General features: G+C 61.0%; 105 protein-coding genes and 1 pseudogene (2 of these 106 cut by a window edge). 35 read left to right on the forward strand and 71 right to left on the reverse strand.

Annotation, left to right across the window (positions count from 1 at the left end; all coding sequences use genetic code 11):
- The 8 genes from P3T20_RS03715 to P3T20_RS03750 all read right to left on the reverse strand — a co-directional run.
- Positions 1 to 159, reverse strand: partial view of an MFS transporter gene (locus P3T20_RS03715; RefSeq protein ID WP_429286091.1) — the 5' end (the start) only. The gene continues 1164 nt to the left of window position 1, outside the view; only the first 159 of its 1323 coding nucleotides appear in the window; the start codon lies at positions 157 to 159; its stop codon lies off the left edge, out of view.
- Between the two features lie 66 nt (positions 160 to 225).
- Positions 226 to 1572, reverse strand: a complete 1347-nt coding sequence (locus P3T20_RS03720; RefSeq protein ID WP_429286092.1) for an MFS transporter — start codon at positions 1570 to 1572, stop codon at positions 226 to 228.
- Between the two features lie 69 nt (positions 1573 to 1641).
- Positions 1642 to 3066 (reverse strand): FAD-binding oxidoreductase, encoded by a 1425-nt coding sequence (locus P3T20_RS03725; protein ID WP_429286093.1) that lies wholly within the window; start codon positions 3064 to 3066, stop codon positions 1642 to 1644.
- Between the two features lie 86 nt (positions 3067 to 3152).
- Positions 3153 to 4037, reverse strand: a complete 885-nt coding sequence (locus tag P3T20_RS03730) for a dihydrodipicolinate synthase family protein (protein ID WP_074266300.1) — start codon at positions 4035 to 4037, stop codon at positions 3153 to 3155.
- A gap of 202 nt (positions 4038 to 4239) precedes the next feature.
- A complete protein-coding gene (locus tag P3T20_RS03735) occupies positions 4240 to 4935 on the reverse strand; it encodes a GntR family transcriptional regulator (protein ID WP_143787624.1) in 696 nt (231 codons plus the stop codon).
- Positions 4936 to 5047: 112 nt separating this feature from the next.
- A complete protein-coding gene (locus P3T20_RS03740; RefSeq protein WP_074266301.1) occupies positions 5048 to 5287 on the reverse strand; it encodes a hypothetical protein in 240 nt (79 codons plus the stop codon).
- Between the two features lie 418 nt (positions 5288 to 5705).
- The gene (locus P3T20_RS03745; protein ID WP_074266302.1) at positions 5706 to 5996 is read right to left on the reverse strand and encodes a DUF4148 domain-containing protein; all 291 of its coding nucleotides are present in this window, start codon (positions 5994 to 5996) and stop codon (positions 5706 to 5708) included.
- A gap of 159 nt (positions 5997 to 6155) precedes the next feature.
- Positions 6156 to 6605 (reverse strand): hypothetical protein, encoded by a 450-nt coding sequence (locus P3T20_RS03750; protein WP_074266303.1) that lies wholly within the window; start codon positions 6603 to 6605, stop codon positions 6156 to 6158.
- Positions 6606 to 6721: 116 nt separating this feature from the next.
- Here P3T20_RS03750 and P3T20_RS03755 point away from each other — a divergent pair, with 116 nt between their 5' ends.
- Positions 6722 to 7312 carry an IMPACT family protein gene (locus P3T20_RS03755; protein WP_074266304.1) on the forward strand — a complete coding sequence of 197 codons (591 nt, stop codon included), beginning with the start codon at positions 6722 to 6724 and terminating at the stop codon, positions 7310 to 7312.
- A gap of 14 nt (positions 7313 to 7326) precedes the next feature.
- Here P3T20_RS03755 and P3T20_RS03760 read toward each other — a convergent pair whose 3' ends face one another.
- From P3T20_RS03760 to aldA, 4 genes are all read right to left on the reverse strand, one after another.
- Positions 7327 to 8988: a GMC family oxidoreductase gene (locus tag P3T20_RS03760; RefSeq protein ID WP_074266305.1), complete on the reverse strand. Its 1662-nt coding sequence runs from the start codon at positions 8986 to 8988 to the stop codon at positions 7327 to 7329.
- A 55-nt stretch (positions 8989 to 9043) separates the two neighbouring features.
- Positions 9044 to 10261 (reverse strand): mandelate racemase/muconate lactonizing enzyme family protein, encoded by a 1218-nt coding sequence (locus P3T20_RS03765; protein ID WP_074266306.1) that lies wholly within the window; start codon positions 10259 to 10261, stop codon positions 9044 to 9046.
- The gene (locus P3T20_RS03770) at positions 10262 to 11584 is read right to left on the reverse strand and encodes an MFS transporter (RefSeq protein WP_429286094.1); all 1323 of its coding nucleotides are present in this window, start codon (positions 11582 to 11584) and stop codon (positions 10262 to 10264) included.
- A 166-nt stretch (positions 11585 to 11750) separates the two neighbouring features.
- Complete coding sequence (gene aldA, locus P3T20_RS03775; protein ID WP_429286095.1) at positions 11751 to 13175, reverse strand: aldehyde dehydrogenase; 1425 nt, start codon at positions 13173 to 13175, stop codon at positions 11751 to 11753.
- A 256-nt stretch (positions 13176 to 13431) separates the two neighbouring features.
- Between aldA and P3T20_RS03780 the strand changes: the two genes are divergently transcribed.
- Positions 13432 to 13923: a GNAT family N-acetyltransferase gene (locus P3T20_RS03780; RefSeq protein ID WP_074266308.1), complete on the forward strand. Its 492-nt coding sequence runs from the start codon at positions 13432 to 13434 to the stop codon at positions 13921 to 13923.
- 652 nt (positions 13924 to 14575) lie between these two features.
- On the forward strand, positions 14576 to 14833 hold the full coding sequence (locus P3T20_RS03785; RefSeq protein ID WP_429286096.1) for a hypothetical protein: 258 nt from the start codon (positions 14576 to 14578) through the stop codon (positions 14831 to 14833).
- 447 nt (positions 14834 to 15280) lie between these two features.
- Here P3T20_RS03785 and P3T20_RS03790 read toward each other — a convergent pair whose 3' ends face one another.
- Positions 15281 to 15541, reverse strand: a complete 261-nt coding sequence (locus tag P3T20_RS03790; protein ID WP_074266311.1) for a DUF6723 family protein — start codon at positions 15539 to 15541, stop codon at positions 15281 to 15283.
- 129 nt (positions 15542 to 15670) lie between these two features.
- Complete coding sequence (locus P3T20_RS03795; RefSeq protein ID WP_429286097.1) at positions 15671 to 15940, reverse strand: hypothetical protein; 270 nt, start codon at positions 15938 to 15940, stop codon at positions 15671 to 15673.
- 217 nt (positions 15941 to 16157) lie between these two features.
- On the opposite strand from P3T20_RS03795, the gene P3T20_RS03800 reads away from it, so the two are divergent.
- Positions 16158 to 16361 carry a cold-shock protein gene (locus P3T20_RS03800; RefSeq protein ID WP_074266313.1) on the forward strand — a complete coding sequence of 68 codons (204 nt, stop codon included), beginning with the start codon at positions 16158 to 16160 and terminating at the stop codon, positions 16359 to 16361.
- Between the two features lie 173 nt (positions 16362 to 16534).
- Here P3T20_RS03800 and P3T20_RS03805 read toward each other — a convergent pair whose 3' ends face one another.
- The gene (locus P3T20_RS03805) at positions 16535 to 17245 is read right to left on the reverse strand and encodes a lysophospholipid acyltransferase family protein (protein ID WP_074266314.1); all 711 of its coding nucleotides are present in this window, start codon (positions 17243 to 17245) and stop codon (positions 16535 to 16537) included.
- Positions 17246 to 17702: 457 nt separating this feature from the next.
- On the opposite strand from P3T20_RS03805, the gene P3T20_RS03810 reads away from it, so the two are divergent.
- The 3 genes from P3T20_RS03810 to P3T20_RS03820 all read left to right on the forward strand — a co-directional run bounded on the left by P3T20_RS03810 (position 17703) and on the right by P3T20_RS03820 (position 19160).
- The gene (locus P3T20_RS03810) at positions 17703 to 18377 is read left to right on the forward strand and encodes a response regulator transcription factor (RefSeq protein ID WP_429286098.1); all 675 of its coding nucleotides are present in this window, start codon (positions 17703 to 17705) and stop codon (positions 18375 to 18377) included.
- Positions 18378 to 18522: 145 nt separating this feature from the next.
- Positions 18523 to 18792, forward strand: coding sequence for a DUF4148 domain-containing protein (locus P3T20_RS03815; RefSeq protein ID WP_074266316.1), 270 nt, complete (start codon positions 18523 to 18525; stop codon positions 18790 to 18792).
- A 92-nt stretch (positions 18793 to 18884) separates the two neighbouring features.
- A complete protein-coding gene (locus P3T20_RS03820) occupies positions 18885 to 19160 on the forward strand; it encodes a DUF4148 domain-containing protein (RefSeq protein WP_429286099.1) in 276 nt (91 codons plus the stop codon).
- Positions 19161 to 19333: 173 nt separating this feature from the next.
- On the opposite strand, the gene P3T20_RS03825 is transcribed toward P3T20_RS03820, so the two are convergent.
- The 5 genes from P3T20_RS03825 to P3T20_RS03845 form a co-directional block, all read right to left on the reverse strand.
- Positions 19334 to 20014 carry a response regulator transcription factor gene (locus P3T20_RS03825; RefSeq protein WP_429286100.1) on the reverse strand — a complete coding sequence of 227 codons (681 nt, stop codon included), beginning with the start codon at positions 20012 to 20014 and terminating at the stop codon, positions 19334 to 19336.
- Between the two features lie 13 nt (positions 20015 to 20027).
- Positions 20028 to 21491, reverse strand: a complete 1464-nt coding sequence (locus tag P3T20_RS03830; protein WP_429286101.1) for a sensor histidine kinase — start codon at positions 21489 to 21491, stop codon at positions 20028 to 20030.
- Positions 21492 to 22070: 579 nt separating this feature from the next.
- Positions 22071 to 23216: a porin gene (locus tag P3T20_RS03835; protein ID WP_429286102.1), complete on the reverse strand. Its 1146-nt coding sequence runs from the start codon at positions 23214 to 23216 to the stop codon at positions 22071 to 22073.
- A gap of 338 nt (positions 23217 to 23554) precedes the next feature.
- Positions 23555 to 23866 (reverse strand): DUF4148 domain-containing protein, encoded by a 312-nt coding sequence (locus P3T20_RS03840; RefSeq protein WP_074266320.1) that lies wholly within the window; start codon positions 23864 to 23866, stop codon positions 23555 to 23557.
- A 260-nt stretch (positions 23867 to 24126) separates the two neighbouring features.
- Complete coding sequence (locus P3T20_RS03845; protein ID WP_074266321.1) at positions 24127 to 24429, reverse strand: hypothetical protein; 303 nt, start codon at positions 24427 to 24429, stop codon at positions 24127 to 24129.
- Positions 24430 to 24794: 365 nt separating this feature from the next.
- Between P3T20_RS03845 and P3T20_RS03850 the strand changes: the two genes are divergently transcribed.
- From P3T20_RS03850 to P3T20_RS03860, 3 genes are all read left to right on the forward strand, one after another.
- Entirely contained in the window at positions 24795 to 26810 is a 2016-nt protein-coding gene (locus P3T20_RS03850) for a VTT domain-containing protein (protein ID WP_429286103.1), read from the forward strand.
- A gap of 111 nt (positions 26811 to 26921) precedes the next feature.
- The gene (locus tag P3T20_RS03855; RefSeq protein WP_429286104.1) at positions 26922 to 27968 is read left to right on the forward strand and encodes a VTT domain-containing protein; all 1047 of its coding nucleotides are present in this window, start codon (positions 26922 to 26924) and stop codon (positions 27966 to 27968) included.
- 111 nt (positions 27969 to 28079) lie between these two features.
- The gene (locus tag P3T20_RS03860) at positions 28080 to 28283 is read left to right on the forward strand and encodes a cold-shock protein (RefSeq protein WP_074266324.1); all 204 of its coding nucleotides are present in this window, start codon (positions 28080 to 28082) and stop codon (positions 28281 to 28283) included.
- Between the two features lie 95 nt (positions 28284 to 28378).
- Here P3T20_RS03860 and P3T20_RS03865 read toward each other — a convergent pair whose 3' ends face one another.
- The gene (locus P3T20_RS03865; protein WP_429286105.1) at positions 28379 to 28993 is read right to left on the reverse strand and encodes an H-NS family nucleoid-associated regulatory protein; all 615 of its coding nucleotides are present in this window, start codon (positions 28991 to 28993) and stop codon (positions 28379 to 28381) included.
- Between the two features lie 261 nt (positions 28994 to 29254).
- Here P3T20_RS03865 and P3T20_RS03870 point away from each other — a divergent pair, with 261 nt between their 5' ends.
- Positions 29255 to 30544: an Nramp family divalent metal transporter gene (locus tag P3T20_RS03870; protein ID WP_429286106.1), complete on the forward strand. Its 1290-nt coding sequence runs from the start codon at positions 29255 to 29257 to the stop codon at positions 30542 to 30544.
- Positions 30545 to 30559: 15 nt separating this feature from the next.
- Here P3T20_RS03870 and P3T20_RS03875 read toward each other — a convergent pair whose 3' ends face one another.
- Both P3T20_RS03875 and P3T20_RS03880 read right to left on the reverse strand, forming a co-directional pair.
- Complete coding sequence (locus tag P3T20_RS03875) at positions 30560 to 32380, reverse strand: diguanylate cyclase domain-containing protein (RefSeq protein ID WP_429286107.1); 1821 nt, start codon at positions 32378 to 32380, stop codon at positions 30560 to 30562.
- A 507-nt stretch (positions 32381 to 32887) separates the two neighbouring features.
- Positions 32888 to 33829, reverse strand: coding sequence for a LysR substrate-binding domain-containing protein (locus P3T20_RS03880; RefSeq protein WP_429286199.1), 942 nt, complete (start codon positions 33827 to 33829; stop codon positions 32888 to 32890).
- A 392-nt stretch (positions 33830 to 34221) separates the two neighbouring features.
- Here P3T20_RS03880 and P3T20_RS03885 point away from each other — a divergent pair, with 392 nt between their 5' ends.
- Positions 34222 to 35808, forward strand: coding sequence for an inorganic phosphate transporter (locus P3T20_RS03885; protein WP_074266328.1), 1587 nt, complete (start codon positions 34222 to 34224; stop codon positions 35806 to 35808).
- Between the two features lie 109 nt (positions 35809 to 35917).
- On the opposite strand, the gene ppk2 is transcribed toward P3T20_RS03885, so the two are convergent.
- Complete coding sequence (gene ppk2, locus P3T20_RS03890; protein ID WP_074266329.1) at positions 35918 to 36844, reverse strand: polyphosphate kinase 2; 927 nt, start codon at positions 36842 to 36844, stop codon at positions 35918 to 35920.
- Positions 36845 to 37152: 308 nt separating this feature from the next.
- On the opposite strand from ppk2, the gene P3T20_RS03895 reads away from it, so the two are divergent.
- The gene (locus tag P3T20_RS03895; protein ID WP_429286108.1) at positions 37153 to 38199 is read left to right on the forward strand and encodes a S1C family serine protease; all 1047 of its coding nucleotides are present in this window, start codon (positions 37153 to 37155) and stop codon (positions 38197 to 38199) included.
- Between the two features lie 129 nt (positions 38200 to 38328).
- On the forward strand, positions 38329 to 38598 hold the full coding sequence (locus P3T20_RS03900; protein WP_074266331.1) for a hypothetical protein: 270 nt from the start codon (positions 38329 to 38331) through the stop codon (positions 38596 to 38598).
- A gap of 94 nt (positions 38599 to 38692) precedes the next feature.
- Here P3T20_RS03900 and ggt read toward each other — a convergent pair whose 3' ends face one another.
- The 6 genes from ggt to P3T20_RS03930 all read right to left on the reverse strand — a co-directional run bounded on the left by ggt (position 38693) and on the right by P3T20_RS03930 (position 45461).
- The gene (gene ggt, locus P3T20_RS03905) at positions 38693 to 40420 is read right to left on the reverse strand and encodes a gamma-glutamyltransferase (RefSeq protein WP_429286109.1); all 1728 of its coding nucleotides are present in this window, start codon (positions 40418 to 40420) and stop codon (positions 38693 to 38695) included.
- Between the two features lie 109 nt (positions 40421 to 40529).
- Complete coding sequence (locus tag P3T20_RS03910; RefSeq protein ID WP_429286110.1) at positions 40530 to 41933, reverse strand: MFS transporter; 1404 nt, start codon at positions 41931 to 41933, stop codon at positions 40530 to 40532.
- Between the two features lie 235 nt (positions 41934 to 42168).
- The gene (locus tag P3T20_RS03915; RefSeq protein WP_429286111.1) at positions 42169 to 42933 is read right to left on the reverse strand and encodes an NTP transferase domain-containing protein; all 765 of its coding nucleotides are present in this window, start codon (positions 42931 to 42933) and stop codon (positions 42169 to 42171) included.
- Between the two features lie 13 nt (positions 42934 to 42946).
- On the reverse strand, positions 42947 to 43963 hold the full coding sequence (locus tag P3T20_RS03920) for a flippase-like domain-containing protein (protein ID WP_429286112.1): 1017 nt from the start codon (positions 43961 to 43963) through the stop codon (positions 42947 to 42949).
- Positions 43960 to 44781 carry a HalD/BesD family halogenase gene (locus tag P3T20_RS03925; protein ID WP_429286113.1) on the reverse strand — a complete coding sequence of 274 codons (822 nt, stop codon included), beginning with the start codon at positions 44779 to 44781 and terminating at the stop codon, positions 43960 to 43962. Before P3T20_RS03925 ends, P3T20_RS03920 begins: the two co-directional genes overlap by 4 nt.
- Positions 44778 to 45461, reverse strand: coding sequence for a CDP-alcohol phosphatidyltransferase family protein (locus tag P3T20_RS03930; protein WP_429286114.1), 684 nt, complete (start codon positions 45459 to 45461; stop codon positions 44778 to 44780). Before P3T20_RS03930 ends, P3T20_RS03925 begins: the two co-directional genes overlap by 4 nt.
- Before the next feature lie 227 nt (positions 45462 to 45688).
- Here P3T20_RS03930 and P3T20_RS03935 point away from each other — a divergent pair, with 227 nt between their 5' ends.
- Positions 45689 to 46129 (forward strand): hypothetical protein, encoded by a 441-nt coding sequence (locus P3T20_RS03935; RefSeq protein ID WP_429286115.1) that lies wholly within the window; start codon positions 45689 to 45691, stop codon positions 46127 to 46129.
- 51 nt (positions 46130 to 46180) lie between these two features.
- Here P3T20_RS03935 and P3T20_RS03940 read toward each other — a convergent pair whose 3' ends face one another.
- The gene (locus tag P3T20_RS03940) at positions 46181 to 46717 is read right to left on the reverse strand and encodes a hypothetical protein (RefSeq protein WP_429286116.1); all 537 of its coding nucleotides are present in this window, start codon (positions 46715 to 46717) and stop codon (positions 46181 to 46183) included.
- A 630-nt stretch (positions 46718 to 47347) separates the two neighbouring features.
- Here P3T20_RS03940 and P3T20_RS03945 point away from each other — a divergent pair.
- The 3 genes from P3T20_RS03945 to P3T20_RS03955 all read left to right on the forward strand — a co-directional run bounded on the left by P3T20_RS03945 (position 47348) and on the right by P3T20_RS03955 (position 49818).
- Entirely contained in the window at positions 47348 to 48505 is a 1158-nt protein-coding gene (locus P3T20_RS03945) for a porin (RefSeq protein WP_429286117.1), read from the forward strand.
- A gap of 273 nt (positions 48506 to 48778) precedes the next feature.
- Positions 48779 to 49123 carry a sugar ABC transporter ATPase gene (locus P3T20_RS03950; protein WP_429286118.1) on the forward strand — a complete coding sequence of 115 codons (345 nt, stop codon included), beginning with the start codon at positions 48779 to 48781 and terminating at the stop codon, positions 49121 to 49123.
- Positions 49124 to 49299: 176 nt separating this feature from the next.
- A complete protein-coding gene (locus P3T20_RS03955) occupies positions 49300 to 49818 on the forward strand; it encodes a metal-dependent hydrolase (RefSeq protein WP_429286119.1) in 519 nt (172 codons plus the stop codon).
- Between the two features lie 33 nt (positions 49819 to 49851).
- On the opposite strand, the gene P3T20_RS03960 is transcribed toward P3T20_RS03955, so the two are convergent.
- The 11 genes from P3T20_RS03960 to P3T20_RS04010 all read right to left on the reverse strand — a co-directional run bounded on the left by P3T20_RS03960 (position 49852) and on the right by P3T20_RS04010 (position 63571).
- The gene (locus P3T20_RS03960; RefSeq protein ID WP_429286120.1) at positions 49852 to 51057 is read right to left on the reverse strand and encodes a PLP-dependent aminotransferase family protein; all 1206 of its coding nucleotides are present in this window, start codon (positions 51055 to 51057) and stop codon (positions 49852 to 49854) included.
- Positions 51058 to 51327: 270 nt separating this feature from the next.
- Positions 51328 to 52500, reverse strand: coding sequence for an NAD(P)/FAD-dependent oxidoreductase (locus P3T20_RS03965; RefSeq protein ID WP_429286121.1), 1173 nt, complete (start codon positions 52498 to 52500; stop codon positions 51328 to 51330).
- A 70-nt stretch (positions 52501 to 52570) separates the two neighbouring features.
- Positions 52571 to 54070: an L-piperidine-6-carboxylate dehydrogenase gene (amaB, locus tag P3T20_RS03970; RefSeq protein WP_429286122.1), complete on the reverse strand. Its 1500-nt coding sequence runs from the start codon at positions 54068 to 54070 to the stop codon at positions 52571 to 52573.
- Between the two features lie 334 nt (positions 54071 to 54404).
- Positions 54405 to 55292, reverse strand: coding sequence for a LysR family transcriptional regulator (locus tag P3T20_RS03975; protein ID WP_074266358.1), 888 nt, complete (start codon positions 55290 to 55292; stop codon positions 54405 to 54407).
- 193 nt (positions 55293 to 55485) lie between these two features.
- On the reverse strand, positions 55486 to 56253 hold the full coding sequence (locus tag P3T20_RS03980) for an alpha/beta fold hydrolase (RefSeq protein ID WP_429286123.1): 768 nt from the start codon (positions 56251 to 56253) through the stop codon (positions 55486 to 55488).
- 170 nt (positions 56254 to 56423) lie between these two features.
- Complete coding sequence (locus P3T20_RS03985; protein WP_429286124.1) at positions 56424 to 57830, reverse strand: MFS transporter; 1407 nt, start codon at positions 57828 to 57830, stop codon at positions 56424 to 56426.
- Between the two features lie 267 nt (positions 57831 to 58097).
- Positions 58098 to 58904: an HpcH/HpaI aldolase/citrate lyase family protein gene (locus P3T20_RS03990; RefSeq protein ID WP_429286125.1), complete on the reverse strand. Its 807-nt coding sequence runs from the start codon at positions 58902 to 58904 to the stop codon at positions 58098 to 58100.
- Positions 58901 to 60277: an MmgE/PrpD family protein gene (locus P3T20_RS03995; protein ID WP_429286126.1), complete on the reverse strand. Its 1377-nt coding sequence runs from the start codon at positions 60275 to 60277 to the stop codon at positions 58901 to 58903. Before P3T20_RS03995 ends, P3T20_RS03990 begins: the two co-directional genes overlap by 4 nt.
- Before the next feature lie 10 nt (positions 60278 to 60287).
- Positions 60288 to 61466, reverse strand: a complete 1179-nt coding sequence (locus P3T20_RS04000; RefSeq protein WP_429286127.1) for a CaiB/BaiF CoA transferase family protein — start codon at positions 61464 to 61466, stop codon at positions 60288 to 60290.
- A gap of 31 nt (positions 61467 to 61497) precedes the next feature.
- The gene (locus tag P3T20_RS04005; RefSeq protein WP_429286128.1) at positions 61498 to 62661 is read right to left on the reverse strand and encodes an acyl-CoA dehydrogenase family protein; all 1164 of its coding nucleotides are present in this window, start codon (positions 62659 to 62661) and stop codon (positions 61498 to 61500) included.
- Positions 62662 to 62728: 67 nt separating this feature from the next.
- Entirely contained in the window at positions 62729 to 63571 is an 843-nt protein-coding gene (locus P3T20_RS04010; protein ID WP_429286129.1) for an FAS1-like dehydratase domain-containing protein, read from the reverse strand.
- Between the two features lie 230 nt (positions 63572 to 63801).
- Between P3T20_RS04010 and P3T20_RS04015 the strand changes: the two genes are divergently transcribed.
- Positions 63802 to 64587 (forward strand): 2OG-Fe(II) oxygenase, encoded by a 786-nt coding sequence (locus P3T20_RS04015; protein WP_429286130.1) that lies wholly within the window; start codon positions 63802 to 63804, stop codon positions 64585 to 64587.
- Here P3T20_RS04015 and P3T20_RS04020 read toward each other — a convergent pair.
- Positions 64572 to 65498: a LysR family transcriptional regulator gene (locus P3T20_RS04020; RefSeq protein ID WP_429286131.1), complete on the reverse strand. Its 927-nt coding sequence runs from the start codon at positions 65496 to 65498 to the stop codon at positions 64572 to 64574. The two genes, P3T20_RS04015 and P3T20_RS04020, sit on opposite strands and share 16 nt — an antisense overlap.
- A 141-nt stretch (positions 65499 to 65639) precedes the next feature.
- On the opposite strand from P3T20_RS04020, the gene P3T20_RS04025 reads away from it, so the two are divergent.
- Entirely contained in the window at positions 65640 to 66734 is a 1095-nt protein-coding gene (locus tag P3T20_RS04025) for a tartrate dehydrogenase (RefSeq protein ID WP_429286132.1), read from the forward strand.
- Between the two features lie 93 nt (positions 66735 to 66827).
- Here the strand turns inward: P3T20_RS04025 and P3T20_RS04030 are convergent, their stop codons facing one another.
- The 10 genes from P3T20_RS04030 to P3T20_RS04075 all read right to left on the reverse strand — a co-directional run bounded on the left by P3T20_RS04030 (position 66828) and on the right by P3T20_RS04075 (position 76466).
- A complete protein-coding gene (locus tag P3T20_RS04030) occupies positions 66828 to 67250 on the reverse strand; it encodes a helix-turn-helix domain-containing protein (protein WP_429286133.1) in 423 nt (140 codons plus the stop codon).
- An 11-nt stretch (positions 67251 to 67261) separates the two neighbouring features.
- Positions 67262 to 68416: an NAD(P)/FAD-dependent oxidoreductase gene (locus tag P3T20_RS04035; protein WP_429286134.1), complete on the reverse strand. Its 1155-nt coding sequence runs from the start codon at positions 68414 to 68416 to the stop codon at positions 67262 to 67264.
- The gene (locus tag P3T20_RS04040) at positions 68413 to 69789 is read right to left on the reverse strand and encodes an FAD-dependent oxidoreductase (protein WP_429286200.1); all 1377 of its coding nucleotides are present in this window, start codon (positions 69787 to 69789) and stop codon (positions 68413 to 68415) included. Before P3T20_RS04040 ends, P3T20_RS04035 begins: the two co-directional genes overlap by 4 nt.
- Positions 69789 to 70094: a (2Fe-2S)-binding protein gene (locus P3T20_RS04045; protein ID WP_074266368.1), complete on the reverse strand. Its 306-nt coding sequence runs from the start codon at positions 70092 to 70094 to the stop codon at positions 69789 to 69791. The genes P3T20_RS04040 and P3T20_RS04045 overlap by 1 nt, the downstream gene beginning before the upstream one ends.
- Positions 70091 to 70885: an amino acid ABC transporter ATP-binding protein gene (locus P3T20_RS04050; protein ID WP_074266369.1), complete on the reverse strand. Its 795-nt coding sequence runs from the start codon at positions 70883 to 70885 to the stop codon at positions 70091 to 70093. The genes P3T20_RS04045 and P3T20_RS04050 overlap by 4 nt, the downstream gene beginning before the upstream one ends.
- Positions 70886 to 70972: 87 nt before the next feature.
- Positions 70973 to 71629: an amino acid ABC transporter permease gene (locus tag P3T20_RS04055; RefSeq protein ID WP_074266370.1), complete on the reverse strand. Its 657-nt coding sequence runs from the start codon at positions 71627 to 71629 to the stop codon at positions 70973 to 70975.
- Between the two features lie 35 nt (positions 71630 to 71664).
- On the reverse strand, positions 71665 to 72471 hold the full coding sequence (locus P3T20_RS04060) for an ABC transporter substrate-binding protein (RefSeq protein WP_074266371.1): 807 nt from the start codon (positions 72469 to 72471) through the stop codon (positions 71665 to 71667).
- 82 nt (positions 72472 to 72553) lie between these two features.
- On the reverse strand, positions 72554 to 73831 hold the full coding sequence (locus tag P3T20_RS04065) for an NAD(P)/FAD-dependent oxidoreductase (protein WP_429286135.1): 1278 nt from the start codon (positions 73829 to 73831) through the stop codon (positions 72554 to 72556).
- A 51-nt stretch (positions 73832 to 73882) separates the two neighbouring features.
- Entirely contained in the window at positions 73883 to 74551 is a 669-nt protein-coding gene (locus tag P3T20_RS04070) for a haloacid dehalogenase type II (protein WP_429286136.1), read from the reverse strand.
- 433 nt (positions 74552 to 74984) lie between these two features.
- The gene (locus P3T20_RS04075) at positions 74985 to 76466 is read right to left on the reverse strand and encodes an aldehyde dehydrogenase family protein (protein WP_429286137.1); all 1482 of its coding nucleotides are present in this window, start codon (positions 76464 to 76466) and stop codon (positions 74985 to 74987) included.
- 224 nt (positions 76467 to 76690) lie between these two features.
- Between P3T20_RS04075 and P3T20_RS04080 the strand changes: the two genes are divergently transcribed.
- From P3T20_RS04080 to P3T20_RS04105, 6 genes are all read left to right on the forward strand, one after another.
- Entirely contained in the window at positions 76691 to 77554 is an 864-nt protein-coding gene (locus P3T20_RS04080) for a GNAT family N-acetyltransferase (RefSeq protein WP_429286138.1), read from the forward strand.
- 64 nt (positions 77555 to 77618) lie between these two features.
- The gene (locus P3T20_RS04085) at positions 77619 to 78554 is read left to right on the forward strand and encodes a 2-hydroxyacid dehydrogenase (protein ID WP_429286139.1); all 936 of its coding nucleotides are present in this window, start codon (positions 77619 to 77621) and stop codon (positions 78552 to 78554) included.
- A 198-nt stretch (positions 78555 to 78752) separates the two neighbouring features.
- Positions 78753 to 80132, forward strand: a complete 1380-nt coding sequence (locus tag P3T20_RS04090) for an aspartate aminotransferase family protein (protein ID WP_429286140.1) — start codon at positions 78753 to 78755, stop codon at positions 80130 to 80132.
- A gap of 183 nt (positions 80133 to 80315) precedes the next feature.
- Positions 80316 to 80798: an Lrp/AsnC family transcriptional regulator gene (locus P3T20_RS04095; RefSeq protein ID WP_074266378.1), complete on the forward strand. Its 483-nt coding sequence runs from the start codon at positions 80316 to 80318 to the stop codon at positions 80796 to 80798.
- An 82-nt stretch (positions 80799 to 80880) separates the two neighbouring features.
- Complete coding sequence (locus tag P3T20_RS04100; protein ID WP_429286141.1) at positions 80881 to 82362, forward strand: NAD-dependent succinate-semialdehyde dehydrogenase; 1482 nt, start codon at positions 80881 to 80883, stop codon at positions 82360 to 82362.
- A 43-nt stretch (positions 82363 to 82405) separates the two neighbouring features.
- Positions 82406 to 83383 carry a M14 family metallopeptidase gene (locus tag P3T20_RS04105; protein ID WP_429286142.1) on the forward strand — a complete coding sequence of 326 codons (978 nt, stop codon included), beginning with the start codon at positions 82406 to 82408 and terminating at the stop codon, positions 83381 to 83383.
- A 69-nt stretch (positions 83384 to 83452) separates the two neighbouring features.
- Here P3T20_RS04105 and P3T20_RS04110 read toward each other — a convergent pair whose 3' ends face one another.
- The 8 genes from P3T20_RS04110 to P3T20_RS04145 all read right to left on the reverse strand — a co-directional run bounded on the left by P3T20_RS04110 (position 83453) and on the right by P3T20_RS04145 (position 95069).
- Complete coding sequence (locus tag P3T20_RS04110) at positions 83453 to 83836, reverse strand: cupin domain-containing protein (RefSeq protein WP_429286143.1); 384 nt, start codon at positions 83834 to 83836, stop codon at positions 83453 to 83455.
- Positions 83837 to 83870: 34 nt separating this feature from the next.
- Positions 83871 to 85865, reverse strand: coding sequence for a hydantoinase B/oxoprolinase family protein (locus P3T20_RS04115; RefSeq protein WP_429286144.1), 1995 nt, complete (start codon positions 85863 to 85865; stop codon positions 83871 to 83873).
- Between the two features lie 13 nt (positions 85866 to 85878).
- Positions 85879 to 87945: a hydantoinase/oxoprolinase family protein gene (locus P3T20_RS04120; protein WP_429286145.1), complete on the reverse strand. Its 2067-nt coding sequence runs from the start codon at positions 87943 to 87945 to the stop codon at positions 85879 to 85881.
- Positions 87946 to 87958: 13 nt separating this feature from the next.
- Positions 87959 to 89824: an ABC transporter ATP-binding protein gene (locus P3T20_RS04125; RefSeq protein ID WP_429286146.1), complete on the reverse strand. Its 1866-nt coding sequence runs from the start codon at positions 89822 to 89824 to the stop codon at positions 87959 to 87961.
- A gap of 1 nt (position 89825) precedes the next feature.
- Positions 89826 to 90740: an ABC transporter permease gene (locus tag P3T20_RS04130; RefSeq protein ID WP_254368925.1), complete on the reverse strand. Its 915-nt coding sequence runs from the start codon at positions 90738 to 90740 to the stop codon at positions 89826 to 89828.
- 74 nt (positions 90741 to 90814) lie between these two features.
- Complete coding sequence (locus P3T20_RS04135) at positions 90815 to 91768, reverse strand: ABC transporter permease (RefSeq protein ID WP_429286147.1); 954 nt, start codon at positions 91766 to 91768, stop codon at positions 90815 to 90817.
- A gap of 95 nt (positions 91769 to 91863) precedes the next feature.
- Positions 91864 to 93441, reverse strand: coding sequence for an ABC transporter substrate-binding protein (locus tag P3T20_RS04140; RefSeq protein ID WP_429286148.1), 1578 nt, complete (start codon positions 93439 to 93441; stop codon positions 91864 to 91866).
- 479 nt (positions 93442 to 93920) lie between these two features.
- On the reverse strand, positions 93921 to 95069 hold the full coding sequence (locus tag P3T20_RS04145) for a porin (protein WP_429286149.1): 1149 nt from the start codon (positions 95067 to 95069) through the stop codon (positions 93921 to 93923).
- An 847-nt stretch (positions 95070 to 95916) separates the two neighbouring features.
- Between P3T20_RS04145 and P3T20_RS04150 the strand changes: the two genes are divergently transcribed.
- From P3T20_RS04150 to P3T20_RS04160, 3 genes are all read left to right on the forward strand, one after another.
- Positions 95917 to 97854: an FUSC family protein gene (locus P3T20_RS04150; protein WP_429286150.1), complete on the forward strand. Its 1938-nt coding sequence runs from the start codon at positions 95917 to 95919 to the stop codon at positions 97852 to 97854.
- 251 nt (positions 97855 to 98105) lie between these two features.
- On the forward strand, positions 98106 to 99179 hold the full coding sequence (locus P3T20_RS04155) for a Dyp-type peroxidase (protein ID WP_429286151.1): 1074 nt from the start codon (positions 98106 to 98108) through the stop codon (positions 99177 to 99179).
- The gene (locus P3T20_RS04160; RefSeq protein WP_074266389.1) at positions 99172 to 99972 is read left to right on the forward strand and encodes a family 1 encapsulin nanocompartment shell protein; all 801 of its coding nucleotides are present in this window, start codon (positions 99172 to 99174) and stop codon (positions 99970 to 99972) included. The genes P3T20_RS04155 and P3T20_RS04160 overlap by 8 nt, the downstream gene beginning before the upstream one ends.
- Positions 99973 to 100090: 118 nt before the next feature.
- Here P3T20_RS04160 and P3T20_RS04165 read toward each other — a convergent pair whose 3' ends face one another.
- The 10 genes and pseudogenes from P3T20_RS04165 to P3T20_RS04210 form a co-directional block, all read right to left on the reverse strand.
- Positions 100091 to 100366, reverse strand: a complete 276-nt coding sequence (locus P3T20_RS04165; RefSeq protein WP_074266390.1) for a hypothetical protein — start codon at positions 100364 to 100366, stop codon at positions 100091 to 100093.
- Positions 100366 to 100842 carry an RHS repeat domain-containing protein gene (locus tag P3T20_RS04170; RefSeq protein ID WP_429286152.1) on the reverse strand — a complete coding sequence of 159 codons (477 nt, stop codon included), beginning with the start codon at positions 100840 to 100842 and terminating at the stop codon, positions 100366 to 100368. The genes P3T20_RS04165 and P3T20_RS04170 overlap by 1 nt, the downstream gene beginning before the upstream one ends.
- Positions 100843 to 100929: 87 nt before the next feature.
- Complete coding sequence (locus tag P3T20_RS04175) at positions 100930 to 101226, reverse strand: hypothetical protein (protein WP_254368926.1); 297 nt, start codon at positions 101224 to 101226, stop codon at positions 100930 to 100932.
- Between the two features lie 393 nt (positions 101227 to 101619).
- Positions 101620 to 102900 carry an SEL1-like repeat protein gene (locus tag P3T20_RS04180; RefSeq protein ID WP_429286153.1) on the reverse strand — a complete coding sequence of 427 codons (1281 nt, stop codon included), beginning with the start codon at positions 102898 to 102900 and terminating at the stop codon, positions 101620 to 101622.
- Positions 102901 to 102903: 3 nt separating this feature from the next.
- A complete protein-coding gene (locus P3T20_RS04185) occupies positions 102904 to 103146 on the reverse strand; it encodes a hypothetical protein (RefSeq protein WP_174567541.1) in 243 nt (80 codons plus the stop codon).
- A gap of 34 nt (positions 103147 to 103180) precedes the next feature.
- A complete protein-coding gene (locus P3T20_RS04190; RefSeq protein WP_429286154.1) occupies positions 103181 to 104458 on the reverse strand; it encodes an SEL1-like repeat protein in 1278 nt (425 codons plus the stop codon).
- 3 nt (positions 104459 to 104461) lie between these two features.
- Positions 104462 to 106372: a phospholipase D-like domain-containing protein gene (locus P3T20_RS04195; RefSeq protein WP_429286155.1), complete on the reverse strand. Its 1911-nt coding sequence runs from the start codon at positions 106370 to 106372 to the stop codon at positions 104462 to 104464.
- A 126-nt stretch (positions 106373 to 106498) separates the two neighbouring features.
- Positions 106499 to 106681, reverse strand: a pseudogene (locus tag P3T20_RS04200) (hypothetical protein); the annotation flags it as partial.
- Positions 106682 to 107745: 1064 nt separating this feature from the next.
- A complete protein-coding gene (locus P3T20_RS04205) occupies positions 107746 to 108192 on the reverse strand; it encodes a hypothetical protein (protein WP_429286156.1) in 447 nt (148 codons plus the stop codon).
- Between the two features lie 115 nt (positions 108193 to 108307).
- A complete protein-coding gene (locus tag P3T20_RS04210) occupies positions 108308 to 109159 on the reverse strand; it encodes a FadR/GntR family transcriptional regulator (protein ID WP_429286157.1) in 852 nt (283 codons plus the stop codon).
- Between the two features lie 261 nt (positions 109160 to 109420).
- Between P3T20_RS04210 and P3T20_RS04215 the strand changes: the two genes are divergently transcribed.
- The 6 genes in view from P3T20_RS04215 to P3T20_RS04240 are tightly spaced (at most 52 nt apart) and all read left to right on the forward strand, a layout consistent with a single transcriptional unit that may run on beyond the window.
- On the forward strand, positions 109421 to 110629 hold the full coding sequence (locus P3T20_RS04215) for an ABC transporter substrate-binding protein (protein ID WP_429286158.1): 1209 nt from the start codon (positions 109421 to 109423) through the stop codon (positions 110627 to 110629).
- A gap of 52 nt (positions 110630 to 110681) precedes the next feature.
- Positions 110682 to 111542, forward strand: coding sequence for a branched-chain amino acid ABC transporter permease (locus P3T20_RS04220; RefSeq protein WP_074266398.1), 861 nt, complete (start codon positions 110682 to 110684; stop codon positions 111540 to 111542).
- Positions 111539 to 112591 (forward strand): branched-chain amino acid ABC transporter permease, encoded by a 1053-nt coding sequence (locus P3T20_RS04225; RefSeq protein WP_429286159.1) that lies wholly within the window; start codon positions 111539 to 111541, stop codon positions 112589 to 112591. Before P3T20_RS04220 ends, P3T20_RS04225 begins: the two co-directional genes overlap by 4 nt.
- Positions 112588 to 113355: an ABC transporter ATP-binding protein gene (locus P3T20_RS04230; protein WP_429286160.1), complete on the forward strand. Its 768-nt coding sequence runs from the start codon at positions 112588 to 112590 to the stop codon at positions 113353 to 113355. The genes P3T20_RS04225 and P3T20_RS04230 overlap by 4 nt, the downstream gene beginning before the upstream one ends.
- Entirely contained in the window at positions 113352 to 114053 is a 702-nt protein-coding gene (locus P3T20_RS04235) for an ABC transporter ATP-binding protein (RefSeq protein ID WP_429286161.1), read from the forward strand. The genes P3T20_RS04230 and P3T20_RS04235 overlap by 4 nt, the downstream gene beginning before the upstream one ends.
- Positions 114054 to 114094: 41 nt before the next feature.
- Positions 114095 to 115343, forward strand: partial view of a M81 family metallopeptidase gene (locus P3T20_RS04240; RefSeq protein WP_429286162.1) — the 5' portion only. 245 nt of this gene lie beyond the right edge of the window; 1249 of the gene's 1494 nt are visible here — the first part of the coding sequence; the start codon lies at positions 114095 to 114097; the stop codon falls past the right edge of the window.

Here is a 115343-nt window from a genome sequence, read left to right on the forward strand (position 1 = left end):
CGAGAGTCCGAGCTCGGCACGGATCATCGGGTTGGCGACAGCCAGCGTGCCGCGATCCATATAGTTGACGACACCGCTCACCATCAGAAGCACGAGCGCGACATGCTGGGCTCGGCGAATTCCTGGCGGGGTGGGCTGACTTTGCGCGGTATCGCTCATGCTCGCTGTCTCCGTCTCATAGCAGGTATGACTGCGTCATCGTAGTTGTTTGCCACCTCGTGTATGTCAAACTTCCGCGCGCAAAGGCTCGGCCGGATCGGACACGCGGCGATCGGCCTGCGCGGGACGCAGCATGGCAAGCAGAAGCGCCGCCACGAGGCCGCTCGCCGCAAGCACATAAAGTCCCGCAGGCACCGAGTGAAACGACGCCTCGACGGCATTGCGCACGGTCGGCGCAAAGAAACCGCCAAGATTGCCGATTGCGTTGATCACCGCGAAACCGCCCGCCGCTGCGGTGCCGCCCAGATAGGCTGCTGGAAACGTCCAGAAGATCGGCTGTACCGTCATGATGCCCATCGTGACGAAACAGAGGGCCACGATCGCCCCAACGGGACCCATATTGGCCGATACCGCAAGACCACACGCGATAGAGAGAGCCGAGAGCACCGCGAAACCACGCCGGTGTCCGGTACGCACCGCGAAGCCCGGATAAAACGCACCCGCCACGATGGCGCAGGCCCACGGAATGGCCGAAATCAGCCCGACGTGCAGGCCCACTTTGACATGCAGCAGCGCGCTTACCTGGGTCGGCAAATAAAACGCCACCCCGTAGCCTGCAATCTGGATCGAGAAATAGAGGAGCGCGAAATGCAGCAGCTTCGGATCGACCAGCGCGGCACGGAAAGTCATCTTGCCGATTTTCTGTTTCTGCCGATCTTCAGCAGCAAGTGCGCGCGCGAGCGCTCGTGCTTCATCGCGCGGCATCCACTTCGCGTCTTCGGGACGATTACACAGATAGAAATAGCCCCACACGCCTACCACCGACGCCAGCAGGCCTTCGACCAGGAACATCAATTGCCAGCCGTGCAGGCCGAACAGGCCATCGAACTCAAGCAGCATGCCCGATAGCGGACCGCCCAACATCAACGCGAGCGGCGAGCCGAAGTAGAAGATCCCCATGATCTGTCCGCGTGCACGAGCGGGAAACCAGTACGTCATGTAGAGAACCGCACCTGGGAACAGTCCCGCCTCGGCGGCGCCCAGAAAGAAACGGATGAACGAGAACAGCGAATCGCTCGACGCGTATGCCATGGCCGCCGAAATCAGCCCCCATGTGACCATGATGCGCGAAAGCCAGACACGCGCGCCGACACGATGCATCATCAGATTGCTTGGCACTTCGAACAACGCGTAGGCGATGAAGAAAATACCTGCGCCGAAGGCGAACGCAGCGTTGCTCACGCCCGTCGACGCCTGATAGGACTGCTGCGCAAAACCGATGTTCGCCCGATCGAGGTACGACAGCATGTACATCAGGATCAGAAACGGCACGATCCGCCACTTGGCGCGCCTGATTGCACGCTCCACCAAAACCTCTTCATCGCCGTGCACGGGGTGCAGGTTCGTCTCCATCTCGTCTCCTTGTTGTTCCCTTGAAGGGATACCGCATCCGGTCTCGTGCCGGTGATCGTGGACGGCGGTTTAAACCACCTTGCCGGGATTGAGCAGATTCAGCGGATCGAGCGCGGCTTTCAGGCGGCACATCAGGGCAAGCTCAGGTTCGCTGCGCGTGTACGGCAGCCACGGCTTCTTGGTGATGCCGATGCCATGTTCAGCTGAGATCGTCCCACCGAACTGCTGTACGAGACCGTAGACAATCGTGGTGATCTCTTCTTTCGGTTGCGGCGAAGCACCCGGCACGCAGGCGACGATATGCAGGTTGCCATCGCCGATGTGCCCATAGAAGAGTGCAACCGCGTCGGCAAAGCGGGCGCGCAAGGCTGCGAGACATGCGTTCACGTATTCGTCCATGACCGCGACCGGCAAGCCGATGTCGAATGGTTCGTGAGGCCCGAGGACCTGCGGAAATTCCGCACAGGCATCGCGCACGCCCCAGAACGCCTGTACGTCCGCGAGCGATTGAGCCAGCGCTCCGTCGGCGAGTACGCCTTCTTCGATCTGATGCATCAACCAGGACTCGAAACGCGGAGCGTCGTACGCCGCATCCATCCCCTGGGCTTCGATCAGCACGTAGCAGGCATGCTCGCCCGGCAGCGGATTGCTCACGCCGGGTACACGCTGCGTGACCGTCTGCCAGTAATCCGGCCACATCACCTCGAAGGCGGACAGGAGCGGCCCTAAACCGCGGCGTGCCGCGTTCAGAAACACGACCAGCTTGTCGTAGCTTTCGAGTGCGCACAGCGCTGCCATCGTGCAGCCCGGTTTGGCAGACAGGCGCAGGACCATGCGCGTGATGATGCCGAGTGTCCCTTCGCTGCCGATGAACAGATGCTTGAGGTCATAGCCCGCATTGTTCTTCAGCATCTTGTTGAGATTCGTCACCACGCTGCCATCCGGCAGCACGACTTCGAGCCCCAGCACCATTTCACGCGCCATGCCGTAGCGGATCACACGGTTGCCGCCCGCGTTCGTAGACAGATTGCCGCCGATCGCGCACGAGCCACGCGCACCGAGGTCCAGGGGAATGAAGAAACCGGCCTCATCCGCGGCCTCCTGCACGTTCTGCAGCGGCGTGCCCGCCTTGACCGTCATAGTTGCCGATGCAGGGTCGATCTCTTCGATCCCCACCATGCGCTCGAGCGACAACGCCACCGCCCCCTCGATGGGCCTGGCGCCGCCGCACAGTCCCGTCAATCCGCCCTGCGGTACCACCGGGACGCGATACTGCGCACAGATGCGCATCGCCGCAGCCACGCCGGGCGTGTCCGTAGGACGCAACACCGCCAGGGGCCGCTGGGGCCCGAGCGTGCTCCAGTCCTGTTCGTTACGTGTGGGGATGTCGTTGCCGGTCAGCACAGCGGCAGCACCGAGGGCATCGCGCAATGCGGCGAACAACGCCTCGGATGTATCGCCGGCCCTCTCGGGCAAGCAGATTTCGTGGTCCATCGTGTCTCCTTCCCTGTTTTCGCAGCGTGCGCGGGTTCGCATCGGCCCGGTGCGTGAATACCGGGCGGTGGATTGCGCTTACCCCGTCACACCGTCGTCCGAGCTAGCAGCGCGCGCGGCAATGCGGCTTTTACATCCGCGTCAATCGCCATGAGCGGCGCGCGTACGCGGCGCCATCCGTCGTTGCCCTGGCAAGCGGCGACCCATGCCTTGAGAAGCGGCACAAAGGGCTGACCTGCCACTGCCCGCAGCAGATCCTTTAGCACGCCGAAGTCTGTGTCCTGTTCGCTGTCGTAAGACGCGCGAACCTGCTCTGGCGCGATGTTGGCCAGCCCGCAGATCGATCCGGCAGCGCCCGCTGCCCGCGCGCGTCCAATCGTGTCCTCTGCGCCCACATAGACTTTCAGGCCGGGATGATTGCGGATCAGCGCGAGCGAATGATCGAGGTTCCCGCTGCTGTCCTTGATGCCGTCTATCACGTTCCCGTAGCGCTGACGCAGTGTCGCGATCGCCTGGTCGTCGAAACTCACTCCGGATACCTGAGGAATGTGATAGAGGATGACGCGCAAGCCCGGATCGCCGGCGGCGTCGATCACCTGACCGATCGATTCGACCACGCCGGCGCTGCTGACATCCTTGAAATAGAACGGAGGTAAAAGCAAGACACGGCGGCAGCCCTGCGCCAGCGCATGCCACGTCAAGGAGATCGCGTCGCCCAGTGCTGCAGCGCCCGCGCCGACCACCAGATCACCACTGCTGATTCCGCGCCCGAGCAGCCCTTCGAGCGCTGCGCTCCGTTCGGCGACCGTGAACGACTGGCCCTCGCCGGTCGTGCCGAACAGAGTAATGCCGTGTAAGCCGCGCCGCAGCAGATCTGCCGAATGCTGCGCCAGCAGCGCCACATCCGCGCGGTTCGCAGCATCGAGCGGCGTCGTCACTGCTGCCAGCACGCCCTGTCCTTCGAAAGACATAACCCGTCTCCTTCAGTCATACGTCCCGGCGGCGCCACCTCCGCACGGGCGTTCGAAATCGATCCGGCGCGACCCAGCCATCATCCAATGACGGACCGAACTGTAGCTGACATGTTAGTTAGAAATCAGTGGGCCGTCAAAGAAGAATTTTTACGGAGCGTAAGCGATATGCCTCGGGCCGACCTGGCGGCCCGTAGCCCTGCTAGCCGAAGTTGCCCATCGAGCGCTGGCGCGCGTTCTCGATATGCGTGCCGAGCAGACCGACCGCTTTTTCCACGTTGCGCTCACGAATGGCCGCGATCAGTTCGAGGTGTTCATCCATCGTCGGAACCACCACCTCGGGCTTCAGGACCACATGTTCGAGGCGGATCAGGCGGATGCGCAGACTGTTGACGCGATAGATATTGGAGACGATATCGTTGCCCATCGCATCGATCATCATGTCGTGCAGACCCCAGTCGACTGTCTGGGCGTCGTTGAGAAGACGATCGTCGATTTTCTTGGCAACCGCCCGGCGCACGATATCCCTGTGCGCCCGCTCGATTTTTTCGAGGTCGGCGTCGGATGCGGTACGGGTGAAATTTGCAACCGCCTCCCGCTCAAGCATGAGGCGCAGTTGAAAGGCGTTGCGGATCAACCGCAGATCGACATGACAGACCTGCAGACCGCGGTTCGGCACGGTCTTGATGAGACCCTCGGCTTCGAGGCGCGGCACCATTTCACGAATCGCGCCAAGCGGCATATCGGTCAGGACCATCAGTTCGCGTTGCGAGACGAATTGCCCAGGCCGGATATTGGCGTTCAGGATTTGCTGCGTGAAATTTTCATAAGCGACGAGGCGGAGAGACTTTCCCTGGCTCTCGTCCAGGTCCGTCTTTGCCGGTGTCATTGTATTCATAGCCGGTCTCGCGTACGTGTTGGTTGCACGGCAACATGTTAGCACGTACGTGTACGCTGCCAGCCGTCGCGAGATGGGGGCGGAGAGTCACGCGGCGATGCGCATTGGCCCCTTACTCATATACATTGATATGCCGATCGAGGTAGATAATTGCGGCATCAGGAGATTCGGCCTCATAGATCGGCTTGCCCGCGTAGAGAACTGTGCAGCCGCGTACCGAGAGTGCGGGAAGCGGGTCCCTGGCGGTGAAGCCTGCTGTAGCGGTAGCGTCAATCTCGCAGGCGAACAGGAGATCGCCTGCGCTGGCCAACTCGAATTCGAATGAAGGCGATAAGCAAAGATCCCTTCGCATAGGTAATTCCGGTCACATGGTCCGTCTGGGAGCACACATACTCTCACCACAATTTGAATATCCCTATGTGCAGACTCTTACGCTTCATTTCCGGCAAATCGCAACAGACGAGTATCCCCGTTTGCTCACCGGCGCAAGCGGGCGCAGCTCGAGAAAGATTTAGTAACGGTCGCGAAGGAAAAAGCGCCCAGACCGCAAAAGTCTGAGCGAAGCCATCGGGAGCCCGACGGCGGAGGTATTCAAGGTGACAAGGCGAAAGCGGCGCGCTACTGCGGTCGAAACCGGTAGCGAGCCCGCTCTCTGCACGGCGCCGCTCGGCGACCGTGCGCACTCATAGCGTGGTGTTCAAACGGCCAGATGCGCCCGCTATTCTTCCGCAGCGCGGAATCAGGGCATCAATGCATCAGTGGCAGGGCCTTTAGTTCTGGTTGGAACTCGACACGGCCGGCTTCGCCATATCCGACGAACCGTTTGCGACGCCACCCACATCCGTCGCACCGTTTTGTGCTGCTATTTTGGCCTCAGCAGCCTGAATCTGCGCAGGATAAGCGTTTTGGTCACCGTCGCCCGGGTAATAGCCAGCCTGTTCGACCTGGACCAATTGAGCGTGCACTTCCGCACGGGTGAGAGGCTGGTTCGATTGAGCGAACACAGCAACCGGTGCAGCAAACGCAGCGGCAACGACAACGGTTTGAATAAGGGATTTCATGGCTAATACCTCCAGACTTTTGTTTGTCCTGCTACGAACAACCCTGTTCGTCAGTCAGCGTCTACAGTCTAGGTAAGTACGCGTTTAAGATTAACCCCCGCGTCCGAAAGGGATTATTGTCAAATAGCCGTTAACCCTAATGAAAGGTTGACCGTTGGCTCAATGCCTGCTGGCTCTGCGAAGGCCCAAGGCGCCCATGATGGCCCCGGCGATGCCCGTAATCGCGCCCACAATGCCCGCGATCAGGGCCACGTAGCTGATCCAGTTGGTGGTGGTCTCGGGGACCTTCGCGGGAAGTGCCGATGCGATCACGACAGGCGGCGGCGCGGAGACTTTGTTCGGCGGAGCTTCCGCGGGAAGCGCGGTTGCGGTCACGCTCGGGGTCGCCACGACCGATACGGACGTGGACGTCCCAGGCGTTGCATAAAGCCCTGCAGCGAGCGCCATGGATGCGGCCGGGGTATCCCGTGCGATATCGCCAGCCAAAGCGACCGTCCCATGCGCTGAGAAAAGCAGCGTTGCCACGAGCGGTAGCAGACGGCCCCTCGCACGTCGTGATTGGCAAGCGGATGCGTCGATGCGCGCCGCTGTGAAGCGTTCTTGTTTCATCCCCCGTCCATCCAGGCACCGTGTAGGCATATCATGTCGTAGCCTGTCCATCGGGGTCAATATAGGTGCGGCAGAAAACGGCGTTCAGGCAAATGATTTAATCGAGTTCCATCAACGTGAGTCACACTCTTTCAACATCCGTCTCTGCAGAACTCGAAATCCGCAAGAGCCGCTTTATCGCCTATGCCATTCCCGTTGCGGACCGCGATGCTGCGATGGTCGAACTGCGCCGCCTGCGTGAAACGCATCCCGCTGCTACACACGTGTGCTGGGCGTTGCTCGCCGGGGGACATTCCGGCATGTCCGACGACGGCGAGCCTTCCGGCACCGCCGGCAGGCCGATCCTCGAAGTACTGCGCCATCACGATCTCGACGGCGTGCTGGCCGCCGTCGTGCGCTACTATGGCGGGGTGAAGCTGGGTGCGGGCGGCCTCGTGCGCGCGTATGCCGATTCGATTGCTCGTGTGCTGCAGGACGCGCCGCGCATCGAACGGATTGCGCAAACCTTGTTGACAGTGGAGATCGGCTATCCCGACGAAGCGCGCGTGCGCCGCTGGATCGAACAGGAAGGTTATGCGCTTGCTGATAGCGGGTATGAAATGGAAGTGCGGCTGACGATCGGCATGCCTGTTACCGCACTGGACGCGGCGCGCGAAGCCTTGCGGGATATGACGCAAGGACGCGCCGTGTTGCACGACGCGCCGTGACGCCCGGCTGATACTCAATGCGTCGCCGCTAACTCCGGTTGGGTGCGCTTGAGCGCGACTTCCATCAGCGCATCTTCGAGAATCATCTGAGCCCCTTTCTCCGCCACCATCATCGTCGGCGCATTGATATTGCCGGACGTGATGTTCGGGAAGATCGACGCATCCACCACGCGCAAGCCTGCGATGCCGTGTACGCGCAGGCGTTCGTCGACCACAGAAGTCTGCGCATCGGAGCCCATCGCGCATGATCCACACAGGTGGTAGATCGAACCCGACTGCTCGCGGAAATACTGCAGAAAACCCTCTCGCGTATTGACCTGCGGCCCTGGTGAAATCTCTTCGACCGTGATGCCCTGCAACGCCGGCGTGGCCATCACCTTGCGCACCAGTTCACAACCCTGAATCACTTCGTCGATGTCTTTGTCCGTGGTCAACGCGTTGATACGAATCTTCGCCGCGTCTTCCACACGGTTCGAGGCGATTTCGATCGTGCCGCGGCTCGTCGGCCGGCATGGATTGAACGCCAGCAGGAAGCCAGAATATGGTTCCGGCTCGAGGCTCGCCTTGCTGCTCTTAGGAATGCGATACGACAACGGGTTGAAATAGAGCTGCAAGTTAGGCTGCGCCTCCTGGTCGTTGCCCTTGAAAAAGCCACCGGACTGATTCACGCTCATCGCGAGCGGCCCCTTGCGGGTCAACAGATACTGCAGACCCAGCTTGAGCTTGCCGAGCAGCGGCCGCATTTCGTCGTTTAACGTCTTCACGTTGGCGCGATAGTAGAAGCTTACGCACAGATGATCCTGCAGATTTTGCCCGACTGCCGGCAATTCATGCACGAGCGGAATGCGATGCTGCGCGAGCAACGCCTTGGCGCCGACGCCGGACAGCTGCAACAGCTTCGGCGTATCCACTGCGCCAGCCGACAAGATCACCTCACGATTCGCTAAAAACCTGCGCTCGCTGCCGCCCTGCTTGACCACTACGCCCGTCGCACGCTTGTTGGTGTCGAACAGCACCTGGCTCACCAGCACGTCACGTTCGACGCTCAGATTCTTGCGCTCCAGTACCGGATGAAGATATTCGAAGCTGCTCGACGAACGTTGCCCGTTGCGCGTGTTCACATCGTAAATGCCCGCACCTTCGAACTGCGCACCATTGAAGTCTTGAGTCCGCTGATAACCCGCCTGCTCGCAGCCCTTCAAAAACACGTGGCAAATCGGATGTACGGCATCCTTCATCGGTGAAATGCGAATTGGGCCATCTTGGCCGTGATATTCAGTATTGCCAAGAGGATGCGACTCGAGCTTGCGGAAATACGGCAGCACGTCGTTAAACGACCAGCCTTTGTTGCCCGCGGCCGCCCAGTCGTCGAAATCGTGCGGTTGACCGCGCACGAAGATCATTGCGTTGATCGATCCCGAGCCGCCCTGCACCTTGCCGCGCGGACAATAGATTGGCCGGTTGTCGAGTTCCTTTTCGGGCTCGCTGTAGTACATCCAGTTATAGGTTTCGTTGTAGTACGTTTTGGTGAAACCCACTGGGACCTTGAACCAGAACGAGCTATCTTTGCCGCCCGCTTCGAGCAGCAGCACCGAGTATTCACCCGAGGCCGTCAGGCGATTCGCGAGGATGCAGCCCGCAGAGCCGGCGCCGACGATAATGTAGTCGTAGTTCATGGTGTAGTTCGCCCGATGGCGCCCGCTTCAGTGAATGCGAAATTGACTCTCAAGTTCAACCCTTGGCCGGCGCAAGATCCTTGACGTCGGCGGGCTTCGCGGCCATCTGCAGATGCAGGCGTTCGCCGCTGTACGGCGAGTGTTGCCGCACCACATCCATGTCCAGTTCGACGCCAAGACCCGGCTCGCGTGACGGAATGATGTAGCCGTCTTCCCAGCGAATCGGTGTCTTCAATACTTCCGCATGGAATCCGCCCCACGTCCCAATGCTTTCCTGAATCAGGAAGTTCGGCGTGCAAGCCGCCAGTTGAATGCTCGCTGCGGCGCCCACCGGCCCGTTGTAGAGATGCGGCGCGATCTGCGCGTAGTACACCTCAGCAATGCTCGCGACTTTCTTCGCTTCGAGCAGACCGCCTACGCGCGCCACGTTCAATTGCAGAATCGATGCCGCGCCCGCCTCGAGCAGCTTGAAGAACTCGTACTTGGTGGTCAGACGCTCGCCAGCCGCGATAGGAATGCTGGTGTGTTTGGCCACTTGCGCCATCGCGCCTTCCTGTCCCGGCGGCACCGGCTCTTCGAACCAGAGCGGATCGTATTTCTCGAGACGTTTGGCAAGACGGATAGCCGACGACGGCACCATTTGCCCATGTGTGCCGAACAGCAAATCGGCCTTGCTGCCCACCGCTTCGCGCACCCTGCGGCAAAACAGTTCGCAACGGTCCAGTACTTCTATCGACAACTGGTGACCGGAATACGCGGTGTACGGACCTGCCGGGTCGAACTTGACCGCCGTGAAGCCGCGTTTCACGTTCTGGACCGCGCATTCGGCCGCGAGATCGGGATCGTCGTAATCGTATTCGCCGTCGCGATTCTTCGGATACAGATAGGTGTACGAGCGAAGCCGTTCGTTGACCATGCCGCCCATCAGTTCGTAGACAGGCTTGCCGGCAGCCTTGCCGATGATGTCCCAGCAGGCCATCTCCAGGCCGCTGACGATGCCCATCATGGTCAGGTCGGGACGCTGCGTAAAGCCGCTCGAATAGGCTTCACGCCACAGCCGCTCGACGTGATGCGGATCCTTGTCGAGCAGATAGCGGCCGAACACATCGTCGATGAGATGGGTCATCGCATTCGGATGAAACGTCGCCGAATAGATTTCGCCGACGCCTTCAATCCCGCACGCCGTCTTCAGCTTGACGAAGATCCAGTACATGCCGCCCAGATGCGGCGGCGGCACGGCGACGATATGCGTTTCGAGCGAGACAACTTTCATTTACAGACCTTCTTTCCTGTTAAGCATGTTTCTAAGTGCAAGAGCAGCGAAGCCGCCGAGCGCAGCGACTGCGGCTACATAACCAAAGTAGAGCTGGTACCCGAATACACCGGGATAGGTCTGCGTCAGATAGCCGTTGATAAGCGGCAGAAAGACGTCCGGCGAATAGCCGAGCACCGAGATCAAACCGATTGCCAGACCCATCGTTTCGACGGGCACATTGCAGCGATCGAGCAACGACCAGTACAAGCCGCGAATTGCGTAAGTCAGAATGCCGATGAACAACACGAGGAACACCAGCGCCACGTGGCTGCCGATTCCAGGCGCAGCAACCAGTCCGACCAGCGAGAGTGCCGCGAGGAACAGCGCGATCACCAGCACGGAGACCTTGGAAAGGCGGTCGCCGAGGAAACCGCCACCAATGCCGCCGATAGGCCGCATCCACAGCTTGAGCGTGGTGATCGTGCCGGCCATCACCACGGAGAGACCAATCGCGCCTTCATGCAGATAGGCCGAAAAGCTGTAGGTCGCCCAGAAGACCTGATAACCGCAGAACACAATGGCGGCCACCAGCCACAGCTCCGGAATCAAGGCGAGCGTTTTCAGGTCGACAAAGACGTTACTGCGCCTGCGTACGGCGGCGTGGTCCGCCGCGGCTTTGCTACCCTGCGGATCCTTCACGAGACCAAGCACTACGCCGAGCACAATGCACAGAAACGCGTACATGTACACCACCAGCCTGAAACCTGCCGCGACCGGTTCACCACGCGTCTGCGTCATCCAGGCGAACAAGGTGATCGCGACGGTCGCCAGCAGCGCTTCGATCAGGCCACGGCCACCGTCGAGAAAACCGAAGAAGCGGCCTTGTTCATATGCTCCGGCGATCATCGACACTCGCTTGATGACGGCAGCCCAGAACGTCAGACCGGTCGACAGACCCCAGCCGCCGAAGATGACCATCAGCAGATGAAACGACGGCGCGGTCGAATACCACAGACCCAGCGCGCCGGTTGCGACCAGTGAGAAACTGATGAGCATGCGCGGCGCGATACGGTCGGCGAGCCAGCCGCTCGGCAGATAGCTGATCAGGAAGATCGTCCCAAGCGACGAGTAGAGATAGCCGAGCTGGCTGTCGGTGATATGGAACACCTCCAGCATGGTCGGCTGATACACCTGCCGCAAATAAAGAATGGGATAAATCGCGCCGGCGGCGATCACCAGCAGCAGCAGTTGCACATAGCGCTGTGCAGCGTTTTTCCGCAGCGCGGCTGCGTCGTGGGCCACCGACAGCGCGGCGTTGGATTGAACCGGTTGAGATGACACTGGGGTGCTCCTAAGAGACACACAAGGCCTGCAGCGCATTGCTGCCCCGGCTTTGTCGCATCTCCAATATCTTTGTTATGGTTGCAGCGTGCTTGCGCGAGACTGCAGGTTCAGAAAGGGCGCGCCGCTGTGTGCAGCGTGCCGGGTTTGAGTGTGTATCGAGCCTTTAGTACTTCATGACCACGAGGCGTGTCTGCGTAAATTCGAGCATGCCGTGCTTGCCATCGTCGCCGCCGAGGCCAGAGCGCTTCCAGCCCGCGTGGAAGCCCTGATACGGGTCGGCCGGCGTGCGGTTCACGTACAGCTCCCCCGCTTCGATGCCGTTGGCGATCTTCATCGCGGAACGATAGTTCTCGGTGTAAAGCACTGACGACAAACCGAACTGGTGATCGTTAGCCATCCCAAGCGCTTCGTCGAGCGTGCTGTATTTGACGACCGGCATGATCGGACCAAAGGTCTCTTCATGGATAATCTCCATGTCCTGGCTGCAGTTCGAGAGCAACGTTGCCGGGTAAAAGAAGCCGTTGCCGCCGGGCAACTCGCCACCCGTCTCGAGCCTGGCGCCTGCTTCCACGGCGCGCATAACCATTGCATGGATCGACTGACGCGACGCCTCGTTCACAAGCGGCCCCATGAGGGCGGCGTTTTCAGCGCGGTCGCCGATTTTCACCGCACTCATGTGCTGCCTGAGCAGCGCGACAAAGCGATCGTGCACGCTCTCGTGCACATAGACGCGTTCGATCGCCGTGCACAACTGGCCACAATGTGTGGTCTTGGACGCCACCAGTTCGCGCGCGGCCTTTTCGAGGTCGGCATCCGGCTCGACGATGGCGGGCGTTTTGCCGCCCAGTTCGAGCGACGGCTTGGCGATGTTCGCCTTGCAATACTCGAGCACCTTGCGCCCGGCACTGACGCTGCCCGTCAACGTGATCATGCCGACCGCCGGATGCGTGCAGACGTCTTCCGCGGTCGCGTGACTCATGGCCAGAATGTTCACGACACCTGCCGGCAAACCGGCGCGTTCGACTGCCCTGGCAATTTCGAATGCCGAGATCGGCGTGTTGTTGCTTGGGCGCACCACGACCGTGTTGCCGGAGATCAGAGCAGGCGCGATCTTGCGCAGCAATGTGTAGACCGGATAGTTGAACGGAATCAGGCAGGCGACGACACCGATCGGCTCGCGATGCAAGACCAGATTCTCGTCGGGGGTATCGCTCGGAATGACTTCGCCTTCGATGCGGCGCGCCCATTCCGCGTGATAGTGGGTGATTTGAGCGGCATAGATAGCTTCGTTAGTGGCATCCGCGACGCTTTTACCGGACTCCAGCGCGAGCGCGGCGCCGATAGCTGGTGCACATTCCGTCAAGGCATCTGCAAGCTTGTGCAGATGGACCGCCCGCTCGGCGGCGGGCAGCTTACGCCAGCCTTTCTGCGCAATGGCGGCGGCGCCGACCGCGGCGAATGCTTCGTCTCTCGACGCAGCGGAGACCTGGGCAACCAGGGCGCCGGTAGCGGGGTTGTAGACGGAGATGAGGTCGCCGGTTGCGGGTTCGATGAACTGGCCGTTAGCAAAATTCCGCTCGAGTCGCATAGTCTTTACCAGGTGGCGTGGTGCGAAAAACACATTGCCGGCCGCGATGAATGGCACGCCGCCGGTGCATGGGCAGAATTCTTCTCCGCGTCGCGAGGACCGACAAGCGACTAATTCGAGCCACAAACATTCGAAAAACTCATGTTATGGTTCGAGGCCTGGTGTGAAACACGAGCAATTAAAATGCGAAGCCGGACCCCGTCTGGAAACGTGGTCCAGGCCGATCACATCTGCCGTACAGAGGGAAACACAAGTCATGTCCTCCCGCCGCAAATGGGAATTCGAGCTTTTCACGCACGCCGCCCCGGACGTATGCGCAGCGGTCACGCGGGCTATCGCAAGGGAGGACGTCCCCGCGATCGCCTCGATCATGTACCGCGCTTTTCAAGGCACCGTGGATGACGACGGCATGCCGGAGGAGCAGGCCGCGCGGAAGGTGAACGCGATCATCGACGGCAAATATGGGCCGTTCATCGCAGCGGCGTCGCGTGTCGCCATCGTCGACGGCGAGTGTGCGGCGTTTTTGCTCGCGACCGATTACGAGCCGTACGGGATGCCGGTGATTGCAGCGATCGCTGTCGCACCGGAGTACCGCCGACGGCGATATGGCCGGCTTCTTCTGCAAGCGGCGACCCAGGCGCTTGCGACCTTGGGCTACTGCCGCTGTTGCGCCATGATCAGCCCCGGCAATGCCGCCTCCGAAGCCTTGTTCGTATCGATCGGGTTCAAAGAGGCGCAGCCGTCGTAAAGCGCTGGCGACACCGGTTTATAGGTAGGTCGAGAACATGCGCCACCAGGCGCACTCAGAGCCGCTAGCCGAGGCGCAACAAGGATGCCTGACTAGCGAGCAAAGTTTGAAGTTCATTCGAGTCGGGCCGAGTCCCCCAGTTTCGGGCGCCGGCCACTGACGCAATGGCGATCCACGAATTGGGTGGAAACCATTCCTGCACGACGGTTGTGCCCTGCAGAACACGAAGACGCCCCGTTTGCTCGCAATAGTCGGCGCACAGCTCCGTGCCGTCCAGTTGGGCAGTGACGAGGGGGTTACGCGTTCGCTGCATTGAGATCTCCCGCATAAAAGAACCTGGCGCGCGAAGGCGACGTACGACCCGTGCGCGATGCCGGTCGCGACGTACACGCGAGCGCGCACGACCTCGGTGATTGCCCTGTGACCGGGTGCTACCGGCGACACGGGCAGTGACGGGAGTCTATGAAGAGTTCGGATTTACAGGTGAAACGTGCATGCGAGATTGGTAACGTGAGGTTACCGATCGCGTCTCCAGGAGCGCGGGACTTGTCGGGGGCTCCCGACTTTATTGCACCGTGCATCCAGTGATGAGGAGACCTCGTATATGAAGTGACGCGGCGCAATTTCTGCATCGCATTCTGGGAGAAATGAAATGAACAAGGCAATGCTGACTGTCGTTTTGACGGGAGTGGCTGCGGTTTCGTTTGGGGTGTCGGGTGTGGCGTTTGCCGGCAATGCGCATGGTGCCGCGACGGCGGGGATGACTTACCAGGGGGATCCGGTTTCCAGTCCCTGGACGACCAAGCCTGCGGGGTGGACTATGGGGCAGCGTGCGGACGCGGAGCCCGCCGTGGCCGGGAATGCTTCTAAGAATGTAGTGGTGAGTCGCGCGCAGGCGGAGGCGCAATAAGAACTGACGTTTGCTTTTTGCCTGCGGCACTTGACCGTGTTCCTGCGGAGCTGGCCTCTCCTTGCACTGCCATCGGTCTATCAGCTTCGCCCAGTGCGGAACGGCAATCCAAAATAGTTAGAATACCTACACAGTTCGCAGAGGAAGTTACGCCCGACGGCGTGGCGCGAAGCGCGACGCTGGAACGGATGAGTCCTTTGTCACTAACGCGTGTGGTGCGAGGACGCAATGCGTGCGCGGACCACTCCGGCTTCATGCCAGTGGGGGACACCTACAGGCTAGCGGTTGGAAGCCCGCTTTCTTTGCTTACTTTCTTTGCGGCGGCAAAGAAAGTAAGTGCCGCCCCGCACAGGGGCGAAGCTAATAGACCGATACCAATGCAAGGAAAGGCCAACACCGCCAGAAAACACCCAACCCAAGGCGCCGCAGGCAAAAACCCCCAACCCCCTACAACTCCGGCCGAACCAAATCCCCAGCAACAATCCCCTCCCCCCGCACCTGCGCAGCAGCCAACGCCTCGACCTTGGTAACAAAAGGCCCAATCTCCCCCGCCCCATCGAATGGAAACAACACCTTCCCATCGGTCTTGCGAACCACCTTCAAGACACCAAAAAACCGCCGATACCCGGCGAGTCGGGTCGAAGCCGAGACTTCGAAATCACTCTCGGACTTCGCTGGAACACTGGGAATGAATGCAGACTTGCTCATACGTCGAAACGAGGTGAATTAGGAAGCGCAAGCGCCCACGACCACGTACGGATCGCCGCAGGCACCCAAAGCAAACCAGCATTGTCGCAAATCTTCACGCACCGCGAGTGACACGAGCGCAATACCAGATCAATACGCTTCCCTGAACCACGGCCCCCACACCGCTCCATCGCCCTTCAACCGCGTATAGGTAGCGCTTTGCCCCGTCGGAAGCTCCGACGTATCGCCCTGCGGCTTGACGTCAGTGGTATGTAGCGCAAATGCCTGCCGCTCGTCCGTGTCCACAGTGACACGCCCAATCGGCTCCAGAACGTCGCTTTGCGCGGATTCCAGCAGCGCGAAGTAAGGGGTCAGACGGCCCCAAAACGATGTCAACTCTTCCTGCAAGTAATGTTTCATGTATTTCCTCGGGAGAGTGTGCACGCAGTTTACCCTACCCTGACATTACAGTTTCCCAACACCGCCTGACTGGCATTTGTCCGATTTAAGCGACCTACAGAAACATCATGATTGGCAGGTTTGATATCAGCGTGGTACAAAGTCATTCTTCGCGTTCGGTCGCGGGGCGAAGACGCGGCACACGCGAACGCGACATTTAAATTGAATGGATTAAAAAATGGCAACCGGTATTGTGAAGTGGTTCAATGATGCAAAGGGTTTTGGTTTCATTACGCCTGACGGCGGCGGCGAAGATCTGTTCGCGCACTTCTCGGAAGTTCAGGGAAGCGGCTTCAAATCGCTGCAAGAAAACCAGAAGGTCAGCTTCGAAGTGAAGCAAGGCCCGAAGGGTAAGCAAGCGGCAAACATCACGCCGCTGTAACAGGCCGGGACGTTCGTTCCCCCCCTGCTGCAAATGGCCCGCCTCGGCGGGCCATTTGCTTTCATGGCAGCCTAGGCCGCCATAAGCGCCTTTATTGTTAGTTCACAGGCAATAAATACTTGATCGGATACCAAAGTCCGGTAAAACGTACCCGCGCGTTTCTTGCAGAGCCATCAGAGCTTTAGCAGAGCCGTTTTCATCCAGTCGTGAACCGCCCGGCTCAACTCCTGTTGCGAAGTCTCGACAGAGGAAAACTCGGGACCCACGACGACCCGAATATGCCCTTTCCTGTCTGGCCAACCTTTTGCCGGCCAAACTTTTCCCGCGTTATGCACCACAGGTACCACCGGGGCACCGGTCGCACATGCCAGACGGATACCGCCCGAGGTCAGCCGAGGCGGCGCGTCGTGCGGCACACGGGTGCCCTCCGGAAAGATCACCACGACATCACCCTTGGCGAGACGCTCGGCGCACTCTTGCGTGACCGCCTGATGAGCCTGACGTGGCGACCCGCGGTTCAGGCTCACCATATCGAGGCCACGTAGCACCCAGCCAAAGAACGGAATGCGCAACAGATCTTCCTTGAAGACGAAACTGATGCGCCGTGGAAACAGCGCGAGAAATGCCAGCGTCTCCCAAGTCGATTCGTGACGGCACAACAGAATCGACGGCCCATCCGGAAGATGCTCAAGCCCTTCCACCGAACAGGTCACGCCGGGTAGCCAACGCATCCATGCAACCATTGCACGACACCATTGCGCTGCCAGCCAGTAGCGTCCGGACCTTCCCGCGAAAGGAAACAACACGAGGATGAACGCGGAATAGACCGTGCCGCTGCCGAGCAGGCAGACAATGAAAAACCATTTGAGGAACTTGGAGCGCATGAAAAACCGAGTGAATAATGAATGGAGCCGGAATGTGTTGCGTCGCCGCCCGTCCAGATTGCGTGCGAGCCCAAACGCGCGTGTGTGATGTCGCGCGCGGTGGTGTCGTGACTGAAACCTCGACGGCAGGCCATGCAGGCTGGCGGCCGCAGAACCGGTAGCAAGCTAGTCTGACACAAATTAAATCCGAGCCCACGCCTCGCGCGCATTCATTTCGGCTCGAAACACCTTCAAGCCATGGCGGCTCCCGCCTGTAGCGAGCCACTGCATAACGCCACACGTCGCGCCCGGCTCCGTTGCAAAACCATTAAAAACACTTAATCCATGTGGCGACGCCAGGTTACCAGCCGTCGGCGATGATGACCCTGTGATCTGTCCGATGGTCCTCCATGCACGCATTGTCAGCAGTGCGAATGCAGGGTCGACTCGTGCCTCCTTCTTCGTAAACTGATAAGCCATGCCTAAAGTGCTCTCTGTGGAAGACGATGAATTGATGATTCACGAGATTGTGAGCTCGCTCTCGGAGTCTGGCTATGAGGTCGACGTCGCACGCTGCGGGCGCGATGGCATCGCCAAAATCATGGCGTTCCCCTACGATCTCGTCACACTGGATCGCACGCTCCCTGACCTCGATGGCTTGACGATTCTCACGACCATGCGCGACGTAGGCATCGATACGCCCGTACTGCTCGTCAGTTCCATGTCGAATGTCGACGAACGCGTCAGGGGCTTAAGGGCAGGTGGCGACGACTATTTGACCAAGCCGTTCGCGCGCGAGGAAATGGCCGCTCGCGCCGAGGTGCTTCTGCGGCGCAAAACCCCGCAGCGCACGGCTGAAACCAGCCTTCAGGTGAGCGAACTGAAATTCGACCTGCTCAAGCATAGGGCCAGTCATCACGGTGAGGTGCTGGACCTCCAGCCAACCGAACTCAAACTGCTCGAATACATGATGCGCCATTCGGGCCAGGTGCTCACGCGCACGATGATCTTCGAGGGCGTATGGGGTTGCCGCTTTGATCCGGGCACCAATCTGATCGATGTTCATGTGGGGCGTTTGCGCAAGAAGCTCGGCGCTGCGGGAGAAGACCCGCAAATCCGCACGGTTAGAGGCTCCGGTTACATTCTCGGCTAAACATAGCTGCCGATTAAAAATCTCTTCACTTTCATGCTCGCGTTGCGATAGGCCCACCGCTCTATTCTGCTTCTTACCGAGACGCACATTGCGTTGTGCGGTACAGCCCGGACCTAAACCATCTCGTCCTCATAGAGGAGCAGTCATGAAAGCCATCAAGATCGCAGCTCTGCTGGGTATTCTCGCAACCAGCTCGGCCTTTGCCCAAAGCAACCCCGCCACTGCCGCTACATCCAACAACGCCCCGAGCACCGTGGCGATGTCGAACGCCGCGCCGCAAGACGCCGGAACGTGGGTTCCGCCGTCCCAGGCGATTGCACCGAAGACCCGTGCCCAGGTGTACGGCGAACTCGTGCAAGCCGAAAAAGACGGTCAGCTGAACTACCTGAACACGGTCGTCTACGCCCATCCGTAAGCGCGTCGCGGGATGCCGGCGTGCACCGGCTGGCATCCCGCGATGCAACCCGGCTTCACCCGGTTTTGCACTTTCTTAACAAGGAATCCGCCATGAAAACCCTCATGCTGGCAGCGCTCATCGGCCTCGCCGCAAGCAGCAGCGCATTTGCCCAGACCAACACGGGAGCAAACGATCCGCATGCGGCATCGAGCGACTCCAGCTTCACCACCGCAGCAGCAACGCCTGATCAAGCCGGCCAGTGGGTCGCACCTTATGGTCAACCGGTTGCGGGACGAACCCGCGCACAGGTGTATCAGAGACTCGTCACAGCCGAGCAGGACGGGCAACTCGCATATCTGGACCGCACCGTATATGCCCATCATTGAGCAATACGCGCCGGATGACCGGCCCGCTTCAGTGGGCAGACCCACGTAACGCGAACAGGTCAATCCGGCCACCTTAGTTCTCCGAGATGTTCAGTTATCCTTTTGATACCCGCTCCGTGCGGCGCCAGGCTGGCCGCTCCTTCTCCTGTCCACGCGGCTTTACCGTTTAATGTTCAACGCGAAGCCAACTGATAGCCGTAGCGGCTAATCGTCTCGACCCTCGCTCTAAACTCGTTCAGTTCCAGCTTGCGCCTCAGACGCGACACCACCAGGTTGACGCTGGAAGGATCGACATCCTCCTTGTCCGGCCATGCATAGCGGATCAGCTGATCTCTCGCGACCGGCGCATTCACCTGACGCAGCAGACATTCAATCAGCAGATACTCGCGCTTGGTCATCAGCACGCGTTTGCCGTCTTCGACCAGATCGCGCGTGAGTGGATCCAGTCTTAGCTGGATTAGCGTGGCCGACGGTTGAGCCGAGCGCGCCACCGATGCCCGATGAAGCGCCAGCATGCGCTCCTGCATCTCCAGAAACGAATACGGTTGCACGAAACAGGCGTCGGCCCCCGCGCGCAGCACCCGGGCACGATCTTGCGAACTGCCGCTGGCAAGCGCGACGATCACGGCCGGCGCACGTGGCAGCCGCGCCAGTTCGGGTAGCGCGTCGAAGAGCGAGGTCATCAGCGTGACGCCTACAGCGGAAATGACAATCGCATCGAATTCCTCATGCGAGGCAAGATAGAGCGCATAGCGGAGATTGTCCGCTGCCTGGACGCTATGCGCGCTTTCCCTGAATGCCTTATGTAGGTAAACCGTCTCCGCTTCGGAGGAAGAAACCAGCAGGATTCTCATCTATCGTTATGACCTACTGCAAGTTGTGTGGCCAGCAATCGATTGTGATTGTCGTTCCCCGGTCTTCACCACCAATGCGCAGCTCGAAGTCATGCAGCCGGATGATTGCCGAAACGATGCCAAGTCCAAGTCCGGTTCCCGGTACGTGACGTGTCTGCTCGACACGGTAAAAACGGTTTAGCACTGCGTTACGCTCGCTCACCGGAATACCGGGACCATTGTCGGCAATCACGAGTTGCGGCCCCGACTGGCTCGACCAGAGATCGACGCTCACCTCGCCGCCGTTGGGCGCGAATTTGATCGCATTGTCGAGCAGGTTACTGAATGCCTCGAACAACAAGGCGCGGTCGGCATGCAATGGTCCTACAGCTGCCGTGCTGGACTTCAGAGTGATCGCCTTCTCTTCGGCAAGCGGTTCATAGAGCTCGCACAGTTCGTCGACCAGCGTTTGCAACGAAATCACGTCGAAGCCGCTGCGCCGTTGCAGCGCTCCGATTTCCGAAATACGCAGCATCGCCCCGAAACGTTCGAGAATCGAGTCGGCCTCGACGCGCGCGTTAGCGAGCAGCGAGTCGGCCGCGCTGTCGCCCGTGGCCCGGACCCGCTCGGCGAGATTGGCCAACTGCAGACGCAAACGCACCAACGGCGTACGCAGATCGTGAGCAATGCCATCGCATGCGCCTTTGACTTCGTTCATGAGGCGCTCAACTTCATCGAGCATGTGATTGACGAGGTGACACAGCATGTCCAGTTCGTCACGACCGCCGGTCGGCAAACGTTGCGCGAGATCCCCGTTGGCGATGCGGGTAGTCACGCGCCGCATGTCCGCCACACGGCGCATCTGACGCAGGCTCAGCAACAGGCCGGTGGCAAGACTGAGTCCGAGACACAGCACGCCGCCGACGATCAGCACTTTGGTCAGTTCCTCCCGCACGTGCCGCACGTCGGACAGGTTGCGTCCTATGACGAGCTTGACGCCGTTGTCGCGGAGTTCCCCTATCACGCGCACCGTGGGCATCGACGCGTTATCCGGCAGTTCGATCGTGCGTCCCATACTGGTGCTATGGGATTCGCCCGCTTTGTCGAGCTTCAGCCCGGGTGGCATCGTGGCAATGTCCCCCGCGATCCGATGACCGTCCGGAGCGAATACGCCGTAGTAATTGGTGTGCCGGATTTCGCGCTCGAGCCTTTGGTTGATGACGGAGGCAAGCTGATCGTCGGACTTCGAATCGAAGTAACGCATCTGCCAGCGAATCCCACTATCGGCTTCGCGTTCCATCGCCGCGCCCACCGAGTATTCGAGAAACCCCAGCAAGGCCACGAAACACAGGGTAAAAATCGCTGCGTACGCCGACAGCCATCTAAATGTAGTGGTATGCCAGCGCTGCCCGGAACGGCGCCTGGTAGCCGTCTCCTGTTTATCGCTGGAGATCGCCTTCCCCCGTACTTTGCCAAAATCCAGAGTGGACACGGTCATCGGCCCCTCACTTGTAGATTTGTTGAAAGCGTGGACTTGATGGACATCCTCGCGACGCTAGCGGTCAGAAGGAAAATGGATTGAGCGTAAGACCACATAGTGAACATCCGAAAGTCATGCGCGTTTTCTGCTATCGATGTCGAAAGCTTCAACATCGCCAAAAACATTACAATCAGGATTCCATAGCTTACAGATTCTGCTATATTTAATTTATGAGGCGTCTCGTCTACGCTTGCCACGACACGCCTGCATCGGCGTCATGCGAAGCGCGTCGCCAGACAAAGCCCTGCCAATCTCCTGTTGCGCGCCACCAGGACATGGTCATACTGGTTACAGTCCTGGCATCATAGCTCCGCACGAATAAATACCAGGCCGCACGAAGATGAAAAACCCGTCACGTTTGTACACATTGCATGAAACATCAATGCAAATTCTTTACATTGAGCCAACTGCAAGCCATCACATAACTCACGAGAGATTGCGTCGAAGGCAACCTAAGCACTAAATGCCGCAACAATGAAAAAGGCACACGCCGGATTCCGGCGTGTGCCTTTTATGCTGAAGCTAAGGTGAGACGTCTTAGAAGCGATGCGTCATCGCGATGCGATACACCATCTGGTTGCCGCTCGACGACTCGCTCGGCGATCCGAGAATGTTCGCATAATCAAAGTCCTGGCCGGTCTTGCCATCAGCATGCTGGTACGCCCCCTGCACGTAAACCGAAGTGCGTGCACTCAGATCGTAGTCGAGCATCAGAGATAGCTGGTTCCAATTGGGATCCGAACTGCCCGTCACCGTTGAAACGTGCGCGCGCGTAAACGTGTAGGCTGCGCCCAGCCAGAAGTCATGCGCAAAGAAGTACTGGCCGTTGAGTTCGATATTGTCGAACTTCCATGAGTTCTGTGTTCCGGGAGCCGGTTGCGTAACGAAGTATGCGTTGGAGGTCGGATTGTAGATATCCACGTGCGAATAGGCCAGCGAGACAATCGCCTTGTCGGCGAACTTGTACGAAAAGGCCGCATCGATGTTTTGCTGCGAGCTCCCGATAAACACCACTGTCGCGCTCGGCGCCGCGCCACCGGCAGTCGCACCGCCGTTGTCGGTCTTCATATAAGCGGCAACCGCAGTAACCGGGCCCATCTGGTACTGCACCGCTGCGCTGTATACGCGATTGTCGGCGAACCCGCCCGCCTCGTTGCTAAAACCGTACAAGGCCTCGCCGGTGAAGCCCGCAACCGTGGGCGACACATACTTGACCGAGTTCTGGATACGGTAATCCCAGTCCGCGTTGTCGTTGTCGTACGGGTGCGAACCAAGGTCGCCCTCCCAATTGCCGGCCGCCGTGAGAGCACTCCACATATCGACGGTCGGATCGTATTGACGGCCCATCGTGATGGTTCCGTACTGCGCAGACGACAAGCCAACGTAAGCCTGACGTCCGAACAGCAGACCGCCTTGCCCCATCGTGCCGGTGTTGGTATTGAAGCCGTTTTCCAAACGAAAGATTGCGCTCAGGCCGCCGCCAAGGTCTTCGCTGCCTTTCAGGCCAAAGCGGCTCCCGGCCGTGTCGCCGCTCACCATCTGGTAGCCACGGTTGCCCGCGGCGTTGGTGGTGAAATCGAAACCCTCATCGATGAGGCCATAAAGCGTGACACTGCTTTGAGCATGCGCGACATTACACAGCGCAAGTGCGGACAACAATCCGGCCAAACATGGTTTCTTCATTTGCCTTGTACCTGATGAGTGAGGTGAGAGAGTCTGTTTTTTCCTTTGCCCTTCTGCGCTCTGCGGCGCTGTCACTGCTGGTTGCGGCAGCAACATGAAAGTGCAAGCAAAGTTTAAGTAGCCACTTTTCTTGACGAGACGGCACTAAAGAAAGTCAGACTTTCAACAAACGCAAGTACGAAAGGCAGCCGCTCCATCGCCTTTGGTGGAGCGGTCTCGAGTTTCCTTTTTTGAAAAAAATGGCTCGTTTTAGGCGCGCAAGTGTCGTACGACTGCGACAACATCGGTCAAAACAAGCTTCCCGGCTATTGCCGGACACGGTCATGCGCTGCGGGTCACTATGGCGTCGCCGAGTATTGCGCGGTCGGTACACCATTCGAAGCCGTGCAATCCCGTCGATATTCCGCGTTCAGCTTCTTCTGGGCGGCCATGAGATCGGACGGATAGTAGTTGTCGTTAGCGCTCGGGTCATAGCCGACCGCTTCAAGCTCCGATAACTCGTTCATCAATTGCTTATGCGTCACCTCGGTTTTGAGGCGCGTGAACGGATAGTCGTTGCATTGCTGCGGTGTCAGTCCGGGGGATGCCCAGCTAGCCGCGCTGACGGTCAGCAAAACCGCCGCCGCTATTGCCTTTTCGAAGTGTTTCATTTGTGCCCTCCAGGGTTAGAGCCATTGAGCAGGCCTAACGCGAGAAGGACGTTCTTACGTTGGCCTGCTAAACAAGGACCTGCAGGACAAAGTTAATCTTCCCAGCACGTAAACGCCGTTTCGCCAAGATGAAGAATGATTTAGTGTCAACACGCCTGGACATATGAAACATAGATAAGAAAATTATTTATCAGTTATCCATATTAATAAGCGTCGCTGCGGGCTGCGATTTCTTCGTTCGGCTATGGCAGGTCTGGACGTCATCGGCCGCGGAAAATGTTGCATTGCGGACCGGTGACGCATCGCGGGCCGCCCGACTGTCCGTCGGAATCGACACTGCCTCCATATGATGAGTTAGTTATAGCGCGCGCCTGCGGCGTGCCGGGCTGCCCCGTTTCGCTATAGGGCATGTCTGTCGCATCTTGCGCGGTCTCGTTCGCGTTCTGCTCCAGGATCGCGCGCCCTCGCGCCTGCATGTCCGGGCGAATCTCCTGCCCGTTTGCTACGCTGGCCGCCAGCAGCAGCCCTGCGCCAGCCAACGGCAACACGATAAGTGTTTTCATCTCGACACTCCTTGCATCCTCAAGCGGGCTCGCAGCATGTCACCGTGGCCCGCTACCCGACTAACGACGCCTGTCGCCCTCCTCATTGCCGGAAGCGACAATGCAGTGCAACAAACGGGCGTCTGAAGTGGTGGATGCCGGTCCCAGACGCAGAGAATGCCCGCACCGCACCTCCGTTATAGGTCAAGTTCGCAAGACGTCAACGGACCGTCCCGCCAGCGCACACTCCCGCAGTCCAAGGCCGTCACATTGTTTGTCGACCGCATGCTTCGGTGCGGCATGACATCTGCTGAGGTTATATTCTGATATGACACGTTTTCCCGTTCGCATTCATTCGTCATAGTGCCGGACCGCCGGAGAGGTAGATGGAGCAAGCGTATGTTCACCTGTTGCACCTGCTCGGCGGCCACGCGGGATGGACGTTGGCGGTGGTGTTCCTGGCGGCGTTTCTGGAGTCGGTCGCGGTCATCGGCACCTTCGTCCCCGGTAGCACGGCCATGTTTCTGGCCGGAGCGCTAGTCGGCACAGGTGCGCTCAACCTCGGCTGGCTGTTCGCCTGCGCGTTCGTCGGCGCCATCGCCGGCGACGGTCTTAGTTATTGGATCGGCCACCGCTACCGCAATACCCTCGTCCAACTCTGGCCGTTCCGCACGCATCCGCAGATCCTGCAGACCGGCCACCAGTATTTCACGCAGCACGGCGCACGCAGCGTGGTGTTTGCCCGTTTCATCGCACCGGTGCGCGCCATCGTGCCAGTCGTCGCAGGCATGTTGGGAATGAGCCCAACGCGCTTCTACGCGATGAACGCGCTGTCTGCCGTATTGTGGGCACCCGCGCATATTCTGCCGGGGGTCGTGTTCGGCGCATCCCTGCAACTGGCCGGCGCCGTCTCGTTTCGTCTGGTGGCCGTCATCGCGATTCTCGCCGCCATCGGGTGGTTGAGCTTTCAGGCCATGCGCCACATCGTCTTGCGCGCGCGGGCATGGGCCAACGCATCGCGTCGCGAGCTGGTCGCATGGGCCCGTTGTCACAACGGACGTGCAGCAACTTTTCTGGTGCAGGTGCTGGACCCCCAGAGGCCGGCGATGGGTATCGTCGCCATCATCTCCGTACTGGTGCTGTTGTTCGCTGGGATATTCTTCGGCGTGTTTCAAGGCGTGTCCAATGGCGCCCCGCTGGTTCAGATCGACATGTCGGTGTATCGATTCCTGCAATCGATCCATTCTCCCTGGGCCGACTCGCTAATATCAGGCCTCGCCACGCTAGGCAGCCTCCCTACGCTGGGCGCCGTTGTCGCGACCGTTATCGTCTGGATGACATACGAACGGCGTTGGCTCGCCGTCGCCTACTGGTTGGCGGCAGTCGCCTTTTCGCAATTGCTGATCTTCGCCATCCAGTTGACGGTGCGGCAGGTGTCGCCCGTTTCCACCGGCTTCGAAGCGTATGCCTTCCCTAGCAATCACGTGGCGGCAAGCGCGATCGTCTACGGTTTTCTCGCCTTCCTGCTGTCACGTCGCGTCGGCAAAATCCAAGGGATCCTCGTCACGACGGTCAGCGCAGCGATCGTCGTGGCGGTAGCATTCGCAGGGCTCTACGTCGGGCGCTTCGCGTTTTCCGATGCGGTGGGCGGGGCGGCGTTCGCGGCGATCTGGGTCGCCGTCGTTGCATTGACCGCCGTGTGGCGCAACCCTGACATGCCCACTCCGCGCGAGTTTATGCCCGCTGTGATGTTGCTCGTGATCTGCGCCAGCGCGGCACCCCAGATAGGACTTCACCGTTTGAGCACCGCACCGCCCAGCGAACAGCACCCTCCTCTCGAGGTCGTCACCGAAGCGCAATGGACCGACACGCTCTGGAAAACCTTTGCCTGCTACCGCTCTGACATGACAGGCGACCGGCGCGAGCCGATCACCGTGCAGTGGTCGGCCAACCGCGAGCAGATCGAATCGCAACTGGCCGACCGCGGCTGGGTGGAAGGCACGCAACTCTCGGTGCGCTCCATCCTCTCGCTGGTGGCCCCCGACCCCGAGGCGACCGCGTTACCCGTTTTGCCAAAGCTCAACAACGGCGAGCCCTCGACACTCGTCTTTACCCGTGCCCGCGAAGCGCGCGACGAACGCGACGTCTTACGCTTCTGGCCCACCACGTATGCTGTGCAACGCAAAAGCGGTGGACCCTCCGCGCAGATCTGGCTAGGCTCGCTGGTCCATGAGCGGTTACGGCGCCCATCGTGGCCGTTCAATGTGCTACGCCCCGACCGGCAAATCGATCCGCTGATCGCCGTCGAAGGACCGAAAGGTCCATGGCGCGAACTTGAAGTCTCCAGCGACGCCGGATGCGAAGGCGTGCGCGTGACGCTGATCGATTCAAACGTAAAATAAAAGCGTGTTGACGCCTGCCCGGGCATCCGGCTTGCGCCTACAACATTCGACGAACGCGGATGCAGCGACGCTGCTGCTGCGCCCTCAGCCGTGACTTCAGGAGCCGCGCAATTGATAGAGTTTCCGCAATCGGAGATTTCGACGTGGGGTGGCGCGGTCGTCTTTCTAAACGTGTTTCTGACCCGTCTCGGCGTGCCTCTGCCCGCGGTGCCCGTCCTGCTCTTCGCCGGTACCGCGATCGCAAGCGGTGCCCTGTCGTTCTGGTACGTATTGCCGGCAGCGGTGCTCGGTGCGTTGCTCGGCGATGGTATCTGGTTCACGGCGGGACGCCTGTATGGCCAGCGGCTGATTAACGCGCTCTCGCGGCTATCGATGTCTGCCGGTGCACGCGTGCGGACTACGCGTTCCCTGTTTGAGCGCTTTGGCGCGCCGATTGTGTCGGTGTCCAAATTCATTCCGGGTCTTGCCCTCGCCACCCCGCCGTTGATGGGAACAACGCGTGTCGACCCAAAGATATTCGCCGCATGGGATCTGCTAGGCGCTGTGATATGGGCAACGTTCTGGCTGCTCGGCGGCGCCCTGTTCCAGAAGCAGTTGGGTCTGTTCGTGCTCGCAGTCAGGGCACATGGCACCACAGTGATCGATCTGGTGCTGGCGGCGTCGCTCCTCTACTTCGTGCTTCGCTGCATCCAGCGCTGGCGCTTTAGACGCTGGCTCAAGCAGGTTCGGATTACCCAGGAACAGTTTGAGGCAACCCTGCATTCGGAGTCGCCGCCGATCATTCTGGACGCACGGCCGGCGTCCGCGGTGCAGGACGATACCCATCGCATTCCGGGCGCCCGGCGGCTCGACGCGACTTCGGCGGCCGACATCGAAGAGGCTTTACCGGGAAAGCACCGCGTGGTGTATTGCGTGTGTCAGGACGAGGACACAGCCATGCGTATCAGGTTGCATATGCGCCGTAAAGGGTTTACGCGGATTCGCGCGCTCAAGGGCGGGCTCGATTCCTGGGCACGTCGTGGCTACGCCTTCGACCCGTTTCCTTCACGGGCCAGCGCGGCCGCCCTGGCAGCACGGGTCGAGAGTTTGCGCTCGGAGACAGAGGCCGTCACGCTGCGCGGTGTCGCGCCAAGGCGAGAAAGTTCCGGTAAACCGTAGCCTCCCTGGTTGTGGATTGTCATTTTACTGTGGTACAAAGACGCGTCGCGCTCCGTCAACCTTGATGGCACGACGCCAACACAACACGTCTTTTTTGGAAAACTCAGGAAAATGGCAACAGGTACAGTGAAGTGGTTTAACGATGCAAAGGGCTTTGGTTTCATTACGCCGGACGGCGGCGGCGAAGACCTGTTCGCGCATTTTTCTGAAGTCCAGGGAAGTGGCTTCAAATCGCTGCAGGAAAACCAGAAGGTCAGCTTCGAAGTGAAGCAAGGCCCGAAGGGCAAGCAAGCGGCTAACATCACGCCGCTGTAAGCAGCCGGAACTCGCGTTCCCGCAGAACATTGGCCCGCCTTGGCGGGCCAATGTCGTTTTCAGGCACGAACTGTTGAACGTATCAACAGACGTTGTTACGCAGCGACCGCGCTCGACGCAGCCTTTTTAGCTGCCGGCCGACCCCGTGACGCTTTCTTTGCCACCGGCTTTTTCACGCTTGCTTTCTTCTTCGCGGCGGATTTTTTCGCCGGGGCTTTCGCGGTCACGGCTTTCTTAGCTACGGTCTTCTTCGCGGCGGCTCGCTTGCCGGGCGCTTTCTTTGCGGCCGCTTTTTTCGCCGATACCTTCTTTGCCGCAGTCGTCGCTTTGCTAGCGCCGCTGCCGTTCAATGCGATCTCAGCTGCGCCGTCAATGAGGAAACGGGTACGGTCCTTCACGTCCTTGATCCAGGCGGGCGGCCGTGCGTGACCGCTCCACGTTGCGCCGGTTTTAGGATCACGATACTTCGGTGGGAGCTTGCCCTTGGCGCCGGCGGCAGTCTTCGCAACGCCATTGGAAAGACGGCGCCCCGCTGCTTTAGCTTCACGCCTCGCCTTGGCACGGGCTTCGATATCCGCAGTCGTCAAGCCGTGCTTGATCATCAGTTCGCGGATCTGGTCGACGGCCGCTTGCGCGCGTTTGGCAAGCAAAGCTTCGGCTTGCGCCTGGAGTTTTTTCATACGCGCTTGAATCTGCTCGAGAGTGGCCATACTGCCTCCTTACGTGTGGACGATGGTCGCACTATGCCATGAGCACACAACAAAGCGCTATGGTTTCGCGCACAACGAGACAAGGCATTGCACTTATCGGCGCTGCATCGCTCAAGAAATATCCGCTTGCCGGGCGTTCAACTGTTTCATTAATAGAACTGATCATAAGTCATTCCTATTCGTCCGCCCAAACCCGTGGCACGAATAATGCTGCCCAGCAAAGGGTAGCTGCGAACAAGCCGCCACCTTCAAGGAACCAACGTGCCCACTGAACCATTAGATCCAGAGCTTGTGGTCGAAGATGAGGCCGGCCGGTCGTGGACCAGGCGCCTGGGTCCGGGCCTCGTGACGGGCGCGGCCGACGACGACCCGAGCGGTATCGCAACGTACTCGCAGGCCGGCGCACAATTCGGCTTCGGTCTGCTGTGGACCATGCTGCTCACGTTCCCGCTGATGGTCGCGATTCAGTCGGTCAGCGCGCGCATGGGACGGGTTACCGGCCGCGGACTCGCCACCAATCTGCGCCGCCACTATCCTTCGCAGATCCTTTATGCCGCCGTGATGGTTCTGCTGATTGCCAATACGATCAATATCGCCGCCGACCTCGCGGCAATGGGTGCGGCCGCCAAACTCGTGCTCGGCGGTCCCGTGCCGGTTTACGTCGTTCTGCTGGGCACTTTTTCCCTTTTGCTACAGGTCTTTGTGCCATACGAGCGCTATGCCCGCATCCTTAAGTGGCTCACGCTCGTATTGCTTGCGTACGTTGCGATTGCGTTTGTCATTCCGGTCGACTGGAAGGCCGTTGGCCTAGGCATTGTCAAACCGCACATTCAGTTCTCCGGCCACTACCTGACCACCGTCGTTGCCGTGCTTGGCACCACGATCAGCCCTTATCTGTTTTTCTGGCAGGCCTCGCAGGAAGTAGAAGAGATTCGCTCCGAACCGGGGCAAGAGGCCTTGCTGCGCGCGCCGCAGCAGGCAGAGTCCCAACTCAGCCGCATCACCTTCGATACGTGGATTGGCATGGCGATGTCGAATGGCGTGGCGTTCTTCATCATTCTTGCCGCGGCGACGACCTTGCACGCACATCACATCCAGATCACCACTTCCGCCGACGCCGCAAGCGCCTTAAAACCGATTGCCGGTTCATTCGCATTCCTGCTGTTCAGCCTCGGCATTATCGGCACCGGCCTGCTCGCTCTTCCTGTGCTGGCGGGATCTGCGGCTTACGCCGCTGCCGGCACGATGAAGTGGCGTAACAGTCTGGCGCTACAGGTTAGCCTCGCCAAGCAGTTTTATGCGGTGATCGCGATCGCGATTCTCGGCGGCGTCATACTCACCTTTGTCAATTTCGATCCGATCGACGCGCTTTACTGGAGCGCCGTCGTGAACGGGCTAGCGGCGGTACCCATCATGGTGCTGGTTATGCTCATGTCGGCGCGCCGGGACATCATGGGCGAGTTTATCGTGACCGGTCTGTTGCGCTGGGTGGGATGGATCGCGACTGCGGTGATGGCGTTAGCGGCACTGGGAATGTTCTGGCCGACGTAACTCTTTAGACAAATATCAGGCAAGCGAACCGAGACCTGCGTCGTCGCTCTCGGACACGTAGATCTGATTGCGGCCTCGCCGTTTGGCAACGTATAAGGCACGGTCTGCTGCCGCCACCAGACCACTCGCGTCGCGACCCTCGCGCGGCTGTTGTGCTGCGACACCCAGGCTCACGGTCACTACGCCAGCGGGACTCGCCAGGTGCGGCACCTGCAGCCCTTCAACCGCCAGACGGATACGCTCGGCGACCCGCCGTGCACCGTGCAGATCGGTGTCCTTAAGGACCAGCGCGAACTCTTCGCCGCCATAGCGGGCCACGATATCCGAGGGACGCCGCGCCGACAGGGCAATCGCCTGCGCGATCGTCCGCAGACAGTCGTCGCCGCGCTGATGACCGTAGTGGTCGTTAAAACTCTTATAGGCGTCGATATCGATCATCACGACTGCCATAAAACTGGCGTCATTGGCCTCCGCGAGGTGCCGCCATTGATGCTCCAGTTCGCGGTCGAAATGCCGGCGGTTAAAGAGCCCCGTTAAACCATCGCGATAGGCTAGCCCCTGCAGTTCAAGACGTTCTTCGGCAAGACGTTGTTCGGCAGCTTTGCGTGCGGTGATGTCACGAGCCGTCGCCGTCAGCGTTTCAGGCTGCCCGGAAAACGGATCGATCACCGGACGAAGGTAGGTTTCGAGCCACAGGATCTGGCCGTCGGGTCGTCTGAAGCGGCTCACCTGCGACACCTCGCTCGCGCCGGCGGCCAGCTTTTCGATAGCCGTAGCCAGCGCGTCGCGATCGTCGGCAATCACCAGATCGGGAAAGTATTCACCAATCAGCTCGTCAGGATCGCGACGCATAACCGTTTGAGCTCGCGGCGAAACATACGTTAGACGGCCATCGAGCGTCACGCTCATAACGATGTCGGTCGCGTTCTCCGCAAGGATCCGGTAGCGCCGCTCGCCTTCGCGCAACAGCCCTACCAGACGGCTGCGCGAAACTTGAGTCGCGCTGATCGGCAGCGCAATGCCTAACGCAGCCAGCAAAAACAGTTGCAGCGAAAAGATGCGCGCTTCCATGTTCGCATACGGATACATCCAGAGCGGTCCGATGCCGTGCATGGTGAACGCCACCGCAATGGCAAGACACAGCATCAGGCCGACCATGACGCTAGCGAGATCCGCCTGAAATGCCAGCAGCATGATTGGCAGCAACGCCCAGTAGAGCAAAGGGAACTGGTTTTGTGCAAAGACGCCGGTCGTTACCGCGCAAACCAGCAGGAGCAGCCCCAAGGTCTTTAGACCCCGCTCCCCACGCAACAGATGGGCACCCTCGCCGCTCCAGAGCACGAGCGCGCCAGGCGTAAAGATGGCCAGACTGAGTGCGTCCGAAACGAACCAGTTAGCGAAATCAGGCAGCAGATTGCCGCTCAGTTGCCCACGCAACAGCACACTTGCCAGCACACCGGACACGAGCGGCGCGAGTATCACGCCGCCGGCGATGAATCTGACGAGCGCTTTAGGCCGCAGCAGTTCGGCGATCGAAGTCACGCGTGGCGCAAAGCTAAAGGCAATCAGCACCTCGAGCGTATCGGCAAACGTGTAAGAGAGGGATACCGCAAAGCTCTCGCCAAGCAGATTGGCCGCCATATTGCCTGCTATGCCGCCGGCAAGCACCCAGTAGCGCTGGGCCGGCGCGGCCACCATCATCTGGCCCAGTAACAGCGCATTCGCAAGCCAGATGGCCGCAATTTCGCCTGCCATGCTTTTGAGTGCGCCACTCAGCATACAGGTGAGCATCGTCACCGCGAACGCGAGCAGCGTGGCGCGCAGTGTTGCGCTCACCCTTTGCCGACGTGTTGCACCCGGAAATCCCGGCGATTCTCCTGCTGGTTCTTCGCTTGACTGCCCCATACGCTTGCTCTCAGTTCTTCTTGTTGGCGTAGGCTCGCACGGAACTTCCAGCCGTTCCCCGTCGCGCGGCCTTACCTTGTTCTTCAAGACGATCTTGCGATTCGTCCCCGCGGAGCCAGTGTATAGAGATTCGCGCGAATCCAGGGCGGGCGCCTTGGGCTGAACGTGCAGAACACCGCAGAACGCGAGCTTTTAAGCGCAATGCTTAACTTACAGGAGCTTAATCAACCCGCTCGGACGACTTGAAAGGTGCCGGTTAGCGCGATTTTATGGAGAGCGCATTGTTCGCAGGCCTAAGCCGTTGGCCCAATCCTATGCGTGGTGGGTAGCCACCACGCATAGGCGACCAAAGCGAACAGGGCAGCCAAGGCGGCTAAAGCCCGCTAAAGCGGCGTGGACGACGCTCTCCATTAAAGATCGCCGTTGTCACATCGCGGCTCAATGTCCGCTGGCCAGCCGGTCCGGCGACGATGCCGACGGCTCCTGATTACGTGCGGTAGACCACATTTCGTGCTGCAGCCAGTCGCGAAACAAGGCCAGTTGCGGTAAGTCGTCCTGCTCGGGGCGTGTCACCAGCCAGTACGACTGGTGGCCATCGACGTGCACGTTCAGCACCTGCACGAGTTCGCCGTTTGCGAGTTCGCGCGCGATCATATGGCGGTCGGCGATCGTGATGCCAAGACCGTCGACGGCCGCGCGAATCGCCAGGTCGAGCAGATCGAATTCGTAGCCGCCGGTCGTATCGACGCCGACAATTCCCGCTGCTTTTAGCCAGTGCTGCCAGGTCAGATAGCGTTGCTCGTCGCTCGCCAGCACGTGCAGCAACGTGAACTGATTCAGGTCGATGCCCTGTTGTCCCGCATGCCGCGCGAGCAGCGCCGGCGAGCAAACCGCAATATGCCGCTCGCTCATCAGCAAGCGATTGTCGAAGCCCTCCCATTCACCGTCACCGAAACGGATGGCACAATCGAGCACGCCCGATTCGGCAAGCTTGTCCTCGACGCGCGTCGACAGACTCAGTTCGAGCTCCGGATGTTCGTCGCGCAGGCGTCCCAGACGCGGCATCAGCCAGCGGCTGGTAAAGGTGGGCGGCGCATTGATACGCAAACGGTTAAGGTGGGTCTTTTCCTGAATGCTGCGCACGGTCAGTTCGATCTTGTCGAACGATTGCTGCAGCGCTTGCAGCAACAGGCGCCCCGCCGCCGACAGCTCAAGATGGTGATGGCGGCGTTGCAGCAGGGATTCCCCGAGTTGCTCTTCCAGTTGACGCACTTGCCGGCTAACCGCGCTCTGCGTGACATTCAACAGTTCCGCGGCACGTGTGAAGCTGCCGGTGCGGCCAGCCACTTCAAAGGCTTTGAGCGCATTGAGCGCGGGCATTTTTCGTTTCAAGGACGTCTCTGATCGGATGCGGCAAAGCGGAGTGACATTTTACGCGCTCGCCACGCTGGTCCTTTCGCCGCTCACGAGTGCGAAGAGATGCCGGCCACCGCACGCAAGATTCAACCGCTCAATGGACAGACAAATTACTTCGTATGACGAATTGATTTGCAAAGGCACGCTTGCTCGTCCGCCAGGCGCCAGAATTTGTGTCGCAAATCGAAATAGTAGTTGAATTCCGTATGCGATTTTCCGATGGGGCCGCCTTACCAGGTAAGGCTTACGCCCTTTCGTTGCTTTCAAAGGGTCCGAAAGACACATCTCTGTCATAAACACGACATATTCGTAAACCAGCATGAAACGTTGACGCGACTACTTTTTGGGGCAACGCCATGCCGGAACTGTCTTACCCGCAAACGCCTGCCACGGGCGGCCGAAACCGCAACATTGGTATGATCATTTTCCTGATCGTGATCGCGATTGGTGCGGTGTACTGTGCCGCCCATCTGGTCAGCGATCTGCAGTCGGTTCAATCGCTCAGCTTTCTGCCTTACCTGTTGCTTGGCGTCGCATTGCTGATCGCGCTCGGTTTTGAGTTCGTCAACGGCTTTCACGATACCGCGAACGCCGTCGCTACCGTCATCTATACCCATTCGCTTGCGCCGAATTTCGCGGTGATCTGGTCGGGCACGTGGAATTTCCTCGGCGTCCTGACATCGACCGGCGCAGTCGCCTTCGGCGTGCTGCAGCTTCTGCCCGTCGAACTGATCCTGCAGGTCGGCAGCAGCGCGGGTTTCGCGATGGTGTTCGCACTGCTGATCGCGGCGATCATCTGGAACCTCGGGACGTGGTTCTTCGGCTTGCCCTCATCGAGCTCGCACACGCTGGTGGGATCGATCATCGGCGTCGGCCTGATGAACCAGTTGATGCACGGCTCCAGCGGCACGAGCGGCGTGGACTGGAACCAGGCGTTGGGCGTCGGCAAGTCGCTGGTGTTCTCGCCTATCGTCGGTTTCCTGCTGTCGGGATTGCTGCTGATGGTCCTGAAAGCGGTCGTACGTGTGCCGGCCCTGTATGCCGAACCGAAGGGCAACGAGCCGCCGCCGTTCTGGATTCGCTGCCTGCTCATCCTGACCTGCACGGGCGTCTCGTTCGCGCACGGTTCGAATGACGGCCAGAAAGGCATGGGCCTCATCATGCTGATCCTGATCGGTACGGTACCGACCGCCTACGCCTTGAACAAGGCCGTGACGCCTGCGGAAACGCAAACCTTCGTCGCCGTGTCGCAACAGGCGGCCGCGACGTTCGGCAAATACACCAATGGCGCACCGCCGTCGGCCCATCCGCGCGCCGACGTCGAAGCGTATGTGCAGACGCATAAATTGACGCCGGAGACGCTGCCTGCGCTCCAGCAGCTGACCACGCAGATTGGCCAGCAGGTTGGCACGTCCGGCTCGATGGCAGCAGTGCCGCAGGATGTCGTCGACAACGTGCGCAACAACATGTACGTCGTCTCCGAAGCGGTTCGCCTGATGGACAAGGCCAAGCAGCCCGACTTTGCCGCAGACGACGACAAGGTGATCGACAACTTCAAGAAGCAGATCGATCGCGCCACCAAATTTATCCCGACCTGGGTCAAGGTCGCAGTAGCGATCGCGCTCGGCCTGGGGACGATGGTGGGCTGGAAGCGCATTGTCGTGACGGTCGGCGAAAAAATCGGCAAGCAGCATCTGACCTACGGGCAAGGCGCATCGGCGGAACTGGTGGCGATGCTGACGATTGGAGCGGCTGACGTCTACGGTCTGCCGGTGTCGACGACCCACGTGCTGTCGTCAGGCGTGGCCGGCACGATGGCAGCCAACGGTTCCGGCCTGCAATGGAGCACCGTGCGCAGCCTGCTGTTGGCATGGGTGCTGACGCTGCCGGTTTCGATTGCGCTGGCAGCGGGCTTGTATTGGGTGTTCCTGCACGTGTTCTGAAGCTTCAGCGGACGGGGTTGTGGCGGCACGACAGGCCGCCCATCCCGTCAGCCATAAAAAAGCGCGGCTCGTGAGCCGCGCTTTTTTTGTCACATCGATCCACTCAAACTCAATACAATTCCGGCACGATCATATTGGCCGGCACCGGTTGACGGATGTACTCGCTGTTGTGTACACGCTCCGGCAGGTTGATCGTCGGATGCTCGATCTCGTGGTACGGCACCTGACTCAGCAAATGGTGAATGCAGTTCAGACGCGCGCGCTTCTTGTCGACGGCCTGCACGACCCACCACGGCGCTTCGGGAATATGCGAACGCTGCAGCATCACTTCCTTCGCGTGCGTATAAGCCTCCCAGCGGCGGCGGCTTTCCAGGTCCATCGGGCTCAGCTTCCACTGCTTGAGCGGATCGTGGATGCGGGTCTGAAAGCGGATTTCCTGCTCTTCGTCGGTGATCGAAAACCAGTACTTGATAATCTGCACGCCGCTGCGCACCAGCATCTTCTCGAACTCCGGCACCGAGCGGAAAAACTCCTCGTACTCTTCGTCGGTACAGAAGTTCATCACGCGCTCGACACCCGCCCGGTTGTACCAGCTGCGGTCAAACAGCACCATCTCGCCGCCAGCCGGCAGATGGGTTGCATAGCGCTGAAAATACCACTGCGTGCGCTCGCGATTGTTCGGCGCCGGTAGTGCCGCAACCCGGCACACGCGCGGGTTCAGGCGCTGCGTGATGCGCTTGATCGCGCCACCCTTGCCTGCCGCATCGCGTCCCTCGAAAATCACTACCAGACGGTGCCCCGTCGCGACGATCCAGTCCTGCAGTTTGACCAGCTCCCCTTGCAGACGGAACAGCTCGCGGAAGTAATGCTTACGCGCCTCGCGATGCTCGGGTGAGAAGCCTGCTTCGCCGTCGCCGATGCGGTCGTCTACCTCCATCTCGAGCTCTTCGTCGTACGCGTCGATGAGATCCTCTTCAAAACGGCGCTGCCGTTCTGCCATCGATGCCGTATCGGCGCTGGGATCCTGCTCTTTCATCGCGACTCTCCTGAAACGGGGAATAGGTAGGCGCACCGCGCGAACCGCTGCGGCAACCGCCCGATTATCGAGTACCGAGGTGTCACTGTTATTACTGGGGCGACATGCGTAGCGCCTGAAGGGCCGCCACGGATGATTTCCGCTCATCCGGACACCGATCTGCGCGCGAACCGTCGTATGCGAACCATGATAACCAGTTTTGGCCACCTTTAAATTCGCCTACGGCCAGTTTCTCACGCCCTTTGCCGTGCCTTGAAAACCGGCAGACAGCCCTGCAGTTACGCTCCCGCCTTGTCCGGAGCTTCACCATGGGAAGCCGTCCCCGTTTTATCGACGACCTGTCGCGCGCGGCGTCTGAGCCCGTTGCGCCTGGCGGGTCCACTGGCCCGTCCGCGCTATCCGACGACGCCCTGCTCGACGCCTACTCGCGCACCGTGATCGGCGCGCTGGAGCGCGTCCAGCAGGCAGTCGTCTTCATTTCCGTCGAACACCGAACCCCCGTCAACCCCGGTGGCCGCGGCACGCGCGGCGGCACCGGCTCGGGATTTCTGTTCACACCTGACGGCTACTTGCTGACCAATAGTCATGTCGTGCACGGTGCCGCGCAGATCCGCGTGACCCTCGCGGACGGCAGCCAGTTCGACGCCGATCTGGTCGGCGACGACCCCGGCAGCGACCTCGCCGTGCTGCGGATCGGCTCGGCCGAACCATTGCCGCACGTCGAACTCGGCGAATCCGGGCGGCTGCGGGTCGGTCAGATTGCGATCGCGGTTGGCAACCCGCTCGGCCTCCAGCAGACCGTCACGACCGGCGTGGTGTCCGCCCTCGGCCGCTCGCTGCGCTCAAACTCGGGCCGCATGATCTACGACGTGATTCAGACCGACGCGGCCTTGAATCCCGGCAATTCGGGTGGTCCGTTGATCAACTCGGCGGGCCAGGTGATCGGCGTGAACACGGCCATCATCCCCGGTGCACAGGCTATCTGCTTTGCCACTGCAATCGACACCGCCAAGTGGGTCATCATGCAGATCTTCGCGCATGGCCGCGTGCGCCGTGCGTATATCGGCGTAGCGGGCACCACGACGCCACTGTCGCGGCGTGTACAGCGCTACTTTGGATTGAACTCGGAGACCGGCGTGCGGGTGATGGAAATCGTCAAGGCGAGCCCGGCCGCGCTCGGTGGACTGCGCACGGACGACACGATCGTCGCGATCGATGCACTGCCCGTCGACGGGGTCGATAGCCTGCAACGGGTGCTGGATGCGTCGCGCATCGACCGTCCGGTCGATATGACGGTGTTGCGCGGCGCGCAGCGGCTCGAGCTGACGCTGACGCCGGTCGAACAGACGAGTTGAGATTGATGCGAAGAAACGCACCAGTGTCACGGCGATTTTCTATACTGAGGGAACCGACCCTCGAGCGCATTCAAACTGCATGGGATCGGCGCAGGTGCTTTAGCGCCAACGCCGACACAGGAGAGCGATGTGACAAGCAACTATCAGGTGCGAGTCACGCGGAACACCGCCGACTACGACGACTCCGGCGTGCCGCGTGTGACGAAAACGCCAGCGCGCGTTGAAATTGCCGCATCGCGACGCGAACTGGTGTTTGCCGATCGCGACGCCCTGCAGCAATTTATCGACGCCTGCGTCAAAGCCCGCGAAGAGGCATTCGGCGTCACGTCGAACTCAGCCCTCTCGGAGGCCGATAAGGCCGCCTGGGCACGCTTTCTCGGGCGGTTTACGGAGTTGTAAGCGCATCGCGCGTCACTGCTCGAGCCGTCTCGTGCTGCACTGCATGGCGGCGGTGCAGTGCTGAATGCGCGCCCGCCGCCGCCATTTCAAACGCTCACTGAACCACTCGCGTCACACCGCGGCCACGTGGATCGGCAGCCGGCTCCGGCGTATCGCCATTGACCTTGATGACCTGGATATCGCCGCTGAAATCCTGGCCTTTCAACACGTAACCCTTTGCCTCGATCTGCTGCGCGAGATCGCCGGTAATCGGCTTGTACGGCTCCCAGAAGATCGTGTTAGGCGGCAACAACTGGTGATGAAAGCGCATCGCGGCGACTGCGTCGGGCAACGGCATGTTGAAGTCGTAGACGTTGTTGATCACCTGGAAGATCGACGTGAAGATGCGCGAGCCACCCGGCGTGCCGATCACCAGCGACACCTTGCCGTCCTTCGTCAGGATAGTCGGCGTCATCGACGAAAGCGGACGCTTCTTCGGCGCGATCGCATTCGCGTCGCTGCCCACCACGCCAAACTGGTTCGCCACCCCCGGCTTGGCGGAGAAGTCGTCCATTTCATCGTTGAGCACGATCCCTGTGCCGTCCACCACGACGCCCGAGCCGAAATAGCCATTGAGCGTATAGGTGTTCGATACCGCGTTACCCCACTTGTCGATCACCGAGAAATGCGTGGTCTCGGCCTTCTCCGGCATCGAGGTGCCGAGTCCTGGCTGCACACTCTTTGTGTCCGATGGAGTCGTGGGGTTGACGTCGGCGGCGCGTTTGGCAAGGTACGCATCGTCGATCAACTGCGCCACCGGCACCTTGTAGAAATCAGGGTCGCCCATGTACTGGGCACGGTCGGCAAATACACGCTTTTCGATTTCCGCAATCAGGTGCACATACTGCGCCGAGTTGAGCGGCACGTCCTTGAAGTCAGGTGCGATATCCGCCTTCATCTTTAGCAATTGCACGAGACCGACACCGCCTGAGCTCGGCGGCGGCGCGGTGATCACGTGATAGCCATTCCAGTCAGCCTGAACCGGCTCACGCCAGATGGCCTTGTATTGCTGCAGGTCCTGCTTCGTGATCAAGCCATGGCCGCGCATGGATGTGGCGATCAGGTCGGCGGTCTTGCCATCGTAGAAGTCTTTGGCACCCTGATTGGCAATACGCGTCAGCACAGCGGCAAGGTCCGCCTGCTTGAAGTTGACGCCCTGCTTGAGATTACCAAAGTAGGTATCGAAGTTGGTCTTGCCTGCAAAGTCTTTAGCGGCATCGTCACGACGCTGCTGCAACTGTTCGCTCACTTCGAAGCCGTCTGTAGCGTACTTGATGGCCGGAGCCAGCACCTGCTTCCACTTCAGCTTGCCGAAACGGCGCTGCGCTTCCCACATGCCTTCGACCGTGCCCGGCACACCCACCGCGCGATAACCGAACAGGCTCATGCCTTTGACGACCTCGCCCTTGTCGTCGAGATACATATTGCGTGTGGCCGCAAGCGGCGCCTTCTCGCGATAGTCGAGAAAGTACGGTTTGCCGTTGACATACAGCGTCATAAAGCCACCACCGCCAATGTTGCCAGCTTCCGGATACGTCACGGCAAGCGTAAAGGCAATCGCCACGGCGGCGTCGACGGCATTGCCGCCTTCCTTGAAGATCTGCTCGGCGGCATCGGCGCTAAACTTGTCGGCCACGGCAACGGCCGAAGCATCGAGAACTGCGGGTTGCTGATCCGAAGTCTTCGCGTACGCCGACACCGCTTCGAGGAACCCGCTCGATACGGTAAGGAATGCTGCTAACGCAAATGCGCAAGCAGACAACTTTACTTTGCCTACTGACATTGACTGTCCTCCTTGACCATTCCCTGACTAAACAAAACCTCTGCCTTGGGCTTATAGCACGCTCACCAACGTTTGCGAAGGCAAAACCTGTAGTCCTAACTTTGCACGCTTAGGCGCGGCCCCGGCTACCCTTTGCGATCTCATCGCCACTACCCTGCGGCAGACGCGCTGTGACAGGAATCGAACCCACCGAGAACAAACCCACCACCAGAAACGCCGGCCAGAAGTCCGACCACACAATCGCCGGATGACCCTGCAGATGGTGCGAAATCTCCAGCACGATACCGCCGATCGTCACGCCGAGCCCAAGCGAGATCTGCTGGATCACGCTCGCCACGCTAGTGGCACGGCCGATGTCGCGGGCAGGGATATCCGCATAAGCCAGCGTATTCAGCGAGGTGAACTGCAGCGACGGGAAGAAGCCGCCGAACAGCACGATGCACCAGATCGCCCAATGCGGCATGCCGGGGAAAAACAGTCCGTAGACCGCGATCGCCAGGCCCGCCAGGCCCGCATTGACCATCAGCACCTGGCGAAATCCGAAGCGCTCCAGCACCCGCGAGGCGGCCGCCTTCATGAAGAACGCGCCGAACGCTGAAGCACAGGTAATTGAACCTGACACGAAGGCCGTCATGCCAAGCCCTTCCTGCAACGCTAATGGCAGCAGAAACGGCACCGCGCCAAGACCAATGCGAAACAGCGAGCCACCCAGCACGCTTGCATGGAAGCTCGGAATGCGCAGCAGACGCAGATCGAGCACCGGCAGTTCAACGCGGCTCGCGTACAACCAGTACACGAGCAGCAACGCGGCGCCGGCCACGCACATACCGAGCGACAGACTGTTCGACACCAGTTCGCCGCCCACCAGCGACGCGCCCAGCATAAACAGCGAAGCGCCGGCCGCCGACAATACGAAACCAAACCAGTCAAGCCTTCCCGGATGCGCCTCGTGGACATTGGCGATGTGCTTGTTCGTGAGCCAGATGCCGAGCACGCCGATCGGAATGTTGATGAAAAAGATCAGGCGCCAATGCAGATACGTGGTGATGAAGCCGCCGAGCGGCGGTCCAAGCACGGGGCCGAGCAACGCGGGCACCGTCAGGTAGTTCATGGCCCGGATGAACTCCGACTTCGGCAGCGAGCGGAAAATAATGATGCGTCCGACCGGCACCATCAACGCACCGCCAAGACCCTGCACGAAGCGCGCAAACACAAACGTGCCGAGCGAACTCGATGCAGCGCACATCAGCGAGCCGGTCATGAAGATGCCGATTGCGGTGCGAAACACCGTGCGTGAGCCGAAGCGGTCGGCCACCCAACCGCAGATGGGAATAAAGACCCCGAGGCCGATCACGTAACTCGTGATGGCAAGCTTAAGGGTAATGGGACTTTGGCCGAGGTCGCGCGCGAGGACGGGGAGCGACGTCACGATGACTGTGCCGTCCACGTTTTCCATGAACATCGCACATGCGACGATCAACGGGACGATGAATGCACCCAGGGCGAGAGGCATTGGCGAGACGACGGCTGACGAAACCGTCGGCGTAAAGGCGCAATTATCGCATTGCCCCGGCAACAGATGTTGTTAAGGAAGGTGATTTACACAGCACACCATGCTGTGATGACCTCGCGCGGGATCCACGCGGAATCTGCGCGAGATGGTTGAGGATGCAACGAAGCGTGCAGAAAAGAAATGTGCCGGCATCAGCCGGCACACTCACATCGCATAGAAAAGCGGGAAGCGGACCTTAACGCGGCGCCGTGACCAGCGGCTGCAATTGCGGCAGGATCTCGGTGCGGGCACGCACGACGTCATTCGGGAAGTCGATCTCGATCCACGGCGCGCCGGTCACGTCAGCAGTATCGAACACCTGGCTGCCCTCGAGCAGCAGATCGCGCACGGCCTCTTCGTGTGGCAGATTCGAGCGGCCGCTGTCGATGTAGCCCGCCACGATCTGCGCAAAGCGCTGCGCGGTTTGCTCGCGGAAACGGAAGAAACCGACCGACTCGCCAATCATGTCGTATTCGAGGTTCACCGCGAGCTGCTTGCGCAACTCGACCGGCACGCCGTCTTTCAGACACAGCTTGACGGGCTCGTCGCCCGCTTCGAAATCACGGTCGATCAGCAGCCGGTTTGCCGTCTCGCCCGCCACCAGGGCATTCAGGATGCGCTCGTCATACAGCACGTCGGCGTCCATCAGCAAGACGTCGCCGCCGCGCGTCAATGCGTCCGCTACGGTGTGCACCGTCAGCACGCTGCCGAGGTCGAAACGCGGATTGATCACCGTCTCGACCGGGTGCGGCCAGTTGATGCGCTTCAGCTCTGCCGCGACCAGTTCCGGCTGGAAACCGAGCGCCAGCACGACGTCGGTCACGCCAGCGGTTTCGAGCATCTGCAGATGCCGCTCGAGCAGGCTCACGCCGTCGAACTGCAGCAGACACTTCGGGAACTGTTCACCAGGCGGAAGCTGGAGACGCAGGCCAAGGCCCGCAGCGAGAATAATGGCACGCATGCGCGGTCCCTTCCTAAAAGTAAGATTTGTCGACAGCCGGCACCTGCGTCGCGCGCCGACGCTGCCAGTTTCTTTCACTGAAATGCAAGTACAACAGGCCCGGCAAGCCAAGCAGGAGCTCACGGGCGCGCTTGGCAAGCGACAGCGCCAGCGCCGCCTCCGGCGGCAAGCCGACGAGCGGCGCGAGCAGCAGATAACCGCCCTCCTGCACGCCAAGCGAACCGGGAATCGCAAACGCAGCGCCGCGAATTGCCTGACCCAGGCTTTCGAGCAGCAACGCATCGATCCAGCCTACCGGATGACCGAGGAAGCGCAGCGCAAGCCACACTTCCACGGTGCCGACGATCCAGCCTACCAGGCTCAGCGCAAAACTCGCCAACACGCGGGCGCGGTCGCGATAGAGCGCCTGCACGGCACCATCGACGGCGTCAGCGCGCATCGTGAGCGACGACCAGTCGCGCTTGCCGAACACCTTCGACACCACTCGCAAAAGCCGTCCAAACAGGCCGCGCCGCTGGGCGAAGAAGAACAGCGCAATCATTCCGGCGAGTATAGCGGTGGCAATAAAAGTTGCGGTGCGCAGATCGTGCAGCGCGCCTTGCGCCGCGTAGGCGCCGAACAGCAGCAGGCCGAGCACGGCAAAAACGATTTGCGCGAGCGCCTGCAGCGTGGTGCTGACCGTGATCGCGGCGGCCGCATCGCGCATGCGCATGCCGCGTTGCGACAGTTGCCGCACGATCACCACAGGGCCGCCAATCTGTCCGGCCGGCAACAGGCTGTTGACCGACTCGCCGGTCCAGCGCGCCAGCAGCGCATCGAGCGCGCTTACGCCGTCGCGCCGGCGGTCGAACAGCACGGCGATCGCCGCCGAATCGAGCACCAGCGGCACGAGATGGAATGCGGCCACCAGCGCCAGGCCCCAACCCGCCACCATCAGCGTCGACGTAACGGAACCAAGGCCCTGCCAGGCGAGCAGCGCGACGAACAGCGCCACGCCGATCGTCAGCAGGATCACGGCCGCGCGAGTCATGCGCCGGCCCCTTTGCCTTTGACCATCTGACGGAACACCTGGCGGAAGCCGAAGTAGGCGATCGCGTCTTTCATGTTCGAGATGAAACGCCGCCACGGGCGCATGTTCGGATCGGTAACGTATTCGAACGTCAGCGAGACGCGGAATTCGTTGGCTCCAGCCGGCGTGATGCGGTGGCGCAGCTTGTCGCCGTCGAAAAACACCAGGCCGCCCGGCGGAATCTGCACCGAGCCGGGCACGTCCGGCACGTCCGGGTTGCGCGTATGCAGTTCGTAATCGAGACGGCACGACGACTCGTCGATCACGCCAAGCAGCAGCGTATAGCGACGGCCATCGTAGTAAGAGGTGTCGTAGTGCCAGCCAATATGATCGCCCGGCCGCATGTAGTAGTACAGCGCATAGGCGTGCGGATCGTCCGCCGGCGAAACCATCAGCTTGTCGCCACTCAACTGCTCCAGCCAGCCGATCAGCTCTTTCGAGCGATACAGCTCGGCAATGAACGGCGCGAGACGGTCGATCGTGTGACGGCTGACACTGCCGCCCTGCTTGTGCCCCGGCAGGTAATTGCGGTTCACCTCGTCGAGCAACGCGCGGGCGCTATGCACCAGTTGCGCCGTCACCTCGGGCGCCAGGAAGTCTTCCATGTAGAGGAAGGCGCCCTGATCGGCGAAGTCCTTGCGCAGACCGGCCGTGTCGAACTGGCGTGTACGGCAGGCGACTGCGCGATCCGCCTCGGGAGCGGCCGCGGGTGCTGGTGCGCCGGATACCTGCTGGAACGAAGCCTGGCTGACCACGTGCTCTTCGGCCTGCGTACTCATTGACTAACCTGCATCTGACTGGTCTCGGCCACGGGGCGTGCATTGCGACGCAGCGCGCGGCGATAGTCGACGATCACCCAGATGGCAAAAAGCGGCGCGCCGATCGAAGCAGCCACCACGAACGGCGTGATAATGCCCGTCAGCGTGACGAGTGGCAGCAGGTACAGCACGTCTTCGGTCTCGAAACCGGCCACCGATGCCTGTTTGGTGCCCGATTTTCCTTCCATGTCTTCAATCCGCATACGCAGGAAGAAAATCACGGCGACCGCCACTCCGGCCAGTCCTCCAAGGAACCCGCCCGGCAGGACCCGGCCGACTTCGTGCACCGGGCCAATGCCAAGGCCCAAGCCAACGAACAGCAGGACCGTCACGAGCGCGTCGCACGCCAGGTCGTAAAAATGACCGATCCGACTCGACTTGCCGCTGATGCGCGCGAGCTCGCCGTCCGTGTGGTCGACGAAATTCGACAGCACGATCAGCAGTGCGCCTGCATTGGCCCATACAAACCCGCCACGGGCCAAGCCCAGCGCGCCCGCGACGCCAATCAGGAGGCGCAGGGTGGTCAGGTGATTAGGGGTGACAAACGTGTTCACAAGCGGCGTCACGAGCCGGCGGGCAAGCCTCGCGTCCCACGTTTTTGGGACCGGAACGTTTTTTAGGGATATTGGTCGCGAATTCATAACCCGGAAATATATACGGTTACAGGAAATCTTGCTCTTCTCCGCAACAAAAATCCCTCTAACCGTTGACAGGAGCGGACTTCAGCACGAATCCCCGAACGTTGGTAAAGTGCGAATCCAGTTGCGCCTGTAACGCCGTGTAATCCAGATGCGCAACCCCGCGCGGCGGCCCTTCCAGCCTTGCCGTGCGGCGAATTTGCCATTTCGACCACGCTACCCCGAAGGCCATGAAGCACGTTTTTTCGACCGCCCTGCTCGTCTTGTCTGCGACAGCCCTGCCGCTTGCCGGCCACGCCGCCACGGCGCTCGACGCGTCGCTTGCCTGCAACGAATCTGGACATCAGTTCATCTCGGACCTCGCCCAGCAGCAACTGATCGAGGCAACGCCGATGCGCGTCGAAAGCAATTCGATCAATGCATTCAAGCCGGCTAAAGGCGCCGACCTGACCGCCTTCGGCTTTCACGTGTTCGCGGTGGTCGGCTTCGAGAAGGACGATCCGATGTTCCGTACCGGCGACGGCGAGCCGCTTGCCAATTCAGCTTACGGCGCCGTGGTGTGGGGCAGCGATTCGAGCGTGCAGGAGGCGGTCACGCAGGCCGGCAGCACGGCGGCAATCGTGCATCACGTCGCCCCGCACGTTACGGCAATTTTCTGCAAGCGGAATTGAGAACGGGTGCGAGCGCCGCGCCCGGAGATCTCACCCCGGTTTGGCGCGGACTCAGCCCGGACGCCGAAAGCCGTCTGCCACCCACGCGGTCGCGTTTGCTTTGCCTAGCTTGAAGTTAGGCGCCACTTTCACCTGCGCGAGCTGCTCGCCAAAAGCGTCGAACGCGGTCAACAACGCGTAGGGATCATCTTCGCTCGGCACGATGTCGAGCGTGACCGCCAGTTCCCCGTCGCCCGACGGCGAATCCACTGTGACCCGTTTGTGCAGCATGGCGTGCAGCTGCTGCTCATGGCGGCGCAATACCTCCGACGCCGTCTTCACCAACGTATTGAAAGCACCCGTATCGAGCGGCTTCGGGTTCTTCTTGTCACGTCCCATCGTCCATGGTCCGACCAGCGCAGGCTCCGCCTCGCCGTCCTTGATCATTTCCACCGCCCAGCCGTCGTCGTCTTCGTTCTTGATGACGCGCGCCGTCCACCCGTCATCGCGCCACAAACGCGCTTCGCGCTGAATCTCGGGCACTTCGGGGAGGTCTTCCGTCGCGGAATCGGCAGCGGTGTCGGGCGAAGGAAGGGACTTGTCGGTCATTGCAGGGTCGCTCAGGTTTGGAACAGGTTCATCAGCACAAGGCTCAGGGTTCGATTCTACCTGTCCGCGCGACCGCCAAGGACGGCCTACGCCTTTCAGCCAAGGTGGCTGATTCTTTCCATTTATAGAAAAATGTTTTTCGAAATTACCAGGAACTTATAATCGAATTCAATACGGAATAAAAAAACGCGGCCCGAAGGCCGCGTATAAACAGATGAAAAAGACACCCTCGGTCAAAGGGTGCGCTTAATTGTAAATCGAGTAACCCGGCGTAATCGCAACAACAAATGGAATAATCTCTTTCGCGAAACTTAAGAATCGGAATCCTGTCGTTCGGCCAACAGTCCGTAAGGCGCTGAGCCGCCAGGGACGGGCGTCGCGCATGTGCAACATCAAAACAGTTGACAACATCGTGACGCCCAATAAATCAAACAGAAATTCACTTTATTTACTTGCACTTACGTCTGATCAAACGCGCCATTCCTGATTCGGAAAAGCATTGTTGCGCCATACAACGTAAATCAATGGATTAGACGGAATACACTTCGCTGCGAATCACTAGGCGGCCGGCGGCGTCGGCATTAAGCCCTATATCGCGATTCTCTACGGACTGTCTCGGAGTTAAAAAGCATGAAAAAAACCCTCATCATCGCGGGCATCATGGGCGCGTTCGCCATCAACGCCCACGCACAAAGCAGCGTCACGTTGTACGGCACGCTGGATGCCGGTGTGGTCTACACGAACAACCAGGGTGGCCACAACAACTGGCAACAAGGTAGCGGCACGGTGTCGGATACGTACTTCGGCCTGCGCGGCAGCGAAGACCTCGGCGGCGGCCTGCATGCCATCTTCACGTTGGAAGACGGCTTCAACATTAACAACGGCCAGTTCAACGAAAGCAACACGTTGTTCAACCGTCAAGCTTTCGTCGGTCTGCAAAGCGACCAGTACGGTACGCTGACCCTCGGCCGTCAATATGACTCCGTGGTCGACTACCTCGGTCCGCTGTCGGAAGCAGGTTCGGGCTACGGCAACAACCTCGCCGCCCACCCGTTCGACAACGACAACCTCGACAACTCGTTCTCGATCAAGAACGCAGTCAAGTACCAGAGCGCGAACTACGCCGGTTTCCACTTCGGCGGCTTGTACGGCTTCAGCAACGACGCTGGCCAGTTCGCGAACAACCGCGCATATAGCGCCGGCGCTTCGTACACCAACGGCCCGTTGAATGTTGCAGCTGCCTACCTGCAGATGAACAACTCACTGGGCAGCTCGAACTCGGGCGGTGCAGTGTCGGCAGGCGCAGGCAACGATGCCAACCTGACGGCAGCAACGCAGCGCACGTATGGCGTGGGCGCGAATTACTCGTTCGGTCCGGCTACGGTTGGTCTGCTGTACACGCACACACAGGACGACAACCTGATCGCCGGCGACCAGAACGGCGTGGGCTTCACGGTGCCGACGGGTACGAACCTGCACCTCGACAACTATGAAGTCAACGGCAAGTACGCTCTGACTCCGGCGCTGAGCCTGAACGCGGCGTACACGTTCACGAACGGCCATGCGACGGGCGGCACGAGCGATGGCGATCCGAAGTGGCAAACCGTTTCGCTGCAGGCTGACTACTCGCTCAGCAAGCGCACCGACTTCTACCTGGAAGGTGTGTACCAGCATGCGTCGGGCTCGTTGGGCGATGGCAGCGCAAACGTGGCTATGATCAACACGCTGTCGCCGTCGTCGACCGGCAACCAGGTCGCAGCGACCGTCGGTCTGCGTCACCGCTTCTAATGAAGCTGCGGACCGGATCGAACGATCCGGTCTGTTGAGACTGCTGAACAACGCACGCGTGACACGATCACGCGTGCGTTTTTTTATGGGCGCGCGAAATGCACAAGTGTCGAACCGTCATGCATACGCAGGTATACTCGATGCAGCCGCCTTCCACGCTGCAGGCCTCATCGGGCGCTCGCCGCGGTTGACCGGCGGCTTCGTCGCGGAGCACCACGTTCTCCGCCCATGGCCCAGTTCCCGCGCCCGACCGGGAGCGCCGACGATCCGATCATGAAAAAACTTCTTCTGTTACTCGTTCCCACTGCACTCACGCTTGCGGCCTGCGGTTCGTCCGGCCCCACGCGCGATGCGTCGCAACCGCTGGTGTTCGTGACGTCGCAACGCACCACCTCCGACATTACAGAATGCCTGGAGAGCCGTCTTTCGCGCGTACGGGCATCGTCCGTGGGCGGGGCGACCGAACTGGCCGTTGGATCGGATTCCAACACTTCGTACTTCGTTACACTTACGCCTGCCAGTGCCGGGTCCGTCATCAAGGTGATGCGGCCGGCCAACTCGCCGGACGATCCGCCGGAACCGGAAATGCGCTTCGATATCGCGCGCTGCGCGACCTAAGCAGCGGGCATCGCGTCTGCGCTTTGCGCGGCGCTTGCCGCTTGACGAATGTGAGTGAGTCTCTCGCGCCGCGCCTGCACTGCACGCGCGGCGCTGTCTTTTTGCGCGGGCATCTGCGAATATGACGGCCCTTCGTATTCGTAATCAGACGGCGCACGTGGCGCCGCGCACTTCCGATGGCATCGAACAAAGCACATCACGCTACCGGCTTCGCGGCCGGTGTTATCGCCGCGGCTATCGTCGCGCGCAGTGGCGCGGGCGGCCCGTTTCATCTGTGGGTGTTGTCGAGTTTTATCGCCGCCGTGGCCGGCGGTACGGCGCCCGACTGGATGGAAGTGGCATGGTGGTCGCGCAAGCGGCGCCTGTGGATCACTCACCGCACCGTCACGCATTGGGGCATTGGGTGGGTCGTGTTGCTGGTGTTGTCGTATCGTTGGCTTGGGCTACCGCATCCGTTTGCGGCAATTGCGTTTGGCTTTGCTTGCGGCGGCTTGATGCATTTGCTCGCGGATTGGCCTAACCCGCTTGGCGTGCCATGGATTGCAGGCCGTCACTCGCTTAACTGGTGGAATAGCGGGCACTGCGATCTGCTGGTGGTCGGGGCTTCGTGGATCGCCGCGTGGTTTGTGGCTGGCCATGTCTGGCTACATGGTATGCATGGGTTTGCGTTGTTGCAGCATTTGCGGGCGGGTTAGGCTATCGATGACGCGCACGCCCCGTCGCAATCGTCACGCCCCGCCAAACGCGTCAAGCGCCCGCTTCAACCGCAGCACACCTTCTTCGATATCGCTCACGCCCGGCGCCGCAAACGACAACCGCAGCGATGCCAGGTCAACGTTGTCCTTATAAAACGCGACGCCGGGCACAAACATCACGTTCTGTTCGATACACGCCTTCAGATAAACGGACGCATCGAATCCACCGCCGAGCCGCGCCCATACGAACATCCCGCCCGCTGGACGATGAAACGCAATCTCGTCTTTCAGATGCGTCTGGAGACCATCGCACAGCGTCCTGCATTTCAATGCGTAGGCCGCGATGATCTGCGGCAGATGCACTTCAAGCGCGCCGCTCGCGAGATATTCCGCTGCAATCACCTGAGTCAGGGACGAGGTACACAGATCCACGGTCTGCTTGGCGACCGTACAGCGCCGCAGAATCTCCGCATGTGCCACAGTCCAGCCCACTCGCAAACCCGGCGCCACGATCTTCGACAAACTCGAAAAGTGCACGAGCCAATCGCGCGAGCCGGGCACCTGGGCACTCAACGCGAGCAGCGATGGGACCGCCTCACCGGCAAACCGCAGATCCCCGTATGGGTCGTCTTCAATGACGAGAAACTGATGCCGCGCCGCCAGCTTCAGCAATGCAATGCGGCGGTCATGGGAAAGCGTCGCGCCGGTCGGATTCGCGAATGTGGGCACCGTGTAAAGCAGCTTCGGCGCGCGCTTGAGCGTGCCCGCTTCGAGTAGCGCGGTCAACGCAACCACGTCGAGGCCGTCCTGATCGACCGGGATCGTAATCACCTCGGCTTGCTGCAACTTGAGCGCCTGCAACGTCGCCGGATAAGCCGGCTGTTCGACCAGTACGATGTCACCAGCACCCACCATTACGCGCAGCAGCAGATCGAACCCTTGCTGCGAGCCCGTGGTCACCAGTAATTCCTGCGGAGTACATGGCGTGCCGCGCCGCGTCATCAGTCTGGCAAGCTCCTCTTTGAGGACCGGCAAGCCGTCGGTTGGGCCATATTGCAAACACAGCGCGCTCTGTTCCGACGCGCGTGCTGTCGCTGCATCAAGACCTGCCCGATCGAACAGGTCGCTCGCCGGATAGCCGCCTGCAAACGAGATCATGCCCGGCTGTCCCAGGTATTTGAACAGCTCACGAATCGGCGAGCCAGACGGTGCTTCGAACGGTGGAGTGAACGAGAACATGGTGTCGAAACGGTAGACCGCGGGCTCGTGGCCAGCAGTTAAGTGAGTGGGGCAAAAGGTTCGGCTTTAAGAGCTCAGGGCGCTCCGTGAGCCAACGCCAACGTAGATTGTGGTCAGCAACCCCACGCGCGGCAAACGATATCTAATCACTACGTTTTGAGTTTTCGGAATCACTCGGCGCAAAAAAACCCGGCGCGAGGCCGGGTTCAGCTAACGCATTCCCAAAGGCGCGGGCAACATGACGCACAACGCAGCTGCACTTGTCCGCACCTAGACAACATTCTTTTCGACGATCGGCCGGTTCTCCAGCACGCGCTCAAAATTGAGCGACGACAGATCGAGCGTCGTATAACGCCCGTTCAGAATCAGTTCACTGACGCCGCGCCCGGTGGCCGGCCCTTGCTGCAAGCCATGACCGCTAAACCCGTTGGCGAAGATACAGTTATCGACATCAGGGTGATGGCCGATGATCGCGTTCTGATCCAGCACGTTATATTCGTAGTAGCCCGACCAGCAATTCTGCACGCGCAGCGCTTCAAATTGCGGCACGCGATGCGCCAGCGTCGGCCAGATCACCTCATCGAACAACGCGTGGTCGACTTCGTCGAGCGGCAGATCGTCCGGATCGTTATCCGCACTCGGCGACGTCCCGCAGATAAACGACTTGCCTTCAGGCCGAAAATAGACGCCGGTCGGATCGATCAGCAACGGACAGTGTTCCAGTTGCGCAGGCGAACTGACGTTGAAAATACTACGGCGGCGCGCGAATATCGGAATGTCGATGCCGATCATCTGAGCGATCTTGCGCGACCACGCTCCCGCCGCATTCACCACCACGTCGCAGGGAAAAGTCTCGCCGCCCGCCGTCACCACTTGCGTGACTCGCTTGCCGTCGCGATCCAACGCTGTCACTGCATCGGCCACGTAGCGTGCGCCAAGCGCCTGCGCCTTCTTGCGCAAAGCCTGCACGAGGCCGTAGCCATCGAACCAGCCCTCGCCGCTTTCCCCATAAGCGCCCGCCACCAGATCCTCGGTATAGAGCCACGGGAAACGTGCCTGCAATGCCGCTTTCTCGAGCAGACTGATGTCGGCGCCAAGGCTTTTCTGCAGCGCGTGATTCTCGCGCAAGGTGTGCTCGCCGGCCGGCGTGGCAAGGAACAGGTAGCCGCCTTCATGCAGATCGATCGAAGGTTTTGCACCGTCGATCTCCAGACGCTCGCCGATTGAACGCAAGAACTCGATGCCGAACAGTGACATCTGGATCGAGAGCGGTGTGGAGAACTGCTGACGGATCGACGCCGCCGACAACGCCGACGACGAGCGCGCATAGGTCGGATCGCGCTCGATCACGGTGACGCTCACGGTCGGGTCCGAAGCCCGCAAGAAATACGCAATCGAGCTGCCGATCACGCCACCGCCGATGATTACGACTTTCGCACTCACGACAAGGCTCCACGGAAAGCAGGCGCTGGCCGCACGAACCGTGCGGTCAGCCGAGACATCAGCCGGAAAATCAGCCGATATTGAAGTCGATACCCTGCGCGAGCGGCAGCGCCGACGAGTAATTGACCGTGTTGGTCGCGCGACGCATATAGGCCTTCCACGCGTCCGAACCCGATTCGCGCCCGCCGCCGGTTTCCTTCTCGCCGCCAAACGCGCCGCCGATTTCCGCGCCGCTCGGTCCGATGTTCACATTGGCAATCCCGCAATCGCTGCCAGCAGCGGACAGGAAACGCTCTGCTTCACGCAGATCCGTGGTGAACACGCACGAGGACAGGCCATGCACCGCAGCGTTGTTCGCGTCGACCGCATCCGCGAAGTCCGAGTAGCGCAGCACGTAGAGAATCGGCGCGAAGGTTTCCTTCAGCACAACCGCCGTTTGCGACGGCATTTCGACGAGCGCCGGACGCACGTAATAGCCGCTTTCGTAGCCCTTCACCTCGACGCGCTCGCCGCCGAACACCTTGCCGCCTTCCGCGACCGCCTGCTGCAGCGCTTCCTGCATACGGCTGAACGACTGCTTGTCGATCAGCGGACCCATCAGCGTGCCCTTCTCTAGCGGGTTGCCGATCGGCACCTTGCTGTAAAGCTGCTTCAGACGCTCGATGGTCTTGTCATACACGCTGTCGTGCACGAACAGGCGGCGCAGGGACGTGCAGCGCTGGCCCGCCGTGCCGACCGCGGAGAACAGGATGCCGCGCATGGCCAGTTCATGATCGGCGCTTTGCGCGACGATGCCGGCGTTGTTGCCGCCCAGTTCGAGCAGCGAGCGGCCAAAGCGCTTCGCCACTTCGACGCCCACCGTGCGGCCCATTTCAGTGCTGCCGGTAGCGCTGACGATCGACGCACGCGGATCGGCAACGAGTTTCGCGCCCACGTCGCGGCCACCGTTGATCAACGCGGTGAGGCCTTCGGGCGCATCGCCGAATTCCTTCAGCGCTTCGGCGAGGATCTGGTTGACGGCCAGCGCGGTGAGCGGGGTCTTTTCGGACGGTTTCCAGATCACGGCGTTGCCGCACACCAGCGCCAGCGCGGCATTCCACGACCAGACGGCAGCCGGGAAGTTGAACGCGGAAATCACGACGCAGGTGCCCATGGGATGCCACGATTCGGCCATGCGGTGGCCCGGACGCTCCGAGGCGATGGTCAGGCCGTATAGCTGACGCGACAGGCCGACCGCGAAGTCGCAAATGTCGATCATTTCCTGCACTTCGCCGAGACCTTCCTGCAGGATCTTGCCGGTTTCGAGCGTAATGATGCTGCCCAGCGCCTGCTTTTTCTCGCGCAGACGGTTGCCCAGCAGGCGTACCAGTTCGCCGCGGCGCGGCGCCGGCACATTGCGCCAGACGTTGAACGCGTGCTTCGCATTGGCGAGCGCCGCGTCGACGTCGGCGACGGTATGGCTGGTCACGCGGCCGATGAGTTCGCCGGAGATCGGCGAATGAACCGCGATGTCGCCGGCTTGCGCCGCCTGGGCGATGCCGAGATCGGCGAGGATGGTCGAAGCGTTCATAACAGGAATCCCTTAAATTTCCAATGCGAAACAAGAGTAAGTTCGGAAACTATACACGCGGGGGTTTATGGCGGCAAGCGCAATTGCGACGGGGTCTGGGGCTCAGGTCACGGGCGCATCAGTCCGTGCTGCCTGGAGGCTTGCAGCATATAGGATAGGCGGATTTCCGGGGACCCGCTCGCGGCAGTGCGTAGCCTTTCGATCAGGACAATTTCGTTTCCTATACGAAATATTCTCGATCCGGAAACGTGTCTGGGTCGCGGCTGCCTCGCGCGCCCAGCGGACACATCTTCAAACACCACTTCGAGCCTCCGGGCGCCTTCGAGTGCATGCCTCAATTGCCCGCCATCAACCGGTCGACCAGTGCCCGCGCAAACGGCGGCAAATCCTTGACGCTGCGCACGCAGATCTTCAGCTTGCGCTCCGCCCACGCGTCATTCAGGCGCACAAGGGCAATCTGCATGGTCTTTCCATGGCGCAGCGCGACAGACTCCGGCACGATGCCGATGCCCACACCTGCCTCGATCATCCGACAGGCCGCCTCGAAGTTGCCCACCTGAATGCGCAGTTTGAGCCGCACACCCAGCGTATCGGCCGCGCTCGTCACAAACGCGTGAATCGCGCTCGCGGTGGGCAAGCCGACGAAGTTGTCCTCGAGCGTCTGCGCGAAATCGACCGAACGCTCATGTGCGAGTGCGTGGTCTTTCGAGGTGACAAGGATCAACCGGTCGTCCCGATACGGCAGCATCTCCAGATGCTCGGCGTGCATGTTGCCTGCAACGATGCCGATGTCGGTCGCGCTATCCGCGACGCCTTTGACGATCTCGCCGCTCAGCACTTCGCGCAAGTCGATGTTGACATCGGGATGGTCGCGCAGGAAATGGCTCAGGACATTGGGTAGAAATTCGCTGATCGCCGTGGTGTTGGCCCAGATCCGCACATGGCCCTTGATGCCTTCGCCGTACTCCTGCATGTCGCCCGCCAGATGCTCGACTCGCTCGAGCACGAGCCGGGCGTGGTGGACGAACGCCTCGCCGGCTGGTGTCGGCGTCACCCCCTGGCTGGTTCGATAGAGCAGTTTGAAGCCGAGCTGCTCCTCCAGGTTCTTGATCCGGTTGCTCGCCGCCGGTGCCGAAAGGTGGGAACGCTCCGCTGCGCGGGCAAGGTTCTTCGTGTCGGCAACGTTGATGATGAGCCGCAGGTCTACAAAGTCGAAATGCATGACGAAAGCCGATGGAGTGAGCGCCGGTGCGCCGACAACCACCTACAGGCGGACGGCAGCAACGCAAAGACCCATCTTAACCGGGCGCGAAACGGCGTTTCAATTAGCCGAATGGCTAGCCTCGGTACGGCCTGCGGGGCCATCGTCTCCCGCACGGCGCAGCGGCAGTCTGCGCCGACTCCCCTCGCTTCCCTCAGACAAACGCCATCAGTTTCTCCGCCAGCGCTTCCGGCGCGCTGACCATGGCATCGTGTCCCGTAGCAATCTCATCCCACGCCCAGTCCTTCTGCGCTTTCACAAAGTCACGGCTGCTTTGCAAAGGGGCGTACACGGGATCGACGCACTGGATGTAGACCTTCGGAAGCGCGCCACCCACCGGGCCCGTCAAAGCAATAGGATCGTCGAACGTCTTCAACGGATGCGGTGTGCAATACCGCTCTAGCAATGCGACCTGATCGGGCTCGAACACGCCGAATGCGCTCGCGGGCGGTACCGGGATGGTCAAACCGTTACTGGTTTCCAGCGCGAGTTGCCTACGCGCCGCGGCGATCTCCGGCGCGAGCCGCGAAAACGCCGTCTCCCCATTAGACAGCACGACTGCGTCGAGAAACACCAGTTGACGGATACGCTGCGGCACGCGATCGGCAGCGCCAGCGATTGATATGCCGCCGAAGCTGTGCCCGACCAGAATCACATCGGAGAGGTCGTGCTGCTCGAGCACATCGACGACGTCCTGAATGAAGACCTGCAGATCGATTTGCGGCGACAGCAGATTGCTTCGCTCGCCAAGCCCGCTTAGCGTTGGCGTGAACACGCGATGCCCGTTCGAGCGGAGGATCTGCGCAACCGCGTCCCAACACCAGCCGCCGTGCCAGGCGCCGTGGACCAGCACGTAGGTGGGGGACTTCGCGTGCGCCGGCGTAGCCGTTGGCGCATTGGCAGGGGCGTCGGTCTGGGTCAAGGGCGTCTCCTTCGGAAGCTGCGGATGCGGGCCTCGCGTTGTGCGATGTGCCACGTGGGCGGAAGCCGTCGAACCCCGTGGGCTCCGCGCCAACCGCACCTACATTAAATCACGCGCCCTCTTCTCACGCATTGCCGACGATTACCCAAGGCAGGCCCCACAACCAAACCTCACACCCTCGCAGACTGCCGCGTCACACCACCTGTCGCCACTTCCGCGCCGCCTGCGCCATACATCTCCGTATCCGGGGAAATCTCTTCGAGCGTCTGCTGGCTGGTCTCGATGCGCAACGCGAGAATCGCCACGCTCATCAGCAACAACACACCGCCGACCATGGCAAGCACACCCGTCACGCCGAAATGGGTGTATAGCAGCAGCGCGACATAAGGCGTCGTCATCGAAGCCGCCCGCCCGCAGGTCCCGGCGATGCCAGTGCCACGCAAGCGATGCGCCGTCGGAAACAACTCCGGGATATACCCGAACAGACCGAGCGTGCAGACCGTATAAATCGCGGTGACGAGCGCGAACCCGACGAGTGAGATCGCCGCGGGCGCACGCATCTGCACATAGATCAGGGCCAGCACGATCGTCACGATGGAAAACAGCACGAGGCCGTTACGTCGTCCCATACGGTCGGTCACAAAGTAGCCGACCACGGCGCCAAACGGCGCGCCGAACGACATCAGCAGCACAAAGCCGAGCGACTGCACGATCGTCAACCCTTCCTTGACGAAGAACGTCGGCAGCCAGGCCACGAAACCGTACAGCGACATATTGATAGCCATACAGGTGAGTGCGGCCACCAGCGTGCGGCCGATCATCCCGCTCGCAAACAGCGCAGACAGCGGCGCCGCAGGCACTTCGTGGCTCACCACGCGCGCCACCGGCGGCAGCTTGCCGACGCGCGCCGCGACCTCTCGCTCGATCGCCGAGACCGTCGCTTCGGCTTCGTCGAGCCGACCCACCGTTTCGAGCCAACGCGGCGACTCCGGCATGCGATGGCGCAGGAACCAGACAACCAGCGCGCCGACGCCGGCAATCGCAAACATATAGCGCCAGCCCAGATGAGGAATCACCCAGTAGCCGACCGCCGTCGCGCCGAGCAATCCTGAGTTGATGATCAGCGCCAGCAGCGACGTCCAGCGCCCGCGCGTGGCCGGCGGGACGAATTCGCACAGCGTGCCGGCCGCTACCACCAGTTCCGCGCCGAGCCCGACACCCATCAGGAAGCGCAGCAGAATCAGCCAATAGATGTTCGGCGCGAAGCACGCTGCGAGCGACGCGAGACCGAAGATAGCCAGATTCGCCTGATACGAATAGCGTCGGCCGAAACGGTCGCCGAGATAACCCGACAGGCCCGCGCCGATCATCATGCCCATAAAGGTCGCGGAGATGAAGAACGAGCCGAGCCGCAAATCGGTGAAGCCCGTCTTGACCATCGCGGCGAGCGAGCCGTTGGCGAGATAGATGTCGAACGCGTCGAGAAACGCGCCCGCGCCGATCAGGCCGAGGATCTTCCAGTGAAAACGACTGATAGGCAGGCGGTCGAGCCGCGCGCCGGAATTAACGGTAGCCAAGCTTTGTCTCCTGTGTGGACCGGGTTAGCGCTTTGACAGTGACTCCGGTCCCATGCTCTTGCGGCGGGGTCCGCACGCTCTACGAAGCTTGCGCGGCCGTCTTGGGTGGCATGACAGCTCTAATGCAAGCCCCTGGGTGTTACGGCTTCGATCAGCCTCTTCCAGAGCAGACTAAGATTGCAATAGCCGGCCCAAAGTGGGAATTCGCATTGTTGGAAGCCGGTATTTCGCTGAGGTTAATGAGGTGCAACAATCGGTGCTTTCGCCTCAACCCTGACCGAGAATCCGCCGCGCCTTCAGGATTACAGGCAGGTCGACCATCTTGCCGTCGACGGCCACCGCTGCCCCCTCGCTCGCCTCCACGGCCTGCAACACCCGCGTGGCCCACGCCTGATCTGCGTCGCTCCACGCGTAAGCACGGTGCACCGCATCGATCTGCTTCGGATGGATGCACAGCTTGCCGCCAAAGCCAAAGCGGCGTCCACGCCGGGCATCGGCTTCGATGACGGCGGCATCGTCGATCGTGGTCGATACGCCGTCTACCGGCGCGCCAATCCCCGCCAGCCGCGAGGCCAGCACGATCTGCGAGCGGAACAGATGCAATTCTTCCCCGTCGCCGTCGATACCCAGATCGATCTGGAAATCGAGCGTCCCGAACACGATGCGGCTCACGCGCGGCGCGGCGCACAAGACCGTCAGATTGGCAAAACCGCGGGCCGTTTCGACGATCGGCAGCACGCTCAGCGCCGCATGCGCATGAGCCAGTACCGCGCTCACCTGCTCCTGCGTCTCCGCCTTCGGCAACACCACCCCGGCGATACCCGGATGCCCGGCGAGCGCAGCGACGTCGTCGGCGAACCAGCGCGTGTCGGAGCCGTTGATTCGCACCCATGCCGGCCGCGCGACATTTGCGGCAGCGAGAACGGCCGCGCGCGCGGCAGGTTTCTCATCCGGCTGCACGGCATCTTCAAGGTCGAGGATCACGGCATCCGCGCCCGCTGCATGCGCCTTCTCAAACCGCTCGGGACGGTTGCCCGGTACGAACAGGTATGAACGCGGCAGCGCGGTGCTCATGCAGGCACCTCTTCTGCAAACACCGCTCCGACGCGGGCCTGCGATGCAATTTGCCAGGCGTGCTCGAGCAACTGCGACGCCTCTTCCTCAGAGGCTGCGCCGGAAAACGCCGCCAGTCGCTGCAGCTTGGTCGCAAGCTCGGAACGCGTCAGCGTATTGCCAGGGTCGCCCTTGGGCTCGTCCACACGACCGTGCAGCGTGCGGCCGTCCTGCGTCTCGACGGTGACCTTGCCGATCCAGCGCGCTGGATAAGCAGCGTCTACTTCAGCGTCGAAGGCCATCTCGACCTTGTCGCGGAAGGCGGCGATCGCGTCGTCGTCGAAGCCCTGTTCAAACTCGGTCACGCCCGCATAACCGTGATAAGCGACGAGGCCCAGCACCGTTCCCATGTTGAACTTCGCCTGGTGTACGGTGCGCGGATTGACGACGGGGCCCAGCACGTCAATTGCGCCTTGATGCACGTGAGCGGTGACCTTCGCGATCTCCTGCGGTACCAAGGCGTGTTGCTGAACCACCGAAAGCAGTGCGTCCGCCGCAGGATGCGTGTGCCTGCAAGCGGCGTGATACTTGAACGACGTTTCGGCGGTGGCCCAGCGGCTGCCCAGTCGGTCGACCAGACGCGCAGGATCCGCGTCGCTCGACATACCCGCTGCCATCCCTTGCGCACCTTCGAGAATGTGCGTCGCGCCCTTGAAGCCGTCGGCGGCGAGTTGGGCGGCCATCAGGCCGTTGGCCGCAGCCATCGCGGTATGCAGTTGTTTCGAATCCGCCGCGTCGCGCAGGAATTCCCACAGGCCGCTCGCCTGGGTGCCTGCCGAGCCGAAGGCGTCCAGCATTTGCGCGGGCGTAAGACCGAGCAGCCGGCCCGCGGTGGCGGCGGCTGCGACCGTTCCAGCCGTGCCGGTAGTATGAAAAACCTTGTAGTGCGAGCGGCCGAGAAACTCGCCTATGCGAATCCCAACCTCATAACCCACCACCGCTGCCGCGATGAATTCGCGCCCCGATGCGTGGTTCGCTTGCGCCAGCGCGAGCGCCACCGGGAACACGACGGTGGCCGGATGAAAAACCGAACCGTTGTGCACATCGTCCTGCTCGGCGAAATGCGAGGCTGCACCGTTCACCATTGCCGCGAAATACGGTGTCGCGCGACTGCGATCGATCAAGACTTCACATGGCCCCTCTGCAAGACCGCCGCCCGCCTGGCGGGCAAAACGTGCAATGGTCTCGACCGGCCGCGCGCCTTTACCGGCAAGCGCCGAGCCTAACCAGTCCACGTACAGATTGACGGTGCGTTCGACCACTGCGTGGGGAATGGAATCGAAGTCCAGTTGTGCGGCAAATGTCGCCAGCGTACGGCTCGGGTGATCGGTCATGATGGAAGCCTCAAATGGTGCCGGCCACGCGCAGCGCGTCGATCTGCGCGCTGTCGTAACCGAGTTCTCGCAAGATCGCGTCAGTGTGTTCGCCCAATGCCGGGACGGGGTCCATGCGCGGGTCAAAGCTGGTGGGTAAGCCCGGCGGCAACAAGGCTGGGATCATGCCGGCCGGCGTGCCGACCTCTTGCCAACGCTCGCGCGCAGCCAATTGCGGATGCACCCATACGTCGTTGAGAGTATTCATCTGCGCGTTGGCAATGCCGGCCGCTTCCAGGCGCTCGATCACTTGTGCCGCCGTCAACGGCGCAAATGCCTCGACGATCACCGCGCGCAGCGCCTCACGTGCAGACGTGCGTTTCGAATTCGATGCAAAGCGCGGATCGGTGGCAAGCTCGGGTTGCACAAGCACCTGCTCGCAAAACAGCTTCCATTCGCGCTCGTTCTGCAGGCCAAGCATCACAATCTTGCCGTCGCCCGCGGGGAACGGTCCATAGGGATAGATGGTTGCGTGCGCGGCGCCAGACAGCGGCGGTGGTGTTTGACCATCAATAGCGTAGTAGAGCGGATAACCCATCCACTCGACCATGCTCTCCAGCATCGACACATCGATGCGGCAACCGCGCCCCGTGCGTGCGCGCAGCAACAACGCGCTGAGGATGTTCGAATACGCGTACATGCCTGCCGCGATATCGGCGATCGAGCAACCGGCCTTGGCGGGTTCACCGGGTGAACCGGTAATGGACAGAAAGCCCGATTCGCTCTGGATCAGCAGGTCATAGGCCTTCTTGTCGCGATACGGACCGTCCGCGCCATAGCCGGAAATATCGCACACGATCAGCTTCGGATATTTCCCGCTCAAGGTCTCGTAGCCGAGCCCAAGCCGGTCCGCTGCGCCCGGAGCGAGGTTTTGCACGAGCACATCCGCATCGGCGACCAGTGCGTCGAGAATCTTCGCGGCTTCCGGTTGCTTAAGATCGAGTGCGAGGCTCTCCTTCGACCGGTTGGTCCAGACGAAGTGCGAAGACAGACCGTGCACCCGTTCATCGTAACCGCGCGCGAAATCGCCTACGCGCGGCCGCTCCACCTTGATCACGCGCGCGCCGAGATCGGCCAGCTGGCGTGTGCAAAACGGCGCGGCGATGGCGTGCTCGAGTGTGACGACCTTGATACCGTCGAGGGGTCTCATCTACACCTCACCTTCACAATCAGACAGAACATCAGAACGAACGCGGCAAGCCGAGAATATGCTCGGCCACGTACGAGAGAATCAGGTTCGTCGAGATCGGCGCAACCTGATACAGGCGCGTTTCGCGAAACTTGCGCTCTACGTCGTATTCGCATGCAAAACCAAAACCGCCGTGAAATTGCAGACACGCGTTCGCTGCTTCCCACGAGGCGTCCGCCGCCAGCAGTTTGGCCATGTTCGCCTGGGCACCGCACGGTTCATGCGCGTCGAAGCGGCGTGCGGCTTCGAAACGCATCAGGCTTGCAGCCTCGACGTTGACGTACGAGCGCGCGATAGGAAACTGCACCCCCTGGTTCTGCCCAATCGGGCGACCGAAGACGATGCGCTCTTTCACATAAGCCGAGACCTTGTCGACGAACCAGTAACCGTCGCCGATACACTCCGCTGCGATCAGCGTGCGTTCCGCATTCAGCCCATCGAGAATGTATTTAAAGCCCTGACCTTCTTCGCCGATCAGGTTTTCCGCGGGAATTTCGAGGTTGTCGAAGAACAGTTCGTTGGTCTCGTGATTGACCATGTTCAGGATCGGCTGCACGGTCAAACCGTGGCCGATCGCCTCGCGCAGATCGACGATAAAGATCGACATGCCCTCGGATTTCTTCTTTACGTCAGCAAGCGGCGTGGTGCGGGCAAGCAGGATCATGAGATCCGAATGCTGCACACGCGAAATCCACACCTTCTGTCCGTTGATCACGTAGCGGTCGCCGCGACGCTCGGCGGTGGTCTTGATCCTGGTGGTGTCCGTGCCGGTGGTGGGTTCGGTCACCCCCATCGATTGCAGACGCAAATCTCCGCTGGCGATCTTCGGCAGATACCTGAGTTTCTGCTCCGCCGAGCCGTGCCGCAGCAGCGTGCCCATGTTGTACATCTGCCCATGACACGCGCCCGAGTTGCCGCCGGCCCGATTGATTTCCTCCATGATGACCGACGCTTCGGTCAGACCGAGTCCCGAGCCGCCGTACTCCTGCGGAATCAGCGCGGCGAGCCAGCCCGCTTTGGTCAGAGCATCGACGAAGGCTTCGGGATAGCCGCGCGCCTCGTCGATCTTGCGAAAGTATTCACCGGAAAACTGCTGGCACAGATCGCGCACAGCTTCGCGAATGTCCTGGAAAGAATCGGATTGCGTCGTTTGCATGGAAATGGCAGTTGGTGTTCGAGGGCAAGCGTTGAAGTTCAGCGGTGCGGCACAGCGGCGGCCCGAGTCAGGCTATCGCCGCCGTGGCGCGCATCGTCAGATAACCCTCGTGATCTTTGGCCCACAGATCGATGGTCTTGCCGTCGTCAGAGGGCTTGCCGCAAACAGTGAACGGGTGGTTCGCGAAGGTCGGACGTAGCGCCTTGAAAGCAAAACTTTGCAGCGTGGCGTCGGGTAACTCGCGGCGCACGAGGTCAACTAGCAGCGTCGCAATCAACGGGCCGTGCACGACCAGGTCCGGATAACCCTCAACCCCGGTCACGTAGGGATAGTCGTAGTGAATGCGGTGGCTGTTGAAGGTCAGCGCCGAATAGCGGAACAGCAATACCGGGTCAGTTTGAATCGTGCGCCGCCACGTTTCGCCCTCCGGCGCAGGCGCCGCTTTTGGCGGAGGCGCATCGGGGTGCGGCGCGTCGCGATAGACGATGTCGTGCTCTTCCTCGATCTTCAGCTCGCCGCCAACCTCAACCGTATGCTGCACCGTGACGAACACGAGACGGCCCGAGCGCCCCGTCTTGTCCTCGATGTTGGCGATGGTCGAGGTGCGCACGGCACGCTCGCCCACTTTCAGCGGCTCGTGGAACGTGAGACGCCCGCCGGCCCACATCCGCCGCGGCAACGGCACGGGCGGGAGAAAACCGCCGCGCTTCGGATGACCGTCCGGCCCCTTCTCTGCCAGCGGCGATACCGGCAAGAAATACAGCCAGTGCCACATTGGCGGGACCACATCGCCCGCTTCGGTCCGGTCCAGCGTTGCCGCCAACGCCGCCAGGGGAAAGGCGGTGATGGTGTCCTTGACGACCTCCTGCTTTTCGAGCCAGGCGTCGAGACTCTGGGGAGAAGCGGACATGGGCGGCACTCCGGATAAGCTAAACAGACTATTACTATGAACCTTATGGCACGTTTCGCGAAGTTCGCATTTCTGAAGCGAGTCTTTGGATTTGGTTAAGACCTGGCCTTTCAAATCCATGACTGCTGCCCGCCAGAGGAGTTCCGCCGAATTGGAGAGCAAGACCCGGGGTGTCCCGCGACGCGCATTTTCATACACTGGGTCTATTGAAGCAGAATCTGGAGCCTCGCATGAACACCGTTCTGAAGCACGTTCCCCAAAACGCGAACGTCACCGATACGACCACTGCTTTACTTGATGCATCGGACGCAGAGACGGCGCGCCGCGTCGAGGCAGTTGACTGGTGGAACGTCGAGCAGAATCTCGACCAGCAAGGCGGCGCGATGATTCAAGGCCTTCTGTCGCCGCAGGCATGCGATGGGCTAAGCGCGCTGTATTCACGCGATGCGCTATATCGCAGCCGGGTTGTGATGGAGCGCCACGGTTTCGGTCGCGGCGAATACAAGTACTATGGCTATCCGTTGCCCGATCTGATTGGTACGCTGCGCCGCTCGGTATATCCGCATCTGGTGCCGGTAGCGAACCGATGGAACACGCTCATGCATATCGACGCATGCTACCCCGCGCAGCACGCCGAATTCATCCGCCGTTGCCACGATGCCGGTCAGACACGGCCGACGCCGCTGATCCTTCAGTACGCGAAGGACGACTACAACTGCCTGCATCAGGATCTGTACGGCGAGCATGTGTTTCCGCTGCAGTTGGCTATCCTGCTCTCCGAGCCGGGAGAAGATTTCACCGGCGGCGAGTTTGTGCTGACCGAGCAGCGGCCGCGTATGCAGTCACGTGTTGCAGTGATGCCGTTACGTAAAGGCGATGCTGTTGTGTTCGCCGTGCATCATCGCCCCGTGCAGGGCACACGCGGCAGTTATCGGGTCAACATGCGGCACGGCGTGAGCCGGCTGCTTTCAGGGCATCGCCACACGCTCGGAGTGATTTTTCATGACGCACTGTGAAGCGCCGCGCCGCCCTTCCACCCCTTGAACTCTTTCACCAGAAAGTCCACGCACGCCCGCACTTTTGCCGAACTCGCACGGCGTTCGGGATACACCGCCCATACGTTCGCGGCCTGGGACACCTGAGGCAACACCTGCACAAGCGTACCGTTCTCCAGCAACGGCGCGACGTCCCAGATCGAACGCAGTACGATGCCGTACCCGGCCACGGCCCATTGCACCGCGATCTCTCCGTGATTTGTCGAGAGCGGCCCAGTCACCTTCAACTGCGTCTCCTTGCCCTTGACGCTGAGCCGCCACACGCCGAACGGGTGATCGCGCTCCTTGATGACCAGACAGCGGTGCGCAACGAGGTCGGCCAGTTCACGCGGCTTGCCATGACGTTCCAGATACTCCGGCGACGCACACAGCACCCTATGGTTCGCCGCCAGCTTGCGCGCAATCAGATGCGGCGCGATCTCGTCGCCGATGCGCACGTCGAGATCGAAACCCTCCGCAGCAACATCGACGATCCGGTCGAGCAGGTCAAGCCGCACATTGAGCTGCGGATAAGCCGCCGACAAGCGCGCCACCGCGGGCGCAACCACATGCCGGCCAAAGCCGAAGCTGCTGGAAATGCGCAACGTGCCGCTCGGGATGCGCTGAGTCGTGGAGACATCTTCGACCAGGTGCTCCACGTCATCGAGAATCTTCTCGGCCCACGCGAAAACCTGCGCGCCCGCCTCGGTGATCGTCACGCGCCGCGTGGAGCGGTGTAGTAAGCGCGTGCCGAGATCGGCTTCGAGCATGGCGACACGCTTGCTGACGAATGCCGGCGACACGCCCAGCAATTCCGCGGTGGCGCTGAAACTGGCATGCCGCGCAACAGCACAGAACACGCGAAGGTCGGCGAGATTGGGCGTTTTATTCACGATTCGTGGAAAGTGGATTAACCTGCAAAGGGCTGTTTCGCCTCGTCCGGATCAATAGAATGGATTCACTCGCGTGGCCTGCCGTCGCGCCGCGCATTGTCTCCCATCTACGGCCCAACGCCATTCATCCGGACGTTCGACATGACCCGCAAACAACATCGTATCGCCGTGATCCCCGGCGACGGCATCGGCCGTGAAGTAATGCCGGAAGCACTCCGCGTCCTCGACTCAGTCAATCGCCGCTTCGGCATCGAACTCTCGTACAAGCACATCGAGTGGGCCAGTTGCGACTACTACGCGCAAACCGGCCAGATGATGCCCGACGACTGGAAAACGCAGCTTGCCGACTGCGATGCCATCCTGTTCGGCGCGGTCGGCTGGCCCGACACCGTGCCCGATCATATCTCCCTGTGGGGCTCGCTTCTCAAGTTCCGCCGCGAGTTCGACCAGTACGTCAATCTGCGCCCGGCACGCACGTTCGAAGGCGTGCGCTCGCCGCTCGCCGAACACAACGCGAAAGACATCGACTTCTTCGTCGTGCGCGAGAACACCGAGGGCGAATATTCGTCGGTGGGCGGCAAGATGTTCGAAGGCACCGAGCGTGAAGTGGTGATGCAGCAGTCCATCTTCACGCGTCACGGCACCAACCGCGTATTGAAGTTCGCCTTCGATCTCGCGCAACGCCGCGCCCGGCGTCACGTGACGGTAGCAACCAAGAGCAACGGCATTTCCATCAGCATGCCTTGGTGGGACGAGCGCGCCGCCGAAATCGCGGCCACGTACCCCGACATCACGTGGGAAAAGCAGCATATCGACATCCTGTGCGCGCGTTTCGTGTTGCAGCCGCAGCGCTTCGATGTAGTGGTTGCGTCCAACCTGTTCGGCGACATTCTCTCGGATCTCGGTCCGGCCTGCACGGGCACGATCGGCATTGCCCCGTCCGCGAACCTGAATCCGGAGCGGCGCTTTCCTTCGCTATTCGAACCGGTTCACGGCTCGGCGCCGGATATTGCAGGCAAGCATATCGCCAATCCGGTTGCGATGATCTGGTCCGCGGCGATGATGCTCGACTTCCTCGGCGAAGGTGCGGGCGCTGAGCACGATGCGCATGAAGCGATTGTGGCGGCGATCTCGGACGTGCTGAAGCAAGGACCGCGCACGCGCGATATGGGCGGGGAAGCGTCGACGGATGAGATTGGTGCGGCGATTGCGGAACGGATTGGTAACTACGTTTGATTGAGCCTGCAGCGAGGCCACCGCGTGCGGCCTCGTGTTAGCTACTCGCCAGCTATAGCTAGTCTCACCCGCCAGCTGTGCACCGACCGCACCCTAACTACGCGACGCCAGGTACGCGCTAGGCGTCGTGCCCACCGCACGCTTGAAATGCCGGCCGAGGTGGCTCTGATCGAAGAAGCCCACTTCCGTCGCCACGATCGACGGCGGCAACCCTCCACGCAAAAGACGCTGCGCGTGCCGGATTCTGACCTGGCAAACATAGCGATGCGGCGAGATCCCCATCTCGGCGCGAAAGAGCGCTGCAAAGCGCGATACGCTCAACTCCGCCTTGGCAGCGAGTGTCGCGAGCGTCACAGGTTGGGAGAACGATGTTTCGATGAACTCGATCACCCGTTCTATGGGCCTCGTCGCACGACGCGGTTGTGCGAGCGTCGTAGCCAGATCAAGACGAAGCGATGCGACCGGTGCCTTCTCGGTCACATCGTCCGCAAACATGCTTGCGTGATCGGTCAGCATGATCTCGATTCCTAAGCAGCTTGCTGTGCCCGCGCGGCCACGGTGGCAAAACGGCGAATATCGAACGGTTCCAGCGGCGTGCTGGTTGCGCCGGTGTCGATCAGTTCGGCCATCGTGTCGCCCACGCCCGGTCCGAGCTGAAAGCCATGTCCGCAAAAACCGAACGCGTAGTAAAGGCCGCTGACATTGCCGCTTGCGCCCATGACCGGACGATCATCGGGCATATAGCCTTCAATCCCGCTCCACACGCGGATAATATTGAGCTTCGCCAGCGCCGGCGCAAGGCGGTGCATCTGACGAAACTGCAGCATGGTGTTCTGCGGCAACACATAAGCGCGCCGCACGTCTGGATAAGCCGGCCCCCGCGCACAACCGCCAATCACGATGTTGCCGCGCTTGACCTGGCGGAAATACAGCACTTCCTCGATATTCGGCGACGACACGCCCACTACCGGACGGATTCCGTACGTAGTCGGTTCGGTCACGGCCATTTGCGGGCCATGCACGGCGATCGGCACCGGCTCGCCGAACTGTTCGCTCAACAAACTACCCCATGCTCCCGCAGTCACTAACAGCACCGGCGCATGGAACGTGCGGCCATCCGTACTGGTAGCGCGAAATTCCGCGCCTTCCTTTTCGACGGTCACGATCTCGGTGTTCTCGATGATCTGCGCACCGAGACGTGCCGCGGCACGCCCGAATGCCGGCGCCGCGAGTCGCGGATTCGCATGACCGTCTTTCTCCGAATAGGACGCACACAGCACTTCCGGGCCGAGGAACGGAAAGCGCGCCTTCATTTCAGCGCCGCGAAAGAGGTCAAGCTTTAAGCCGTACTGGTTGGCCTCTTTTGCATAGATTTCAAACTGGTCCGCCTGTTCGTCGCGATAGGCGATGCGAATGTGGCCCGACATCAGAAACTCTGCGTCGTGCTGGATCAGTTCCGGCAACTTGCCCCAGATCTCACGCGAGCGATTCGCGAGCGGCAATTGCGGCAGGAAACGCCCCTGGCGCCGCACATTGCCGAAGTTGACGCCGCTGGCCTGCTGTCCGACGAGGCCACGCTCGAGCAGAATCACCGAACGGCCGCGCTGGCGCAGGAAAAATGCGGTGGCCGCGCCCATGAAGCCGCCACCGACAATGATCACATCTGCTTGCGAGCGACTCATTCGACCTCCTCAACGGTAGCGATCGAAAGCGGCTTGACGGGCGCTTGCCCGCGCAAGCGGCCGACCAGTTCGACCGGCACAGCGGCCGCATCCGCGATGATTTCCGCTGCTGCATGGCCGCAATAGCGACCCTGGCAGCGTCCCATGCCGACCCGGCTGAAGGCTTTAGCGCGATTCGCTTCGCACGCGCCCTCTTCCCGGATAACACGGCGTAGTTCGCCAACGGTGATGCCTTCGCAGCGGCACGCCACTGTGTCGTCCGAGAGGCGCGCGGCTTGCGCAGCGGGCCACGGAAAAGCTTCCACCAAGCCCTGGCGGAAACGATCCATCTTCTGTTGCTGGCGTTTCAGTTCGTCCAGCGTAGTGGCGTCAATATCGTGGCCTAGATCCTGCAATGCCGCATAGGCGGCAAGACGGCCTGCCAGTTCCGCACCGTCTGCGCCGAGCACACGCACACCGTCGCCTGCGAGATACACGCCCGCTTCCGAGCTGCGGCCCAGTTCGTCGATCTGCGGCAACCACTGGCGCGACTTGTCGTCGAAGCGGAACGCGCAGCGCGCGAGATCGGCGAGTTGCGTTTCAGGGCGCAGGTGATAGCCGAGCGCTACCGCATCGCAGGCGATCTGCTGTACCTGTCCTCTTGCATTTCGATAGCTCACGCCTTGCACGCCGGCGGCGTCCGAGCCCACGATTTCCAATGGCTCGATGCCGTTCTCTACAACAACGCCCGCCTTCTTTAGTGACGACACGAGCGCGGCGCCCTTCTTCAATACATCGGGCCGCGCCAGCAGTTTCGGCAGCGCGCGCAGACGTTGCCCGAGCTTCGACGTATCGAGCACTGCCGCCACTTGAGCGCCGGCTTGCACATACTGACTCGCGACCAGATACAGCAACGGCCCCGAGCCCATGAACACCACTTTGCGGCCAATCGAAACAGCTTGCGACTTCAACGCAATCTGCGACGCACCGAGGCTGTAAGTGCCCGCGAATTGCCAGCCCTTTACCGGCATCAGACGATCGGTCGCGCCGGGGCACAGAATCAACGCGTCATAAGGCAGTGAGCTTGCGTGCCCGTCACGAACGACATGCAGCTTGCGCTCCGCGACATTCCACGCGAGCGTTTCCGGCCGATAATCGAGTTGCGGACGCAAACGTTGAAACGTGTTGTGCAAATCCTCCGCGCGGGTAGCTTCAGTCCCATACAACTTCGCGTAAGGGCGAGAAAAATTCTCCGGCTGACGTCGATAAATCTGCCCGCCGTCGCGGCGGCCTTCATCAATGACGATCGGGCGGATGCCGGCAGCCAGCAGTGTCTGCGCACAACGCACACCCGCCGGCCCCGCACCGACGATAATCACGCGAGGTTGGCCCATCACAGGTTCGCCCATTGCTCCTCCGCTTGTGTCGTCAGGATATGCAGCCCCTCGCTGACCACGGTCGTGCAGGCACGCAGCCGCTCGCCGTCTGAGGTCCAGACCCAGCAGTCCTGGCAGGCGCCCATCAGGCAGAAGCCCGCGCGCACCTCATTGCCGAATTCCGATTGACGCACATGATCCACAGAGCAGAGCATCGCCACCAGCAGCGTGTCGCCTGCGAGCGCTTCTACCTCTTTACCGTCCACGCGAATCTTCACGCTCTTGCGTCCGGTCTCGCCAAGCCGGATGAATCGTCCGTTCATGCTGTCGCTCCATGCGCGTGGCCATCGTTATTGGCGCCAGCGCTATCGTCTGTCGTCTCCATCCGGTTCGTGAGCACGTGACGCAGAAATTCGCGCGTGCGCGGCTCGCGCGGCGAGCACAGCACCTGCTGCGCGCTGCCTTCTTCGATGATCAGACCACCGTGCAGAAAGCACACCCGGTCGGCCACTTCGCGGGCAAAGCCCATTTCATGCGTGACCACCAGCATCGTCATGCCCTCGCGCGCGAGCGTGCGCATCACCGCGAGCACTTCGCCTACCAGTTCTGGATCGAGCGCGGAGGTCGGTTCGTCGAACAGAATCGCCTTCGGCTTCATGGCAAGCGAGCGCGCAATCGCCACACGTTGCTGCTGGCCACCCGAGAGCTGGTGCGGATACGCATGGAGCTTCTCGCCGAGCCCCACTTTGCCGAGCAATTCGATCGCCTCGCGATGCGCCTGCTGCTTCGGCTCGCCCTTCACATGAACAGGGCCTTCCATCACATTTTCGAGCGCAGTGCGATGCGGAAACAGATTGAAGCGCTGAAACACCATGCCCACTTGCGTACGCAAGCGGTTGATGTGGCGCGAGCGTTGCTCGACGCGCTGATCCATCAGCTTGATGTCACCGGTATCGTACGACTCGAGCGCGTTGATACAGCGCAGCAGAGTCGATTTCCCGGAACCCGATGCGCCGATCAGGCACACTACTTCGCCCTGCTTGATATTCAACGAAATGCCCTTCAGCACCGGAACGGCGCCGAAGCTCTTGTGCACATCAACGATCTCGATCATGGCATCCTCGCTTGAGGCCCGGCTTGCGACCTCGCTAGAGGCCTCGTTTAGCGTTCGTACAGCCTTCATGTCGCCTTCGTGTCGCGGTTACTTCGCCTTGTGCTTGCCGAAACGCTTTTCCAGATGACGCGTCAGGCTCATCAGCGGCAGACTCATCGCCAGGTACCCCAGCGCCACCAGCGTATAGACAGTCACGTTCTGAAACGTGGACGCCGCGATCAACTGACCTTCACGCGTCATCTCGGCAACGGTGATCGTCGAAGCCAGCGACGAGTCCTTCAACATCATGACCAGCGTATTCGCATACGGCGGCAACGCGACGCGCACGGCTTGCGGCAGGATCACGCGATACATCGTCTTCACGCGACCCATGCCGATCGACTGGGCCGCTTCGAACTGGCCAGGGTCGACGGCTTCGATGCCCGAGCGGATGATTTCCGCCACATAGGTCGAGTAGCCGAAGCCCAGACCAATGATGCTCGCTTCGAGCGCCGTCATCTGAATGCCGACATCCGGCAGCACGAAGTAGATGTAAAACAGCAGCACGATCATCGGCAAACCGCGCACCACGTTGATCATCGCGCTGACCACCGTGACGACACCGGGATGGCGCGACATTTTCAACAACGCCCAGACGAGTCCGAGCACGGTGCTCAATACCAGACACCCCAACGTGATGAGGATGCTCATCAGGGCGCCCGTGAACAGAATCGGGACAAAATCGGTTATATCGCGCCAATGCATACGGTGTGCTCTTCAGAATCGGGGTGGGTTCGCGTTCAGCTTGCGAGATTCCACTTCTTCAGGATCGCATTGAGCGAGCCGTCGGCCTTCATCTTCGTCAGAGCATCGTTGATCTTGGCGAGCAGTGCACCATTGCCCTTTTTCACGGCGATGGCGATGTCGAATTTCTCCATCGGCACGTAGTCGTTCACCACGCGCGCGCCGCGCAGGCCGCCCGACGCTTCCTGCGCCTTGAGAATCGGATAGTCGCTAAAGCCGGCGGTAATGCGGCCCAGCACCACGTCGCGCGTCATGTCGGCGGGGCTGTCGTACATCTTCACTTCCTTGAAAATGCCGAGCTTGACCAGTTGATCGCCGTAATCGGTGCCGGTGGGCGCGCCCACTACGGTGCCCTTCAGGTCCTGCACCGACTTGTAATCCGTCTTGTTCGAATCCTTGACGATGATGCCTTCGCCGAATGCGGTAACCGGTTGCGAGAAGTCGACTACTTCAGCGCGCTTCGGCGTCGGTGTCATGCCCGCCACGATGATGTCGATCTTGCCCGATACGGCCGACTGGATCAGCGCCGAAAACGGCACCGCATCGAACGAGACGTTGAAGCCTTCGCGCTTGCCGATCGCATCCACCACATCGGGCATCAGGCCTTCGATCTTCTGCGTCTTCACGTCCATGAAGGTGGTCGGCGCGCTCGAAGGCGGCGAACCCGCGGTCAGCGTCGGCGTATCGGCATGGCTCAGGCTTGCGCCGAACATCATGGAAAGGGCTACGCCAGCCTGAAGAGCGAAGCGTTGAACGGCTTGCAGGCGTGCTGCGGGGCGAAGCTCACGGGTGAAACGCAACATGGTCATCCTCGGAATGGTTGGTGAAAACCGTAGCAACGAGATGCGCTGCTACGGCAAACAACAGTACTGCCCCTGCATCGGTTCAATGCAGAATGTCCTGCAAACGGTAATACGCGCCTACCAGCGGCAGAAACCACGCATGGCCGAAATGGCCTGGAATGGCGGGCCACTCCAGCTTGCGCCATGGGTTGCTCGCGGCGGCGCCGAACATCACGTCGGCCATCAAGCGACCCATGTGCACCGACATCTGCACACCATGGCCGCTGTAGCCCATCGAGTAAAACAGTCCCTCATGCTGGCCCGCGCGCGGCAACCGGTCAGCCGTCATGTCGACGAGGCCGCCCCAGCAATAATCGAGGCCCACGTCGGCCAGTTTCGGAAAGTAGTTGGCGAGACCCGCGCGCAGGATCTGGCCACTCTTTTCGTCGGAACGCGGATTCGACATGGCAAAACGGGCACGACCGCCGAACAGCAAACGGTTGTCGGCCGTCGCGCGAAAGTAGTTGCCGATGTTGCGTGTGGTCACATAAGCGCGGCGCTTCGGCACGATCTCGTCGAGTTGTGCGGTCGTCAAAGGTTCGGTGACGACGATAAAGCTGCCTACCGGCGCAATGCGGCGCCGGAACCACTGCAATGGGCCGATCTGCGAAGCGCCGGTAGCAACCAGTACGCGCCCGGCGCGGATCTTTCCGAACTCGGTGGCCACTTCGTAACGTTCGCCTTCGAGGCGCTTGAGGCCCGTCACCGGTGTGTATTCAAAAATGCGCGCGCCGTGTTTGACAGCGGCATTCGCAAGGCCCACGCCAAACTTGCCCATATGCATCTGCGCACCGTTGCGCTGCACGAGGCCGCCGTAAAAACCATCGGAGCCGACTTCCTCGCGAATCCGTTCCGGAGGAATCAGTTCGACATCCGAATCGACATTGCGCAACAGCGATTCGTAGCTTTTGGCAAGCTTGTCGAAGTGCTGTGGCTTGGCCGCGAGCTTGATCTTGCCGCCACGGAAAAAATCGCAATCGATCTTCTCTTCGCTGACGATCGATGCCACCGTCGCCACCGCACTCTCATACGCACGATAGAAATCGCGCGCATTGTCCGCACCGATACGCTCGGCCAGCGCCGCATAATCGTGCGCGAGACCGGTGTTGCACTGGCCGCCGTTGCGGCCCGACGCTTCACCGGCTATGCGCCCGGCTTCCAGCACCGTCACCGGAATACCGCGCTTCGCCAACTCGAGTGCCGCAGACAGGCCGGTAAAGCCGCCGCCGATCACCACCACATCGGAGCCGCCTTCGAGCGGGCCTTGCTGCCCGTGCAGAAACGGCGGCGCAGTGTCGAGCCAGTACGAATCAAGCTTCATCGGGTTCCTTCGCGCTTGAGCGCGTCAGTGCATCAGTGCGTCAAACAAGGCTTAAAGACCGACGACGCCGGCCAGACCACCGATGTCCTTGATCTCGGTGTAGTTGTAGAACGGCGTCGACGGTTCATGACCGCGCGCGACAAACACCTTGTTCTTGATGCCGAGATCGTTGGCCGACATCAGGTCGTAACGCAGGCTCGACGACACATGCAGGATGTCTTCCGGGCCGCAGCCGAGGTTGTCCAGCATGTATTCGAACGCTTGCAGACGCGGCTTGTACGCTTGTGCCATTTGCGCTGTGAACACAGCATGAAACGGTGCGCCGAGCTTGTCGACATTGCTCTGGATCTGGTCGTTCGATGCGTTCGACAGAATCACCAGCGGGATTTCCTTCGCGACCTTGGCAAGACCTTCCGGCACATCCGCGTGCGGACCCCAGGTCGGGACGGCGTCGTAGAAACGTTGGGCTTCGGCGTCGTCGTAGGCGAGATTCCAGCGCTTGAGCGTGCGGCGCACGGCGTTCTTCACGACTTCCTGATACGGCTTCCAGGCGCCGAGCACTTCGTCAAGGCGAAACGCCGAGAAGTCGCGCACGAACTGATCCATATGGTCGGCGCCGACGCGGTCGGCAAAAATTTCGCGGGCCATGTCGCCCATGCGGAAACGGGTCAGCGTGCCGTAGCAGTCGAAGGTGATGTATTTGGGCCTGAAGCGGGTCATGTCTATGTCCTGTGGTGGGCAATAGTCAGCGGGAAAGCAGTCACTGCACGCGCGGCGACGGCTGCTTGAAGAGAATTACACCACCCCAAAAAATGCGGGTTGTCGTGTTATGGACGGCGCTGAACACACAATCCGCCGTTTTTCGCTGCGCTCGCAGCACAGTATGCGGCATCCGCTGAAGGGGATCAGAACAGCATTTCGTCGACCCGGGTATGCCCTTACGCGGGCGCTCTCAACCGGGCTAATCAAGGCTTCACGGGGTCGGTGACGGCGATCGCCAGGCGACGACATAAACGACAACGGCCGCGTCGGAGACCGACGCGGCCGTATTGGACGCTATAGATGGCGCTTTAGCAGCACATCGTGCTACGCGCAGCAGGGCTTATGTATGAGCTGAAATCGACGCGCGTGAAAGCCACGCCCGCACGCAGATTCAAGCCCCCTGATTCAGATCGATCAGCACGCTCTTGAAACGCAGATTCGCTTCAAACGCCTGGCGGCCGAGATCCTTGCCGAGTCCGGATTGCTTGTAGCCACCAGTGGGAATCACAAAATCGGAAGTACGCCCATAGCGGTTGATCCACACCGTGCCCGCTTCGATGCTACGCATGGCACGTAGCGCGCGGCTCAGATCGGCCGTATGAACGCCCGCCGCAAGACCATATTTCTCGTGGCTGGCGAGCGCGAGCGCCTCGTCTTCGTCATCGAAGGTCTGCACCGTGAGCACGGGCCCGAACACTTCTTCGCGCACAGCCTCGGAGTCTGCAGTCACGTTGGTCAGGATGGTCGGCGCGTAGAAGGCCCCCTCACCAGCCACCGGCAGGCGCGTGCCGCCCGCGGCAATCTGTGCGCCCTGCCCGACGCTACGCGCGACGATGCCTTCGATACGCTGTGCCTGCTTGGCCGAGATGATCGGCGGCAGCGTCGTGCCCGCGGCCCACGTGTGCCCAGGCTTCAACGCAGCGAACGCGGAGGCAATACCGTCGATCAGACGCGGCGCGGCCGAACGTTCGACGATCAAGCGCGAACCCGCCACACACACCTGCCCAGCATTGCCGGCAATCGCGCCGGCGATACGGCGCGCCACCAGATCGAGATCGGGCGCATCCGCGAACACGACTTGCGGACTCTTGCCGCCAAGCTCCAGCGTCACAGGCTTGGTGCCGGTCTGCGCGCAGGCCGTCATGATGGCCGCACCAGTCTGGCTCGAGCCGGTGAAGGTCACCTTGGCGATCTTCGGATGACGCACCAGTGCGTCGCCCGTGACGCGCCCGTCGCCTTGCACGACATTGAAGATGCCCGGCGGGATGCCGGCTTCGATCGCGAGTTCGGCCAAACGCAGCACCGAAAACGGCGTCATCTCCGACGGCTTCAGCACCACCGCATTGCCCGCTGCAAGCGCTGGGGCGATTTTCCAGGACGCCATCACCAGCGGGAAATTCCACGGCGCGATCGCACCGATCACACCGTACGGCTCGGCGACGATCATGCCTAAATGATCGGGGCGCGTCGCCGCGACCTCGCCGCCGATCTTGTCGGCGAATTCGGAGTAGAAGCGGATACCTTCGGCGGTGAACGGCACATCCCAAGCGACGGCATCGCGAATGGGCCGCGTCGAGCCGACCGACTCCAGACGCGCCAGCGTGTCCACATCCGCCTCGATCAATTCGGCCCAGCGGCGCAGCGTGCGCGCCCGTTCGCGCGGCGCGCAGCGAGCCCAGTCGCTGGTCTTGAAGGCGTGCCAGGCATCCTCGACAGCACGATCCACCAGATCGGCGTCGGCGATCGGCAGATCCGCGTAGACTGCGCCGTCCGAGGGGCGCGTGACGCCGAGTGCAACGGCGCCGTCCACGTAGCGGCCACCTATGAAGTGCGCGCCGCGCACGGCAATCAGAGCGGGATCGAAGCTGTCCATTGTGTCCATTCCAGGTCGCAGACGAGATTCGAATCATGGTACGGGCGATAGCGCAGCATTTGCTGCCATGATGACCGGCCACGACCGCGCGGAGCACGCGTTATGAGGGCTGTGCGCAGCGCAGCGTGCGGTATTCCCACGGTGCGGCTCGCGCAATAAGATCGTCCTAGCCGCAGTATTTTGCCGGTGCGACATTACGCAGGCATATTGAAGAGGAGTGGAAAGTGACTGAACCGCTTGCTGGAGCACCTGTCCGGTTTCGTCCGCTGACGGCCGGCGATCTGCCCGCCGCGCACGAACTGTCGGTGGCGGTCAAATGGCCGCATCGCCGCGAAGACTGGGAATTCGCGCTGAACCTGGGCACGGGCGTCGGCGCCGAGGACCACGGCACCCTGCTCGGCACCGCGTTGCACTGGAAATTCGGTGCGGATCACGCCTCGCTCGGCATGGTGATCGTCGCTCCCGAACAGCAAGGCCGCGGCATCGGCCGCGATCTGATGACCCGCACGATGGACGCGCTCGGCGAGCGCTCCACCTTCCTGAACGCCACGCCGGCCGGCCAGCCGCTCTACGAAAAGTTCGGCTTCAAGGCTATCGGCAGCATCCATCAACACCAGGGCACGGGTGGCGCGCATCCGCCGGCCGTGCAACTGGCGCCCGGCGAACGGATCCGTCCACTCGGCGCGCGCGATCCGGGCCGGCTCTCGGCGCTGTTGAACCGCGCCGCAGGCTATGACCGCACACAGGTGCTGGGCGCGTTGCTGAACGTGGCGGAAGGTGTCGTGCTCGATCGCGACGGCGAACCGGTCGGCTTCGCGCTGATGCGCCGCTTCGGCCGCGGTCATGTGATCGGGCCGCTGGTGGCGCCGCATATCGAAGGCGCCCAGGCGTTGATCAGCCACCTGGTTGGATCGAACGAAGGCAAGTTCGTGCGTATCGACGTCGACGGTAACTCGGGTCTGTCCGACTGGCTCGACGGTCTCGGACTGCAACAGGTAGATGCAGTCGTCACCATGGTGCGGGGCGCTGCGCCCCGGCCTGAAAGCGACGTACGCGTTTTCGCCATCACCAACCAGGCGCTCGGTTAGGCGCTATAGGCTTCCAAAGATCCTCACCGCCCTCCCCAAACGACGACGCCCAGGACCCCGCGAGATGACCTTCCTCTACAAGGCCGACACCGTGCGCGGCGCCCAATGGGCACGCCTCTTTGCCGAGAAAGCTCCCGACATCCCCTTCCGCATCTGGCCGGACGGCAGTTCAGGCGACGATGCCCACGCCGTTCGCTACCTCGCCGTCTGGGAACCGCCGCGCGATCTCGCCACGGCCTTTCCCAATCTGGAACTGGTGTTTTCGGTGGGCGCCGGGATCGACCAGTTCGATCTGTCGGCCATTCCTGCGCATCTGCCGGTAGTGCGGATGATCGAACCGGGCATCGTGGCGGGGATGGTCGAATACACGACGCTCGCCACGCTGGCGCTGCACCGCGACTGGCTCACCTATGCCGCGCAGCAACGCGAAGGCCGCTGGCAGCCGGTGCGCACCCGCGTCGCAGGCGAGCGGCGCGTCGGCGTGCTGGGTCTCGGTGTACTGGGTGAGGCCGTGCTGACGCGCCTTGCCAGTTTTGGCTTTCCCTGCGCCGGCTGGAGCCGTTCGCCGCGCGAGCTCGACGGGATCGAATGTTTCGCGGGCGCCGACACGCTGCCGCAATTTCTCGCCCGCACCGATATTCTGATCTGCCTGCTGCCGCTGACGGCCGCAACGCGGCATATCCTGAACCGCGATCTGTTTGCGCAATTGCCACGCGGGGCCGCGCTGATCAACACAGGCCGCGGCGGTCATCTGCAGCAGGATCATCTGCTAGAGGCGCTCGAAAGCGGGCAACTGAGCGCCGCCGTGCTGGACGTGGCGGACCCCGAGCCGTTAGCTGCGGATCATCCGCTATGGCATCACCCGCGCGTCATGCTGACGCCGCACATTGCCAGCGTGACGCAGCCGGACAGCGCGGTCGATGTCGTGCTCGACAACCTGCGCCGCCACCGCGAAGGCGAGCCGCTGATCGGTCAGGTGGACCGCGCCCGCGGATATTGAGCGCGCCAGCGCAGCACAAAATGCTGCGCCGCCTGCAAAAACACAATTCCCACCTTCCAGCAGCGGCGAATCCCAGCGTCTTCGTTGTTTCTGTCCCGTTACCATGGATTGCATGCGGTTCGCGCTCGCGGCACGCGTTGCGCGCACCTTTCCGGCACTCCGTGCATTGCTGCGCGCACAACTCACGCACCCCATACCATGTCCACGTCCTCACTGATCGAATCCGACCGCAAACATCTGATCCACCCGGTTGCCAGCATGCGTGCTCACGAGAAGCGCGGCGTGACCATTCTCGAATCGGGCCGTGGCGCATGGCTGCGCGATAGCGAGGGCAACGAACTGCTCGACGCATTCTCCGGTCTGTGGTGCGTGAATACCGGCTACGGTCACGAGAGCATCGTGCGCGTCGCGACCGAACAGATGACGCGCTTGCCCTACGCCACCGGTTATTTCCATTTCGGCTGCGAACCGGCGATCAGGCTTGCTGAACAACTGGTTGAACTGGCGCCCGCCTCGCTGCGTCACGTGTATTTCACGCTGGGCGGCTCGGATGCGGTGGACGCGGCAGTCCGCTACATCACGAACTTCTACAACGCCACCGGCCGGCCGCAGAAAAAGCAGTTCATTGCGCTGGAGCGCGGGTATCACGGTTCGTCGTCGGTGGGTGCGGGGCTGACGGCACTCGGCGTGTTTCACCAGAACTTCGATCTGCCTTTGCCGAACCAGCATTACATTCCTTCGCCGTATCTGTATCGCAGCGAAACGAGCAACGATCCGCAAGCGGTCATCGACGCGTCGGTTGCCGCGCTGCGCGCGAAGGTCGAGTCGCTCGGCGCCGAGCGCGTTGCCGCGTTCTTCTGCGAGCCGATCCAGGGCTCGGGCGGCGTGATCGTGCCGCCGAAAGGCTGGCTCAAGGCGATGCGTGACGCATGCCGCGAACTCGATATCCTGTTCGTCGCCGATGAAGTCATCACCGGCTTCGGCCGCACCGGCCCGTTGTTCGCCTGTGCTGGCGAAGACGTCGAGCCGGATCTGATGACGGTGGCGAAGGGCCTCACCGCGGGCTATGCGCCGATGGGCGCCGTGCTGATGTCCGACGAGGTCTACAACGGCATTGCCGATGGTGCAGGCACCGGTTCGGCCGTGGGCCATGGTCAGACCTATTCGGCGCATCCGGTCAGCGCGGCCATCGGTCTCGAAGTGCTGCGGCTCTATCACGAAGGCGGCCTGCTGGCGAACGGCGTGGCTCAGGCGCCGCGCTTCGAAGCGGGCCTGCGCGACCTGCTCGACCATCCGCTGGTGGGCGACGCCCGCAGCCGCGGCCTGCTCGGCGCGCTCGAACTGGTGTCGGACAAAGCCACCCGGCGCCGCTTCGACCCTGCACTGAACCTGAGCGAGCGGATCGCCACCACCGCCTATCGCAACGGCCTGATCTTCCGCGCCTTCAACGACAACATCCTCGGCTTCGCGCCGGCGCTCTGCTACACGCGCGAGGAATTCGACGTGATGTTCGAACGCCTGCGCAAAACGCTCGATACGGTGCTGGAAGCGCCCGAAGTACGCGCCAGTCTTGCCTGAGGTCGTGCCCGAGGCTTGATCTCGGGCATCGCGCGGCAGCCTCGCGGCGCGGCTGCGTAATGCGTCGAAAGGCTTGCTGCGTACGGGTTTGCCGTGAAATTTTTTCATGACGGAGCGTGCTACGATAGTTCCGTCACCGCGCTTCCATAGGTCATCGCCTCCGTGTCAACCAACGCTAGTTCAATGAAGCTGGACCGCATCGATCTGCGCATCCTGTCCCAGCTCCAAAAGAAGGGCCGTATAACCAACGTCGACCTCGCGGATGCGGTCGGTCTCTCGCCGAGCCCGTGCCTGATTCGCGTGAAGCGTCTCGAGAAGGCCGGGTACATCGCGGGCTACGGCGCACATCTGCAGCTCAACAAGCTCGGTGACATCCAGCTCGTGTTTACCGAAGTGACCTTGCAGGACCATCGGCGCGAAGACTTTGCCAAGTTCGAGGCCAGCATCCGCACCGTGGATGAGATCGCCGAATGCCACCTTGTCAGCGGCGGCTACGACTATCTGCTCAAGTTCGTCACGCGCAGCGTCGTGCATTACCAGAGCGTGATGGAGAATCTGCTGGAACGTAACATCGGCATTGAAAAGTACTTCAGCTACGTCGTGATCAAGTCGCCGTTCGTGAAGAACCACTACCCGATTGAAAGCCTGTTTCCGTTGACCGATTGAATGAATGGGCGCGGCATGATTTTGTGCTGCTTTCCCGGCTTTCTATTTCGTTATCCTGAACTCATTCTTGCAGGCGTTCGCCATGCCACTCACACTCCATCGTCCAGAACTTTCCCGCTCGCACAACTTCATCAATGGCGAGTGGCGCGATGCTATTGATGGCGCGCGCTATGCCGTCAGCGATCCGGCTAGCGGAAGCGAATTTACGAGCGTGCCCGACAGCAGCGACGCCGACGCCCAGGCCGCCACCGACGCAGCGCACGCCGCTTTCGATGGCTGGCGCGAGCGTACAGCCCGCGAACGTGCGCAGTTTCTCAAGCGCTGGCATGCCGCGATCGTCGCCAATAGCGAGGACCTCGCGCGCATCATCTCGCGCGAGCAGGGCAAGCCGCTCGCCGAAGCGCGCGGCGAGGTGGCGTATGGCGCGTCGTATGTGGAATGGTTTGCGGAAGAGGCCGTACGCAGCTACGGCGACATGATTCCCGCCTTGATGCCCGGTAAGCGGATGATGGCGATCAAAGAACCGGTCGGCGTGGTCGCCGCCATCACGCCGTGGAATTTCCCGCTCGCGATGATCGCCCGCAAGATCGCTCCGGCGCTGGCCGCCGGCTGTACGGTGGTCGCCAAGCCCGCGGAAGACACGCCCCTTACCGCTCTCGCGCTGGCTCGTCTCGCCGAAGAGGCCGGCCTGCCGGCTGGCGTGCTGAACGTCGTGACCGCCTCGCGCGAACACACGCCGGCAGCCGTTTCTAACTGGCTCGTCGATTCGCGTGTGCGCAAAATCACGTTCACTGGATCGACGCCCGTCGGCAAGCACCTGGCCCGCGAATCGGCTGATACGCTCAAGAAACTCTCGCTGGAATTGGGTGGCAATGCGCCGTTTATCGTTTTCGACGATGCGGATGTCGACGCCGCGGTCGACGGCCTGATGGCCTCGAAGTTTCGCAACGGTGGCCAGACCTGCGTGAGCCCGAACCGGGTGTATGTGCAAAACGGCATCTACGACGCGTTCGTGCGCAAGCTGGTGGACCGTGTTGCCGCCCTGCGGGTAGGGCCCGCCACGCGCGACGACTCGCAGATCGGCCCGATGATCAATGCCCGTGCGGTCGACAAGATCGAGCGTCACGTGCAGGACGCGCTGGCGCATGGCGCCGTAGTGCTGACGGGCGGCCGCCGCCTGCAAGGTGAAGGGCTGGACGGTCCACACTACTACGCCCCCACGGTAATCGGCGACGCCAACCGCGACATGGCGCTGTTCCGCGAAGAGACCTTCGGCCCGGTTGCACCGCTGTTCCGCTTCGATAACGACGCCGACGTTCTGCGCGAAGCCAACGACACGCCTTTCGGACTCGCGGCATACTTCTATTCCAACGATGTGCGGCGCATCTGGCGCGTCGCCGGACGGCTCGAAAGCGGCGTGATCGGCATCAACGAGGGCGCCGTCGCGAGCGAGGCGGCGCCGTTCGGCGGCGTGAAGGAGTCGGGCTATGGCCGCGAAGGTTCGCGCTACGGTCTCGACGACTACCAGCACATCAAATACCTTTGCCAGGGCGGCCTTGCCTGAATCCTGGATAAAGGCCCTTTATCGACTGCGAATGGACTCTCACATGACAACCCACTCACCGCAGGACCACGCCTACCCGGTCGACGTCGAATTCCCCGACCTGAGCGGCTATGCCGCGGGCAATACCGGCATTCCGTATGTCTACACGTTCGACAGCGGCCTGCCCGGCTCGCACGTGATGATCAACGCGCTCACGCACGGCAACGAAGTGTGCGGCGCGATCACGGTCAAGGGGCTGCTCGATCTCGGCGTGCGGCCGCGCCGCGGCAAGCTCACACTGGCGTTTTCGAACGTCGAGGCTTACCTGACTTTCGACGCTTCGAAGCCGGATGCATCGCGCTTCGTCGATCAGGATTTCAACCGGGTATGGACCGCGGCGAAACTCGATGACACGAGCACGGATTCGAGCGAGCTGCGCCGTGCACAAGCGTTGCGTCCTGTGATCGATACCGTTGACGCATTGCTCGACCTGCATTCGATGCACGAGCGTAGCGCGCCGCTGATCGTGTCAGGTCCGCTGGAGAAAGGCATCGCGTTGTCCCGCGCACTGGGTGCCCCTGCTACCGTGATCAGCGACGAAGGTCATCCGGAAGGGCGTCGCATGCGCGACTATGCCGACTTCGGCGATCCGCAAAGCACACGCAACGCGCTGCTGGTGGAGTGCGGCCAGCATTGGGAGCCGTCGTCGGTGGTGGTGGCGAAGGACTGCACGGCGCGCTTCCTGGTGCTATCCGGTGTACTCGATGAAGCCGACCTGCCCGCTGACTGGTTCGCGCCGAAGCCGGATGCCATGCGTGTGATTCGTGTCACGGAGCCCGTGGTGGCAAAGAGTATGGATTTCCGCTTTGCAGATGCTTACACCGGCTTGGAGACATTCCCCAAAGCGGGCGCTGTGATCGGCTGGAATGAGGGTGAACCGGTGGTCACGCCTTATGACAATTGCGTGCTGGTGATGCCGTCGTTGCGACAGCTTAGGCCTGGGGTAACGGTGGTGCGGTTGGGGCAATTGCTCGACAACTGAGTGCCGTTGTCTATCGCGAGAGGCGTGAAGCGATGCCGCTAACAGCAGCCCCGCTTCGCGCCGCGTCACTCAGATATTCTGCACAAACATATACTGCTTCGTGACCTTCTCGGTCACTTCGAACACGCCGCGAAAACCTTCCGGCACCATCACAGCATCGCCCGGGCCGAACGGTTTGCGTTCGCCTTCATCCGGCACGATCGCGCCAATGCCCGACAGCACGTGGAAAAACTCGAACTGTCCTTCGGGGAAATCGATCCGCCACGCGCCTGCCGTGCCGCTCCAGATGCCGGTGCTGATCTTGCCGTCGCCGCGCTCGAATACAGGCCAATCGCGGCGCTCGGGCTGACCGCGCAACAAACGCTCCGGACTCAGCGAGAGCAGTGTGCCTTCGCCCTGCGGCTCGCCGAAACAAAAACTCTGCACGGAACTAACTGATAAAGACTGCGACATGGATGGGTTCTCTCTTTACGGTAAATCGATTCGGTTAACTCGCGCGACGCAACTCGGGCCACGAAGCACAGAGCTCCGCAAAGATCTGCTCGATCACCTCGGCGCCCGCACCTTGCGTTTCGACACGCGCATCTAGTGCATCGAAAATCCGATGCTTGATGAAATAGCGCCATTGCACAGGCACGCCTGACAAAATATGTGTGAGCGCGGCATAACGTTCGCGCGTCCACTTCGCTTCGAAAGCTTCACGGTAAGGGCCAAACTCGAACGCAGGCACCGGCGTATTGCGCGCCATCGCATGAGCCTGCTCGCGCAACACAGCCGTTTCGGCAGAGTCGATCTCGCCGTCGGCAATCGCCACGGCATAAACCTCGCGCGCTTCCTGTGCGGTGACATAGCCGCGTTGCACGTCTTCACACACTCGCCGAACGTCGCGATCAATAGGACGTCCGTATCCTCCTGCTCCCGCACCAATCAGCCGGATCACGTCGCCCGGATTGCAGATCACCAGGTCCGTGTTGCCGAGTTGCTCCGCCTGCGGCGTGTCGGGGTTCCTGGTGAACCGCGCGTTCGCGCCGGCATGGCCGCCGCGCACGCCCCATGAGGCAAAGTGCGTGCGGTCGCGGTTGCGAGCAGTGACGAGCGTGTTTGGCGAGAAGACCTTGAATTCCATCACCAGCCCCTGGCCGCCCCGAAATTGTCCTGCGCCACCTGAACCGGGCGCCACGCCGTAACGCGTGATACGGATCGGCACCTCAGCCTCGTTGATCTCCACAGGCGTGTTGCGCAAAAACGCGTTGTTCGCACCAGAGCCGTCTTCGCCATCATCGAACGACATGCCTCCGGCGCCGCCACCAATAGGTCCGATCGACGCCATGACCGTACTGCCGTGCCGGTCCATTGTCTTGACGCTGAGGATCGACAGGCCGCCTGCGGGGCAAGCGGCGAGCCGCTCAGGAATGGCCTGCGAGAAAGCACCGAAGGTCAGCAAATGCAGCAGCTTGCAGGTCAGGCTGCGCATGCCGACCGCCGCCGGCCGCTGCGCATTCACCACCGTGCCTTCAGGCAGCACGCAGCGCGCTACTCTCAGCATGCCGCTGTTCAGCAGGATCTCCGGGTTGAGCGTGTACAGCACATAAACGAAACCGACCAGCGCAAGCGCATGCCGTTCGCGTCCACCGGTCGGGATGTTCAATGACGACTGCAACTGCGGATCGCTACCGGTGTAGTCGAATTCGACGCTGCCGTCGCGGATACGCAGCGTCAACGCGACGCGCATCGGCTTGCCGCGCACCGAGTCTTCGTCGGCGTATTCGGCGAAGAAATACTCGCCATCGGGAATGCCGCGCATGACGGTGCGCGCCTGCTCTTCCGAGTAATCGAGCAACGCCTGCATGCCCGCCTTGAAACCGTCGATGCCGAACCGCTCGATGATCTCCAGCACGCGCCGCTCGCCCGTATGCAGCGACGCCAGTTGCGCATGCAAATCACCGACGTTCTGGTCCGGCACGCGCACATTGGTAGCCATGATGCGCAGCAGCTCTTCGTCGAGCACGCCGCGTCGCACGATCTTGGTGGGCGGAAAGCGGATGCCCTCCTGCTCGATCTCGGTCAGCGTACGCGACAGCGAGGCGGGCACGGCGCCGCCCATATCGGTGTTGTGAATGTGGCCGCCCACGAAGCAGACGATCTCACCTTCGTAGAACACCGGCTTCCAGAGCACGATATCCGGCGTGTGGGTAGCGACGAAACCGCTGTATGCATCGTTCGTCATGCCGATATCGCCCGGCTCGTAATGATCGATCATGCCGATCACCGGGCCGTAATCGAGGCCGACGTACCAGGTCGCGCCAAGCGTCTTTGGTGAAGCGAACGTGTGTCCATCCGGCGTCGTGATCGCGCACGAGAAGTCCTCGGTCTCTTTCACGAAGGTCGAATGCGCGGTGCGCACCAGCGTGTACGCCATGCTTTCCGCCGCAGCGACGCAGTAATTGGCGAAAATCTGCAGGACTGCCTTGTCGAATTGCATGCCGGGCTCCGGTTCAGTTCGCGCCAACGTAGGTGAGTATCAGATTGCCGTAGGGATCGACGCGTCCCGCGAAACCAGGCAGCACGCAGGTTGTGCAATCGTCCTGCGCGATCACTGCGGGTCCGGCTAGGTGCTGGCCGGCTAGCAGTTTGGCGCGGTGAAACAGCGCGGCGTCGTGGAACGCACCGTCCATCCAGACCTTTACCGAAGCGTCCGGCACCGGCGTCTGCTCACTGGCTTCGATGGGTCGCAAGGCTGGCTTGGGGGTTACTGACGCGATCACGAGGCGCAGCGCCACGATCTGAATCTTTGCTTTCAGATCGCTGTGGCCGTAGAGTCGCGCGTGCTCGCGGTGGAATGCTTCGCTGAGCGCGTCAATGTTTCGCTCCTGCAGCCATGCCAGTTCAAGCGGTGTGTCGATTTCGAACGATTGGCCCTTGTAGCGCATATCCGCCGAGACCGTGATGCGCGCGGGGCGATCGTCGCTCTTATCGCTGGGAGACGCAATTTCACCGGCTATCCAGCTTCGCGCCGCCGTTTCGAGCGCATGTGCATCGTCGCGCAAGGCCTCGAGCGCCGCCGCATCGAGATCGTAGTAGGTGGTCTTGACGAAGTCGTTCTTGGTGTCCGCGATCAAACCGCCCAGCGCACTGAGCACGCCCGGTGTAGTCGGCACAACCACCTGCTCCATGCCGAGTGCCCGCGCGAAGTAGCACGCGAGCATCGGCCCGGCACCCCCGAACGGCAGCAGCGAGAACGTGCGCGGATCGATACCGAAGCGCGAGACGATCCGGCTCACGCCCGCATACATGCCGGACACCGACACGTTGACGATCGCTTCCGCGGTCCGGTAAATATCGGAGCCAAGCCGCTGCGCCAGCACTTCGACCGCGCGGCAGGCCGCATCGTGATCGACTTTCACCGAGTTGTAGCCGAGGCTCGCGTTGCCGATCACGCCCATCACGGCGAAGGCATCGGTGATGGTCGCGCGCGTGCCGCCCCGGCCGTAGCACACCGGGCCGGGGTTCGACCCAGCACTCTCCGGCCCGACCTTGAGCACGCCGAAATCGTCGACCCACGCAATCGAGCCACCGCCGTCGCCAATCGAAGATACCGAGACCGACGGAATATGAATCTGGAAGTCGCCAATATATTCGCCGGTCGCGTATTGCGGCTCGCCGTCGATGATCAGCGCCACGTCAGCCGTCGTGCCGCCGATGTCCAGGCTCATGCAATGCTGCAGGCCGCAAAGCTGTGCAACATACGCCGCACCGATCACGCCGGACGCCGTACCGGAGAGAATCATCTGCACGCAATTGGTCTTGCCGGTTTCGGCGCTCATCACGCCGCCATTCGACTTGGTGACCTTCATGTCCGCCGCGATGCCGGTTTCGCGCAGCGCGCGCTGCAACGACGACAGATAGTGCGACACCTTCGGCTGCACATAGCCGCCAATCACGGCCGTCGAGGTGCGTTCGTATTCGCGGATGATTGGCCATACATCGGAGGAACATGAAACGAAGAGACCCGGCATGGCCCGCTCGAGGATGGCCTTAACCTCGTGCTCATGAGCCGGATTGCGATACGAATGCAGCAGCGATATCACCACGCCTTCGCAACCGGCACGGCGCAGCTTGTCGAGTGCATCGAGCACGCTCGCCTCATTCACGGGCGTCTCGACCGTGCCGTCCGCGGTCAGCCGCTCCACGATGCCGAAGACACGCTCGCGCGGCACCAGCGGCGCGGGGCGCTTCGACATCAGGTTATACATATCGGGGCCCTTGAGCCGCGCGATATCGAGTACGTCTTCGAAGTGACGTGTCGTAATCAGGCCGAGCTTCAAACCCTTGCGTTGTACGACGGCGTTGACGCCCACCGTCGTCCCATGCGTGAAATAAGCCACTTCATGCGGATCGATGCCGTAGCGTTCGGCCAGCCCTTCCATACCGCGTAAAACTTCGGCGCCAGGGCTATCGGGACGGGAAAACACTTTCAGCGTTTTCAGCTCGCCTGTTTCATCATTCAGTACTGCAAAGTCCGCGAACGAGCCACCGATATCAACACCGATTCTCAGAGCCATGAAGTTTTTCCCGTTATACGACGGTACCTTCTCGCACCATTGCAGCCTGCAAGGTCGTCAGATCGAGCTCCGTGCGATGACACAGCACTTCGGCACCGCTCGACAGTTGCCGGCGCGCCGGTGCCGTGATGTTGCACAAGCCGTCGACGCGCAACGGACAGCGTCCGAGAAACGTACACAGTTCGGAATGCGCCGCGCTGGGTCCAATCGGCGGCAATTCGCTGTGACAGCGAATGGTGGCCTCATCGAGCCAGCCCGTGCGCAACTCCGGAGCTGATGAAATCAGCAGATCGGCATACGGATGAAACGGCGGCGCGCACAGTGCCGCGCGATCGCCCGCTTCGACGCGATGTCCTGAGTACAGCACAACGATGTCGTCGCTGATGGCGCGCATCTTGCCGATGTCGTGGGTAATGAACAGATACGACACACCCAGCTTGCGTTGCAGGTCGGCGAGCAGATCGAGAATCGCCGCGCCTACCACAGTGTCAAGTGCGGACGTTACCTCGTCGCACAGAATCAGATCAGGCTCGGCCGCAAGCGCTCGTGCCAGATTGATCCGCTGCTTCTGGCCGCCCGACAGCTCGCCCGAACGGCGGGTCGCAAGCGCTGCGGGCAGTCGCACCAGATCGAGCAGTTCGGCGACACGCTGCCGGGCACGTTCGCCCTTCATGCCGTGATAGAACGCAAGCGGCCGGGACAAAATCCGTTCAACCGTATGCACCGGATTCAACGCCGTATCCGCGTTCTGGAACACGATCTGAATGCGCCTGAACTGCTCCTTGCTGCGCTGATCCAGCCGCTTGGGCATCGGCTCGCCGTCGAGCAGCAGCGAACCGCCTGCTACCGGCACCAGCCCTGCAATTACTTTGGCGAGCGTAGTCTTGCCGGACCCCGACTCGCCGATCACGCCGACCGTCTTGCCGCGATGGATCACCAGATCCACGTCGTCGAGAATGCGTGCCGCCGGATAACCCTTTGCATCGGTCTTGCCGTAGCCTGCGACAAGCCGCTTCACCTCCAGCAACGGACGCTCGTCGGCTCCGGCCGCAGCACGTCCTTCCGGACGTGCGCCGCGCGGCGTCGGCATGACCGCCGCGATCAGGCTCTGCGTGTATGCATGCGCGGGTGCATTGAGAATCTGCGCCGTGCTGCCCACCTCGCGAATCTCGCCATCGCTGAGCACGACGATGCGATCGGCCATCTGCGCGACCACCGCCAGATCGTGCGACACGTACACGGCCGTCGTTCCGAGTTCCTTCACGACCCGCTTGAACGCCTGCAGCACATCGATCTGCGTGGTGACATCGAGCGCAGTGGTTGGCTCATCGAGAATCACCAGTTCGGGATCCGTAATAAGCGCCATCGCCGCCAGCAGTCGCTGCAACTGGCCTCCCGATACCTGGTGCGGATAGCGCTTGCCGATCCGCTCCGGATCCGGCAACGCCAGCGCGCGGAACAATTCGATCGCTTTTGCCTGGGCGGCCGCCTTGCTCATGGTCCGATGAATCAGCGCGCTTTCGATCACCTGGTCGAGAATCGTACGCGCCGGGTTGAACGCCGCCGCTGCACTTTGCGCAATATAGGCAACCTTGCGACCGCGCAGCGAAGCCAGCGCGTTGGGTGACAGCGAGCGCACATCTGCGTCGCCAACGCGGATAGACCCGCCCGCAATACGGCAGCCGGTACGCGCGTGACCCATCAGCGAAAGCGCAATTGTCGTCTTGCCCGAGCCGGATTCGCCGATCAGCGCGAGCACCTCGCCGCGTGCGACCGTGAAGTCGATATCGTGGACGATGGTCGTTTCGGGCCGCCCTTCACTGCTGCCCACCACGCGCAGTCCGTGCACTTCAACCAGATTGTCGGTTGTCGTATTCATCTCAGCGAGCCTCCGCGGCACGGCGCAAACGCAGACGCTTGCCACGCCCAGGCAGCCCGTCGATCAGCAGATTGACGCCGACCGTCAGGATCGCAATGGCAATAGCCGGCATTAGCACCACCGGCGCACCGTCACCGAGACCGGCGATGTTTTCCCGCACCAGCGAGCCGAGATCCGCATACGGTGGCTGCACGCCCAGCCCAAGGAAGCTCAGGCTGCTCAGCAATAGCACCACGAACACGAAACGCAGGCCGAGGTCGGCCAGCATCGGATGAATCATGTTCGGCAGGATTTCCACGCAGCAGATGTAGATCGCGTTCTCGCCACGCACCTTGGCTACCTGCACGTATTCGAGCGCGCTGATATTCACAGCCAGCGAGCGGGCAATGCGATAAGCGCCAGGCGTATAGCTGATGCCTGCTGTGATGACCAGCAACGTGAGCGACGAACCGAACGCGGCCACGATCATCAGCGCGAACATTTTGGTGGGAATCGAGCTCACTGCGTCGAGTATGCGGCTCATGGTCTCGTCCACGGCGCGGCCGGCGACGGCTGCCAGCAAACCGAGACCGGTTCCGCACAGCGCGGCGAACAGCGCCGCGGCCAATGCCAGCAGCACTGTCAAACGCGTGCCGTACATGATGCGGCTCAGCATGTCGCGACCCAGGTAGTCGGAGCCGAGCGGCAAGTGAGCGCTGAACGGCGCGAACACATCTTGCGTGACGATCGCGCCCACCGGATACGGTGCGAGAATCGGCCCGAAAATCGCCACGAATAACGCAAGCGCCACCATGAAGGCGCCGATCCAGCCGCTCAACGACAGCGACGGCAAGCGGCGCGCGGCACGCCTGACCGGTGGCGTCGGCGCAGCGCCGCCACCACCACCGGAAGGCGCGGGTGAATGAGGAGCGGGCATGGCAGAACTCCTAAGGAGTGCCCCTTCAGCAGGCGTCGGCGAACGGGGATCGATGGGGGACGATTGAGGAATGTTCATGTCCGCAGCCTCGGGTTGGAAACGATCGCGCACAGATCCGCGAGCAGCACCAGAATCAGATAGCCGAGGCAGAAGATCAGCGTGCAGGCCTGCACCAGCGGCATGTCGCGGTTGCTGACCGCATCGACCATCAGACGCGCGAGGCCCGGATAGTTGTAGATCGTCTCGACGACAATCACCCCGCCCAGCAGATACGACAGACTCAACGCCACCGCATTGGCAATCGGGCCAATCGCGTTAGGCAGCGCATGCAGCAGCACCACACGCGCCGGACGCGCTCCCTTGAGAATCGCCATCTCGACATACGAGGAGCCGAGCTGCTCGATCACCGCTGCTCGCGTCATGCGCGCCATCTGCGCGATGATCACGCAGCACAGCGTGATAACCGGCATCGCATAGGCCCGCATGAAATGTTCGAAACTGTCGATCTCGCCGCTGTACGACAGCGCGGACAACCAATGCAGCTTGACCGCGAACACCAGCACCGCGAACGTCGCGATCAGAAATTCCGGCGTAGCCACCAGCGCCAGCGTGCTGAGACTGATCATGCGATCGAGCAGCGAACCGCGCTTCACGGCGGCGAGGATGCCCATCGAAATCGCAATCGGCACCGAGACGAGCGTCGTGATTGCAGCCAGCTCGAGCGACTTCGGCAGACGGCCGGCAATCATCTCGCTGACCGGCAGACTGGCGGAGAGCGACATGCCGAAGTCACCGCGCACGAGGCCCGCAAGCCAATGCAGATAACGCAGGTAGGCCGGCTGATCGAGGCCAAACTGCAGCCGCAAGGCCGCAATCGTCTCCGGCGTCGCCGCCTGGCCGAGCGCCTCTTGTGCGGCGTCGCCCGGCAGCAGGTTGGTAATCGTGAAGATGATCATCGACACGATCAGCAGAATCAGCAGCGTCAGCGCAATGCGCTTAACGATCAGCGCTGCAATGGTCTGGTTCATCGCACGGGCCTCCTACGAGGATTGCAGAGACCGGTGGCGCAACGCAATGTCGCGCTGTTGCGCCACCGGCGAGCCGGTCAGGAGGGTCTGCCGGGTCAGGCTTCCCACCAGACGTTCTCGGCAAACGAGAAGCCCATCATGCCGCCGGTCGGAATCGAACCGAGGCCTTTGAGGCGCTTGTCGTAACCGTCGAGCAGACTGATAAACGAAGGAATGCCGATGCCGCCCTGGTTGCTGACGATGGTCTGCATGTCAGCGTACATCTGCTTGCGCTTGGCGTCGTCGGTTTCTGCACGCGCCGTAATCAGCAACTGGTCGAACTGGGGATTCTTCCAGCCGGACTCGTTCCACGGTGCATCCGATTTGAAGAATTGCGTGAACAGCACGTCGGCGCTCGGACGCGGATTGATGCTGCCGAAGCCAAGCGGATGCTTCATCCAGTGATTCGACCAGTAGCCATCGGCAGGAACGCGGTTGACCGCCAGGTTGACGCCGATCTTCTGCGCCGTCAGCTGCATCATCTCGGCCATTTCGATTGAACCGTTGGCGTCGGAAGTCGCGTAGATCGGCGGCAGCGTCAAGCCGACGGCGCCGGCTTTCTGCAGATGGAACTTGGCCTTGTCCGGATCGTACGGACGCTGCGGCAGACCGGCGAAGTAATAGCGGTGACCCGGAGGAATCGGCTGATCGTTACCGATTACCGCATAGCCGCGAAACACTGCCGTGCGGATCTGCTCGCGGTCGAACAGATACTTCATGCCTTCCACGAAGTCCGGGTTGCCGGTGATCGTGTTGTCGCGCCGCATGATGAGGTCGGTATAGAGACCCGACTTGGTCTCCTTGATCGCGTAGCCCGGCGTCGACGCTACGCGCTGCGTTGCGCGCGGATCGACGGCGCTGATCAGATGGACGTCCCCCGAGAGCAGCGCGTTCACGCGCGCCGCGTCGTCACCGATACCGATCAGCTCCACCTCGTCGAGGTAGGGTTTGCCCGGGCGCCAGTAGCTGTCGTTGCGCGTGCCGACCGTCGTGACACCTGGCTTGAACGTCTTCAGCTTGTACGGGCCGGTGCCCACGGCGGTCGAGAAATCGGTGGTGCCGTCCTTGACGATGACGAGTTGCGGCGTGGCGAGAATTGCCGGCAGGTCCGCGTTCGGCACGGTCAACGTGATCTGCACTTCATCCGGGCCGCTTGCCTTGACCTCGTCGAACTGATCCGCGACCGACTTCACCTTCGAGGCCGTCGCCGGGTTCTTGTGGCGCATCAGCGAGTACACCACGTCGGCGGGCGCCAGCGCCTTGCCGTCATGAAAGGTCACGCCCTTGCGCAGCTTGATGGTCCAGACCTTCGCGTCGCTGCCGGTGAACGACTCGGCCAGCGCCGGCTGCGGCGTCAGGCTGCTGTCGAACTGCGTGAGCCCGCTATAGAACATGAAGAAGCGGATGTAGTCGGCGCCGGCCGAGCCCTTGGCCGGATCCAGCGTGTCGGCGGTCGAACTGGAGTCGTAGGCAGCCCGAATCTTGCCACCCTTCTTCGGCGTGTCGGCAGCAAAGGCGCTGGTCGCGCCCGCCAGCAAACCACTGGCCCCCGTCGCGAGCATGCCGCCCGCAGCCAATACTCGCATCATGTCGCGGCGGCTGAAACCGGCTCGTTTGATTTCGTCGTCGTTCATGGAATCTGCTCCTGGGACCAAGGATGAATGAATCCGGGTTGTGTAACGTGGTTTGCCCGTCATTTCGAGGAACGTTGCGGGTTGAGTGAATTTAAGCACCGCAAAATTAACGGAATGTCCTGATTCGGCATCGCGCGCAAGCGAAACGAATCGTTTTGATAGCGCTTCACAGCATGAATTGCTGCGAGCGTGGAGGCAGGCGGCTCACAGCCCGCCGGGACGGGCTGTACGGCGAGCGCAAGGAGATCTGGTAAGGGTTTGCCAGACCCAGGCGGCGCATTCTGGTGCTCGAGGCGCCGCCTGGGAAGTGCTTTGCGGCCCACATACAGCGCAATTAAGCGTTCGCCGGAGTGGCGCGTGGCACTTTATGCTGCGGACGAAAAAAAGCTCATCGTGAATCTTCCGATGCACGATGAGCCTGCCAAGGACATCACGTCACGCCGATCGCGTCACGTCATGCCGCGTGGTGGAGCAAAAATTTAGAACTGGTGGCGGATGGCGACACGAACCACGGTCTGACTCGAGCTCGACGACGGTGCGTCGGTACCGAGCACGAAGCCGTCGTCCAGCACCGAGTTCGTCTTGTCGCCGGTCACGTCCTGGTACACGCCCTGGATGTAGACGTCGGTGCGCTTCGAGAGGTTGTAGTCGGCCATCAGACCGACCGTCTGGATCTTCGGCTTGACGTTGCCGGTTGAGGCATCGAAGTTCTCGATTGTGTAGACGTACTCCGCGCCGACATAGAACGCCGGGCTGATCTGATACTTGCCATTCACTTCGAGGTTCTGGAACTTCAGCGTGTTCAGCGTCGAGCCGATGACGAGCGGCGCCGTTGTGCTGATGTAGCCGTTTGCCGTCGGGTTCTTGTAGTTCGAGTTGGAGTATGCAAAGCCCACCGTCGCCGGGCCGAACGTGTAGTTGATGCCGGCGCCCCAGACGCGCATACGCTCGGCAATGAAGCTCGCGTCGTTGGTGGTGATTGCGCCGCCAGTGGTCCCGCCAGGATTGTCCGCTTGCATATACGCGGCGGCTACCAGCAGTCCGCCGTTGGTGTATTGACCGCCGAAGCTGTAGGCGCGATCGTTGGCGAAGCCGGTATCGTTACTGAACGCATACGCGCCGCCGAACTGGAAGCCACCAATGTTCGGGCTCGCGTACTTCACGGCATTGTCCAGACGGAACGAGTTGTCGCTATTGTCGTTGTCGTACGGGTGGGCAAACAGATAGCCGGCCCAGTTGCCGTTGGCGGTGGTTTGCGCAAAGTAATCGACCACGGAGTCGTACTGCCGGCCGAACGTGACCGTACCGTACGTGTTGCTTGCCAGACCAACGTATGCCTGACGTCCGAACAGACGGCCGCCCTCAGCGAGCGCGCCGGTACTTGCGTTGAAGCCGTTTTCCAACTGGAAGATGGCCTTCATGCCGCCGCCCAGATCTTCCGAACCCTTGAAACCCCAACGGCTGCCCTCTGCATAGCCGCTCGCCATCTCGAACTCGCGGCCACCGCCGACGTTGCTCGTGTAGTTGATGCCCTGGTCGATCACGCCATACAACGTGACGCTGCTTTGGGCAAATACGGGGGCGGCACATGCGGCTAATACAGCCAATGCAATGAACTGCTTTCTCATTACGATCTCCGGGTTCTTGGATATATAAACGACGCGCTTTTTTCGAACTGCCATGCAGGGTTCAATGGCAAACTTCGTTGATGGTTGCGGTTCATAAACACGCAACGGGACGGATGCTTGCACGCTCGTGGCGGGTCGTCCATCGAGATTGAGACGGAAGCGAAAAAGCGTTGTGTAATACCAACCTGGAGAGATGCAATGCTCAGCATTGACTTCGCGCAGACCCCTTAAATGAAGTCATTTCCGCGCTTTGCCACCCTCGTTGAAAGCTCAACGTTTTGTACTGCGATACGCTGCCTTATCGCTTGCGCAACGCACCAAATTTCACGCCTCCAAAGAACGAACCTGGTGTGAAATTTGGATCGGCTTATTTGATTAGGATCACAGATTAAATATACAACTGATATTTCAGACTTCCGGTTTTGCGATTTGAAGGGAGGGCGCATCGCATCGCCATGGATCGCTGCATCTGAGCTTTGCATTTTGCGTTTTGCGTTTCCCGTGCCGCGCCGTGCTGTCTAAAAGCCGCCTCTGTCTCAGGTTCTGTGAACGCCAAAGCTTTCAACCAGCCTTCATAAAAAATAGCGAATTCACCTTGCTTTTCTGGACGCAGCTAATTTTGACCAGATATCATTCGGGAAAACCCGAACATGCCACCGCTACGCAGATGCCGTTTCCTGCGACCGATGTGGTCATGCGCGGGTGATGTAGTCCGTCGTCGAGCGGGCTGTGGGCCGGTGATCCCGGCTCACAGCCCAGGTCGGCGGCCTGAAGCTGGCGGTTCCATCCGCCCTGTCGCAGTCGGCCACAAGCCGGTCTCGACCTCCTAGCCTGGATATCATCGATCATGATTGCTGTCGCGTTTTCACGCGTCGCCGGCCGCCTGCTGGTTGCGGACCCGGGACTCGTACGCCTCCACACTGCCTTGCGCGCCGCGCTTGCCTGCCTCCTGAGCGGCATCGCCTGCGTCGCATGGACGGCCGGTCATCACCAGCCCGTCACCCTTGCTGCCCTCGGCGTCCTGTTCAGCATGATCGCGCCGCTATTCGTGCGCGACGCGCGCCGCAGCGCGTGGTTCGTCACCCTGTTCTACCTCTATCTGTGCGGCTGCGTGAACTTCGCCGTCGCCGCCGCGTTGAGCCGCTATCCGCTCGCGGGCGATGCCGGCTTCCTGCTCGTCATGTTCGCCGGCATGCTCTGCCAGGCTTGCGGTCCGCGAGCGCTTGGCTGCGCGATGATCGGTGTGGTTACGTTCTATCTTGGGCTGTATCTGCATCCCTCGGCCGCCCAGGTTGCGCAGACCATTGCGTTGTCGACGGTCGGCCCAGCGATGGTGGCGCTCGTCGGACGACTGATCGTACCGATACACGCCGAGCGGACCTTGCGCCTGGCGGTGCATACCGTCACGCTGCGCGCTGAACGCGTGTTGGCTGCCACGCGCACTGCGCAGATGCCTGGCGTCGCCAGCGCCGCGCGCGTCTCCGAACTGAATGAGGCCGCGCTCGCGCTGGAAGAACAACTCGCACTGCTGAACCCGCCTGACGCCGCTACGCTGCGCGAACGGCTCGTCGAACTCGAGGTGGCGGCGGGACAGACCGCGTTCGGCTCGGCATCGGAAGGGGTAGACGCCGATCCGCTACGCAGGGCCGTCGAACGGCTCAGGCAAGCCGCGCGGCCGCGGCGCGTCTCGCAGACGTCGCCTGCAGCACGCGGCAAAAAGACCGCCGCCGAGTGGATCGGCGAGATCCGTGCGAAGCTCGCCTGGCTGCCCGCGGCACGTGCCACCACTGCGGCGTTGCTCGCCATGGTGATCGGCCATTCGCTCTCGCCGGAGCGCTGGTTCTGGGCGGTCATCACCACCTTCGTCGTGTTTCTCGGCACCCGCTCGCGTGCCGATACCGTCTATCGTGGCGCGCAACGGCTGGCCGGGACGCTCGCAGGCGCGCTCGCCAGCATGCTGCTGGCAAACTCGCTGCACGGGGAGCCGCTGCTGATGGCCGTGGCCATGGTGCTGTGCGTGTTCGGCTGGGCGTACTACATCCTGAATGCGTATGCGCCGGGCGTGTTCTTTATCACGGTTCTGGTCGGCCTCGTCTATGGACAACTGGGCTTTGCGATGGGGCCGTTGGTCGAGTTGCGCATCGAGGAAGTGATGGTGGGCTGCGTCGTATCGTTTGCCGTCGCCATTCTGATGATGCCGCTCGCAGCGACGCGCCATGTCGAGACGCGAATCGCCGCCGTACTCGCGGCACTCCGGCAGGTGGTGCGGCTTGCTACACAACCCGATGCGCGACAACCGGACGGCACCGCGGCAAGCGCGGCAATGCGCACACTGGACCGAAGCTGGCATGACCTGCGCGTTGCATTGCGACCGTTGCAAACCCAACGGGTGTTCGTGTGGAACCCGGGCGTCGAACTCGCTACGGGATCCATGCTCAGTTGCCTGCACTGGGCCCGCGTGTTGAGCCGGCCCGACGAAGCCGCGCTTGTGCCCGGGCATGTTGGGCAAGCGGTATCGAACGATGCCGGCGTGGCGTACGCCGCGTCAATCCTCACGCGACTCGACGCGATGATTGCGCGTTATCACGGCTCCCCCGCTTCGCCAGCAACTGGCGAGCGGCTCGAAGCCACCGCACGTGCGTTGGAGATGGCCATTGATCGAGGCCATGCACAGACCTTGGCGCAACTGGACGGTGCCGTGGCGCAACTCGCCGACCGGCTTGCTCATCCCAATGCCAGCATGCAGAAGCGCCTGAACTGGGCGTTGCGAGCCAGGAGCGCCTAGTACGCAGTTCGCGCTGCGCGCGGTGGGCCGGTAGCGTTATCGGTCCATCCTGTTCGTCTCAAACGACCGGATAAACGGCGCGAATTGATACGTTCGGCCTTCCCGCTGCACCTCCCTCCGACACACAAAACCCCGCACCCTGCTACCCTTGGCGTTCCGCAACGCCTCGGGTGATATATCCTGTGGCCCTGCGTCTCCCTTTGCTACCCCGACCAACCTTGTCTGACCTGTCAGCCTGAAAGGCCGAAGCGATGTCCGATACCCCGATCCCTGCTGCTGTTACGCACGAACCACAAGCGGTGTCCGTGCAGGTCACTCCCAGTGCAATCTTCATTGTTGCGACCATCAACCCCGACCCGGCCAGTCGTGCAACCGTGCGAGCCTGGTGCGCCGATATTGCCGCGCTGGTGCGCTCGGTCGGCAAGCGTGTACCGGCCGGCGGCCTGTCCTGTGTCTGCGGCTTCGGCTCAGAGGCTTGGGATGCGCTGTTCGGCGCGCCGCGCCCAGCCGGCCTGCATCCGTTCCGCGAATTCGGCTCCGGCGAGCGGCTCGCAGTGGCGACGCCCGGCGATATCCTGCTGCACATCCGTGCCAACCAGATGGACCTGTGCTTTGAGCTGGCTACGCAACTGATGGGCCGGCTCAGCGGCGCCGTGACCACGGTCGACGAAATCCACGGTTTTCGTAACTTCGATCAGCGCGCCATGATTGGCTTTGTGGACGGCACCGAGAATCCAACCGGTAACGAAGCTGTCACGTTCACGGTGGTCGGCGAGGAAGATCCCGAGTTTGCCGGCGGCAGCTACGTGCTCACGCAGAAGTATCTGCATGACATGACCGGCTGGAACGGGCTGTCGGTCGAGACGCAGGAGCGCATCATTGGGCGCACCAAACTCTCCGACATCGAACTGGACGAGGCGGTGAAGCCCACCAACTCGCACAGCTCGCTCACGACGATCGACGACAACGGCGAAGAGGTCAAAATCCTGCGCGACAACATGCCGTTCGGCCGACCGGGCTTCGGCGAGTTCGGCACGTACTTTATCGGCTATGCGCGCTCGCCTGCGCCGATCGAACAGATGCTCGAAAATATGTTCGTCGGCCGGCCGCCTGGCAACTATGATCGGCTGCTCGACTACAGCCGCGCGGTCACGGGCGGCCTGTTCTTTGTGCCTTCGGCTCCTCTGCTTGAAGCGCTGGCCGAGCGCGATCCGGCCGCAGTAGCGACACCCGTCAATGAACCCGAATCCCCGCCGTCTGCCGAACCGCTCAGCGATGGTTCGCTGAACATCGGCTCTCTCAAAGGAGCACCTCAACATGAATAATCTGCATCGCGAACTCGCGCCTATATCCGCGGCCGCCTGGTCGGAGATCGAGGAAGAAGTCGCACGGACCTTCAGACGTTCAGTTGCGGGTCGCCGTGTGGTCGATGTGAAAGGACCTGGTGGACCGAGTCTGTCTGCCGTTGGCACGGGTCATCAGTCCACCATTGCGCCGCCGCAGCCTGGTATCAGTGCGCGGCAGCGCGAAGTGAAAGCGCTAGTGGAATTGCGCGTGCCGTTCGAATTGACGCGCGACGCGATCGACGATGTGGAACGTGGCGCGGAAGACTCGGACTGGCAGCCGGCTAAAGATGCTGCACAACAACTGGCCTATGCCGAGGACCGTGCGATTTTCGACGGTTATAAGGCGGCGAATATTGTCGGCATTCGCGAGGGTTCGTCGAATCCCAAGCTGAGTCTGCCGGCGGATTTGAGCGACTATCCCGCGGTGATCGCGAAGGCGCTCGAGCAATTGCGTCTTGCCGGGGTCGATGGGCCGTATTCGGTTTTACTGGGCGCGGATGCGTATACGGCTGTTAGCGAGGCGAGTGACCAAGGGTATCCGGTGCTCGCGCATCTCAAGCGACTGGTGAATACCGAGATTATCTGGGCGCCAGCTATCGATGGTGGGAGCGTGCTTTCCACACGTGGTGGCGACTTCGATCTGCATATTGGGCAGGATCTGTCGATTGGGTATCTCAGTCATACGGATCAGGTGGTGAGGCTGTATCTGCAGGAGACGTTGACGTTTTTGATGCTGACGAGTGAGGCTTCGGTGGCGGTGTTGCCGGAGTGAGGGTGCTGCGGAGGCGCCGCAGGATAGGGGCCACATAGAAGTACGGGCCGCAATCGTCTCCGGTGATCTCGGTGCAACCATCGAACATCGTTCGCTCGTTGCACCGAACCTCAGTTGCTTACTCTTCTGACGGTTTGTCGGTCGGTGCCTCTGTAAAAGTCATGTATTGCTTTATGTCAGGCTGACCTAGTGCGATCAGACTGAGCACGCCAGCACCAAACCGACGCGCAAATTCATCGTCGAGTCTGAACTCGAATTCGTCCAGCAAAACGGGCATTTCAATTGCCCCTTTCAAAGCAGGGGCCATCCTCGCTTTCTCGACCGACTGCAGGATCAACTGCTGACGATCCTGGTCATAGGTTACTACCACGGAACATGGCGGAAATTGAATCATCAGTGCCCCCTGCAATCTTGATAGTCAGCAAATGCGTTCTGCTTGCAAAGCGCGAGGCCAGCCAACCCACCCATATATTTGGCAAGCGCGTTGCATTTGAACATATCGCGCTCATACTTCGCATGACACTCCGCCTCGAGCCACTCTTTATCACCGCTACCTGCACATTTAACCATTCCACCGTCACGGCCGCCAGCTCCGAACAGCGCGCTATAGAGCGTTGATCTCTTCGCAGAGCTGGTCAAATCCGGCACCAGAGCGGGATAAGGAATCTGCGCCTGATCGCTCAGCATCAGCTCTGTTGTCTCACCCCAATCCGGCAACGCCTCGCTCAATTCGTCGCCAAACAGCTTCCCCGGCAGTTTCGCTTTCCACGCCATATAGCATTCAACGCAGAGCCTTGGCACGCCATCGGGATGGGTTACCGAAGCAAGATTCCCCTTGCCGTCGTACGCGTACCGCGTTGCATTGCCCAACGGATCCACCGTGGCAACAATGCGATCGTTATCGTCATACTGAAAATCGATCTTTAGCTTGTCCGGCCCTATGTTATCGACCGCGAACTAGTTCACCAGCACCATCCGGCCTTTGTAATCAAACCCGAACTTGCGCAACGTCCCTGTACGGGTCGTCTCGGAGTAGATCAGGCCGATGTTGGCCGAGTAACGTTTTATAACTCGCCTTGCACACAAAAATGCGGACAGGTTCGGTCGTCCCGCTGCAATCACATTGAGCACCACAACTCCAAGCTGTCGCGCCAATTCATCGTCAAACTTGAATTCGTCACCGTCTAAAAAAGACGGTACTTCCATAACTCCACTCACTAGAGGAGCCAGCTTGGCTGAATCTACAGCCTGCATGATCAACTGCTTAGTATCTTCGGTGTAGGTCAGAACCAAGGAATACAGTGAGGGATGCGTGCAACGGGGGCAACGTCAGTCCGCACTCATCCTGCAAAATCGTATTTCAGACGCTTGCTCCGCTTCTTCGACCGTCCAAGATTCGCGCACCGGCAGCGCCCACTACCGGTGTCCCGCAGCGCACTCAAACTGCAACGGCGTGGACGAATTCACGTATTCCTGCAACAGGCACCGTCCGCCCCTTGCCTCTGCCGCCGCCTGGATTCTGGCGAGAGGCAGGCGCCTACGCTTATAGACACAGATCACCGTGATACCTTCGCGGTTCCATGGTCGCATTTCCACTCAGCTTTTAAATATCGATCCCTGCTCAAGAATCACAGGGCGTGATTTTTCCTACGCCTCGTCGCTGTAAGCAACCAGGCTCCACGTCACATCGGTATGGTGCTGGCGCATCCCAAGCAACGCGTCGAGTCCCGGTATGGCACGCGGCTGGGTTATGGTGAGGCGCGGCATGATTTCTCCCTTGCCGATACGCTGTGTCGCGTCCGGACTGAAACCCGCCCATTGTTTCGCACACCACACGCCATCCTGCGGGCAGAACTCGTTGGTGCGAGCCGTGGCGCCAAGCGGCAAACGGTTGTACTTTTTAGCCGGCGTGAGAGGCAGGCCGGTCGCAGGGTCGAGGTTTTTCTCACGGGCCAGCTTTGTAACCAGCGACTCGGCAGGCTTCTGCGGTGGCTGGGCGGCGTCCTGCTCCTTCTGCCACTGGAACGTGCTGTCCCATGCCGGCAGCTTCGCGGGAGGCAGCGGCACGATCTGGTCGATGTCGGGCACCTTCGGATTCAGGCCGTCGTTGTCGTCGATAAACCTGCCGATCAGTTCATAGCGGCGTGAGCGCTCTGGATCATGAGTAAGTGCCAGAAAGAAAAGCTTATTACTTGGTGGTGGTCCACTAAACCCTTCTTGAAGGGCTAGTGCGGATTGCGTATCACCAGCTTTCACACCCTTCTGAAATGCCACGACTGCTTCGGGATACAGATTGTTGGTCGAGAAGTCTATACCAAGATAATTTGCAGCTTTGCCATATCCCTGGTCAGTTGCGCACTCCATCATCTGTCGCGAAATGTCCGGCGCGCGATCCTTTGGGGAAAGCAGGTCGCCGACATAGTATTGCCCTTCGGGGCTACCGAGATCTGCGGCCTTGCGGAAATAGATCCTCGCCTTCCTCTCGTCCTGCTTCACTCCATAGCCGAGTTCGAGGTAGTGGCCCATGTCGTAGTAGCCGCCCGGGATGCCCGCAGCAATCAACTGTTCGGCCAGGTCAATCGTTTCCGTGGCCGCGTGGGGCGACGCTGCCTGTCCGGTGGACACCAGCAGTTGCAGGTTGTGGTTGGCCTTGTAATGACCATGCGCGGCGGCAATCCGGTAGTAGCGCGCAGCAGCATTGAAGTCCTTCGGGCCAGGTTTCTTTTCGAGGAACAGGGCATATTTGAACAGCGTATCAGCCCGCGGATCGAGCGGCTGCAGGTGGTCCGCCTCGTGAGCGCAGGTAAAGGCCAATTTCGCGCGCACGGCGCTCCATTCGGCTTGAGTGGGCATCGGATTATCCTTGTTCGAACAGGCGCTGAGCGCAAGCGCCAGGCAGATCGCAATTGATGTGCTTCGTTTCTTCATCGTTCAGTCCAGCCGCAAACGGCTCGCGCCCGTCCACATGAATCCAATGAGTGATGCGATGGGAGCTAGTGCGATCTTTTGATTGCCGGCATTTCGAGCAATTGTCTGTTCCCAATACTTGCTCGCGATTTGAGGGTCATCCTGCACCCCCTGCCCGTTTGTATGGATATTCCACAGGTGCCTTCGCAGCGACTGCGTCACGTCCATGCGCTCGTGACAGATGTTCAGTTCGCTGTCCACTTCCATGCTGCGCCGGTCGACGTTGGCCGAACCGGGTGTCCTACGCCTCGTCGCTGTAGGCAACCAGGCTCCACGTCACATCGGTATGGTGCTGGCGCATCCCAAGCAACGCGTCGAGTCCCGGTATGGCACGCGGCTGGGTTATGGTGAGGCGCGGCATGATTTCTCCCTTGCCGATACGCTGTGTCGCGTCCGGACTGAAACCCGCCCATTGTTTCGCACACCACACGCCATCCTGCGGGCAGAACTCGTTGGTGCGAGCCGTGGCGCCAAGCGGCAAACGGTTGTACTTTTTAGCCGGCGTGAGAGGCAGGCCGGTCGCAGGGTCGAGGTTTTTCTCACGGGCCAGCTTTGTAACCAGCGACTCGGCAGGCTTCTGCGGTGGCTGGGCGGCGTCCTGCTCCTTCTGCCACTGGAACGTACCATCCCACTCCGGCAGCTTCGCGGGGGGCAGCAGCACGATCTGGTCGATGTCCGGGACCTTCGGATTCAGGCCATCGTGGTCGCTGAGAAACCTCCAGATCAGTCCGTACCGGCGTGAGCGTTCAGAATCTTTGGACTGTCCGACGTAATAGATTTCATCCGATGGATTCGTATCGAATCCATTTTGCAGAAATGACGACGATTGCGCATCACCAGCCTGCACCCCCTTCTGGAACGCCTCGACAGCTTCCTCATAAAGTTTGGCGTCCATCAGGTCAATGCCCAAATAGCTGCCAGCCTTGCCATATCCCTGATCGACGGCACATTCCATCATCTGCCGTGAAATGTCCGGCGCGCGATCCTTTGGGGAAAGCAGGTCACCGACATAATATTGCCCTTCGGCGCTACCAAGGTCAGCGGCCTTGCGGAAATAGATCCGCGCCTTCTTCTCGTCCTGCTTCACGCCGTAACCGAGTTCGAGGTAGTGACCCATGTCGTAGTAGCCGCCCGGGATGCCCTCAGCAATCAACTGTTCGGCCAGATCAACCGTTTCTGTGGCCGCGTGGGGCGACGATGCCTGCCCGGTGGAGACCAGCAGTTGGAGGTTGTGGTTAGCCTTGTAATGACCATATGCCGCGGCAATCCGATAATAGCGGGCGGCCGCATCGTAGTCTTTCGGGCCGGGTTTCTTTTCGAGGAACAGGGCATATTTGAACAGCGTATCAGCCTGCGGATCGAGCGGCGGCAGGTGGTCCGCCTCATGGACGCAGGTAAAGGCCAGTTTCGCGCGCACGGCGCTCCATTCGGCTTGAGTGGGCATCGGATTATCCTTGTTCGAACAGGCGCTGAGCGCAAGCGCCAGGCAGATTGCAATTAATTTGCTTCGTTTCTTCATCGTTCAGTCCAGCCGCAAACGACTCGCGCCAGTCCACATGAAACCAACAAGCGAGGCGATCGGTGTCTCGGCGTTTTTTTGTTTTCCCTTATTCCGGCCGATGATGTCCTCCCAAGTTTTCGCTGCTATTTCTGGGTCATCCTGCGCGCCTCGACCATCCGTATGAATATTCCACAGGTGCCTTCGCAGCGGCTGCGTCACGTCCATCCGTTCGTGGCAGATGTTTAGCTCGCTATCCACCTCCATGCTGCGCCGGTTGATGTTGGCCGAACCATGCGTGAGAAACACGTCGTCAACGATCATGATCTTGCTGTGAACGTAAACTGGCATCCAGGGGCTGCCTGCTGGCGAGTCGGGCGCAACCAGCGAACAGACGTGAACCTTGAGACCCGGGATCGGCTGCGGCAGAACCGCCTTGCCCGTGTTGAGGTTGTCGTCGTACTCGTGTTGCAGCTTCGCCTGCCTGGCTTGCGCTGCGTCAACGGCGCGTTGTGCGTCGGCCCGTTCCCGCGGGCTGCTCGCGTTTCGCATCTGCGTGTTCGCCGCCGTAACCTCTTTCCGGACATCCTGCAATGCGGAGCCGAGCGCGTCACTGCGCTCTTCCTTCGCGATGACCGGAATGGTGTCCGCGCGGCCAAGACTATTGAGCATGTCATAGGTCGTTCCAGGCCCCTGCCCGATACCGTCCCTGTTCGCGTTGGTCACAACAAAAAGATGAACCGGCTTTGCAGGATCACGTCCTGCGCAGATCTGCGCCTGTACCGCGCTCTTGATCTTTTCCGCAAGAGCCGGCCAGCGAAAATACTGATTCTCGATATAGATGAATTTCGTTGCGTTATTGACCGCCTGAAGGTAAAGCGCCCTGATGTTACGCACGCCCTCCTGCGACTGCGTGCGGCTGATCTGCGCCATGACGCGTGTACCGATCCTGTCGCGCGGTTCTAACTGCGCCGCAAATCCACTACGCTTTGCGAGCAGGTCTTCCTTCGCATCACGTTGCCACGCCCAGCAGAAATTGTCGTTCAGATGTTCGAGAATCGGCCCCGCGACGATGGCCGACATATCCTGCCGTGGTGTATCACCATTGCGCCCCTGGCCCGGTGCTTTCTTCGCGTAGCTGTGACGGTCATCGTCCCAATAGGCGTCCAGCGTGTTATGTCCCATCACGAAGCCCACAGCAACTTCCGGCGCTTCATAGTCGATCAGCACCATTTTCTGGTGATGGGAGGGTTCCGCACCGTATGCACCAATAGTCCCGGATGTTGGACCATTGCCGCTTCCCCGCATGAGCTTTTCCCGATACATGATCTCCACGCGGTCGTGCAGCGAGAAGTCACGCGTCACCAGTTCAATGCCGATATCCCTGAAGGACTGCGAACCGAACATCTGGTACGGGTCCTGTCTGAGTGCGGTATACATCTGCGATCCGGCAGGCGCTGCACCCGAAGGTTCGCCGCCTGCCGGCAACCGGGCATTGTGATACCAGTTCCGGTCGTAGGCGATCTGATATGCATCCTCGTTCTGTGTCATGAACCGCGCACCCTCGGTCCACCCCGGCACCTCCTGTTCGCCGATCTGCGCGATCCAGGCGGAATCGAGCCAGCACAGGATGCGAACCTTGACACCCGCTTTGGCCTTCCTGATGAGCAGATCGCCAATACGCAGCGATTTGCCACCGTCCCGTTTGAAATACATCGACGGCTGGAAACCCCAGCAGATGTAATCAATGGTACGCGTCGCCTTGTCAATGGCGTCATAGAGTGCTCCGAACGCCTCGTGGCCGTTCACAAGCGGCGTGTAGTTGGCAGCCTTTGGACGATATTCCGTCTTCTGCACGAACCACGGCAGGGTTATCACTGCGCTCCGCGTGCACGACAGCGCGATGGGTACGGTAATCGGTGGTTGCTGGGTCATGGTCAGGCGTCCGTATCAAGCAGTTCGTCATAGTCGGCGCGGTGTTGCGCGCGATCAACCGCGCCAGCATTCGTACCGCTTTGCCCCTCGTAGAAGTGAAAGCCTCCATTGGCGAGCGCACCGTTAGTCAGCCTGCGCAAGCTGCAACGGATGGGTCAGAACAACGCGCACCTCGGTGGGTGCGCCCATCTTTTCGGTCGCTTCGAACGAGACGACCGAGAGCGCCGCCGCGCTGTCCGTGCCGGCCACATCGAGGAAATACGCCTGCCGTCCTGTGAGCAGGTTTGCAACCCGATCGAATTCCGCCATACGCAAGTCCCTGTTTTCTGATTGTTGGTCCGCGCTGTGCGAGGCGCCGCACCCGGCGATCGGACACGTCCGGAAAGTGCCGATGCGAGTTTCAAAAGGTTTTGAAATTCGAACGCGTTGCTGTTCAACAAAAACAGAGCGTCGGAAAGGCACCCTTCCGGAGAAATGTGTGGCGAATGACGAACCACGCCCGACATAGTAGAGTGGTTTTTCATCCCAAAAAACCACTCTGCAATCCGGTTATCGAGTCACTTTTCCCTTCTGCAATGATAGGGACTACGAAAAATCACACTCTATGATTTTTCTGAAGCGGTAACGATAACGGAAGTGGACGCTGATGCCTTTCACCCCGGCATGCCCCCGGCCAGACAGGCCGCTGCCGCCGTTCACGACGCGGCCATGGTCGGCGGCGGTGAGCTTCAGGAGCGGGCCGTCACGACGATACGGAGAACCGAAGGCCGTTTGCCAACAACTACGTCGTTGAATTCAAACGGAATAGATGTTTGTGGACCTTGTGCGTCGCGGGGTAAACTTATCCACAGACTTCGTTCATAAGCTTGTGGATAATCTAAGAGCAAGCGAGCCAAGCCATTGATGTAGCGGGTTAACCGCGCGCTGCTTCGGGCGCGCCACCAGCGCTAGCAGCGGCCTTCGCAGCGAGCCACCAACTATCGCGGCCCCGCGCGCCGATAGTCGGCTGCACATTTTCTGCGACCGGGCGACGTGATGAATGATTCTGCGCGTTGCGCGCTATCGTCCGTTCTGGCACGGCGGCGGATGCTGTCTCCGGAGTGCTGCCTGAAACGGCAGCGGCGGCACGTACTCCAGACCAAGTTGCACGGACTGCGCGGTGACTTCATCGGTTAGCTTGGCAGCCAGTGTCAACGCAAGTCGATCCCCGCCGTCACACCGCGCGCTTGCCCTCTAGCAAAACCCGCCGCGCCTAGAACGAGTGAACCGTACATACCGACGTGACGTACCGCGCCCCAAGCACCAGATGCCGCATGTGATGTATGACGTCGGTGACGCCGCCTCCGCTTGGTACGCGACTGAATAGGCGCCTCTTACTTCCCCGTCACCACCAGCCTAAGCTTGGCCGCCCCAGCCGTCGTCGCGGTGATCTGCGTGCGCTTGCCGCGCGCTCCCAAATAGAAATGCTGTCGCGCCGGCGAATTCTGATCATGGGTCGCATCGGGCAAGCACGAAGCGATATCCGCAGCCACCGACTGAAGCGCGTCTGCACTCGAGCCCGCGTCATGATGCGGCGTCCACAGACACTGATAGCTGTCGTGACTCGCGTTGCATTGCGCATCGTCACCGTAGGGTTGCGCGACGCCGTTCACCTCTGCCTGACTAAGCCCGGTAAACCCATCCGGCGCAGCGGCGACGATGCGTTTCAACGCCGCGCAGGGAGAGGGAGCATCGTCGGCCAACGCGACCGCGGGCAACACCACAGCAAGCGCTGCTGCGCCCAACGTAAGGCGCAAAATGGGGCGGTTGAAGTGCTTCATTAGCGTGATTCCTTATAGAGGATCTTTCAGGTTGTGTGCTGCCATCTGCGCACACACTTCCGCCTCTCTGCGCTAGCACGTTTCATGCCGCCCGCCACTCGCCGGACGAGCATCGTCAATCCCCGGTCCCCTCCAGATCCTCCGCCGGCGCCGCGCTTCGCGTACGCAGCCTCTTACGGATCTCCGAATCGAGAATCAGCCTTCCGCGCAACTTACCCTTCATCCGTTTGACGTAGCGCGGCGCCTCGGTCATGTGAATCACCATCAGTTCGCGCACCTTCTCGACATCGCGAGCGCGCGCCGCTTTCGTGATGGCCTTGTGAATCTTCACGTTAGCCTCACCGAAGCGTTCATGTTCGGACTGCGGAGTATCGTTACGAAACTCGATTAGTTGCCGGATCATTTCGTTGATCAACTCGCAGCTAAATCGCAAGAACGGATTCGGATTCGCCGCCGCGAGGATGTCGTGGAAATTCACGTCCTCCTGACGCTGCTTCAGGATATCGCTCACACCATGTGCCGCAGCCGGTTTATCGCAGCATGCGATGCTCGCATCGAGCGCGGCGAAATCCTGCTCGGTCAGATGCGGCACCGCACCCGCTGCGAGTTCCGGTTCGAGCAACTGCCGCACCGTATAGATATCGTCGATGGTGACGTCCTTGAAGAACAGATAGTTCTGCAGCAACTGCAGCGTGCGATCCAGCGGCACTTCCACCACCATGCCGCCGCCGTTCGGCCCGGTCGTCACCCTGATGAGTCCCTGCACCTCCAGCGATTTGAGCGCCTCGCGAATCGTGCTCTTGCTCACCGAAAACAGCGCCTGCAATTCGACCTCGCGCGGCAGACGGTCGCCCGGTTTCAGGTCTTTCTCGGTGATGAGCCGCTTGATCTCTTCGGCGACCAGATCGGGGCGCTTCTGCTGCTTGATTTCAATCGCGACGCCACCCTTGGCTCGATCCATGACCATCTTCGATGCTCCTCATGTGCGCCTGTCGGCGCCTGCCCCCTGCTACGGGCAAACCCGTAGTCGCCGCCGGCGGGTAGCCGGCCCGCTGCGGGACGGGAATTTTGCCTTATTGACACCCGAATTTATTGTACCTAGCATCGGGTTCATTCTATTTATCATGATAAATAGATCCAGTCAGCTCGGTCAAAAAAGACCGTGCGGCGGCCAGCCCGGTTTCGCAGTCGGTTGCATGCGTGTCTCTTTCCACCAAGGAGCGTCATTTTGAATCGCCGAAATATGTTGAAGCTGGCCGCTCTGTCGGCCGTCCCCGGAACGCTCGGCTCGCTGGTTACGCGCAGCGCGTTTGCCCAGGGCGCGCCGCTCCAGTTCGCCTGCCCCGTGCCGATGTCCGGCGCCTTTGCCGCCAATGGCAAATACGCGGATCTAGGCATGAAGCTCGCTATCGAACAGTACGGCAAGGTGCTCGGCGAACCCCTCTCGTACACAGTGCTCGACACGGAAGGCAAACCGGCCACCGCTGTGCGTCGCGTGCAAGAAATCGCTCAACAAAAGAACGTGCGCTATTTCGCGGGCGGTATTCTGTCCTCCGAAGCATTGGCCATGGCCAGCGAAGTCGAGAAGGACGGCGGCGTATTCATCACCACCGCCGGGGCCGATGAAATCACCGGAAAGGACTGCAATAGCGCGACCTTCCGCTGGTCGGTGCCGACCTTCGGCGCCATCGATCAGACCGTGCGCCCGCTCATTCAGATGCTGCCCAAGGCCAAGCGCTGGTACACCATCACACCGCAATATGTGTTCGGCGACGGTTTGCTGTCCGCGGCGAAAGCGGTGTTTCAGGAGAAGGGTATCGAGCACGTGGGCAACAGCTACCACTCGCTCACCGAGAAGGAATTCAGCGGCTATTTGACCAACGCCGTCGCCGCCAAACCCGACGTGCTGCTCATCCTCAACTTCGGCTCGCAATCGTCGGATACGCTGCGTCAGGCCATCAGCTTTGGCATGAAGAACAACTGCACGATCCTGATTGCATGGGCCTCCGGGCTCGAGCAGTTCCAGGCGCTCGGCGCCGACCTGTGCGACGGCGTCTACTTCGGCGCGCAGTACTGGCACGGCATCGACTCGCCGCTTAATCATGATCTCGTCGCGCGCTCGAATGCGGCGTTCAAGGAGAATCCGAACTACAGCCTGGCGGGTTCGTACATCTGCACGAAGATCCTGCTCGACGGCATCGTCAAGGCGGGCTCGGCCGATCCGAAGAAGGTGGTCGCCGCGCTCGAGGGCATGAAGTACGCAGGCTTGACGGGTCCGGAGGAAGTACGCAAAGGCGACCATCAGGTCATCAAGAATTACTATTTGCTCAAGGGCAAGGCAAAGAACAAGATGAAGAACGCGGACGACTTCGCCGATATCGTCAGTTCCGGCCAGTCGTTCCTGCCGCTCGACAAAACCGGTTGCAAGCTGGCCTGATAGTCCTCGCGTCGGGCGGCCTCGCCCACCGCAACCTTCAGCGACGGACGTCATGAACGTTTATCTTCTGCAGATCGTCAACGGCATCGGCGTGGGAATGTTGTATTTCCTGCTGGCTGTAGGCTTGTCGATCGTCTTCGGCTTGCTGCGCTTCGTCAACTTTGCGCATGGGGCGTTCTATCTGCTCGGCGCGTACTTCTGCTATCAGGCGCTGCAGTGGTCGATGAGTTTCTGGACCGCGCTCGTTGTCGTGCCGATCGTTGTCGGTGCACTGGCGTGGGTGGTGGAGAAGCTGGTCCTGCGACACGTCTATGAACAGCAGCACGAGTTCCATATTCTGGTGACCGTGGGTCTCGCGCTGGTGTTGCAGGAGTGCGTGATCCTGATCTGGGGGCCGCTCGGCAATAACGTGCCCGTACCGGATTCACTGAACGGTGTGGTGATCTGGGGCAGCTTCGTGTATCCGAAGTACCGGCTGTTCGTGATCGGGTTTACTGCCGTGCTGGCTGGCTTGCTGTGGTGGCTGCTCGAAGGTACGCGCCTCGGCAGCGCGGTGCGGGCGGGTAGTGAATCGACGGAGATGGTCTCGCTACTTGGCATCAACGTGTTGCGGGTGTTTAGCCTCGTGTTTGCACTCGGTGCCGCTACGGCTGCGCTAGCGGGCGTGCTCGCCGCGCCGATCCGCGGTGTCGATCCGTTCATGGGCATCGAGGCATTGAGCGTCGCATTCGTGGTGGTGGTCGTGGGCGGCCTGGGCAATTTTCTGGGTGCGCTGGTGGGCGGTCTGCTGGTCGGCATCGTGCAGAGCGTGATGAGCACGTTGTGGCCCGAAGGCGCAAGCCTCATGATCTACGTTGCAATGGCTGCCGTGCTGCTGTTGCGCCCGAACGGACTGCTCGGGAGAGCGACATGATCGACACGTCGAAGACGCTCACTACTGAGGATGCGTCGGCAGCCGGCTCCAGGCGCACATTCAGACAGGCGTTGCATCACTATCGCTTCATTCTGCTGGCGCTACTTGTGGTCTGCGTGTTACCGCTGACCTTGCGTTCAGGCTCGCTAGCTACTGAGGTGCTGGTGTATGCGCTCGCCACACTCGGCTGCAACCTGTTGCTAGGTTTTACCGGTTTGCTTTCGTTTGGACAGGGAATCTTCTTCGGGCTGGGCAGCTATACCGCGGGCATCATACTGACGAAGTTCGACGGCACGCCTGTCACGCTCGCATTGCTCGCGTCGATCATCGTCGGCGCAGCAGCATCTGCTCTGGTCGGCTGGTTCTCGATTCGTCAGCGCGGCACCTACTTCGTTATGCTAACGCTCGCGTTTGGGCAGATGTTCTACTTTCTGGCCTACACAACGCCCAATCTGACCGGCGGAGACGACGGCCTGCTGAGTATCCCCCGCCCTGCACTCTCCCTGTTCGGCAAGACGCTCGTCCCGCTCACGACACCGTGGCAGTACTACGGTTTCGTTGCGGTGCTGTTCCTCCTCGCGTTCTGGCTGCTCATGCGCGTGTCGCATTCGGTCTTCGGACGCACCCTGCTGGCGATCCGTGACAACGAAGCGCGCGCCGCCGCGGTCGGTTACGACGTCAAGCGCTTCAAACTGATGGCGTTTATGATCTCCGGTGCGGTTACGGGTCTAGCCGGCGCGTTGCATGCGCTGATGACCGGCATCGCACCATTGTCGAATATCGATTACCACACGAGCGAGATGATCCTCGTGATGACGGTAATCGGGGGCACCGGCAATCTGTTTGCGTCGGTACTCGGTGCGGCCTTTTATGTGCTGTTCGCCGACTGGCTCTCTACGTTATGGCCGCGCTGGTTGCTGCTGCTCGGCCTGCTGTTGATCGCTGTGAGTCTGTTCATGCAACGCGGACTGTGGGGTCTCGGCGAACGTATCTGGCAAGCTGTGCGGCGCGGCACACCCGCTGCGGACGCAGGCGAGGAGCACGCATGAGCGAAGCCATCCTGCAGGCTAGCGGTATCGTGAAGCGCTACGGAAAATTTACCGCGCTCTCCGAAGTCGATCTGCGCATTCTGCCGCGCACGGTGCATTCGGTGATTGGACCCAACGGTGCGGGCAAGACGACACTGTTTCACGTTCTCACCGGCACCTTGCCGATTACCGCCGGCAAGATTATGTTCGACGGCCACGATGTGACGCATGAACCCGACCACAAACGCGTGCGCCGTGGCGTCGCTCGCTCGTTTCAGGTGACGAGTCTGTTCGCCAATCTGAGCGTGCGCGAGAACCTACGCCTCGCGGCGCAAGGTGTCGAAGCCAGACACGCGTTGAATGCATGGAAGCCGCCACGCGGCCCGCTGGCGCATACCGATGTAGTGGACAGCGTGCTGGAACGGCTTGCCTTGCAGCGTTTTTCGGACACCGCTGCGGGTGCCCTGTCGCACGGTCAGCAGCGACGTCTCGAAGTCGGCATGGCGCTCGCCGCGCGACCCAAGGCGATCTTTCTCGACGAGCCGACCTCGGGTATGGGTATCGACGATCTCGCCGATATGAAGCAACTGATCCGCAGCCTACGCGACGAATACACAGTCGTGCTGATCGAGCACAACATGGGCATCGTGATGGACATCTCCGACACCATCACCGTGATGCAACAGGGCCGCGTTCTGGTAGAGGGCCGCCCCGACGAAATTCGCGGCGACGAACGCGTCAGGAGCGCGTACCTGGGCAACATGATCACAGGAGGTCGCGCATGATCCTCGACGTCCAGCAGATTCATGGCTTCTACGGCAAAAGTCACATCCTGCAAGGGGTTACGCTATGTGTCGGCGAAGGTGAGACCGTTACGCTGCTGGGCCGCAATGGCGCCGGCAAGTCGACGACGCTCAAGAGTATCGCCGGCGTCGTGACGCCTCAGCGCGGCGCGGTGACCTTCAAAGGCGAACCGATCCACAAGCTCGCACCGCATAAGATCGCTTCGCGCGGCGTGTGCTTTGTGCCCGAGCATCGCGGCATCTTCCGGCTGCTTTCGGTCGAAGAAAATCTGCGGCTCGGTGCCCGCAAAGACTCGCCATGGCAGCTTGACGACATCTACCGTATTTTTCCGCGCCTCAAAGAACGGCGCGCGAATGGCGGCGCTCAATTGTCCGGCGGTGAGCAGCAGATGCTCGCCATCGGTCGCGCGTTGCTGAACCATCCTCGTCTGTTGATGCTCGACGAGCCGGTGGAAGGACTCGCGCCGGTGATCGTCGAAGAAATCGTTGCGCAGTTAAAGCTGATCAAGCAAGCGGGTGTCGCGATCCTGCTGGTGGAACAGAACCTCGAGGTATGTTCGCAACTCGCTGACCGGCATTACATCATCGAGCAGGGTGTGATCGTGTACGAAGGCGACAACGCCGCGTTTATCGCCGACGAGTCGGTCAAGGACCGCTATCTCGGCGTGGGCGTCGTTTAACTGCAGCGTCATTTATCGCAAGAAATCGCAAAGGCAAGCGCATGAAACTCCTCATTGCCAGGATGAATCACGAAACCAATACGTTCTCTCCCGTCGCGACACCGCTCGAAGCGTTCGGGCGCAGCGGCCCGAGCTGGGGAGAAGATGCATTGCGCGAAAACAAAGGCATGCAGACCGCGATGTCTGCGTTTATCGATGCAGCCGAGCGTGAGCACGCACAGTACGTGACACCGGTTTCGGCTTCGGCCAACCCAAGTGGCCCGGTTGCGGCTGCTGCCTACGATGCGATCTGCAATGCGATCGTCGAGGCCGCGCAAGGGTGCGACGCTGTGTTGCTGGATCTGCATGGCGCGATGGTCGCGGAGAATTCGGCCGATGGCGAAGGCGACCTGCTCGCCCGCGTACGCACGGCATTGCCGGATGCGCCCATCGGCGTAGCGCTCGATCTGCACGGCAACGTCACGCAAAAGATGATCGACAACGCTGACGTCATCGTCAGTTTCAAGACTTATCCGCATGTCGACATGTACGAGACCGGCGCGCACGCGGCGCGTTTGCTGTTCGATCTGATTCATCAGCGGGCACGGCCGGTGATCGCGTGGCGCCAGCCGCCGCTGCTTACGCATACGCTGCGCAGCGCGACAGCCGAAGGCGCGATGAAGCGTGCGGTCGATGCCGCGCGCGCAGCCGAGGCGGACGGGATGCTGGCGGTATCGGTGCTATCGGGTTTTTCGCTGGCGGATATCGCGGCGCCCTGTATTAGTGTTGTAGTGGTGGGCGATGGCGATCACGCCGCCGCGGATCGGGTCGCACAGCGCATCGCACAACAGATCTGGGATGACAGGGAGGACTTCTTTTATCGCAGCGCTCCGCTCGCAGACTCGGTCGCTCAGGCGGCCGCTCTCGCCAAAGGTGCGGACAAGCCCGTGCTCTTGCTCGATCACGGCGATAACTGCATGTCGGGCGGCACCTGCGACACGATGGATTTGCTCGCAGAGGTGCTCAAACAGCGACTCGACGGTGTCGTGAGCGGACCGCTTTGCGATCCGGAAGCGGTAGCGGCACTACATAAGGCCGGAGTGGGAGCCACTGTAACGCTACCAGTAGGCAATAAACTCGCAAGCGAAGCTGTTAAGCCGCAGGCTCCCCTTACGTTGACCGGCGTGGTACGTGCACTCACCGATGGCGAGTACACCATTAGCGGTCCTACTTACACCGGACAGCGCGCTTACATGGGACGTGCCGCGGTACTCGACATCGGCGCTGCAACGCTCGTCCTGACCGAGCGCA

It is taken from the genome of Paraburkholderia sp. GAS206C, assembly GCF_050435645.1.
Lineage (GTDB): Bacteria > Pseudomonadota > Gammaproteobacteria > Burkholderiales > Burkholderiaceae > Paraburkholderia > Paraburkholderia phenazinium_B.

Excerpts from the sequence above, each read along its gene's own strand:
- P3T20_RS04055 (WP_074266370.1), bottom strand. The coding sequence starts at position 71,629 with ATGCATTGGCGCGATATAACCGATTTTGTCCCGATTCTGTTCACGGGC.
- P3T20_RS03955 (WP_429286119.1), top strand. The coding sequence starts at position 49,300 with ATGGCATCGAACAAAGCACATCACGCTACCGGCTTCGCGGCCGGTGTT.
- P3T20_RS03815 (WP_074266316.1), top strand. The coding sequence starts at position 18,523 with ATGAAAGCCATCAAGATCGCAGCTCTGCTGGGTATTCTCGCAACCAGC.
- P3T20_RS03785 (WP_429286096.1), top strand. The coding sequence starts at position 14,576 with ATGAACAAGGCAATGCTGACTGTCGTTTTGACGGGAGTGGCTGCGGTT.
- P3T20_RS03995 (WP_429286126.1), bottom strand. The coding sequence starts at position 60,277 with ATGACCGATCACCCGAGCCGTACGCTGGCGACATTTGCCGCACAACTG.
- P3T20_RS03950 (WP_429286118.1), top strand. The coding sequence starts at position 48,779 with ATGAAAAAACTTCTTCTGTTACTCGTTCCCACTGCACTCACGCTTGCG.
- P3T20_RS04060 (WP_074266371.1), bottom strand. The coding sequence starts at position 72,471 with ATGTTGCGTTTCACCCGTGAGCTTCGCCCCGCAGCACGCCTGCAAGCC.
- P3T20_RS04175 (WP_254368926.1), bottom strand. The coding sequence starts at position 101,226 with ATGCAGGCTGTAGATTCAGCCAAGCTGGCTCCTCTAGTGAGTGGAGTT.
- P3T20_RS04135 (WP_429286147.1), bottom strand. The coding sequence starts at position 91,768 with ATGAACCAGACCATTGCAGCGCTGATCGTTAAGCGCATTGCGCTGACG.
- P3T20_RS03885 (WP_074266328.1), top strand. The coding sequence starts at position 34,222 with ATGCCGGAACTGTCTTACCCGCAAACGCCTGCCACGGGCGGCCGAAAC.
- P3T20_RS04035 (WP_429286134.1), bottom strand. The coding sequence starts at position 68,416 with ATGAGTCGCTCGCAAGCAGATGTGATCATTGTCGGTGGCGGCTTCATG.
- P3T20_RS04005 (WP_429286128.1), bottom strand. The coding sequence starts at position 62,661 with ATGCAAACGACGCAATCCGATTCTTTCCAGGACATTCGCGAAGCTGTG.
- P3T20_RS03865 (WP_429286105.1), bottom strand. The coding sequence starts at position 28,993 with ATGGCCACTCTCGAGCAGATTCAAGCGCGTATGAAAAAACTCCAGGCG.
- P3T20_RS04125 (WP_429286146.1), bottom strand. The coding sequence starts at position 89,824 with ATGAATACGACAACCGACAATCTGGTTGAAGTGCACGGACTGCGCGTG.
- P3T20_RS03760 (WP_074266305.1), bottom strand. The coding sequence starts at position 8,988 with ATGAACTACGACTACATTATCGTCGGCGCCGGCTCTGCGGGCTGCATC.
- P3T20_RS04225 (WP_429286159.1), top strand. The coding sequence starts at position 111,539 with ATGATCGACACGTCGAAGACGCTCACTACTGAGGATGCGTCGGCAGCC.
- P3T20_RS03990 (WP_429286125.1), bottom strand. The coding sequence starts at position 58,904 with ATGAGCACCGCGCTGCCGCGTTCATACCTGTTCGTACCGGGCAACCGT.
- P3T20_RS03825 (WP_429286100.1), bottom strand. The coding sequence starts at position 20,014 with ATGAGAATCCTGCTGGTTTCTTCCTCCGAAGCGGAGACGGTTTACCTA.
- P3T20_RS04210 (WP_429286157.1), bottom strand. The coding sequence starts at position 109,159 with ATGGTCATGGATCGAGCCAAGGGTGGCGTCGCGATTGAAATCAAGCAG.
- P3T20_RS03935 (WP_429286115.1), top strand. The coding sequence starts at position 45,689 with ATGAAGCACGTTTTTTCGACCGCCCTGCTCGTCTTGTCTGCGACAGCC.
- P3T20_RS03725 (WP_429286093.1), bottom strand. The coding sequence starts at position 3,066 with ATGGACCACGAAATCTGCTTGCCCGAGAGGGCCGGCGATACATCCGAG.
- P3T20_RS04075 (WP_429286137.1), bottom strand. The coding sequence starts at position 76,466 with ATGGACAGCTTCGATCCCGCTCTGATTGCCGTGCGCGGCGCGCACTTC.
- P3T20_RS03720 (WP_429286092.1), bottom strand. The coding sequence starts at position 1,572 with ATGGAGACGAACCTGCACCCCGTGCACGGCGATGAAGAGGTTTTGGTG.
- P3T20_RS04085 (WP_429286139.1), top strand. The coding sequence starts at position 77,619 with ATGACCTTCCTCTACAAGGCCGACACCGTGCGCGGCGCCCAATGGGCA.
- P3T20_RS04015 (WP_429286130.1), top strand. The coding sequence starts at position 63,802 with ATGAACACCGTTCTGAAGCACGTTCCCCAAAACGCGAACGTCACCGAT.
- P3T20_RS04070 (WP_429286136.1), bottom strand. The coding sequence starts at position 74,551 with ATGACCCGCTTCAGGCCCAAATACATCACCTTCGACTGCTACGGCACG.
- P3T20_RS04145 (WP_429286149.1), bottom strand. The coding sequence starts at position 95,069 with ATGAGAAAGCAGTTCATTGCATTGGCTGTATTAGCCGCATGTGCCGCC.
- P3T20_RS03930 (WP_429286114.1), bottom strand. The coding sequence starts at position 45,461 with ATGAATTCGCGACCAATATCCCTAAAAAACGTTCCGGTCCCAAAAACG.
- P3T20_RS03895 (WP_429286108.1), top strand. The coding sequence starts at position 37,153 with ATGGGAAGCCGTCCCCGTTTTATCGACGACCTGTCGCGCGCGGCGTCT.
- P3T20_RS03840 (WP_074266320.1), bottom strand. The coding sequence starts at position 23,866 with ATGAAACACTTCGAAAAGGCAATAGCGGCGGCGGTTTTGCTGACCGTC.
- P3T20_RS03845 (WP_074266321.1), bottom strand. The coding sequence starts at position 24,429 with ATGAAAACACTTATCGTGTTGCCGTTGGCTGGCGCAGGGCTGCTGCTG.
- P3T20_RS03920 (WP_429286112.1), bottom strand. The coding sequence starts at position 43,963 with ATGACTCGCGCGGCCGTGATCCTGCTGACGATCGGCGTGGCGCTGTTC.
- P3T20_RS04045 (WP_074266368.1), bottom strand. The coding sequence starts at position 70,094 with ATGAACGGACGATTCATCCGGCTTGGCGAGACCGGACGCAAGAGCGTG.
- P3T20_RS03945 (WP_429286117.1), top strand. The coding sequence starts at position 47,348 with ATGAAAAAAACCCTCATCATCGCGGGCATCATGGGCGCGTTCGCCATC.
- P3T20_RS03800 (WP_074266313.1), top strand. The coding sequence starts at position 16,158 with ATGGCAACCGGTATTGTGAAGTGGTTCAATGATGCAAAGGGTTTTGGT.
- P3T20_RS04050 (WP_074266369.1), bottom strand. The coding sequence starts at position 70,885 with ATGATCGAGATCGTTGATGTGCACAAGAGCTTCGGCGCCGTTCCGGTG.
- P3T20_RS03860 (WP_074266324.1), top strand. The coding sequence starts at position 28,080 with ATGGCAACAGGTACAGTGAAGTGGTTTAACGATGCAAAGGGCTTTGGT.
- P3T20_RS04190 (WP_429286154.1), bottom strand. The coding sequence starts at position 104,458 with ATGAAGAAACGAAGCAAATTAATTGCAATCTGCCTGGCGCTTGCGCTC.
- P3T20_RS04105 (WP_429286142.1), top strand. The coding sequence starts at position 82,406 with ATGACAACCCACTCACCGCAGGACCACGCCTACCCGGTCGACGTCGAA.
- P3T20_RS03960 (WP_429286120.1), bottom strand. The coding sequence starts at position 51,057 with ATGTTCTCGTTCACTCCACCGTTCGAAGCACCGTCTGGCTCGCCGATT.
- P3T20_RS04205 (WP_429286156.1), bottom strand. The coding sequence starts at position 108,192 with ATGAAGCACTTCAACCGCCCCATTTTGCGCCTTACGTTGGGCGCAGCA.
- P3T20_RS04065 (WP_429286135.1), bottom strand. The coding sequence starts at position 73,831 with ATGAAGCTTGATTCGTACTGGCTCGACACTGCGCCGCCGTTTCTGCAC.
- P3T20_RS04090 (WP_429286140.1), top strand. The coding sequence starts at position 78,753 with ATGTCCACGTCCTCACTGATCGAATCCGACCGCAAACATCTGATCCAC.
- P3T20_RS04155 (WP_429286151.1), top strand. The coding sequence starts at position 98,106 with ATGTCCGATACCCCGATCCCTGCTGCTGTTACGCACGAACCACAAGCG.
- P3T20_RS04235 (WP_429286161.1), top strand. The coding sequence starts at position 113,352 with ATGATCCTCGACGTCCAGCAGATTCATGGCTTCTACGGCAAAAGTCAC.
- P3T20_RS03745 (WP_074266302.1), bottom strand. The coding sequence starts at position 5,996 with ATGAAATCCCTTATTCAAACCGTTGTCGTTGCCGCTGCGTTTGCTGCA.
- P3T20_RS04000 (WP_429286127.1), bottom strand. The coding sequence starts at position 61,466 with ATGAGACCCCTCGACGGTATCAAGGTCGTCACACTCGAGCACGCCATC.
- P3T20_RS04115 (WP_429286144.1), bottom strand. The coding sequence starts at position 85,865 with ATGCAATTCGACAAGGCAGTCCTGCAGATTTTCGCCAATTACTGCGTC.
- P3T20_RS03880 (WP_429286199.1), bottom strand. The coding sequence starts at position 33,829 with ATGCCCGCGCTCAATGCGCTCAAAGCCTTTGAAGTGGCTGGCCGCACC.
- P3T20_RS03830 (WP_429286101.1), bottom strand. The coding sequence starts at position 21,491 with ATGACCGTGTCCACTCTGGATTTTGGCAAAGTACGGGGGAAGGCGATC.
- P3T20_RS03735 (WP_143787624.1), bottom strand. The coding sequence starts at position 4,935 with ATGAATACAATGACACCGGCAAAGACGGACCTGGACGAGAGCCAGGGA.
- P3T20_RS04160 (WP_074266389.1), top strand. The coding sequence starts at position 99,172 with ATGAATAATCTGCATCGCGAACTCGCGCCTATATCCGCGGCCGCCTGG.
- P3T20_RS04100 (WP_429286141.1), top strand. The coding sequence starts at position 80,881 with ATGCCACTCACACTCCATCGTCCAGAACTTTCCCGCTCGCACAACTTC.
- P3T20_RS04120 (WP_429286145.1), bottom strand. The coding sequence starts at position 87,945 with ATGGCTCTGAGAATCGGTGTTGATATCGGTGGCTCGTTCGCGGACTTT.
- P3T20_RS04040 (WP_429286200.1), bottom strand. The coding sequence starts at position 69,789 with ATGGGCCAACCTCGCGTGATTATCGTCGGTGCGGGGCCGGCGGGTGTG.
- P3T20_RS04195 (WP_429286155.1), bottom strand. The coding sequence starts at position 106,372 with ATGACCCAGCAACCACCGATTACCGTACCCATCGCGCTGTCGTGCACG.
- P3T20_RS04030 (WP_429286133.1), bottom strand. The coding sequence starts at position 67,250 with ATGCTGACCGATCACGCAAGCATGTTTGCGGACGATGTGACCGAGAAG.
- P3T20_RS03850 (WP_429286103.1), top strand. The coding sequence starts at position 24,795 with ATGGAGCAAGCGTATGTTCACCTGTTGCACCTGCTCGGCGGCCACGCG.
- P3T20_RS03750 (WP_074266303.1), bottom strand. The coding sequence starts at position 6,605 with ATGAAACAAGAACGCTTCACAGCGGCGCGCATCGACGCATCCGCTTGC.
- P3T20_RS04185 (WP_174567541.1), bottom strand. The coding sequence starts at position 103,146 with ATGGAAGTGGACAGCGAACTGAACATCTGTCACGAGCGCATGGACGTG.
- P3T20_RS04110 (WP_429286143.1), bottom strand. The coding sequence starts at position 83,836 with ATGTCGCAGTCTTTATCAGTTAGTTCCGTGCAGAGTTTTTGTTTCGGC.
- P3T20_RS03790 (WP_074266311.1), bottom strand. The coding sequence starts at position 15,541 with ATGAGCAAGTCTGCATTCATTCCCAGTGTTCCAGCGAAGTCCGAGAGT.
- P3T20_RS03820 (WP_429286099.1), top strand. The coding sequence starts at position 18,885 with ATGAAAACCCTCATGCTGGCAGCGCTCATCGGCCTCGCCGCAAGCAGC.
- P3T20_RS03940 (WP_429286116.1), bottom strand. The coding sequence starts at position 46,717 with ATGACCGACAAGTCCCTTCCTTCGCCCGACACCGCTGCCGATTCCGCG.
- P3T20_RS03740 (WP_074266301.1), bottom strand. The coding sequence starts at position 5,287 with ATGCGAAGGGATCTTTGCTTATCGCCTTCATTCGAATTCGAGTTGGCC.
- P3T20_RS03975 (WP_074266358.1), bottom strand. The coding sequence starts at position 55,292 with ATGCATTTCGACTTTGTAGACCTGCGGCTCATCATCAACGTTGCCGAC.
- P3T20_RS03835 (WP_429286102.1), bottom strand. The coding sequence starts at position 23,216 with ATGAAGAAACCATGTTTGGCCGGATTGTTGTCCGCACTTGCGCTGTGT.
- P3T20_RS03795 (WP_429286097.1), bottom strand. The coding sequence starts at position 15,940 with ATGAAACATTACTTGCAGGAAGAGTTGACATCGTTTTGGGGCCGTCTG.
- P3T20_RS03925 (WP_429286113.1), bottom strand. The coding sequence starts at position 44,781 with ATGAGTACGCAGGCCGAAGAGCACGTGGTCAGCCAGGCTTCGTTCCAG.
- P3T20_RS04095 (WP_074266378.1), top strand. The coding sequence starts at position 80,316 with ATGAAGCTGGACCGCATCGATCTGCGCATCCTGTCCCAGCTCCAAAAG.
- P3T20_RS04180 (WP_429286153.1), bottom strand. The coding sequence starts at position 102,900 with ATGAAGAAACGAAGCACATCAATTGCGATCTGCCTGGCGCTTGCGCTC.
- P3T20_RS03910 (WP_429286110.1), bottom strand. The coding sequence starts at position 41,933 with ATGCCTCTCGCCCTGGGTGCATTCATCGTCCCGTTGATCGTCGCATGT.
- amaB (WP_429286122.1), bottom strand. The coding sequence starts at position 54,070 with ATGAACGCTTCGACCATCCTCGCCGATCTCGGCATCGCCCAGGCGGCG.
- P3T20_RS04230 (WP_429286160.1), top strand. The coding sequence starts at position 112,588 with ATGAGCGAAGCCATCCTGCAGGCTAGCGGTATCGTGAAGCGCTACGGA.
- P3T20_RS04140 (WP_429286148.1), bottom strand. The coding sequence starts at position 93,441 with ATGAACGACGACGAAATCAAACGAGCCGGTTTCAGCCGCCGCGACATG.
- P3T20_RS04220 (WP_074266398.1), top strand. The coding sequence starts at position 110,682 with ATGAACGTTTATCTTCTGCAGATCGTCAACGGCATCGGCGTGGGAATG.
- P3T20_RS04130 (WP_254368925.1), bottom strand. The coding sequence starts at position 90,740 with ATGCCCGCTCCTCATTCACCCGCGCCTTCCGGTGGTGGTGGCGGCGCT.
- P3T20_RS04150 (WP_429286150.1), top strand. The coding sequence starts at position 95,917 with ATGATTGCTGTCGCGTTTTCACGCGTCGCCGGCCGCCTGCTGGTTGCG.
- P3T20_RS03915 (WP_429286111.1), bottom strand. The coding sequence starts at position 42,933 with ATGCGTGCCATTATTCTCGCTGCGGGCCTTGGCCTGCGTCTCCAGCTT.
- P3T20_RS03730 (WP_074266300.1), bottom strand. The coding sequence starts at position 4,037 with ATGTCTTTCGAAGGACAGGGCGTGCTGGCAGCAGTGACGACGCCGCTC.
- ggt (WP_429286109.1), bottom strand. The coding sequence starts at position 40,420 with ATGTCAGTAGGCAAAGTAAAGTTGTCTGCTTGCGCATTTGCGTTAGCA.
- P3T20_RS03765 (WP_074266306.1), bottom strand. The coding sequence starts at position 10,261 with ATGAAAGTTGTCTCGCTCGAAACGCATATCGTCGCCGTGCCGCCGCCG.
- aldA (WP_429286095.1), bottom strand. The coding sequence starts at position 13,175 with ATGCGACTCGAGCGGAATTTTGCTAACGGCCAGTTCATCGAACCCGCA.
- P3T20_RS04025 (WP_429286132.1), top strand. The coding sequence starts at position 65,640 with ATGACCCGCAAACAACATCGTATCGCCGTGATCCCCGGCGACGGCATC.
- P3T20_RS03805 (WP_074266314.1), bottom strand. The coding sequence starts at position 17,245 with ATGCGCTCCAAGTTCCTCAAATGGTTTTTCATTGTCTGCCTGCTCGGC.
- P3T20_RS03810 (WP_429286098.1), top strand. The coding sequence starts at position 17,703 with ATGCCTAAAGTGCTCTCTGTGGAAGACGATGAATTGATGATTCACGAG.
- P3T20_RS04010 (WP_429286129.1), bottom strand. The coding sequence starts at position 63,571 with ATGTCCGCTTCTCCCCAGAGTCTCGACGCCTGGCTCGAAAAGCAGGAG.
- P3T20_RS03780 (WP_074266308.1), top strand. The coding sequence starts at position 13,432 with ATGTCCTCCCGCCGCAAATGGGAATTCGAGCTTTTCACGCACGCCGCC.
- P3T20_RS04165 (WP_074266390.1), bottom strand. The coding sequence starts at position 100,366 with ATGATTCAATTTCCGCCATGTTCCGTGGTAGTAACCTATGACCAGGAT.
- ppk2 (WP_074266329.1), bottom strand. The coding sequence starts at position 36,844 with ATGAAAGAGCAGGATCCCAGCGCCGATACGGCATCGATGGCAGAACGG.